115 protein-coding genes and 1 pseudogene (2 of these 116 running past the window's edge) are annotated in these 113,149 nt (G+C 57.6%); 69 read left to right on the top strand and 47 right to left on the bottom strand.

Annotated features, from left to right (window positions below; genetic code table 11):
* The 32 genes from fusA to bfr all read left to right on the top strand — a co-directional run.
* Window positions 1–1,037 carry the 3' end of an elongation factor G gene (gene fusA / locus J7E41_RS04790; RefSeq protein ID WP_124368530.1) on the top strand. The gene continues 1,069 nt to the left of window position 1, outside the view, so 1,037 of the gene's 2,106 nt are visible here — the last part of the coding sequence; the start codon falls outside the window, past its left edge; it ends in the stop codon at window positions 1,035–1,037.
* Window positions 1,038–1,067: 30 nt separating this feature from the next.
* Entirely contained in the window at window positions 1,068–2,261 is a 1,194-nt protein-coding gene (gene tuf, locus J7E41_RS04785; RefSeq protein WP_169356619.1) for an elongation factor Tu, read from the top strand.
* Between the two features lie 141 nt (window positions 2,262–2,402).
* The gene (gene rpsJ, locus J7E41_RS04780) at window positions 2,403–2,714 is read left to right on the top strand and encodes a 30S ribosomal protein S10 (protein WP_003186070.1); all 312 of its coding nucleotides are present in this window, start codon (window positions 2,403–2,405) and stop codon (window positions 2,712–2,714) included.
* A gap of 81 nt (window positions 2,715–2,795) precedes the next feature.
* Window positions 2,796–3,431 (top strand): 50S ribosomal protein L3, encoded by a 636-nt coding sequence (rplC, locus tag J7E41_RS04775; RefSeq protein ID WP_003186059.1) that lies wholly within the window; start codon window positions 2,796–2,798, stop codon window positions 3,429–3,431.
* A 12-nt stretch (window positions 3,432–3,443) separates the two neighbouring features.
* Window positions 3,444–4,046 (top strand): 50S ribosomal protein L4, encoded by a 603-nt coding sequence (rplD, locus tag J7E41_RS04770; RefSeq protein ID WP_003176424.1) that lies wholly within the window; start codon window positions 3,444–3,446, stop codon window positions 4,044–4,046.
* Window positions 4,043–4,342, top strand: coding sequence for a 50S ribosomal protein L23 (rplW, locus tag J7E41_RS04765; protein WP_002555488.1), 300 nt, complete (start codon window positions 4,043–4,045; stop codon window positions 4,340–4,342). The genes rplD and rplW overlap by 4 nt, the downstream gene beginning before the upstream one ends.
* Before the next feature lie 14 nt (window positions 4,343–4,356).
* Window positions 4,357–5,181, top strand: a complete 825-nt coding sequence (gene rplB / locus J7E41_RS04760) for a 50S ribosomal protein L2 (RefSeq protein ID WP_032884535.1) — start codon at window positions 4,357–4,359, stop codon at window positions 5,179–5,181.
* 16 nt (window positions 5,182–5,197) lie between these two features.
* The gene (gene rpsS, locus J7E41_RS04755) at window positions 5,198–5,473 is read left to right on the top strand and encodes a 30S ribosomal protein S19 (RefSeq protein ID WP_003232420.1); all 276 of its coding nucleotides are present in this window, start codon (window positions 5,198–5,200) and stop codon (window positions 5,471–5,473) included.
* 11 nt (window positions 5,474–5,484) lie between these two features.
* Entirely contained in the window at window positions 5,485–5,817 is a 333-nt protein-coding gene (gene rplV / locus J7E41_RS04750) for a 50S ribosomal protein L22 (protein WP_003103908.1), read from the top strand.
* 13 nt (window positions 5,818–5,830) lie between these two features.
* Window positions 5,831–6,517, top strand: a complete 687-nt coding sequence (gene rpsC, locus J7E41_RS04745; protein ID WP_003176422.1) for a 30S ribosomal protein S3 — start codon at window positions 5,831–5,833, stop codon at window positions 6,515–6,517.
* Window positions 6,518–6,529: 12 nt separating this feature from the next.
* Window positions 6,530–6,943 carry a 50S ribosomal protein L16 gene (rplP, locus tag J7E41_RS04740; RefSeq protein ID WP_003232424.1) on the top strand — a complete coding sequence of 138 codons (414 nt, stop codon included), beginning with the start codon at window positions 6,530–6,532 and terminating at the stop codon, window positions 6,941–6,943.
* On the top strand, window positions 6,943–7,134 hold the full coding sequence (gene rpmC, locus J7E41_RS04735; RefSeq protein ID WP_002555481.1) for a 50S ribosomal protein L29: 192 nt from the start codon (window positions 6,943–6,945) through the stop codon (window positions 7,132–7,134). The genes rplP and rpmC overlap by 1 nt, the downstream gene beginning before the upstream one ends.
* Window positions 7,135–7,136: 2 nt before the next feature.
* Window positions 7,137–7,403, top strand: coding sequence for a 30S ribosomal protein S17 (rpsQ, locus tag J7E41_RS04730; protein WP_003176419.1), 267 nt, complete (start codon window positions 7,137–7,139; stop codon window positions 7,401–7,403).
* A 23-nt stretch (window positions 7,404–7,426) separates the two neighbouring features.
* Window positions 7,427–7,795: a 50S ribosomal protein L14 gene (gene rplN, locus J7E41_RS04725; protein WP_002555479.1), complete on the top strand. Its 369-nt coding sequence runs from the start codon at window positions 7,427–7,429 to the stop codon at window positions 7,793–7,795.
* An 11-nt stretch (window positions 7,796–7,806) separates the two neighbouring features.
* On the top strand, window positions 7,807–8,121 hold the full coding sequence (gene rplX, locus J7E41_RS04720; RefSeq protein WP_003176416.1) for a 50S ribosomal protein L24: 315 nt from the start codon (window positions 7,807–7,809) through the stop codon (window positions 8,119–8,121).
* Window positions 8,122–8,141: 20 nt separating this feature from the next.
* Window positions 8,142–8,681: a 50S ribosomal protein L5 gene (rplE, locus tag J7E41_RS04715; RefSeq protein ID WP_003176415.1), complete on the top strand. Its 540-nt coding sequence runs from the start codon at window positions 8,142–8,144 to the stop codon at window positions 8,679–8,681.
* Between the two features lie 13 nt (window positions 8,682–8,694).
* Entirely contained in the window at window positions 8,695–9,000 is a 306-nt protein-coding gene (gene rpsN / locus J7E41_RS04710; protein WP_003176414.1) for a 30S ribosomal protein S14, read from the top strand.
* A gap of 208 nt (window positions 9,001–9,208) precedes the next feature.
* Complete coding sequence (gene rpsH, locus J7E41_RS04705) at window positions 9,209–9,601, top strand: 30S ribosomal protein S8 (RefSeq protein ID WP_017848802.1); 393 nt, start codon at window positions 9,209–9,211, stop codon at window positions 9,599–9,601.
* Window positions 9,602–9,613: 12 nt separating this feature from the next.
* Entirely contained in the window at window positions 9,614–10,147 is a 534-nt protein-coding gene (rplF, locus tag J7E41_RS04700) for a 50S ribosomal protein L6 (protein ID WP_155585075.1), read from the top strand.
* A 10-nt stretch (window positions 10,148–10,157) separates the two neighbouring features.
* Window positions 10,158–10,508, top strand: a complete 351-nt coding sequence (gene rplR, locus J7E41_RS04695) for a 50S ribosomal protein L18 (protein WP_003186037.1) — start codon at window positions 10,158–10,160, stop codon at window positions 10,506–10,508.
* 3 nt (window positions 10,509–10,511) lie between these two features.
* The gene (rpsE, locus tag J7E41_RS04690; RefSeq protein ID WP_003186035.1) at window positions 10,512–11,012 is read left to right on the top strand and encodes a 30S ribosomal protein S5; all 501 of its coding nucleotides are present in this window, start codon (window positions 10,512–10,514) and stop codon (window positions 11,010–11,012) included.
* Between the two features lie 2 nt (window positions 11,013–11,014).
* Window positions 11,015–11,191, top strand: coding sequence for a 50S ribosomal protein L30 (rpmD, locus tag J7E41_RS04685; RefSeq protein WP_003186033.1), 177 nt, complete (start codon window positions 11,015–11,017; stop codon window positions 11,189–11,191).
* Window positions 11,192–11,194: 3 nt separating this feature from the next.
* Complete coding sequence (gene rplO, locus J7E41_RS04680) at window positions 11,195–11,632, top strand: 50S ribosomal protein L15 (protein ID WP_003210066.1); 438 nt, start codon at window positions 11,195–11,197, stop codon at window positions 11,630–11,632.
* Complete coding sequence (gene secY / locus J7E41_RS04675; RefSeq protein WP_003210064.1) at window positions 11,633–12,961, top strand: preprotein translocase subunit SecY; 1,329 nt, start codon at window positions 11,633–11,635, stop codon at window positions 12,959–12,961. It begins immediately after the preceding gene.
* Between the two features lie 27 nt (window positions 12,962–12,988).
* Window positions 12,989–13,105 carry a 50S ribosomal protein L36 gene (rpmJ, locus tag J7E41_RS04670; RefSeq protein ID WP_002555468.1) on the top strand — a complete coding sequence of 39 codons (117 nt, stop codon included), beginning with the start codon at window positions 12,989–12,991 and terminating at the stop codon, window positions 13,103–13,105.
* Window positions 13,106–13,234: 129 nt separating this feature from the next.
* Complete coding sequence (rpsM, locus tag J7E41_RS04665; protein WP_155585076.1) at window positions 13,235–13,591, top strand: 30S ribosomal protein S13; 357 nt, start codon at window positions 13,235–13,237, stop codon at window positions 13,589–13,591.
* Between the two features lie 30 nt (window positions 13,592–13,621).
* Window positions 13,622–14,011: a 30S ribosomal protein S11 gene (rpsK, locus tag J7E41_RS04660; RefSeq protein WP_002555466.1), complete on the top strand. Its 390-nt coding sequence runs from the start codon at window positions 13,622–13,624 to the stop codon at window positions 14,009–14,011.
* 18 nt (window positions 14,012–14,029) lie between these two features.
* A complete protein-coding gene (rpsD, locus tag J7E41_RS04655; protein ID WP_003210056.1) occupies window positions 14,030–14,650 on the top strand; it encodes a 30S ribosomal protein S4 in 621 nt (206 codons plus the stop codon).
* Between the two features lie 22 nt (window positions 14,651–14,672).
* Window positions 14,673–15,674: a DNA-directed RNA polymerase subunit alpha gene (locus J7E41_RS04650; RefSeq protein WP_003176403.1), complete on the top strand. Its 1,002-nt coding sequence runs from the start codon at window positions 14,673–14,675 to the stop codon at window positions 15,672–15,674.
* A gap of 41 nt (window positions 15,675–15,715) precedes the next feature.
* Window positions 15,716–16,102, top strand: coding sequence for a 50S ribosomal protein L17 (gene rplQ, locus J7E41_RS04645; RefSeq protein ID WP_003176402.1), 387 nt, complete (start codon window positions 15,716–15,718; stop codon window positions 16,100–16,102).
* Window positions 16,103–16,342: 240 nt separating this feature from the next.
* Entirely contained in the window at window positions 16,343–17,791 is a 1,449-nt protein-coding gene (locus J7E41_RS04640; RefSeq protein ID WP_214990485.1) for a catalase, read from the top strand.
* A 155-nt stretch (window positions 17,792–17,946) separates the two neighbouring features.
* Window positions 17,947–18,411, top strand: a complete 465-nt coding sequence (bfr, locus tag J7E41_RS04635; RefSeq protein ID WP_071485373.1) for a bacterioferritin — start codon at window positions 17,947–17,949, stop codon at window positions 18,409–18,411.
* A 66-nt stretch (window positions 18,412–18,477) separates the two neighbouring features.
* Here the strand turns inward: bfr and uvrA are convergent, their stop codons facing one another.
* Entirely contained in the window at window positions 18,478–21,312 is a 2,835-nt protein-coding gene (uvrA, locus tag J7E41_RS04630; protein ID WP_214990484.1) for an excinuclease ABC subunit UvrA, read from the bottom strand.
* 178 nt (window positions 21,313–21,490) lie between these two features.
* On the opposite strand from uvrA, the gene J7E41_RS04625 reads away from it, so the two are divergent.
* From J7E41_RS04625 to J7E41_RS04590, 8 genes are all read left to right on the top strand, one after another.
* Window positions 21,491–22,885: an MFS transporter gene (locus J7E41_RS04625; protein WP_214990482.1), complete on the top strand. Its 1,395-nt coding sequence runs from the start codon at window positions 21,491–21,493 to the stop codon at window positions 22,883–22,885.
* Window positions 22,886–22,894: 9 nt separating this feature from the next.
* Window positions 22,895–23,410 (top strand): single-stranded DNA-binding protein, encoded by a 516-nt coding sequence (locus tag J7E41_RS04620; RefSeq protein ID WP_017849542.1) that lies wholly within the window; start codon window positions 22,895–22,897, stop codon window positions 23,408–23,410.
* 143 nt (window positions 23,411–23,553) lie between these two features.
* On the top strand, window positions 23,554–24,774 hold the full coding sequence (locus J7E41_RS04615) for a site-specific integrase (RefSeq protein WP_214990515.1): 1,221 nt from the start codon (window positions 23,554–23,556) through the stop codon (window positions 24,772–24,774).
* Window positions 24,761–26,281 (top strand): site-specific integrase, encoded by a 1,521-nt coding sequence (locus tag J7E41_RS04610; RefSeq protein ID WP_214990480.1) that lies wholly within the window; start codon window positions 24,761–24,763, stop codon window positions 26,279–26,281. The genes J7E41_RS04615 and J7E41_RS04610 overlap by 14 nt, the downstream gene beginning before the upstream one ends.
* The gene (locus J7E41_RS04605; RefSeq protein WP_214990478.1) at window positions 26,274–28,289 is read left to right on the top strand and encodes an integrase; all 2,016 of its coding nucleotides are present in this window, start codon (window positions 26,274–26,276) and stop codon (window positions 28,287–28,289) included. Before J7E41_RS04610 ends, J7E41_RS04605 begins: the two co-directional genes overlap by 8 nt.
* A gap of 3 nt (window positions 28,290–28,292) precedes the next feature.
* Window positions 28,293–28,706 carry a hypothetical protein gene (locus J7E41_RS04600; RefSeq protein ID WP_016982039.1) on the top strand — a complete coding sequence of 138 codons (414 nt, stop codon included), beginning with the start codon at window positions 28,293–28,295 and terminating at the stop codon, window positions 28,704–28,706.
* Window positions 28,706–29,146 (top strand): VPA1267 family protein, encoded by a 441-nt coding sequence (locus J7E41_RS04595; protein WP_214990476.1) that lies wholly within the window; start codon window positions 28,706–28,708, stop codon window positions 29,144–29,146. Before J7E41_RS04600 ends, J7E41_RS04595 begins: the two co-directional genes overlap by 1 nt.
* Complete coding sequence (locus tag J7E41_RS04590; protein ID WP_214990474.1) at window positions 29,143–31,437, top strand: AAA family ATPase; 2,295 nt, start codon at window positions 29,143–29,145, stop codon at window positions 31,435–31,437. The genes J7E41_RS04595 and J7E41_RS04590 overlap by 4 nt, the downstream gene beginning before the upstream one ends.
* 104 nt (window positions 31,438–31,541) lie before the next feature.
* On the opposite strand, the gene J7E41_RS04585 is transcribed toward J7E41_RS04590, so the two are convergent.
* Window positions 31,542–32,009, bottom strand: a complete 468-nt coding sequence (locus tag J7E41_RS04585; RefSeq protein ID WP_214990472.1) for a helix-turn-helix domain-containing protein — start codon at window positions 32,007–32,009, stop codon at window positions 31,542–31,544.
* A gap of 232 nt (window positions 32,010–32,241) precedes the next feature.
* On the opposite strand from J7E41_RS04585, the gene J7E41_RS04580 reads away from it, so the two are divergent.
* From J7E41_RS04580 to J7E41_RS04570, 3 genes are all read left to right on the top strand, one after another.
* The gene (locus J7E41_RS04580) at window positions 32,242–32,640 is read left to right on the top strand and encodes a DUF6957 family protein (RefSeq protein ID WP_214990471.1); all 399 of its coding nucleotides are present in this window, start codon (window positions 32,242–32,244) and stop codon (window positions 32,638–32,640) included.
* Between the two features lie 47 nt (window positions 32,641–32,687).
* Complete coding sequence (locus J7E41_RS04575) at window positions 32,688–33,110, top strand: hypothetical protein (protein ID WP_214990469.1); 423 nt, start codon at window positions 32,688–32,690, stop codon at window positions 33,108–33,110.
* Window positions 33,111–33,221: 111 nt separating this feature from the next.
* Window positions 33,222–33,605, top strand: a complete 384-nt coding sequence (locus J7E41_RS04570) for a hypothetical protein (RefSeq protein WP_214990467.1) — start codon at window positions 33,222–33,224, stop codon at window positions 33,603–33,605.
* Between the two features lie 111 nt (window positions 33,606–33,716).
* On the opposite strand, the gene J7E41_RS04565 is transcribed toward J7E41_RS04570, so the two are convergent.
* From J7E41_RS04565 to J7E41_RS04520, 10 genes are all read right to left on the bottom strand, one after another.
* Window positions 33,717–35,483, bottom strand: coding sequence for a retron Ec67 family RNA-directed DNA polymerase/endonuclease (locus J7E41_RS04565; protein WP_214990465.1), 1,767 nt, complete (start codon window positions 35,481–35,483; stop codon window positions 33,717–33,719).
* Between the two features lie 1,413 nt (window positions 35,484–36,896).
* On the bottom strand, window positions 36,897–37,928 hold the full coding sequence (locus tag J7E41_RS04560; RefSeq protein WP_214990463.1) for a serine/threonine-protein kinase: 1,032 nt from the start codon (window positions 37,926–37,928) through the stop codon (window positions 36,897–36,899).
* The gene (locus J7E41_RS04555) at window positions 37,928–38,404 is read right to left on the bottom strand and encodes a hypothetical protein (RefSeq protein WP_109521224.1); all 477 of its coding nucleotides are present in this window, start codon (window positions 38,402–38,404) and stop codon (window positions 37,928–37,930) included. Before J7E41_RS04555 ends, J7E41_RS04560 begins: the two co-directional genes overlap by 1 nt.
* A 504-nt stretch (window positions 38,405–38,908) precedes the next feature.
* Complete coding sequence (locus J7E41_RS04550; protein WP_214990461.1) at window positions 38,909–39,544, bottom strand: hypothetical protein; 636 nt, start codon at window positions 39,542–39,544, stop codon at window positions 38,909–38,911.
* A 69-nt stretch (window positions 39,545–39,613) separates the two neighbouring features.
* Entirely contained in the window at window positions 39,614–40,342 is a 729-nt protein-coding gene (locus J7E41_RS04545; RefSeq protein WP_353049387.1) for a M48 family metallopeptidase, read from the bottom strand.
* Window positions 40,332–43,442: a type I restriction endonuclease subunit R gene (locus J7E41_RS04540; RefSeq protein WP_214990459.1), complete on the bottom strand. Its 3,111-nt coding sequence runs from the start codon at window positions 43,440–43,442 to the stop codon at window positions 40,332–40,334. The genes J7E41_RS04545 and J7E41_RS04540 overlap by 11 nt, the downstream gene beginning before the upstream one ends.
* Before the next feature lie 21 nt (window positions 43,443–43,463).
* Entirely contained in the window at window positions 43,464–44,717 is a 1,254-nt protein-coding gene (locus J7E41_RS04535; RefSeq protein ID WP_214990457.1) for a restriction endonuclease subunit S, read from the bottom strand.
* Window positions 44,714–47,353: a type I restriction-modification system subunit M gene (locus tag J7E41_RS04530; RefSeq protein WP_251029319.1), complete on the bottom strand. Its 2,640-nt coding sequence runs from the start codon at window positions 47,351–47,353 to the stop codon at window positions 44,714–44,716. The genes J7E41_RS04535 and J7E41_RS04530 overlap by 4 nt, the downstream gene beginning before the upstream one ends.
* A 1,247-nt stretch (window positions 47,354–48,600) precedes the next feature.
* A complete protein-coding gene (locus J7E41_RS04525) occupies window positions 48,601–49,425 on the bottom strand; it encodes an alpha/beta fold hydrolase (RefSeq protein ID WP_214990454.1) in 825 nt (274 codons plus the stop codon).
* A 154-nt stretch (window positions 49,426–49,579) separates the two neighbouring features.
* Window positions 49,580–50,488: a LysR family transcriptional regulator gene (locus tag J7E41_RS04520; RefSeq protein WP_214990452.1), complete on the bottom strand. Its 909-nt coding sequence runs from the start codon at window positions 50,486–50,488 to the stop codon at window positions 49,580–49,582.
* A gap of 106 nt (window positions 50,489–50,594) precedes the next feature.
* On the opposite strand from J7E41_RS04520, the gene tam reads away from it, so the two are divergent.
* Window positions 50,595–51,359: a trans-aconitate 2-methyltransferase gene (gene tam / locus J7E41_RS04515; RefSeq protein ID WP_214990450.1), complete on the top strand. Its 765-nt coding sequence runs from the start codon at window positions 50,595–50,597 to the stop codon at window positions 51,357–51,359.
* 22 nt (window positions 51,360–51,381) lie between these two features.
* Here tam and J7E41_RS04510 read toward each other — a convergent pair whose 3' ends face one another.
* Window positions 51,382–51,942, bottom strand: coding sequence for a cysteine hydrolase family protein (locus tag J7E41_RS04510; protein WP_214990448.1), 561 nt, complete (start codon window positions 51,940–51,942; stop codon window positions 51,382–51,384).
* Between the two features lie 96 nt (window positions 51,943–52,038).
* Between J7E41_RS04510 and J7E41_RS04505 the strand changes: the two genes are divergently transcribed.
* The 3 genes from J7E41_RS04505 to J7E41_RS04495 all read left to right on the top strand — a co-directional run bounded on the left by J7E41_RS04505 (window position 52,039) and on the right by J7E41_RS04495 (window position 55,066).
* Window positions 52,039–53,061, top strand: coding sequence for a GlxA family transcriptional regulator (locus J7E41_RS04505; protein ID WP_214990446.1), 1,023 nt, complete (start codon window positions 52,039–52,041; stop codon window positions 53,059–53,061).
* Between the two features lie 147 nt (window positions 53,062–53,208).
* Window positions 53,209–54,318 (top strand): DUF3182 family protein, encoded by a 1,110-nt coding sequence (locus tag J7E41_RS04500; protein WP_214990444.1) that lies wholly within the window; start codon window positions 53,209–53,211, stop codon window positions 54,316–54,318.
* Window positions 54,308–55,066 carry an alpha/beta hydrolase family protein gene (locus J7E41_RS04495; RefSeq protein ID WP_214990442.1) on the top strand — a complete coding sequence of 253 codons (759 nt, stop codon included), beginning with the start codon at window positions 54,308–54,310 and terminating at the stop codon, window positions 55,064–55,066. The genes J7E41_RS04500 and J7E41_RS04495 overlap by 11 nt, the downstream gene beginning before the upstream one ends.
* On the opposite strand, the gene J7E41_RS04490 is transcribed toward J7E41_RS04495, so the two are convergent.
* The 5 genes from J7E41_RS04490 to J7E41_RS04470 form a co-directional block, all read right to left on the bottom strand.
* Window positions 55,067–56,041: a lysylphosphatidylglycerol synthase domain-containing protein gene (locus J7E41_RS04490; RefSeq protein WP_214990440.1), complete on the bottom strand. Its 975-nt coding sequence runs from the start codon at window positions 56,039–56,041 to the stop codon at window positions 55,067–55,069.
* Complete coding sequence (clsB, locus tag J7E41_RS04485) at window positions 56,019–57,320, bottom strand: cardiolipin synthase ClsB (protein ID WP_214990439.1); 1,302 nt, start codon at window positions 57,318–57,320, stop codon at window positions 56,019–56,021. Before clsB ends, J7E41_RS04490 begins: the two co-directional genes overlap by 23 nt.
* A complete protein-coding gene (locus J7E41_RS04480) occupies window positions 57,317–58,093 on the bottom strand; it encodes an endonuclease/exonuclease/phosphatase family protein (protein ID WP_214990437.1) in 777 nt (258 codons plus the stop codon). The genes clsB and J7E41_RS04480 overlap by 4 nt, the downstream gene beginning before the upstream one ends.
* Complete coding sequence (locus tag J7E41_RS04475) at window positions 58,090–59,016, bottom strand: DUF72 domain-containing protein (protein WP_214990435.1); 927 nt, start codon at window positions 59,014–59,016, stop codon at window positions 58,090–58,092. The genes J7E41_RS04480 and J7E41_RS04475 overlap by 4 nt, the downstream gene beginning before the upstream one ends.
* A gap of 234 nt (window positions 59,017–59,250) precedes the next feature.
* Window positions 59,251–60,453: an MFS transporter gene (locus tag J7E41_RS04470; protein WP_214990433.1), complete on the bottom strand. Its 1,203-nt coding sequence runs from the start codon at window positions 60,451–60,453 to the stop codon at window positions 59,251–59,253.
* 180 nt (window positions 60,454–60,633) lie between these two features.
* Here J7E41_RS04470 and J7E41_RS04465 point away from each other — a divergent pair, with 180 nt between their 5' ends.
* Complete coding sequence (locus J7E41_RS04465; protein WP_214990430.1) at window positions 60,634–62,724, top strand: mechanosensitive ion channel family protein; 2,091 nt, start codon at window positions 60,634–60,636, stop codon at window positions 62,722–62,724.
* 100 nt (window positions 62,725–62,824) lie between these two features.
* Here the strand turns inward: J7E41_RS04465 and J7E41_RS04460 are convergent, their stop codons facing one another.
* The gene (locus tag J7E41_RS04460; protein WP_214990428.1) at window positions 62,825–67,105 is read right to left on the bottom strand and encodes a DEAD/DEAH box helicase; all 4,281 of its coding nucleotides are present in this window, start codon (window positions 67,103–67,105) and stop codon (window positions 62,825–62,827) included.
* A gap of 167 nt (window positions 67,106–67,272) precedes the next feature.
* On the opposite strand from J7E41_RS04460, the gene J7E41_RS04455 reads away from it, so the two are divergent.
* Window positions 67,273–68,157 (top strand): sugar nucleotide-binding protein, encoded by an 885-nt coding sequence (locus tag J7E41_RS04455; RefSeq protein ID WP_214990426.1) that lies wholly within the window; start codon window positions 67,273–67,275, stop codon window positions 68,155–68,157.
* 221 nt (window positions 68,158–68,378) lie between these two features.
* Here J7E41_RS04455 and J7E41_RS04450 read toward each other — a convergent pair whose 3' ends face one another.
* From J7E41_RS04450 to J7E41_RS04430, 5 genes are all read right to left on the bottom strand, one after another.
* Window positions 68,379–69,077 (bottom strand): OmpW/AlkL family protein, encoded by a 699-nt coding sequence (locus tag J7E41_RS04450; protein ID WP_214990424.1) that lies wholly within the window; start codon window positions 69,075–69,077, stop codon window positions 68,379–68,381.
* Window positions 69,078–69,173: 96 nt separating this feature from the next.
* On the bottom strand, window positions 69,174–69,695 hold the full coding sequence (locus J7E41_RS04445) for a DUF3299 domain-containing protein (RefSeq protein ID WP_214990422.1): 522 nt from the start codon (window positions 69,693–69,695) through the stop codon (window positions 69,174–69,176).
* A gap of 11 nt (window positions 69,696–69,706) precedes the next feature.
* Window positions 69,707–70,972: an ABC transporter permease gene (locus J7E41_RS04440; protein ID WP_214990420.1), complete on the bottom strand. Its 1,266-nt coding sequence runs from the start codon at window positions 70,970–70,972 to the stop codon at window positions 69,707–69,709.
* A gap of 1 nt (window position 70,973) precedes the next feature.
* Entirely contained in the window at window positions 70,974–71,684 is a 711-nt protein-coding gene (locus tag J7E41_RS04435) for an ABC transporter ATP-binding protein (RefSeq protein ID WP_155585091.1), read from the bottom strand.
* 145 nt (window positions 71,685–71,829) lie between these two features.
* The gene (locus J7E41_RS04430; protein ID WP_214990418.1) at window positions 71,830–72,441 is read right to left on the bottom strand and encodes a DUF2796 domain-containing protein; all 612 of its coding nucleotides are present in this window, start codon (window positions 72,439–72,441) and stop codon (window positions 71,830–71,832) included.
* Between the two features lie 135 nt (window positions 72,442–72,576).
* Between J7E41_RS04430 and J7E41_RS04425 the strand changes: the two genes are divergently transcribed.
* On the top strand, window positions 72,577–72,924 hold the full coding sequence (locus tag J7E41_RS04425) for a hypothetical protein (protein ID WP_214990416.1): 348 nt from the start codon (window positions 72,577–72,579) through the stop codon (window positions 72,922–72,924).
* Between the two features lie 3 nt (window positions 72,925–72,927).
* Here J7E41_RS04425 and trxA read toward each other — a convergent pair whose 3' ends face one another.
* From trxA to J7E41_RS04410, 3 genes are all read right to left on the bottom strand, one after another.
* Window positions 72,928–73,800, bottom strand: coding sequence for a thioredoxin (trxA, locus tag J7E41_RS04420; protein WP_214990414.1), 873 nt, complete (start codon window positions 73,798–73,800; stop codon window positions 72,928–72,930).
* A 114-nt stretch (window positions 73,801–73,914) separates the two neighbouring features.
* The gene (locus tag J7E41_RS04415; protein ID WP_214990412.1) at window positions 73,915–74,574 is read right to left on the bottom strand and encodes a class I SAM-dependent methyltransferase; all 660 of its coding nucleotides are present in this window, start codon (window positions 74,572–74,574) and stop codon (window positions 73,915–73,917) included.
* Window positions 74,571–75,026: a YbaY family lipoprotein gene (locus J7E41_RS04410; protein ID WP_214990410.1), complete on the bottom strand. Its 456-nt coding sequence runs from the start codon at window positions 75,024–75,026 to the stop codon at window positions 74,571–74,573. Before J7E41_RS04410 ends, J7E41_RS04415 begins: the two co-directional genes overlap by 4 nt.
* A 140-nt stretch (window positions 75,027–75,166) precedes the next feature.
* Here J7E41_RS04410 and nrdR point away from each other — a divergent pair, with 140 nt between their 5' ends.
* From nrdR to J7E41_RS04355, 11 genes are all read left to right on the top strand, one after another.
* Window positions 75,167–75,637, top strand: a complete 471-nt coding sequence (gene nrdR, locus J7E41_RS04405; protein ID WP_003209990.1) for a transcriptional regulator NrdR — start codon at window positions 75,167–75,169, stop codon at window positions 75,635–75,637.
* A complete protein-coding gene (ribD, locus tag J7E41_RS04400) occupies window positions 75,634–76,770 on the top strand; it encodes a bifunctional diaminohydroxyphosphoribosylaminopyrimidine deaminase/5-amino-6-(5-phosphoribosylamino)uracil reductase RibD (RefSeq protein WP_214990409.1) in 1,137 nt (378 codons plus the stop codon). The genes nrdR and ribD overlap by 4 nt, the downstream gene beginning before the upstream one ends.
* 46 nt (window positions 76,771–76,816) lie before the next feature.
* Window positions 76,817–77,479 carry a riboflavin synthase gene (locus tag J7E41_RS04395; RefSeq protein ID WP_214990407.1) on the top strand — a complete coding sequence of 221 codons (663 nt, stop codon included), beginning with the start codon at window positions 76,817–76,819 and terminating at the stop codon, window positions 77,477–77,479.
* 16 nt (window positions 77,480–77,495) lie between these two features.
* A complete protein-coding gene (gene ribBA, locus J7E41_RS04390; protein ID WP_169356592.1) occupies window positions 77,496–78,587 on the top strand; it encodes a bifunctional 3,4-dihydroxy-2-butanone-4-phosphate synthase/GTP cyclohydrolase II in 1,092 nt (363 codons plus the stop codon).
* Between the two features lie 90 nt (window positions 78,588–78,677).
* Entirely contained in the window at window positions 78,678–79,154 is a 477-nt protein-coding gene (ribH, locus tag J7E41_RS04385) for a 6,7-dimethyl-8-ribityllumazine synthase (RefSeq protein ID WP_003209986.1), read from the top strand.
* Complete coding sequence (nusB, locus tag J7E41_RS04380) at window positions 79,151–79,651, top strand: transcription antitermination factor NusB (RefSeq protein ID WP_214990405.1); 501 nt, start codon at window positions 79,151–79,153, stop codon at window positions 79,649–79,651. Before ribH ends, nusB begins: the two co-directional genes overlap by 4 nt.
* 18 nt (window positions 79,652–79,669) lie before the next feature.
* Window positions 79,670–80,635: a thiamine-phosphate kinase gene (thiL, locus tag J7E41_RS04375; protein ID WP_214990403.1), complete on the top strand. Its 966-nt coding sequence runs from the start codon at window positions 79,670–79,672 to the stop codon at window positions 80,633–80,635.
* Window positions 80,636–80,754: 119 nt separating this feature from the next.
* Entirely contained in the window at window positions 80,755–81,483 is a 729-nt protein-coding gene (locus J7E41_RS04370; RefSeq protein ID WP_214990401.1) for a substrate-binding periplasmic protein, read from the top strand.
* Between the two features lie 129 nt (window positions 81,484–81,612).
* Window positions 81,613–82,230, top strand: coding sequence for a GTP cyclohydrolase II (gene ribA, locus J7E41_RS04365; protein ID WP_169356587.1), 618 nt, complete (start codon window positions 81,613–81,615; stop codon window positions 82,228–82,230).
* Entirely contained in the window at window positions 82,227–82,646 is a 420-nt protein-coding gene (locus J7E41_RS04360) for an MFS transporter (protein WP_214990400.1), read from the top strand. Before ribA ends, J7E41_RS04360 begins: the two co-directional genes overlap by 4 nt.
* Window positions 82,646–83,443, top strand: coding sequence for a cobalamin-binding protein (locus J7E41_RS04355; RefSeq protein ID WP_214990398.1), 798 nt, complete (start codon window positions 82,646–82,648; stop codon window positions 83,441–83,443). Before J7E41_RS04360 ends, J7E41_RS04355 begins: the two co-directional genes overlap by 1 nt.
* A gap of 118 nt (window positions 83,444–83,561) precedes the next feature.
* Here the strand turns inward: J7E41_RS04355 and J7E41_RS04350 are convergent, their stop codons facing one another.
* The 12 genes and pseudogenes from J7E41_RS04350 to ehuB form a co-directional block, all read right to left on the bottom strand.
* A complete protein-coding gene (locus J7E41_RS04350) occupies window positions 83,562–85,454 on the bottom strand; it encodes a TonB-dependent receptor domain-containing protein (protein ID WP_214990396.1) in 1,893 nt (630 codons plus the stop codon).
* A 262-nt stretch (window positions 85,455–85,716) separates the two neighbouring features.
* On the bottom strand, window positions 85,717–87,615 hold the full coding sequence (dxs, locus tag J7E41_RS04345) for a 1-deoxy-D-xylulose-5-phosphate synthase (RefSeq protein WP_214990394.1): 1,899 nt from the start codon (window positions 87,613–87,615) through the stop codon (window positions 85,717–85,719).
* A 110-nt stretch (window positions 87,616–87,725) separates the two neighbouring features.
* Window positions 87,726–88,613, bottom strand: a complete 888-nt coding sequence (gene ispA, locus J7E41_RS04340) for a (2E,6E)-farnesyl diphosphate synthase (protein ID WP_214990392.1) — start codon at window positions 88,611–88,613, stop codon at window positions 87,726–87,728.
* Window positions 88,610–88,852 (bottom strand): exodeoxyribonuclease VII small subunit, encoded by a 243-nt coding sequence (locus tag J7E41_RS04335; RefSeq protein WP_003194556.1) that lies wholly within the window; start codon window positions 88,850–88,852, stop codon window positions 88,610–88,612. Before J7E41_RS04335 ends, ispA begins: the two co-directional genes overlap by 4 nt.
* Window positions 88,853–88,942: 90 nt before the next feature.
* On the bottom strand, window positions 88,943–90,082 hold the full coding sequence (locus tag J7E41_RS04330) for a Fic family protein (RefSeq protein WP_214990390.1): 1,140 nt from the start codon (window positions 90,080–90,082) through the stop codon (window positions 88,943–88,945).
* 45 nt (window positions 90,083–90,127) lie between these two features.
* A complete protein-coding gene (locus J7E41_RS04325; protein ID WP_214990388.1) occupies window positions 90,128–90,580 on the bottom strand; it encodes a hypothetical protein in 453 nt (150 codons plus the stop codon).
* A pseudogene (locus tag J7E41_RS04320) lies at window positions 90,577–92,391 on the bottom strand (RHS repeat-associated core domain-containing protein); the annotation flags it as partial. The pseudogene J7E41_RS04320 and the gene J7E41_RS04325, both read right to left, overlap by 4 nt.
* Window positions 92,357–92,560 (bottom strand): hypothetical protein, encoded by a 204-nt coding sequence (locus J7E41_RS04315; protein ID WP_214990384.1) that lies wholly within the window; start codon window positions 92,558–92,560, stop codon window positions 92,357–92,359. The pseudogene J7E41_RS04320 and the gene J7E41_RS04315, both read right to left, overlap by 35 nt.
* A 181-nt stretch (window positions 92,561–92,741) precedes the next feature.
* The gene (ehuA, locus tag J7E41_RS04310) at window positions 92,742–93,536 is read right to left on the bottom strand and encodes an ectoine/hydroxyectoine ABC transporter ATP-binding protein EhuA (RefSeq protein ID WP_214990509.1); all 795 of its coding nucleotides are present in this window, start codon (window positions 93,534–93,536) and stop codon (window positions 92,742–92,744) included.
* Window positions 93,537–93,619: 83 nt separating this feature from the next.
* Window positions 93,620–94,276, bottom strand: a complete 657-nt coding sequence (gene ehuD, locus J7E41_RS04305; RefSeq protein WP_214990382.1) for an ectoine/hydroxyectoine ABC transporter permease subunit EhuD — start codon at window positions 94,274–94,276, stop codon at window positions 93,620–93,622.
* Window positions 94,273–94,932, bottom strand: coding sequence for an ectoine/hydroxyectoine ABC transporter permease subunit EhuC (gene ehuC, locus J7E41_RS04300; RefSeq protein ID WP_214990380.1), 660 nt, complete (start codon window positions 94,930–94,932; stop codon window positions 94,273–94,275). Before ehuC ends, ehuD begins: the two co-directional genes overlap by 4 nt.
* Before the next feature lie 67 nt (window positions 94,933–94,999).
* Window positions 95,000–95,857, bottom strand: coding sequence for an ectoine/hydroxyectoine ABC transporter substrate-binding protein EhuB (gene ehuB / locus J7E41_RS04295; RefSeq protein ID WP_214990378.1), 858 nt, complete (start codon window positions 95,855–95,857; stop codon window positions 95,000–95,002).
* A 271-nt stretch (window positions 95,858–96,128) separates the two neighbouring features.
* On the opposite strand from ehuB, the gene J7E41_RS04290 reads away from it, so the two are divergent.
* From J7E41_RS04290 to J7E41_RS04255, 8 genes are all read left to right on the top strand, one after another.
* Entirely contained in the window at window positions 96,129–97,523 is a 1,395-nt protein-coding gene (locus J7E41_RS04290; RefSeq protein WP_214990376.1) for a PLP-dependent aminotransferase family protein, read from the top strand.
* Window positions 97,524–97,620: 97 nt separating this feature from the next.
* Window positions 97,621–98,592, top strand: a complete 972-nt coding sequence (gene eutB / locus J7E41_RS04285; RefSeq protein ID WP_214990374.1) for a hydroxyectoine utilization dehydratase EutB — start codon at window positions 97,621–97,623, stop codon at window positions 98,590–98,592.
* A 33-nt stretch (window positions 98,593–98,625) separates the two neighbouring features.
* Window positions 98,626–99,618, top strand: coding sequence for a cyclodeaminase (locus J7E41_RS04280; RefSeq protein ID WP_214990372.1), 993 nt, complete (start codon window positions 98,626–98,628; stop codon window positions 99,616–99,618).
* A 39-nt stretch (window positions 99,619–99,657) separates the two neighbouring features.
* Window positions 99,658–100,848: an ectoine hydrolase DoeA gene (gene doeA / locus J7E41_RS04275; protein WP_214990370.1), complete on the top strand. Its 1,191-nt coding sequence runs from the start codon at window positions 99,658–99,660 to the stop codon at window positions 100,846–100,848.
* Between the two features lie 3 nt (window positions 100,849–100,851).
* Window positions 100,852–101,853, top strand: a complete 1,002-nt coding sequence (doeB, locus tag J7E41_RS04270; RefSeq protein ID WP_214990368.1) for a N(2)-acetyl-L-2,4-diaminobutanoate deacetylase DoeB — start codon at window positions 100,852–100,854, stop codon at window positions 101,851–101,853.
* Window positions 101,854–101,881: 28 nt separating this feature from the next.
* A complete protein-coding gene (locus J7E41_RS04265; RefSeq protein ID WP_214990366.1) occupies window positions 101,882–102,364 on the top strand; it encodes an Lrp/AsnC family transcriptional regulator in 483 nt (160 codons plus the stop codon).
* A 208-nt stretch (window positions 102,365–102,572) separates the two neighbouring features.
* Window positions 102,573–104,045 (top strand): NAD-dependent succinate-semialdehyde dehydrogenase, encoded by a 1,473-nt coding sequence (locus J7E41_RS04260; RefSeq protein ID WP_214990365.1) that lies wholly within the window; start codon window positions 102,573–102,575, stop codon window positions 104,043–104,045.
* An 11-nt stretch (window positions 104,046–104,056) separates the two neighbouring features.
* Window positions 104,057–105,442, top strand: coding sequence for an aspartate aminotransferase family protein (locus J7E41_RS04255; RefSeq protein WP_214990363.1), 1,386 nt, complete (start codon window positions 104,057–104,059; stop codon window positions 105,440–105,442).
* 331 nt (window positions 105,443–105,773) lie between these two features.
* On the opposite strand, the gene J7E41_RS04250 is transcribed toward J7E41_RS04255, so the two are convergent.
* From J7E41_RS04250 to eat, 8 genes are all read right to left on the bottom strand, one after another.
* Entirely contained in the window at window positions 105,774–106,547 is a 774-nt protein-coding gene (locus tag J7E41_RS04250) for a LexA family transcriptional regulator (protein ID WP_214990360.1), read from the bottom strand.
* A gap of 223 nt (window positions 106,548–106,770) precedes the next feature.
* Window positions 106,771–107,298, bottom strand: coding sequence for an inorganic diphosphatase (gene ppa / locus J7E41_RS04245; RefSeq protein ID WP_048724712.1), 528 nt, complete (start codon window positions 107,296–107,298; stop codon window positions 106,771–106,773).
* A gap of 111 nt (window positions 107,299–107,409) precedes the next feature.
* Entirely contained in the window at window positions 107,410–108,222 is an 813-nt protein-coding gene (locus J7E41_RS04240) for a zinc-dependent peptidase (RefSeq protein WP_214990358.1), read from the bottom strand.
* A 6-nt stretch (window positions 108,223–108,228) separates the two neighbouring features.
* Window positions 108,229–108,885: a DedA family protein gene (locus J7E41_RS04235; RefSeq protein WP_214990356.1), complete on the bottom strand. Its 657-nt coding sequence runs from the start codon at window positions 108,883–108,885 to the stop codon at window positions 108,229–108,231.
* A gap of 318 nt (window positions 108,886–109,203) precedes the next feature.
* The gene (locus J7E41_RS04230) at window positions 109,204–109,662 is read right to left on the bottom strand and encodes a GNAT family N-acetyltransferase (RefSeq protein WP_214990355.1); all 459 of its coding nucleotides are present in this window, start codon (window positions 109,660–109,662) and stop codon (window positions 109,204–109,206) included.
* Between the two features lie 90 nt (window positions 109,663–109,752).
* On the bottom strand, window positions 109,753–110,583 hold the full coding sequence (gene eutC, locus J7E41_RS04225) for an ethanolamine ammonia-lyase subunit EutC (RefSeq protein ID WP_435304111.1): 831 nt from the start codon (window positions 110,581–110,583) through the stop codon (window positions 109,753–109,755).
* 11 nt (window positions 110,584–110,594) lie between these two features.
* On the bottom strand, window positions 110,595–111,989 hold the full coding sequence (locus J7E41_RS04220) for an ethanolamine ammonia-lyase subunit EutB (protein WP_214990351.1): 1,395 nt from the start codon (window positions 111,987–111,989) through the stop codon (window positions 110,595–110,597).
* 52 nt (window positions 111,990–112,041) lie between these two features.
* Window positions 112,042–113,149 carry the 3' portion of an ethanolamine permease gene (gene eat / locus J7E41_RS04215; RefSeq protein WP_214990349.1) on the bottom strand. Its footprint extends 326 nt past the window's final position, so 1,108 of the gene's 1,434 nt are visible here — the last part of the coding sequence; the start codon falls outside the window, past its right edge — the gene reads right to left on this strand; the stop codon is at window positions 112,042–112,044.

The following is a 113,149-nucleotide window of genomic DNA, read 5'->3' as shown; positions in this document are numbered from 1 at the left end:
AGAAAGAGCGCGTGGGTCGTATGGTGCAAATGCACGCAAACGCCCGTGAAGAAATCAAGGAAGTACGCGCTGGTGACATCGCGGCCTTGATCGGCATGAAGGATGTCACCACTGGTGAGACTTTGTGCAACGCTGACAAGCCAATCATCCTGGTTCGTATGGACTTCCCGGAGCCGGTTATTTCGGTTGCCGTTGAGCCTAAGACCAAGGATGACCAGGAAAAAATGGGTATCGCTCTGGGCAAGCTTGCTCAGGAAGATCCATCTTTCCGCGTCAAGACTGATGAAGAGACTGGTCAAACGATCATCTCCGGCATGGGCGAGCTTCACCTGGACATCCTGGTTGACCGGATGCGCCGTGAGTTCAACGTCGAAGCCAACATCGGTAAGCCTCAGGTTTCCTATCGTGAGCGCATCACGAAGAGCTGTGAAATCGAAGGCAAATTCGTTCGTCAATCCGGCGGTCGTGGCCAGTTCGGTCATTGCTGGATCCGTTTTGCGCCTGCTGATGAAGGTCAGGAAGGTCTGCAATTCGTGAACGAAGTAGTGGGCGGTGTTGTTCCTAAGGAATACATCCCGGCTATCCAGAAGGGTATCGAAGAGCAGATGAAGAACGGTGTTGTTGCCGGCTATCCGCTCATCGGCCTGAAGGCGACCGTTTTTGACGGTTCTTACCACGACGTCGACTCCAACGAGATGGCGTTTAAGGTGGCTGCTTCCATGGCTACCAAGCAACTGGCCCAGAAGGGCGGTGGTGAGTTGCTTGAGCCGATCATGGCAGTAGAAGTCGTTACGCCTGAAGACTACATGGGTGACGTGATGGGCGACCTTAACCGTCGTCGCGGCATGATCTTGGGTATGGAAGATACGGTTTCCGGCAAAGTAATTCGTGCCGAGGTTCCGTTGGGCGAGATGTTCGGTTATGCGACCGATGTTCGTTCCATGTCTCAGGGTCGCGCAAGCTACTCTATGGAATTCAAAAAATACAACACAGCTCCGGCGCATATCGCTGAAACTGTATCCAAAAAACAAGGCTGATTCAGTCCTTTAGGCAAGGAGTTAATTGTCGTGGCTAAAGAAAAATTTGATCGTTCCCTACCGCACGTCAACGTTGGCACTATCGGTCACGTTGACCATGGTAAAACTACGCTGACTGCTGCTCTGACTCGTGTTTGCTCCGAGATTTTCGGTTCGGCTGTTGTTGACTTCGACAAGATCGACAGCGCGCCAGAAGAAAAAGCTCGTGGTATCACCATCAACACCGCTCACGTTGAATACAACTCGCTGATCCGTCACTACGCTCACGTTGACTGCCCAGGTCACGCTGACTATGTGAAGAACATGATCACCGGTGCTGCCCAGATGGACGGCGCTATCCTGGTTTGTTCGGCCGCTGATGGTCCTATGCCACAAACCCGTGAGCACATCCTGCTGTCCCGTCAGGTTGGCGTTCCGTACATCGTGGTTTACCTGAACAAGGCTGACCTGGTAGACGACGCTGAGCTGCTGGAACTGGTTGAGATGGAAGTGCGCGATCTGCTGAGCACTTACGACTTCCCAGGCGACGACACTCCGATCATCATCGGTTCTGCTCGTATGGCTCTGGAAGGCAAAGACGATAACGAAATGGGCACCACGTCCGTTCGTAAACTGGTTGAGACTCTGGACAGCTACATTCCAGATCCGGTCCGTGTTATCGACAAGCCGTTCCTGATGCCAATCGAAGACGTATTCTCGATCTCCGGTCGCGGTACTGTTGTAACTGGTCGTATCGAGCGCGGTATCGTCAAGGTTCAGGATCCACTGGAAATCGTTGGTCTGCGTGACACTACTGTCACCACCTGCACCGGTGTTGAAATGTTCCGTAAACTGCTCGACGAAGGTCGTGCGGGCGAGAACTGCGGCGTTCTGCTGCGTGGTACCAAGCGTGATGACGTTGAGCGTGGTCAGGTTCTGGTCAAGCCAGGTTCGGTCAAGCCGCACACTACCTTCGAAGCTGAAGTGTATGTGTTGAGCAAAGAAGAAGGCGGCCGTCATACTCCGTTCTTCAAAGGCTACCGTCCACAGTTCTACTTCCGGACCACTGACGTGACCGGTAACTGCGAACTGCCGGAAGGCGTTGAAATGGTAATGCCAGGCGACAACATCAAAATGGTTGTCACCCTGATCAAAACCATCGCAATGGAAGATGGTCTGCGTTTCGCTATTCGTGAAGGCGGTCGTACCGTCGGCGCTGGCGTCGTAGCCAAAATCATCGCTTAATAAGCGATGACTTGAAAAAGCCTCCGCCTAGCGGGGGCTTTTTTATTGGGTTGACACCTATCTGGGGCGTCTATAGAATTGCGCCTCCTTTTAACGGGCGCATTGCGTCCGGTGGGAATAGCAGCCGGAGTCTGAAATCCAATGCAAAATCAGCAAATCCGTATCAGGTTGAAGGCTTTTGACCATCGCCTGATCGACCAATCCACCCAGGAAATCGTGGAAACCGCGAAACGTACTGGTGCTCAAGTGCGTGGTCCAATTCCACTGCCTACCCGTAAAGAGCGGTTCACCGTTCTGGTCTCCCCGCACGTCAACAAAGACGCGCGTGACCAGTACGAGATCCGTACTCATAAGCGCGTACTGGACATCGTCCAGCCAACGGATAAAACCGTTGATGCACTTATGAAGCTTGATCTGGCGGCCGGTGTGGAAGTACAGATCAGCCTCGGCTAAGACTTGGGTCTTAGTCGTGTAACGCTCTGAAATGGGCGGCCATAGCGGGTGAAAGCCCCGTACACTCATGAGGTTTACAACATGACTATTGGTGTAGTCGGTCGTAAATGCGGTATGACCCGTATTTTCACCGAAGAAGGTGTCTCCATTCCGGTCACGGTCATTGAGATCGAACCGAATCGCGTCACCCAGTTCAAAACTGAAGAGACCGATGGCTATCGTGCAGTGCAAGTCACTGTCGGCGAGCGTCGTGCTTCGCGCGTGACTGCTGCTCAAGCAGGTCACTTCGCAAAAGCAAACGTTGCAGCTGGTCGTACCGTAATGGAATTCCGCCTTGAAGAAGGCGAGTACCAGGCCGGCGATCTGATCAACGCTGAAATCTTCGCTGCTGGTCAACTGGTTGATGTAACCGGTCAGTCCAAAGGTAAAGGCTTCCAGGGTACGATCAAGCGTTGGAATTTCCGTGGCCAAGACAACACTCACGGTAACTCCGTCTCCCACCGCGTCCCGGGCTCTATTGGCCAGTGCCAGACTCCTGGTCGTGTATTCAAGGGCAAAAAAATGTCCGGTCATATGGGCGCTGAGCGCGTGACCGTGCAGTCCCTCGAAGTAGTGCGCGTCGACGCTGAACGCAATCTGTTGTTGGTCAAGGGTGCTGTTCCTGGCGCTACTGGCGGCAACCTGGTTGTACGTCCAGCGGCCAAGGCTCGCGGTTAAGGGGAAGCTGACATGCAATTAAATGTAAATGACGCTCAAGCGATCGAAGTTTCCGAACTGACATTTGGCGGCGAATTCAACGAGACGCTGGTTCACCAAGCAGTCGTGGCCTACATGGCCGGCGGCCGTCAAGGTAGCAAGCAGCAAAAGACCCGTTCCGACGTTCGTGGTGGCGGTAAGCGCCCATGGCGTCAGAAAGGCACTGGCCGTGCTCGTGCCGGTACTATCCGTAGCCCAATCTGGCGTGGCGGCGGTACCACTTTCGCAGCTCGTCCACAGGATCACTCGCAGAAGCTCAACAAGAAGATGTACCGCGCTGCATTGCGCTCCATCCTTGCTGAACTCGTGCGTACTGATCGTCTGGTCGTGGTTCAGGACTTCGCTGTTGAAAGTCCAAAAACCAAAGATCTGCTGGGCAAACTGAACAACATGAGCCTGACCGATGTTTTGATCGTGTCTGAAGCTGTTGATCAGAACCTGTACCTGGCTGCTCGTAACCTGCCACACGTTGATGTACGTGACGTGCAAGGTTCCGATCCAGTTAGTCTGATCGCATACGACAAGGTGTTGATCACCGTGTCGGCCGTGAAGAAATTCGAGGAGCTGCTGGGATGAACCAGGAACGCGTATTTAAAGTTCTGCTTGGCCCGCACGTTTCCGAAAAGGCTACGGTTCTGGCTGACAAGAAAGGCCAGTTCGTTTTCAAGGTTGCAACTGACGCAACCAAGCTGGAAATCAAGAAGGCCGTCGAAAGCCTGTTCAGCGTGAAAGTAGAGCGTGTTACTACCCTGAATGTTCTGGGTAAGAGCAAGCGCACTGCTCGCGGTCTGGGCAAGCGTAATGACTGGAAGAAGGCAGTTATCTCCCTTCAGCCAGGCCAAGATCTCGATTTCAGCAGCAGTGCTGAGTAAGGAAGGGGTGCATCATGGCAATCGTTAAATGCAAACCGACTTCCCCTGGCCGCCGTTTTGTGGTCAAGGTGGTCAACCAGGAGCTGCATAAAGGCGCTCCTCACGCACCGCTGCTCGAGAAGAAATCGAAGACTGGTGGTCGTAACAACAATGGTCGCATTACCACTCGTCACATCGGTGGTGGCCATAAGCAGCATTATCGTCTGGTCGACTTCCGTCGCAACGACAAAGATGGCATCACTGCCACTGTCGAGCGTATCGAATACGATCCAAACCGTACTGCTCACATCGCTCTGCTGCTGTACGCAGATGGCGAGCGTCGCTACATCATCGCCCCTAAAGGCGTGAGTGCTGGTGACCAGCTGATCGCAGGTGCTTTGGCGCCGATCAAGCCGGGCAACGCTCTGCAACTGCGCAACATTCCAGTTGGTAGCACCGTACACGGCATCGAATTGAAGCCGGGTAAAGGCGCGCAAATCGCTCGTTCCGCTGGTGCTTCGGCTCAGCTGATCGCTCGTGAAGGTGTCTACGTGACCCTGCGTCTGCGCTCTGGTGAGATGCGTAAAGTATTGGCTGAATGCCGTGCGACCTTGGGCGAAGTCTCGAACTCCGAGCACAGCCTGCGTTCGCTGGGTAAAGCTGGTGCCAAACGCTGGCGTGGCGTTCGCCCAACCGTTCGTGGTGTTGCCATGAACCCGGTTGACCACCCACATGGTGGTGGTGAAGGTCGTACCTCTGGTGGTCGTCATCCGGTATCGCCATGGGGCTTCCCGACTAAGGGCGCGAAGACTCGTGGTAATAAGCGTACCGACAAAATGATCGTCCGTCGTCGCAAGTAAATAGAGGGATACGACAGTGCCACGTTCTCTGAAAAAAGGTCCTTTTATTGATCTTCACCTACTGAAGAAGATCGAAGTGGCGGCGGAAAAGAACGATCGCAAACCAGTTAAGACCTGGTCGCGCCGTTCTATGATCCTGCCACAAATGGTCGGTTTGACCATCGCTGTACACAACGGTCGCTTGCACGTCCCAGTTCTCGTGAACGAAGACATGGTCGGCCACAAACTAGGCGAGTTTGCCGGTACCCGCACTTATCGTGGGCACGTGGCAGACAAGAAAGCCAAGCGTTAAGGGGTTAGGAAATGGAAGTAGCCGCTAAGTTGTCGGGCGCTCGAATCTCCGCCCAGAAAGCCCGCTTGGTCGCCGACCAGATCCGCGGGAAGAAGGTGGGCGAAGCGCTCAACCTGTTGGCTTTCAGCAGTAAGAAAGCCGCCGAGATCATGAAGAAAGTGCTGGAGTCGGCCGTAGCCAACGCCGAGCATAACGAAGGCGCAGACGTTGATGACCTGAAGGTCAGCACCGTTTTCGTCAACGAAGGGCGTTCGCTGAAGCGTATCATGCCGCGTGCCAAAGGCCGTGCTGATCGCATCGTCAAGCGGTCTTGCCATATCACTGTCAAGGTTGCTGACAAGTAACGGAGTCGAAGAGATGGGTCAGAAAGTACATCCCATTGGCATTCGCCTGGGAATCGTCAAGGAGCACACCTCCGTCTGGTACGCAGACGGTCGGACTTATGCGGACTATTTGTTCGCTGATCTGAAGGTGCGAGAGTATCTCCAAGACAAACTAAAAAGCGCGTCCGTAAGCCGTATCGATATCCATCGTCCGGCGCAAACTGCACGTATCACCATCCACACCGCTCGTCCAGGTATCGTTATCGGGAAGAAAGGTGAAGATGTTGAGAAACTGCGTCAGGACCTGACCAAGCAAATGGGTGTGCCTGTGCACATCAATATCGAAGAGATCCGCAAGCCGGAGCTCGACGGTATGCTGGTTGCGCAGAGCGTAGCTCAGCAGCTGGAGCGTCGCGTAATGTTCCGTCGCGCTATGAAGCGCGCTGTACAGAACGCCATGCGCATTGGTGCCAAAGGCATCAAAATCCAAGTGAGCGGTCGTCTCGGCGGTGCTGAAATCGCACGTACTGAATGGTATCGCGAAGGTCGTGTGCCACTGCACACCCTGCGTGCCGACATCGACTATGCCAACTACGAAGCTCACACCACTTACGGTGTGATCGGTGTAAAGGTTTGGATCTTCAAAGGCGAAGTAATTGGTGGTCGCCAAGAAGAACTGAAACCACAAGCACCAGCGCCTCGTAAAAAAGCTGCTAAGTAAGGGGTACGCCAAATGTTGCAACCAAAGCGTACGAAGTTCCGCAAGCAGATGACAGGCCACAACCGTGGTCTGGCTCAGCGCGGTAGCAAAGTCAGCTTCGGCGAGTTCGCGCTGAAGTCTGTAGCTCGTGGTCGTCTCACCGCTCGTCAGATCGAGTCAGCGCGTCGTGCACTGACCCGTCACGTTAAACGTGGCGGCAAGATCTGGATCCGTGTATTCCCGGACAAGCCGATCTCCAAAAAGCCCCTCGAAGTTCGTATGGGTAAAGGTAAGGGTAACGTGGAATACTGGGTAGCCCAGATTCAGCCAGGCAAAGTCCTGTATGAAATCGAGGGTGTAACTGAAGAGCTGGCGCGTGAGGCTTTTGCCCTGGCTGCTGCAAAGCTGCCGCTCGCCACCGCCTTTGTTAAACGGACGGTGATGTGATGAAAGCGAATGAACTTCGTGAAAAATCCGCACAGCAGCTGAACGAGCAACTGCTCGGCCTGCTGCGCGACCAGTTCAATCTGCGTATGCAGAAAGCAACTGGCCAGTTGGGGCAGTCTCATCTGCTCTCGCAAGTTAAGCGTGACATTGCTCGCGTGAAGACTGTGCTCAACCAGCAGGCAGGTAAGTGATCATGGCTGAAGCCGAAAAGACTGTCCGTACGCTGACTGGCCGTGTTGTCAGCGACAAGATGGACAAAACCATCACCGTTTTGATCGAGCGTCGCGTTAAGCACCCGATCTACGGTAAATATGTTAAGCGTTCGACTAAGCTGCACGCGCACGACGAAACCAATCAGTGCCACATCGGCGACAAAGTCACTATTCGTGAAACTCGTCCGCTGGCCAAGACCAAGTCTTGGGCACTGGTTGATGTTCTCGAACGCGCTGTGGAAGTCTAAGGACTAGGGGTCGGAGAAATTATATGATTCAGACTCAATCCATGCTCGATGTGGCCGATAACAGCGGCGCTCGCCGTGTTATGTGCATCAAGGTGCTGGGTGGCTCCCATCGTCGTTACGCTGGTATCGGTGACATCATCAAAGTTACCGTGAAGGAAGCAATTCCTCGCGGTAAAGTGAAAAAAGGCCAAGTGATGACTGCTGTTGTAGTCCGCACTCGTCACGGCGTACGCCGTGCAGATGGCTCCATTATCCGCTTTGATGGCAACGCTGCTGTTCTTCTGAACAACAAGCAAGAGCCGATCGGCACCCGTATCTTTGGGCCAGTGACCCGTGAACTTCGTACTGAGAAGTTCATGAAGATCGTCTCGCTCGCCCCAGAAGTGCTGTAAGGAGATCCGACATGCAAAAGATTCGTCGTGACGACGAGATCATCGTGATCGCCGGCAAAGACAAAGGTAAGCGCGGTAAGGTGCTTAAGGTTCTCGCAAATAACCGTCTGGTTATTGGCGGTCTGAACCTGGTTAAGCGCCATACCAAGCCTAACCCGATGTCGGGCGTACAAGGCGGTATCGTCGAAAAAGAAGCTCCACTGGACGCTTCTAACGTCGCCATTTTCAACGGCGAAACCAACAAGGCTGACCGCGTTGGTTTCAAAGTAGAAGATGGCAAGAAAATTCGTGTCTTCAAGTCGACCCAAAAAGCGGTTGATGCTTGAACACTGCTAGGTAGAAGACCATGGCACGACTAAAAGAGATTTACTGGAAAGAAATCGCACCGAAGCTTAAGGAAGAACTTAAGCTTTCGAACGTGATGGAAGTTCCACGCGTTACCAAAATCACCCTGAACATGGGTCTGGGCGAAGCGGTCGGTGATAAAAAAGTCATCGAGCACGCTGTTGCGGACCTGGAAAAGATCACCGGTCAAAAAGTCGTTGTGACTTACGCTCGGAAATCCATCGCTGGCTTTAAAGTCCGTGAAGGTTGGCCGATCGGCGTCAAAGTGACTCTGCGCCGTGAGCGTATGTACGAGTTCCTGGATCGTCTGCTGTCGATCTCCCTGCCTCGGGTTCGCGACTTCCGCGGCCTGAATGCCAAGTCCTTCGATGGTCGTGGTAACTACAGCATGGGCGTTAAAGAGCAGATCATCTTCCCGGAAATCGACTACGACAAGATCGATGCTCTCCGCGGTCTGGACATTACCCTGACCACCACTGCCAAGAACGATGATGAAGGTCGCGCACTGCTGCGTGCTTTCAAATTCCCGTTCCGCAACTGATTGGAGTAGGAAAATGGCCAAGATGAGCATGAAAAACCGCGAGCTGAAGCGTCAGCTCACGGTTGCCAAGTACGCCAAGAAGCGTGCAGCACTGAAAGCTATCATCGTTGATCTGAACGCAAGTCCAGAAGCGCGTTGGGAAGCTACAGTTGCTCTGCAGAAGCAGCCACGTGACGCAAGCGCTTCGCGCATGCGTAACCGCTGCCGCCTGACCGGTCGTCCACACGGCGTTTACCGCAAGTTCGGCCTCGGTCGTAACAAATTGCGTGAAGCGGCAATGCGTGGTGACGTACCAGGTCTGGTTAAAGCCAGCTGGTAAGTACTTTCGAAGTCTCGGTGGTCAGGATCGCAAGATACTGACCACCGGTGGCCTTGAATCTGGAACAAGCCCCTTTTGGGGCTTGTTTCATTTCCGGAGTGTGTCTAAAATACGCGGCTCGCCTGAGCCCGTGTATTTTATGCTCGGAGATTCTCGGCGACACGTAATGGCCGCAAGGCTAATTTTTTTGTATTAGGAGCGTCTAGCCATGAGTATGCAGGACCCGTTAGCGGACATGCTAACTCGTATCCGTAATGCCCAGATGGCTGAAAAGTCCGTCGTAAGCATGCCATCTTCCACGTTGAAGGTAGCTGTTGCCAAAGTCCTGAAAGACGAAGGCTACATTGCGGGTTATCAGATCAGCAGCGAAATCAAACCTCTGCTGTCCATCGAGCTGAAGTACTTCGAAGGCCGTCCGGTCATCGAGGAAGTGAAGCGCGTTAGCCGTCCAGGCCTGCGTCAGTACAAGTCCGTCGAAGATCTGCCGAAAGTTCGTGGCGGTCTCGGTGTGTCTATCGTCTCCACCAATAAAGGTGTGATGACGGATCGTGCTGCGCGCGCTGCCGGTGTCGGCGGCGAAGTTCTTTGCACAGTGTTCTAAGGGGGGATAAGCATGTCACGCGTCGCTAAGAACCCCGTTAAGCTGCCAGCCGGTGTCGAAGTCAAATTCGCAGGTGGCCAGCTTTCGGTGAAGGGTGCCAAGGGTACTCTAGAACTGAACATCCATTCGTCCGTTGAGATCGTTGAAGAAGCTGGTGAGCTGCGTTTCGCTGCTCGCAATGGCGATCAACAAACTCGCGCAATGGCCGGTACCACTCGTGCGTTGGTAAACAACATGGTCCAAGGCGTAAGCCAAGGCTTCGAGCGTAAGCTCCAGCTGGTCGGTGTTGGTTACAAAGCGCAAGCAAAAGGCACGGTTTTGAACCTGGCCCTTGGCTTCTCGCACCCAGTGGATTACGAACTGCCGGAAGGCATCACCGCTGAGACCCCTAGCCAAACCGATATCCTGATCAAGGGTATTGATAAGCAGCTGGTAGGTCAGGTGGCCGCTGAGATCCGCGACTTCCGTCCACCAGAGCCGTACAAAGGCAAAGGTGTGCGCTACGCGGACGAAGTCGTCCGTCGTAAAGAAGCCAAGAAGAAGTAGGGCATAGCAAATGACCGACAAAAAAGTTACTCGACTGCGTCGCGCTCGCAAAGCACGCCTGAAAATGCACGAACTCGAAGTCGTGCGTCTCTGCGTGTTCCGCTCGTCGCAGCACATCTACGCCCAGGTCATCTCGGCCGACGGCAACAAAGTCCTGGCAAGCGCCTCGACTTTGGATAAAGAACTGCGTGATGGTGCCACTGGCAACATCGACGCGGCCACTAAGGTTGGCCAGCTGGTCGCTACGCGTGCTAAAGCCGCTGGCGTCTCGCAGGTGGCTTTCGACCGCTCTGGCTTCAAGTACCACGGTCGCGTCAAGGCGCTGGCTGATGCTGCTCGTGAAGCTGGGCTGGAGTTCTAAGTTATGTCAAATAACGACCAAAAGCGCGACGAAGGCTACATTGAGAAGCTGGTTCAAGTTAACCGCGTAGCCAAAACCGTTAAAGGCGGCCGTATCTTCACTTTCACCGCGTTGACCGTGGTAGGTGATGGTAAAGGGCGTGTTGGCTTCGGCCGTGGCAAGTCACGTGAAGTGCCTGCTGCGATCCAGAAGGCAATGGAAGCTGCTCGTCGCAACATGATCCAAGTTGATCTGAACGGCACCACTCTGCAGTACGCAATGAAGTCCGCCCATGGCGCTTCGAAGGTGTACATGCAGCCTGCTTCTGAAGGTACCGGTATCATCGCTGGCGGCGCTATGCGTGCTGTCCTCGAGGTTGCTGGCGTTCAGAACGTTCTGGCCAAGTGCTACGGCTCGACTAACCCGGTAAACGTGGTTCACGCCACTTTTAAAGGTTTGAAGGCTATGCAGTCTCCTGAATCCATTGCCGCCAAGCGTGGCAAAAGCGTCAAGGAGATCTTCTGATCATGGCTACCGTTAAAGTAACGCTGATCAAAAGCATGACCGGCCGCATCCCTAACCACAAATTGTGCGTTAAGGGTCTGGGTCTGCGTCGCATCGGTCACACTGTAGAAGTACTTGATACTCCCGAGAATCGCGGGATGATCAACAAGGCTTACTACATGCTGCGTGTCGAGGGTTAATCGATGAAACTCAATGATCTGAGTCCAGCGCCGGGTTCCCGTCGCGAAAAGCATCGTCCGGGCCGTGGTATCGGTAGTGGTTTGGGCAAGACTGGTGGCCGTGGTCACAAAGGTCAGTCCTCCCGCTCCGGTGGCACGATTGCTCCAGGCTTTGAAGGCGGTCAACAGCCGCTGCACCGTCGCCTGCCGAAGTTCGGTTTCGTTTCCCTGAAGGCCATGGACCGCGCAGAAGTGCGTCTGTCCGAGCTGGCTAAAGTGGAAGGCGACATCGTTACCGTGCAGACCCTGAAAGATGCCAACGTGATCAACGTCAACGTACAGCGTGTGAAAATCATGCTGTCCGGTGAAGTGACTCGCGCTGTCACTATCGGCAAGGGAATCGGCGCCACCAAAGGTGCGCGTTCGGCTATCGAAGCAGCTGGCGGCAAGTTCGAGGAATAAATGGCTAAGCAAGGTGCTCTCTCAGCGCTCGGCAAAGGCGGTATGTCTGAACTTTGGGCTCGTCTGCGTTTTCTGTTCCTGGCGATTATCGTCTACCGAATAGGCGCACACATCCCGGTTCCAGGTATCAACCCGGACCGACTCGCAGACCTGTTTCGACAGAATGAGGGGACCATTCTTAGCTTGTTCAACATGTTTTCCGGCGGCGCGCTGGAACGGATGAGCATTTTTGCACTGGGGATCATGCCGTACATTTCGGCATCGATCATCATGCAACTGATGACCGCCGTCAGCCCGCAGTTGGAGCAGTTGAAGAAGGAAGGTGAAGCTGGCCGTCGCAAGATAAGCCAGTACACCCGCTACGGCACTGTCATCCTTGCCTTGGTTCAGGCTATCGGCATGTCCGTTGGTCTGGCGGGGCAGGGTGTTGCGTTCACTGGTGACTTTGGCTTCCATTTCGTCGCAGTATCCACATTTGTGGCTGGTGCGATGTTCATGATGTGGCTGGGTGAGCAGATTACTGAGCGTGGTGTTGGTAACGGTATCTCGATGTTGATTTTCGCAGGTATCGTCGCCGGTCTTCCGAGAGCGATTGGGCAGTCTTTCGAGTCTGCACGTCAGGGTGATATCAATATCTTCGCCCTGGTTGCCATCGGTTTGCTGGCAGTAGCGATTATCGGTTTTGTGGTGTTCATTGAGCGTGGTCAGCGTCGTATTGCTGTTCACTACGCCAAGCGTCAGCAGGGCCGTAAGGTTTTTGCCGCGCAGACCAGCCACTTGCCGCTGAAAGTGAATATGGCCGGGGTTATTCCTGCTATCTTCGCGAGCAGCATTTTGCTGTTTCCGGCTTCGTTGGGTGCCTGGTTCGGTCAGTCTGAAGGTATGGGCTGGTTGCAGGACATCTCGCAGTCGATCGCTCCTGGTCAGCCGTTGAATATTCTGCTGTTTAGTGCAGGGATTATTTTCTTCTGCTTCTTCTATACGGCGTTGATGTTCAATCCGAAAGACGTAGCGGAAAACCTGAAGAAGTCCGGTGCCTTTATTCCGGGCATCCGTCCAGGTGAGCAGTCTGCGCGCTACATTGATGGCGTTCTGACTCGCTTGACCATGTTCGGTGCTCTATATATGACGGCCGTGTGCTTGTTGCCCCAGTTCCTGGTGGTTGCAGCAAACGTTCCGTTCTACCTTGGCGGGACCTCGTTGCTGATCGTGGTCGTGGTTGTGATGGACTTCATGTCCCAAGTACAATCGCACCTCGTTTCGCACCAGTACGAATCCCTGATGAAGAAAGCCAACCTGAAGGGTTACGGCAGCGGCATGTTGCGCTGAGTACCCATAAGGTTCGAGGAGTTGGTGATGAAAGTTCGTGCATCGGTGAAAAAGCTGTGCCGTAACTGCAAGATTATTCGCCGCGAAGGTGTTGTTCGAGTAATTTGCAGCGCGGAACCGCGTCACAAACAGCGCCAAGGCTGAGTGTGATCCGCTTGAAGCCCGGCAGCTAGTGCGCTGCCGGGTTGATTATTTGTTATTACAGCGATATTATCTCGCGCCCTATTTCTTGGCTTCCGGGGCGTAGGTAGCTGTCAATTGGAGTCCCACTGAATGGCCCGTATTGCAGGCGTTAACATTCCAGATAACAAGCACACTGTTATCTCGCTGACCTACATCTATGGTGTTGGTCGCACTACTGCGCAGAAAATTTGCGCAGTCACTGGGGTCAACCCAGCCGCAAAGATCAAAGATCTGAGCGACGAGCAGATTGAGCTGTTGCGTGGCGAAGTGGCGAAGTTCACCACTGAAGGTGATCTGCGTCGCGAAATCAACATGAAAATCAAGCGTTTGATGGACCTCGGTTGCTACCGTGGTCTGCGTCATCGTCGTGGTCTTCCAGTGCGCGGTCAGCGTACCAAGACTAACGCGCGTACCCGTAAAGGTCCGCGTAAGCCGATCCGCAAGTAATCGCCCACGCGAATCGACAGGAAATTAATCATGGCAAAACCTGCTGCTCGTCCTCGTAAAAAAGTTAAAAAGACAGTGGTTGATGGCATCGCCCACATCCATGCATCTTTTAACAACACAATCGTGACCATCACCGACCGTCAAGGTAACGCGCTTTCTTGGGCTACCTCCGGTGGTTCGGGTTTCCGCGGTTCCCGCAAGTCCACTCCGTTTGCTGCTCAAGTAGCTGCTGAACGTGCTGGTCAAGCTGCGCTGGAATATGGCCTGAAAAACCTCGACGTCAACGTCAAAGGTCCAGGTCCAGGTCGTGAGTCTGCTGTCCGTGCATTGAACGGCTGTGGCTATAAGATCGCCAGCATCACCGACGTGACGCCAATCCCGCACAACGGGTGCCGTCCGCCGAAGAAGCGCCGCGTGTAATCCAGGAGATTGTAAAGAATGGCTCGTTACATTGGTCCAAAATGCAAACTCGCTCGTCGTGAAGGCACCGATCTCTTTCTGAAGAGCGGCGTGCGCGCGATCGAATCGAAGTGCAACATCGAAGCAGCACCTGGTATCCACGGCCAACGCCGCGGTCGCCAGTCCGATTACGGCACCCAACTGCGTGAAAAGCAGAAGGTCCGTCGTATCTACGGCGTTCTCGAGCGTCAATTCAGCGGCTACTACAAAGAAGCTGCTGGCAAGAAAGGTGCAACCGGTGAAAACCTGCTGCAACTGCTCGAATGCCGTCTGGACAACGTTGTATACCGTATGGGCTTTGGTTCGACTCGTGCCGAATCCCGTCAGCTGGTATCGCACAAATCCGTTAGCGTAAACGGTCAAACCGTTAACGTCCCGTCTTACCAGGTTCGTGCTGGTGACGTGGTCGCGATTCGCGAGAAAGCAAAAAACCAACTTCGCATTGTCCAAGCTCTCGATCTGTGTGCCCAACGTGGCCGCGTAGAATGGGTAGAAGTAGACACTGAGAAGAAGTCGGGCGTTTTCAAGAACGTTCCTGCTCGCAGTGATCTGTCCGCCGACATCAACGAAAGCCTGATTGTCGAGCTCTACTCCAAGTAAGGGCTAGAAAATAGGTGCATCCATGCAGATTTCGGTAAATGAGTTCCTGACACCCCGCCACATTGATGTGCAGGTTGTCAGTCCAACCCGCGCCAAGATCACTCTCGAGCCTCTCGAGCGTGGTTTTGGCCACACCCTGGGCAACGCGCTGCGCCGCATCCTGTTGTCCTCAATGCCCGGCTGTGCAGTAGTCGAGGCCGAGATTGACGGTGTGCTCCACGAGTACAGCGCCATCGAAGGTGTACAGGAAGACGTAATTGAAATCCTGTTGAACCTTAAAGGTCTGGCTATCAAGCTGCACGGTCGTGACGAAGTTACGCTGACCTTGTCGAAGAAGGGTTCGGGGGTGGTTACCGCTGCCGATATTCAGCTGGATCATGATGTCGAGATCGTTAACCCCGATCACGTAATCGCTAACCTGGCGTCTAACGGCGCCCTGAACATGAAGCTCACTGTAGCTCGTGGTCGTGGTTATGAACCGGCCGACTCGCGTCAGAGCGATGAAGACGAAAGCCGCAGCATTGGTCGCTTGCAGCTTGACTCTTCGTTCAGCCCGGTTCGCCGTATCGCATACGTGGTGGAAAACGCCCGTGTCGAGCAGCGTACTAACCTGGACAAGCTGGTTATTGATCTGGAAACCAACGGTACTCTGGATCCTGAAGAGGCTATCCGCCGCGCTGCAACCATTCTGCAACAGCAGTTGGCTGCGTTCGTCGACCTCAAAGGTGACAGCGAACCAGTGGTAATCGAGCAGGAAGACGAGATCGATCCGATCCTGCTTCGCCCGGTTGACGATCTGGAACTGACTGTACGTTCGGCTAACTGCCTTAAGGCGGAAAACATTTACTACATCGGTGACCTGATTCAGCGTACCGAAGTAGAACTGTTGAAGACTCCGAACCTGGGCAAGAAATCCTTGACTGAAATCAAGGACGTTCTGGCCTCCCGCGGTCTGTCCCTCGGCATGCGCCTCGACAACTGGCCGCCTGCAAGTCTTAAGAAGGACGACAAGGCGACTGCCTGATCGTCGTAATCACCGAACGTGAGTTTGGTAAGGAATGAACCATGCGTCATCGTAAAAGTGGTCGTCACCTGAGCCGTACCAGCTCGCACCGCAAGGCCATGTTTCAAAACATGGCGGTGTCGCTGTTCGAGCACGAGCTGATCAAAACTACACTGCCGAAAGCTAAAGAACTGCGTCGCGTTGCTGAGCCGCTGATTACTTTGGCCAAGACAGACAGCCTGGCTAACCGCCGTCTGGCTTTCGACCGTACTCGTTCGAAAGCTATCGTTGGTAAGCTCTTCAACGACCTGGGCAAGCGTTATGCTACCCGTGAGGGTGGCTACCTGCGCATCCTCAAGTGCGGTTTCCGCGCTGGCGACAACGCGCCTATGGCGTACGTCGAGTTGGTTGATCGTGCTACTGCTGGCGAAGCTGTATCCGCCGAGTAAGACGTCAGTCTGAAACGAAGAACCGGGCCTAGTGCCCGGTTTTTTGTTTATAAAGTAGGACAAATCCTATTTATGTCGTTTCCCTCTATGTCGATACTGGTGCTATAGAGAGGGAGCATTTGGTAGTTTTTTTCTATTGAAGCGTGCAATTTTATGAATTTGTAGGCTTCATCCTGATGGTCAATACTCCCTCCAAGCCGATTAGCCGGCAGTTCCAAGACTGACTGAGGAAGATTGAGCATGAGCCAGAATAAAACGCTTACCACCGCCAGCGGCGCTCCTGTTGCTGATAACCAGAACTCCCGTTCCGCCGGCCCTCGTGGCCCGTTGCTGCTCGACGATTTTCACTTGATCGAGAAGCTTGCCCACTTCAACCGTGAAAACATCCCTGAGCGTCGCGTTCACGCCAAAGGCTCGGGTGCTTACGGTACATTCACCGTCTCTAAAGACATTACTCAGTACACCAGCGCCAAGTTGTTCGAGTCCGTGGGTAAGCAGACCCCGACTTTCCTGCGTTTTTCCACCGTGGGTGGCGAACGTGGTTCGGCGGATACTGAGCGCGACCCACGGGGCTTCGCTTTGAAGTTCTACACTGAAGAAGGCAACTGGGACATTGTTGGCAACAACACCCCGGTGTTCTTCATTCGTGACCCGCTGAAGTTCCCTGACTTTATCCATACCCAAAAACGCCTGCCACAAAGCAACCTGAAAAGCGCGCAGATGATGTGGGACTTCTGGTCGCACTCTCCTGAGGCGCTGCACCAGGTCACCATCCTGTTTTCGGACCGCGGCATTCCAGACGGCTATCGCCATATGCATGGCTTCGGCAGCCACACCTACAGCCTTATCAACGCCAAGGGCGAGCGGCATTGGGTGAAGTGGCACTACAAAACCAAACAAGGGATCAAGAACCTGGCGCCTGCTGACGCTGCACGCCTGGCCGGTACCGATCCAGATTACGCTCAACGCGACCTGTTTGGCGCCATTGAGCGCGGGGACTTCCCGAAATGGCGAGTGTGCATCCAGATCATGACCGAAGCTCAGGCTAACGCTCATTTCGAGAACCCCTTCGACGTGACCAAGACCTGGTCGCAGAAAGAGTTTCCATTGATCGAAGTGGGTGAACTGGAGTTGAACCGCAACCCGCTGAACTACTTTGCGGAAGTTGAGCAAGCAGCGTTTGGGCCAAGCAATATGGTTCCAGGTGTTGGTCTGTCGCCAGACCGCATGCTGCAAGGCCGCGTGTTCGCCTATGCGGATGCCCACCGCTACCGTATCGGCACTAACCACCAGCACCTGCCGGTGAATGCGCCACGTAGCCCGGTTAACAGCTACCAGCGTGATGGTTCCATGGCGTTTGGCAGCAACGGTGGGGCAGCGCCCAACTATGAGCCCAACAGCTACGCTGATGCGCCCAAGCAGGATCCGCAGTACGCCGAGCCTCCATTGGCCTTGAGTGGCGCCGCTGATCGTTATGATCACCGCGAAGACACCGACTACTACAGCCATGCCGGTGCGCTGTTCCGTCTGATGAATGATGAGCAGAAAACCCTGCTGATCAACAATATTGCCGGCGCTATGGCTGGAGTTTCCAGCGATGTGGTTCAGCGCCAGTTGCAGCATTTCGTCAAGGCGGACCCTGCTTATGGAGAGGGAATCGCAAAGGCACTGGGTGTATCGCTTAACTAACTCTAAGTGATAAGCAGAACCGCCCTCATTTGGGCGGTTTTTGCGTTATTTAAGCCACTTTTCTCAGAAAATCTTCACTTTTCTGCCGTTGATCCCGTGACCTCCGAGTCATCATGGTTCAAACTACAGTCTTTAAAGCAGGGAGATGTAGGGCGATGCAAGGTCACCCCGACGTAATCGATTACCTCAACACGTTGCTGACGGGCGAACTGGCGGCTCGTGATCAATATTTCATTCACTCGCGGATGTACGAGGATTGGGGCTTTACTGAGCTCTATGAGCGTATCAACCACGAAATGGAAGAAGAGGCTCAGCACGCCGATGCGCTGATGCGCCGTATCCTGATGCTCGAAGGCACGCCACGTATGCGTCCCGACGACCTGGATACAGGCACCACGGTGCCTGAGATGCTCGCCAGTGATTTGCGCCTCGAATACAAGGTCCGTGCCGCGCTCTGCAAGGGCATCGAGCTCTGCGAGCAGCACAACGACTACGTCACTCGCGAAATACTGCGCGTACAGCTGGCCGACACCGAAGAAGATCACACCTACTGGCTGGAAAAGCAGTTGGGCCTGATCAAGCTGATCGGCCTGGAGAATTACCTGCAATCGCAGTTCTGATTCCGCCAGCTACAAAAAAGCCCCTGTCACTTCATCGGTGACAGGGGCTTTTCATTGGGCCTGGAATCAGGCCTTGTCGCGAGCCAACAACGGTTTCAAGTAGTACCCGGTATGAGACTGCGGCATCTCGGACACCTGTTCCGGCGTACCCACCGCAATGATCTGCCCGCCCTTGGAGCCGCCTTCCGGCCCAAGATCCACCAACCAGTCGGCGGTCTTGATCACGTCCAGGTTGTGCTCGATCACCACCACAGTGTTGCCGTGGTCACGCAAGCGATGCAGAACATCCAGCAATTGCTGGATATCGGCGAAGTGCAGACCGGTGGTCGGCTCATCGAGGATATACAGGGTCTTGCCGGTGTCGCGCTTGGACAGCTCGCGAGACAGTTTCACTCGCTGCGCTTCACCGCCGGACAGAGTTGTCGCCGATTGTCCCAGCTTGATGTACGACAAGCCGACATCCATCAACGTTTGCAGCTTGCGCGCCAATGCAGGGACCGCGTCAAAGAACACCCGCGCTTCCTCGATGGTCATCTCAAGGGTTTCATGGATGTTCTTGCCCTTGTACTTGATCTCCAGGGTCTCACGGTTGTAGCGCTTGCTCTTGCATACATCGCACGGCACGTAGATATCCGGCAGAAAGTGCATCTCCACCTTGATCAAGCCGTCGCCCTGACACGCCTCGCAGCGGCCACCCTTGAGGTTGAAGGAGAACCGTCCAGGACCGTAGCCACGGGAGCGAGACTCCGGCACGCCAGCGAAAAGCTCACGAATAGGGGTGAACAGCCCGGTATAGGTCGCCGGGTTGGAGCGCGGCGTGCGACCAATCGGGCTCTGGTCAATATCGACCACCTTGTCCAGAAGCTCCAGGCCCTTGATGCTGTCGTGTGCAGCAGCTTCCAGGGTGGTTGCACCATTCAGCGCGGTGGCGCTAAGGGGAAATAGCGTGTTGTTGATCAGCGTCGATTTGCCGGAACCGGATACGCCGGTCACGCAGGTCAGTAGTCCCAGCGGGATCTCAAGGTCGACATTGCGTAGATTGTTGCCGCGCGCGCCCTTGAGGTGCAGCGCCATCTTCTTGTTGCGCGGAGTCCGCTTGGCCGGCACGGCAATCTTCACCCGTCCAGACAGGTACTTGCCGGTGAGCGAGTCAGGGTGCGCCATGACTTCGGCCGGCGTGCCCTCAGCAACAATATGCCCACCATGCACGCCCGCACCGGGCCCAATATCGACCACGTAGTCCGCCAAGCGAATCGCGTCTTCATCGTGCTCAACCACGATCACCGTGTTGCCGATGTCACGCAGGTGTTTCAGCGTGCCAAGAAGGCGGTCGTTATCCCGTTGATGCAGGCCAATGGACGGTTCATCAAGGATGTACAACACCCCCACCAATCCGGCGCCAATCTGGCTGGCCAGGCGAATCCGCTGGGCCTCGCCACCGGAAAGGGTGTCCGCGCTACGGTCCAGCGACAGATAGTCGAGGCCGACGTTGACCAGGAACTGCAGGCGCTCACGGATCTCCTTGAGGATCTTGTCGGCAATCTCACCGCGGCGCCCGGTCAGCTTCAGCGTGCCAAAGTATTCGCAGGCATCGCCAATCGGCAGGTTGGTCACCGCCGGCAGTGTTTTCTCGCCCACCCATACATGACGCGCCTCGCGACGCAGGCGGGTGCCACGGCAATCCGGGCATGGCTGGGTGCTGAGGAACTTGGCCAGTTCTTCGCGCACACTGGCCGACTCGGTTTCGCGGTAGCGACGTTCCAGGTTCGGCACGATGCCTTCGAACGGGTGGGAGCGTTTGACGATATCGCCACGATCGTTCAGGTACTTGAAGTCGACGTTCTGCGAGCCGCTGCCGTGCAGGATGACTTTCTGTTGCTCGGCCGGCAGCTCGTTGAACGGCACTTCCAGGCTGAACTTATAGTGCGATGCCAGGGAGCCGAGCATCTGGAAGTAATAGACATTGCGCCTGTCCCAGCCACGGATCGCACCCTCTGCCAGCGTCAGGTCGCCATTGACCAGGCGCTTGATATCGAAGAACTGCTTCACGCCCAGGCCATCGCAGGTCGGACAGGCGCCGGCCGGATTGTTGAAGGAGAACAGCTTGGGCTCCAGCTCGCTGATGGCATGGCCGCAAATCGGGCAGGCGAAGCGTGCGGAGAAGATGATTTCTTCGCCCGGCTCGTCGTCCATCGGCGCCACCAAGGCGATGCCGTCTGCCAGCTTCAATGCGGTCTCGAACGACTCAGCCAGACGTTGTTGCAGGTCGGCGCGCACCTTGAAACGGTCGACCACTACGTCAATGGAGTGCTTCTTCTGCTTGTCGAGCTTGGGCGCTTCGTCCAACTCGTAGAGCTTGCCGTTGATTCGTGCGCGGACGAAACCCTGGGCACGTAACTCTTCAAAAACGGAAAGGTGTTCGCCCTTGCGCTCGCGAATCACCGGGGCCAGCAGCATTAGTTTGGCGCCTTCCGGCTGGGTCAGCACCAGGTCGACCATCTGGCTGACGGTCTGGGCTTCCAGCGGGATGTCGTGATCCGGGCAGCGCGGAATACCCACGCGAGCGTACAGCAGGCGCAGGTAGTCGTAGATCTCGGTAATGGTGCCCACGGTAGAGCGCGGGTTGTGGGACGTCGATTTCTGCTCGATGGAAATTGCCGGCGACAGGCCTTCAATGGTGTCGACGTCGGGCTTTTCCATCATCGACAGGAACTGCCGGGCGTAGGCCGACAGCGATTCCACATAACGACGCTGGCCTTCGGCATACAGCGTGTCAAAGGCCAGGGACGACTTACCGGACCCGGACAAGCCGGTGATGACGATCAGTTTGTCCCGGGGCAGGGTCAGGTCGATGTTCTTCAGGTTGTGGGTTCGAGCCCCACGAATCAGGATCTTGTCCAAGATGGCCTCGCACGGCGGGCGTAAATAATGCAGGAGTATACGGCTAAAGACTGGATGAATATACACTGTCAAATGGCCGGATGCAGCCTTAGATGAAAGCTGCGCGGCAAAGCGCCGCATATACCCTCTCAATCGATGGGACTGGTAGAATCGCCGCCGGTTCACATGAGGTTTTTCCATGCACGATCCCCACAGCGAACGCATGAGTGGCAGCGAGACCCGCGCGGCAAGCGGTCTGGCCCTGGTGTTCGCCTTCCGTATGCTTGGCATGTTTATGGTGTTGCCGGTCCTGGCGACCTATGGAATGGATCTCGCAGGCGCGACCCCCGCACTGATCGGCCTGGCGATTGGCGCCTACGGCCTGACCCAGGCGGTTTTCCAGATTCCGTTCGGGGTCATTTCCGACCGCATCGGCCGCCGCCCCGTTATTTACCTGGGGCTGATCGTCTTTGCCCTCGGCAGTGTGTTGGCTGCCAATGCCGATTCGATCTGGGGCGTGATCGCAGGACGTGTCCTGCAAGGCGCCGGGGCAATTTCCGCGGCGGTCATGGCACTGCTTTCTGACCTGACTCGTGAACAACACCGTACCAAAGCCATGGCAATGATCGGCATGACCATTGGACTGTCGTTCGCGGTGGCGATGGTGGTCGGCCCGCTGCTGACCCGCGCGTTTGGCTTGCACGGCTTGTTCCTGGCCACCGGCGGTATGGCATTGTTCGGCATCCTGGTCGTTGCCTTTATGGTGCCGCACTCCACCGGGCCGCTTCAGCATCGTGAATCGGGTGTGGCTCGGCAAGCATTACTGCCAACCCTCAAGCATCCAGACCTGCTGCGCCTGGATTTAGGTATCTTCGTATTGCACGCCATGCTGATGTGCAGCTTCGTTGCCTTGCCCCTGGCCCTGGTGCAAAAAGCCGGGTTGCCCAAGGAGCAGCACTGGTGGGTGTACCTCACCGCGTTGCTGATTTCGTTCTTCGCCATGATCCCGTTCATCATCTATGGCGAAAAGAAACGCAAAATGAAACGAGTTCTGTTGGGCGCCGTCGCGACACTGATGCTCACTGAGCTATTCTTCTGGCAGTTCGGCGATAGCCTGCGGGCGCTGGTAATCGGCACGGTGGTGTTTTTCACCGCGTTCAACCTGCTGGAGGCCTCGTTGCCTTCGCTGATCAGTAAAGTTTCACCGGCCGGCGGCAAGGGCACGGCGATGGGGGTGTATTCCACCAGCCAGTTCCTCGGTTCGGCGCTGGGCGGGATCATGGGCGGCTGGATGTTCCAGCATGGCGGTTTGTCGGTTGTGTTCCTTGGATGCGCCGGGCTGGCTGCACTTTGGCTAGCCTTTGCTGTTACCATGCGCGAACCTCCTTACGTCACAAGCCTGCGCCTGCCGTTATCGCCCGAAGCGATTCGTGAAGCTGGTCTGGTAGAGCGCCTGAAGGCCGTCGTTGGGGTAACGGATGCAGTCGTGGTGGCTGAAGAAGCCGCCATTTACATCAAATTGGACACCGAATTATTGGATCGCGCGACGCTTGAGCAACTGGTCAACCCAGTGCCGACAGCGCGCCCAGCCTAGGAGAACGTTATGGCCCGTGGGGTTAACAAAGTCATATTGGTCGGTACTTGCGGCCAGGATCCCGAAGTTCGCTACTTGCCTAACGGTAACGCCGTGACCAACCTGAGTCTGGCGACCAGCGAACAGTGGACCGACAAGCAAACCGGCCAGAAGGTCGAGAAAACCGAATGGCACCGTGTGTCGATGTTCGGCAAGGTTGCCGAGATCGCCGGTGAGTACCTGCGCAAAGGTTCGCAGGTTTACATCGAGGGCAAGCTGCAGACCCGCGAGTGGGAAAAAGACGGTATCAAGCGTTACACCACCGAAATCGTGGTCGACATGCAAGGCACCATGCAACTGCTGGGCGGCCGTCCACAGGGCGACCAACAGGGCCAGGGCGGTATGTCCAACTCGGCTCCGCGTCCACAGCAGTCCCGTCCGCAGCCAAGCCAGCAGCCACAGCGTGAGTCGCGTCCAGCGCCACAGCAGGCCGCACCGCAGCCGGCAGCAGACTTCGACAGCTTTGATGACGATATTCCGTTCTGAGGAGCCGTAGAGACTTTTTTGTAAGGTTTCCTCTGAAAGCCCCCGCATTGCGGGGGCTTTCTCGTTTTCGGGGTGTAAAAAATAAGTTGACGTGTTTTAGCTAGGCTCATACCTTGAATTTACGTAATGAATTCGAGGTGGGTATGCAATTGGCAATTAGAAGGTTTCAGGGGGAGTCGGGAGAGAGGTTTTCAATCCTCGTCGATGACACCGGCATGCCGCTTTATTACCCCGCGCTGTACGTGACTGCAGAGATGCGTGGGGGCTCGCTTTCCATTAACACGATCAATAACGCGCTATCGGCGCTCAAGGCGATGTGCGCCTGGCAGGATTACTACGGCCATGATCTGGAGTCGCGTTTTAAGCGGAGCGAGCTACTTTGCCGTCATGAGATCCATTCGTTGCGGGACTTCATGCAAAAGCCTCTGGAAGATATGTGGCCAAAGGAAAAGAAGGTCGTCGCCCTCAAAGGTCGTCAAAGAAGGGTCGCCAAGGACAATCAGTACAACCGAATGACTGTTATCGCTGGGTACGTCGGATTTCTTGCGGGCAGACTGCACCCAGTAACAGCGACCAGCGCGCAGGAAATTGATGCCATGGTGGCTCAGATCAAAGCAAATCGACCGAAGATTGGCGATCAGACTGAAGAAGGCAGATCTGATTCCCATCTGGATGACGCCGTTTTGGATACGGTTGAAGAAGTTCTCAAGCCAGGCAGCGAATCCAACCCGGTTGCCGACGTTGGCCTTCAATTTCGGAACGCATTGATGTTCACAATTCTTCGTCTCACCGGGATGCGGCGTGGAGAACTGCTGAACCTCAGAACTGAAGACTTCGATTTTGCGCAAAACACGGTCAAGATCGTGCGACGAGCAGACTCTGTTGGCGATCCGAGAACTTATCAGCCGGTCGCTAAGACGCGGGAGCGTACATTTCCTCTGATCCCTGAGCTCATGCAGCGAATCCATGAGTACATCGCCAAATTCCGCAACAAGATTCCAGGTGCTCGTAAGCATGGATATCTTTTTGTGATTCATCGTTCAGGAAGAACTGTGGGCTGGCCGCTTTCTAATTCTGGCTTCGGAAAATTTATTGCAACTCTGTCGACTCTAGCCGATGAATTTTCTGGCCTGCATACCCATGCCCTTCGGCACCATTGGAACTACATATTTTCGAGGAAATGCGATGAAGACGGCATAACCCCAGAGCGAGAACAGAAGCTCCGCTCTTACTTGATGGGGTGGAGTGAGACTTCTGGTACTGCGTCAATTTATAACAAGCGCCATATCAAGGAAGAGGCTGGAAAGGCTGTGATGGGATTGCAAAAAAAGCACTTGGGGAAATCATCTGATGATCATGAATAATAATGCAGTCCTAGCTCGGTATGAGCGCACTTCGTTTGTCTCCAAAGATGGCCATGAGGTGGATGTATATGCGAGTCATTGGAGGCTGAGTAAAGATATCGGATTCTTCCTCAACACTCTTCCCACATGGCTGGATGATGATTTAAAGCGCACATTTAAGCAGGTTCTGGCCATCTATGGAGAGACCTGTTCAGCGCAGTACACGATGGCACTGTACCGCCGGTTCAGATCTTATTTTGAAGCAACTCATGCTCTCCCGCTATTCAGCCTGGAATCGATGATTTCCTATCGCTCACAGATAGCTGATGCTGAGTGGGAGCTGAGCTCTATGCGTGCATTCATTCGCACATGGGTCAGCCTTGGATATCCTGGTGCCTCCGCCGACACCTTGAAAATGATGGAGGGCTGGAGAATCAAAGGGAACGAAAAAGGTTACGCAGTACAGTCGATGTGTCCAGAAAACGGGCCGCTCACAGATATTGAGATGGAGGGCATCGTCTCAGGTGTGCTTGATTGTTATGCATTCGGAGAACTCGATTTGCGAGAAACTTGCTTCTCAATGATTTTAGCTATGACTGGCAGGCGCCCAGCTCAAATTGCAGCGTTGAAGATTAAAGACCTTATCCCTGTTGGGCAGCGTTACTTCATCAATTTTCCGCGTGGTAAGCAAAAGCACCAGGGATGGCGTCAGTCGTTTTCAAAGTTTGAAGTTGTTGAGGATTTGTGGACGCTTCTTCAGGAGCAGGCAGGCTATGTCAAATCAGCTTTTTCTGATCTGTGCGGTGGGACTATGCAGCAGAATCTTGTTCCCGAGCTGCCACTGTTTCCTGCCATCAAACATTACGATGTGAACAAAGATCTTCAGGCGCAATTGGCAGGAGATTTTTTGCATGCCCGCGTGATTGAGATCGGTAACTCAATGTCGAGAGTTAAAGAGGTGATCGCCGTTATCAGTCACCGAACTGGCGCTTACACCAACATCAATCCATACCGCTTCCGCTACACCCTCGGAACCAACCTCGCGAGGGAGGGCAGGGGCGAATACATTATCGCGCAAGCGCTTGATCACTCCGACATCCAAAATGCCGGCGTCTACGTGAGGAACATTCCCGAGATCGTTGAGCGCATCGATAAAGCTGTAGCGCTGCAGTTGGCTCCACTTGCGCAAGCGTTCCAAGGCGTCCTTGTCGTTGATGAAGCCAAGGCTCGCCGTGGGGGTGACCGTTCAAGCAGGATCTGCAGTGCAGGTGGCAACGTCGGTAGCTGCGGGAGCTATGGGTTTTGTGGAGCTTTGGCCCCAATCGCCTGTTACACCTGTTCGCATTTTCAGCCTTGGCTGGATGGCCCTCATGAGGATGTCTTAGATCAGCTAATTCTTGAGCGTGACAGCGTCTATGAAGGCACAGGTGACCTGAAGATCGCATCCGTCAATGACCGACTCATTCTTGCAGTCAGTGATGTAGTAACTCGTTGCAACGCCATGAAGAGCGATCTCGCCAATGTCTAACATCTTTCAGTTTGTTCCGAAGGCCCAGGCTGCCAGTCGGCACAACCTTGATGAGTTCATCGTCATGTGCCGGGACAGGCTTACAGTGTTTGGTGCCGATCTGGATTGGTACAGCCACGCGTGGCCAGGCGTAGGCAACTTCACAAAAAAGGGTGCTCCGTCTCGTGGTTATAGCGAAGCGCAGCTTCTGGACGCAGGCATCATTCCATTCGCCAAGGCATACGTTCGTTATCAGCAAGGCCATAACCCTAACAAGCTGAAGAATGAGTTCAAGGCCATTCGCTGCGTTGAAGCTGCTTTGCTTGAAATCAAAGGCTGTGCTGACATCACGCAGACCGATATCAGTGTCTTGGATGAAGCCGCCAAGGTAGCGTTTTCTTACAACGCAAGTTCCTATCAAGCGGGCAGCAGCTTGGTGAAGCTCGTTGAATTCCTGAATGAAAGCCGAATCATCCCAGCACCAATTTCCTGGAGGAACCCGGTTAAAAAACCTAAGGAGATTCATCGTACTGATTCCGTCGCCAAGCAACGGCGCGAGGACAAAATGCCTCCAGAGCGAACGCTCGAGGCAATGGCGGAGATGTTCAGCAATGACCTTCAGGGAGTGCGAGATCGCTTCACTACGTCAATCTTTGCGCTATGCATGTGCGCTCCATCTCGCATTAGCGAAGTACAAGACCTTCCCCTTAACTGCCTGCACCGGGAGACCGACAGCAAAGGCGTAGAGCGTCTCGGGCTCAGGTTTTACGCTGGGAAGGGGTATGAATCTGATATTAAATGGCTTCCTACTGTTCTGATGCAAACCGCTGAGGAAGCGGTTCGCCGTCTCACAGAAATGTCGGAGCCTGGGCGCATGCTCGCGAAGTGGCTTGAAAGCAATCCGGACAAGTTCTATCGCCATGAAAGCTGCCCTAACGTTGGTGAAGATCACCCTCTAACTGACACCCAAGCATGCCTTGCTCTGGGGTTAGATCCGAGTGACGTAGCGTCCGTAGCTACCGTTAGGCTGAAAGCGGGAATGAAATCCTACAAACCATTTCCGGCCTTTTATGCAGAGAACGGGTACGTCACATTGCGGTTTCTGAACGGCTTCATGCACAGCAAGCTGCCGAAGGGGTGGCCGTGGCTCAACAAAGAGCGGCACATCAAGTATTCCGAGGCGCTCTGCTGTTTCAGGCAAAACGAACTGAGGATGGACTATCCGGCACGACCGATCATTGTCTGGTCTCCGGGGAAGAGTACGTTCACAACGGACATCAACTACATCGATGGTCAGGAACGCAGCATTTGGGAGAGGAATGGCTACAAAAACCCTGATGGAACCCCTATTTCTATGGGATCTCACCAAGTTCGCCACTACCTGAATACGCTGGCTCAGCGCGGCAGCCTAGGCCAGTTGGACATCGCCAAATGGTCAGGGCGAGCCAACATCCACCAGAACGCTACCTATAACCATATGACAGCCGATGAGCACGTCGAGATGGCCAGGGAAGCGGGGATTGGTGTCGCTTTGACCAAGATCAGGGAGAACACACCAGTAACGTTGGCTGACCTCGACGCCATGGGGGAGGGGATTGCCCACATCACAATTTTCGGCTTCTGCGTCCATGACTATTCAATGCTGCCGTGTCAGAAGCACCGTGACTGCCTGAACTGCACTGAGCAAGTCTGCGTCAAAGGGGATGCCAACAAGCTCGAAAGACTAAAAAGCCATCGTGACAGTATCCGCCTTCAGCTTGGCAAGGCTCAGGCGGCGAACGAAGACGGTATCTTCGGTGCCGACCGCTGGAGTCAGCATCAGATCAAAACCCTGGAACGGGCTGATCAACTGATCGAGATTTTGGAGTCGAAGGACACTCCTGACGGCACCATCATCCGGTTGAGCAATGACCAGGAGTTCAGCCCGCTGAAGCGTGCTATTGCCGCCCGGTCAACTGCGCCAAGCCTACCTGCTCCCAAAAAAGAAGAGCCGGATATGGACGAGCTCCGTGCGTTGATGGGGATGTAAGCCATGGCAAAGCATTTGAGTCCAAAAGACCTAGATCTGATTGTCAGCCTGATTGACGGCTGGGAGGGAAAGTTTGCCTGGGAGGCGCTCTGCGATGCTATTGAGCCGTTGATAGGGACGCGGCCTACTCGGCAAACCCTGAATTCGCACGAGAAGATCAAGAGCGCGTTCACTCACCATAAGGCCAGGCTGAAGTCAGGGTTCGTTTCCACGAAACGCCCGGCGAGTTTGAGTATCGCCGAGCAGCGGATTCGGCGGCTTGAAGCCGAGAACAATCGGCTGGAGCGTGAGAACGCGCGACTCTTGGAGCGCTTCATGCGGTGGCAGTACAACGCCCATAAATTCAACGTGTCCGAAGACAAGCTTGATGCGCCACTGCCTTTCGTTGATCGCGACTCTTCGGAAGGGAAATCCTGATGGCTAGCGGGCAGCAAATCGCTGAAGAGAACTATGCCGCATTCCTCGCCTGGTCGACTTCCAAGCAGGACGATGACTTTCGTGAGTATGTATATCGGGACAAGCTCAAGCGTTCCGAGATTGCGGCTGAGTGTGGGTTCGGTAAAAGCGCACTGGTTCAGAATCCCGCTATACGTGCCGCTCTCGAAAACTTGGAGGTAGGGCTGAGAGCGAGCGGGGTGCTTCCATCTCTGACTTCAACGGTTCCCAAGAGCGAAAAGGAGCAGGCGCCAATTAGGGATCGTGATGGCAAGCAGCGCAAGGTTGATAGCCAACGTCTGAACTCTCTGGAGCAGGAAAACGCGGCTCTGCGTGCTGAGTTGCTCGCCGCAAAGGGGATGCTTGGTCGATACACCCTGATGACCGAGTTTCTGGAAGAGACAGGGAGAATGCCTAGATGAATGCTATTTCTCCTGTACTCATCAGCTTGACCGTGCGCATTACCAGCATACGTTCGGCGAATCGTAAGGGATGTATCGCGTTCGGGCATCGTATGGACATTGACCGGGGCATCAATGATCGTGCGAGTCCAGTAGTGCTCAGGATCGCGCCAGAGATCGCGAAGCTGTCCGACATCGCCGTAGGCGGGATATTTGAGGCGTATGGCGAGGTCACCGTCATTCGCCGTGAGCATGGCGCATTCGTCGTAAATGAAACCACCGTCGACGTACAAGATCTCCGGTTGGTTCGCCCTAGCGGGTCGCAAGTCATCCAATGGCTGGCTGATAACGTTAAGGGGATCCGTGAGGTCAAGGCCACGAAGCTTTGGGATGCCCTGGGAGAGCGTCTTTACTCTGCCCTCGACCAAGCCGACCATGGATCAATCGAGACGATTATCCCGTCCCTTGATGTGCGCACAGGCATGTTCCAACGGTGGGCAGAGGATGGAGATGCTAAGACCCTGAAATTCGTCCAGGAAAAAGCAATTCCCCTCGAGCTTGCTCGCAAGGCAATTCGGTTCCACAAGAAAAACACCATATCTGCGCTGACGAATGATCCATACCGTCTTTTGAGTTTCAGCGGCGTTTGGCAACAGGTGGACGACATCGCCCGCTCGAAGTTCGGCGTCTCACTCGATGACCCGCGTAGGCTAGCAGCCGCGCTTGAGGAGTCTCTTTATCGGGTATCAGAGAAAGGCCACACATGCAGCACCCTCAATGACCTGCAGACTTCCGTCAGCGCGCTAATCAGACCACACGCAGCGCCTTCCACTGCATTGGCACAAGCGCTACTGAAAGGTTCCGAGACCGGCCAGTTCGTATGTCGCGAAGGTGTTGATGGCGACGTGGTGCTGTATGCGCCTGGAACCTGGCTCATGGAGCGACGGTGTGCGGAGTTTATCGGTGCCTTGGTATCCACACCTGTGTTACAGCCCCAGCTTTTTGCTACGGATTTGCCCGCCCTTATCAACCATTTTGAAGAACTAGAACGGGGACATTTGGGGATTCCGGAATTCAGCCTAAACGACGCTCAGCGGTCTGCCGTAGAAACCTCCTTCTTAAACCGCTTTAGCATCATCACAGGCGGAGCCGGTGTAGGTAAAACCACTGTCCTGAAGGCACTGTACAAAGCACTCGACACAACGGGTCGTCCTCGGTATCAGATGGCTCTGTCAGGTCGAGCGACGGCACGGATGATTGAAGCCACCAGTGGTGATGCAACAACAATTGCTGGCTTTTTGAGGAAGGTGATGGATAAGGAAATGGGTGCGGCGCCAATCATCGTCGTGGATGAAGCCTCGATGCTAGATCTCATGACCTTCTATCGCCTGGTACAGAAGCTACCCCCAGAGTCGCAATTGATCCTTGTCGGCGACCCGTATCAGTTACCGCCCATTGGTGCAGGTTTAGTGCTTCACGTCCTTTGCGAGCTTGGCACGATCCCCATGACTGAACTGACCGAGGTCAAGCGTCAGGCCAAGGATTCAGCTATCCCCGGAGCATCGCGGATGATCCGGAAGGGTGAGTTGCCGGCGTTCTCTTCTGACGAGGCAGGAGAAGTAGTATTCCTCCCGTGCGCTGATGATCAGATCATTGCTACGGTGCTGAAGCTCTACGAGCAGGATCCGCAGAACACCCAGATCCTTGGTGCTACAAAGTCATGCCGTTTTGCCGGGGTGGAGACGATCAACCGTTTCTGTCACGGCAAATACGCAGACCACGGTCGGAAGCTCATGGCGGAAAACCCAGATACACAAGAAGTTGAAGACACGGGATTCTGTGTGGGCGACTTGCTGATGTACACGGCCAATGACTGGGATCGAAATCTCCAGAACGGATCGCTCGGAAAACTCATTGATGTTTACGATCAGCCCCGCAAGGTGAACTTGGGCGACGAGGATGAACCTGTCATCCGGATTGCCCTAGGCTTGGCTATCTATGAAGGTGTTGAGCACTACGTGCTGGATACTGACATCGACGCAATGCAGTACGCTTATGCGATCACTGTCCACAAAGGGCAGGGCTCTCAGTTCAAGCGGGTGATCATCCCTGTCCGCAAATCACGCATCCTGGACAGGACATTCGTCTACACCGCAGTCACCAGAGCTCAGACACAAGTCATTTTGGTTGGCGACTTAGAGGTGGTGAAGGAAGCTATCGCACGTCCCCCTACCGCCTTCTCTCGGAAGGTTGGTTTGCGATCCATGCTGGAAGGGCTACCTATCGTTTGTCAGGCTTCGAGTGCGGCTTAACCGTTTAGGTATTCTCCGAATAAGGTCGGCTATCCGGGCCTCTGCCACAGCTGGAGAGCCATAGAGAATTTCTCAATCAGCTAACCAGGGCATGCGCTGGCGGCTCACTGGGAAGCATCATTTTTCCTGTACCAATGTCTTCCAACAGTCGATCTTGGTATTCCCAGCATCCGCACTGCTTCCGCCTGTGTATGTCCTTTGCTCTTCAGTGCCTGTACAGCCTCCCATTTTTTCGCGGCATCCTCGGTCTGAGGCGGACGCAATTTTTGGGGGGCTAGAGGGAGGTGCTCATCCAAAAGAGCCATGGCCTCCAATTCCTGAAGGGCCTCTTCCAGTATGTCGCGCGCTGACTTTTGGTCTTGTGCTGCTTGAACCAAGGTTAGAAACGATATCGGATGCAGATTCAGCGCCGAAGCTAGCTCCTGACTGACTTCCAGGGTCGCAGATGTCTTGAGTGCTTCGAGTTGGCTGATATGAGATTGCGTCACTGTCACGGCTATGTCGTGCTGTGATAAGCCACGGCGCGCTCTAACCAGTTGCAGCACTGCTGCATACGCCCTTCGTAGTGACATCTGAACCGTCCTCCACAAATCGGACGGTATGCCGCGTTTGCTTGATCCCATTCAAATCTATATATTTATCGCTATGGGAGGATCTTTGTGTGCCATATCGAGATTGACCTTTTTCACCCCGTCAGGGGGGGGCACGGCAGGGCCGGGTAGGCACGTTACTCGAGGCTCCTGCTTGGATTGATCGCCTCACTCTAGATAATTTTTTTATATTGCCAACAGTTGGGGAAAAGCAGTGACCGAAATTCCATCTGCCAGCGAGCTACTCAACGGCTCAGGTGACCCTCGGCAGGGCTCCGTTGAAACGCAAGAGGCGCTGATTCACCTTGTGCGATCTCGCTTCCCCAGAAAGGCTTACTGCCTGGTTGAAGAGTGGACAGTCTTCCGCGTTGAGATCACAAGCGAAGAACTGATAAAGATCCATGCAGCTGCTCAACTGCCGTTAGTTCTGTTTGCTCACAAAGTCATCCTCGACAGCCAAGACCGCTTTGATTTCGGAAATTGGGTGCGCAGCACCATGGCCATATCTTTCCAGGACGGCTTCCTCTTTGAAACAAGAAACACTGTGTACGTATTACTGGGGGCCGGGTACGAAAAAACCGCCAGCTTAAAAACGATCATGTCCATTTTTTGATCGCTCGAAACCTGAAGAGTTAGGGGCGATCTACGGAGCTTCAAAAAATGTTTAGAACGCACGAGAGCGTGCTCGCGGGTATTCCAGGGCTGTTCGGGCAGGGGTACACAAACTGGCACATGGTCGAAAGGCTATTGGCGCTTCATTGGTTCCACGTTTGCCTGGAACATCGGGAGGAGGGCAGAGCTTTGCCGCTGGTTATGATGCCCAGCGACGTCGACATGTTAAGCGAGATCTTGACTCAGCAAGACGCCACCATTGTGGTCACCGATGTTCAAGTCGTTACACCAGACTGGATGAATAAATCTGGCGGTTGGCGCATGGAAAAGCTCGAGGGTCTGTCGGTGGGCTACGACAAGCTCGATATTCGTGTGTGTCTTATAGAGGTTGCGGGAGGGGAAACCTACACGGATGTTCATGATGAGACTTTCGATGCGAAGACTCTCAGAAACATCTCCAAGATTTACTGAATCTGCGTTCGCCATACCTGCCTCTAACACGACTTTTCCACGGCAACAGAGGCACTGTTAACGTGCGGAAAATGTGTTAAACCCGAGCAAATACGCGTTAGGAAAAAGAAAATGCTGAACACGATTAACGTCGAGTTTCACGGTAAACGGCTGACGGATTTCCATCTCAAACGCATCGCTCGAGCAGACGCGCAATCATTCAAGGAGCCCATCACCGCGTATCTAAGCGATGTGTTCATCTCCTCCAGTTCAGCAATCGGTGTGGTTTTTGGCCACAAGAAGCGCGACGAACACGGGCGGTTTGCAGACGGACATTTAGTGCGGACATCTGAAATCTGCATTGCACGAAAAGAGGGAAGATTCTGGGTGCTGACCACGATGAATTCGCGTTACGTCGTGGCATCCTTCAAGCGGGGGTACGGGAGGGCCAGTCTCAAGGCATTCCTGCGAGCTATACAGGGCCGGTACATCTTCACGCCTCCTGTCCTGCAGTAGAGACCTGTGCGTCTGATGGAGAAATGGATCCTGGTTACTTAGGTGGTCTTTGGAAAAATGCCACAGCGAACTGGAGATTTATTCACAGGGTGTTCTTAACCCCTAGCACTATCAAACCTTAGGGGGCGCCGGCGGAACAACAGCACTCATATGTAAAGCTACGCTCTGAGATATAATTGAAGAAATAATATCGAGCAGCGGTTTGAAACCTGTAAAATCAATAGAGTTTTGTTTCTTCTTTATTACATGCTCTGCAAAAAAATGCTTTCCATATTCATCGGCTTTCAAATCTTCGTTTTTATCATTAAACTTTTTCCCGTCCAGAGTTTCTTTTAAGGTTTGCAAGGGGAAGAAATCCTCAATCTTGCTTTCCAACGCTCCGTTTAGTTTTGGAGTGGGGACGACGTAGAGGCCTTGAGCAATATGGTAATACGGTATACTTCCATCAATCGTGTCAGCTGTCTTTGTTGTTGTTTTGATGGTGGAGTATATTTCTTTGGCGCCACGATCATTGTCAATCAAAATAATTACAGGAAAAGGCGACTTTCTACTTTTATACCTGGCTATGTTTTTTGAGAAGTCCGAAATGAACGGCTTAAGATTAGAGGTTCCACCACTAATGCCGAGCAGGCTTGAATTTAGTCTTGAATATTTGAATAGTGACACGTTTAGCTTTAACTTGTTTTTATCCTCAAAAGTCGCAAGCAATGGGTATTGTTTGGCTAGACTACGTATGGCACACCTTAAATATACGTTATCCGTCTTCCCCTCGCAGATTATTGTCGGCATGGGATTGGCATAAAAGCTTTTGTAGAAAATCAGGTCTCTATGGACTTTTTCAATTGATGAGAGTTCTGTCTGAGCGTTTTTCAAGCCGGCTTTTAATACAAGATCTTTGTTGTGTTGAGAAACCATGGCGATATAGCTGAACATCCCAGAGAGCTGATCTACGCTTCCTTCTATTCTTTCAGAGGTAACCTGGCCTTTGTCTTTTATCGATAGTCGTTCGACTTGGAAGCTGCCGTGCTCAAATAATCTATGCGCCATCGCTCTAGCCTGCCGCCTATACGGAGCAGGTACATTAACTTTTTCGTTGACCACTAAGCCAGTTACATCTTGGCGTGAGTCTTGATATTGCAATCGGGTCTTACGAGCATTGACCTTGAAACCGCATTTACTGATGATCTGTTCTAATTTCGCGCCAGCCACCCAATCATGGTGATTATCACCAGGAGACACCAGCTCTAGTGGGAACTGTTGCTTATTCGTCGAAAAAGTCAAGTCATCCGCGTACCGCGAATAAGTACATTTCATGGAAGTAGCCATTTGGGCAAGCTTAATGTCCAGCAAATGACCTATAAGGTTAGACATTACCGGTGAGCAGGGGCTGCCCTGTGGAAGTTTATTGTCGAAACATATTATTTGGGCCAGTACCGTGGCGACATTTGGATTCAATGAGAAGTTTTTATTAGTTATGAAAAACCCTCGTACCCGTCCAAAGTTTATACTTCCAAAAAAATCTTCCAGGTCGACATTAAGAACAAGACGTCGTTTTCTATGCGTGCTAGCATTTGTGACTATTGAATAGCCGCGCTTAAAGCCATGAGACAATGTTTGAGTAATTTTTTTAGACTCGTTTATTTCTTGTATGCAGTCTTGGAGATACTCGGAAACCCGGCTTTGAAGGTTTTTCAATTCCGCACATGGTGCGTGGATGTCTCTAAGCGCACCTGACTTTTTTGGAATGGTAAAGCTGGTGTAAAGTCTTTCTTTTGAGTATTTATATAGTATGAATGATACAGCTTTTGGTTGAAATCCAAGCGCAATAGAGAGGTCGCGAAGTGTTGCAGCACTTTGTAAAAGTTTTAGTTTTATCATATTTGGTAAGTAGGCTTATAGATACTCTTATGCGAAACTTCAAGTAACCCTGAAGCGCCAAACAGCTTGCAAAATTGTAGGAGCAATGTACTCCGACATTAGGTATCACAGATCGCGAAACACGACCAAAAATCTATCTATAAGCCTAGTCAAATACTAGCACAGTGCTACTCAGCGATTGCAACAAAAAAGTGGACTGATTTGACCTTCAGTGCCAGAAGGTGTGCCTTCTGGCATTCTGCATGGCGGTAAAACTCATGCATATTCAGAACCATGCGGCTTATAGGTCTACGATTCCGTAAAGAGCGGGCTTTTTCAGAGTATCCCTAGCCATGTGGTAAACAGGCCGACGAACCTGATCCAGCTACTCAGACATGTTGAGGCTGACGACATTCGAGACGTAGCACTCCCTGAGTTTCCTCATCAGGCGCTGCTCGATGCGCGATTACTCTCAAGGGTTTATCAACGTTTAGCGACGAGTTCAAAGCAGGCTGGAGGTGATTGCGGTGATTTCTGATGCAGAGCTACGGCATCGTGAGACCGAAAGGCGAAAAGCACTTTGGACGCTTGCCCACATCCTTCCTGGGGATGTCAGGGCGCTAGATGCGCTGGAGGTTCTTGATGATATTGAGCAGCAAGAACGGTTTGACACTCCATCAATGGAACAGCCTCTCAGCGTTGAGGAGGTTCTACGTTTCGTACTGACTGAGTCACACCCGATAGGTTGCCGCATTGTTCGCGAGTCAAGCATTCCGCAGCCATGGCGAGAGCGTTTCCTGCGAGCCAGCGTGGGATCAACACGTGTCCCGGAAGGGCCATACGAACGCGATTGGGATAAATTTCTTATCGAATGGCAAAATGAAATGCGGCATTTGGAAAAGCACAGAGCTGCTAGAGGCAAACATAATTAGGGCCTGATGTCGGGTATTAATCCTTTTGTTCTTGACTACATTCAAGGGCGTTTCTGTTCCCATCACCTTGGCGAGCCCATTCATCGAAGACCGCTTGTGTACAACGCGACTTGTGCAATACTGTATGCATACACAGTTTTTGCAGGGAATTGCAAAAAGCGTATCGACACGAAATGTCAAAGGACTGAGGACGGACAGGGTATGAGCACCAAGTCAGCAAACTTAAAAGTAGCGCTTCCTCGCTGTCGGCACTGCCAGCGTTATTGGCAACCTGACGAGGGTGTAGTAGCTAGCAGCACCTACTGTCCGTTCTGCTCGGAGTCCAGGCGTGCCGAAGCGGCACAGCGCCTTGGCCTCAAGCCTCTCAAACCAGCTGAAGAGAACGATTTTTACCTGCTACCTCGCGCTCTTCGCCGTGCCCGATCCTAAACCTGCCTGATCGGTTTAGGACTGGGTATACGTGCGAGACAAATCGTTCAAGTGAAATCCTAAGCCGCTCGACTTATATCTCAAAGTAGTCCTCAAGTTGCTTTATTAGCTGGCGCTTCGCCACTTTTCCATTCGAGCCGCCTAACGATTTATTTCGCCCGGTAACCCCAAACGGCTCACTCCAGGATTTCCATTCATGACTTCGTGGCGAATGTTGCGTCCATTCAACGATCTTCCGTCTTGTTCCTAAGATTTGCTCCCACCTCACCAAACTAGGGGTGACGGTGGCAGCCCAGTTAGGCGTGGGCAGACCCGATAAAGCATTTAGAACCTGGCCGGCGGTTTGATAGCGTAAAGCCGGATCATCGTTGAGCATTTTTCGGATCGCCCTGCGCCACGCTTTTGGTATGTGCGGGAGCCATTGGAGTGTGTCGACGAATCCGCCATCTTGCACTATGTGCTTAGGAGCTATTGCGTCGTCATACCAGATTTGCCCATGTAAAAGGCGGTAAAGGGTCATGCCAAGAGCCCAGATATCGGTCTTTACACTGGTGCCATTCCCAAGCCAAACCTCATAAGCGATATGGTCTAAATAACCAGCCTGCGAGCCATACCCTAGGATCAAATTATCGGTAACCAGTCCGAAATCGCCAAGTTGGGCTACCCCTACAGCGTCAATAAGGATGTTGCCAGGCTTGATATCCCGATGAAGCATTCCCCGCGCGTGCAGTGCTTCCAAGCCTAGGGACACCTCTGTGCCGGCTTTGCGTGCTTCGAGAAGCCGCATTGGCCTCACCTCGTAAACGCTCTGAAGTGACCCGCCAGGGCAGTAGGCCATACAGAAACGGATGCTGTTGCCGTCCGGCAGCTCTTCTATGTGATAGACCTGAACCACGTTCCGATGACGAGCCTTTGAGAGATTCTGAGCCTCGGCGAGAAAGCCTGTTTTATATTGCCGCCACTCAGGGTCGGTATGCTGTGGTTTTCGACTTAACACTTTGACGGCAACCTGGCCGTGCACGCCATCTTCGCCAAGAAAAACTTCACCGAAGTGGCCATTGCCGAGCTTATGGCCGACCAGAAGCGCCGGTACAATTCCGTGCATCAGGCATTCCTCTGGGCAACGATGAGCATCGCGGCTTCGCGACTGGTTTTTCTCAGCTTGCCCCCCTCTGTGTGCTCATTCCAGAAGTCGTCGTCCTTCAAATATTCATCAACCTTTCGCTCGCCATATGTGCGGCTGATGACGGCCTTCGAGAGTATTTTGACTTCGTTCAGTACAGACGCGGCGGCAGCGATGACCACGCCCCGCACTTCAGCGCTTCCAAGCAATGCCAGCTTTGCAGAACCAGTTGGTAACGCACTTGCTTTAATAACGACTTGGTCGACCTTGTGCTCGGTCAGATAACCTGCACAACGTTGATGAAGGACTGCAAGCGCGGGCCCTCGATCACCTTTTTGCAGGTTCCAAGTCGTATCGGAATGTATGGTGATGGGCTGCTTGTTGTCGTCTGGCACTTCGGCATTCACAACCGTGATGACCTCTCCTACGACTACGAGGCTTACGTAACGTCTTGTCATTCTTCTACTTCCTGTAAGGGGGCTTTCGCTGGGCGGTGAGTGGAGTGCCCGGGTAGTCTCAGTCTATCAGCACAAATGAGGAGGTGGCACTTGGCTGCCTAACCACCTGCAGCAGGTAATCCCGGCCTTTATCCAACATTAAGAAGGCTGACGGTACAAAACAGAGAGGTATCAAATGACTTGCAAGCGCACTCGGCATCTCGGCTATGGGATTGTTGAGATGAGATATCTGAGGGGGCGCTAGGGAGTGGCTGTGATCCATCATTTACCGACACAACGCGGGCCAGCCCCGTTTCTGCTTACGCGCATGCCGGGTCACAAAGATTCAGCACTACAGCTTTGCCGATCCTTCTCTTCGCCTGTTCATATCCTAGATGCAGACCTACCGCTGCAAGCAGATCTTCTGGAACTTCCACGGTGACATTGCTGCTCCCATCTGCCGACGTGGAATTTGCAGGTAAGGAGGGGCAATCAGTAAACGCTCGAAATTGAAAAACTCTTAGGTCAAATGCTCGCGTCAAACGAATCCATGGCTGCGCTGGGTGAGTCGAACCACACAAGGTCAGCAGAGTTCAGAGCCCGGATGATCCGCTGGTTGGCCTTCGTATCAAGAACTGTCTGATCATTATTCTTAGGCAGCGAGAAGAGGTCTGTCGAAGTGACGGCGTACTGCTTTGTTGTCAAAGATTCGAGGCATACGTAGCGCACGGATGCGCCGGAGGCCAGACGGCGCCAGGTCACGACTTCGACAAAGTCATCCATCCCCGAAGCGCTTGGCGAGGAGCCTCCCTGGTGGCCGGTCGACGGAGCGGTGGTGAATGGGGGCGCGTGAGTAGTACGGTTCGACGACGGCGGCTGGACAAGGTGCTTCAGCTCTTCTCGGCTCGCCATTACTCGTTCGCGAAGCTCTTCCGGATCTATAGAGAGTCCGCCACGATCAGTCACCGAGTAATTCTTCAGCTGATTCACCGCAGCGATGAAACGACGCTCTTGCTTCTGTTCCCAGGCCGACCTTTTATCTTTAAAGAGCCACGTCCAGAGCCGCATGAGCCATCCCATTTTTTCCACCTTGACTTGATCCATAGGAGCATCTTCAGCGATGCCAGGAAAAATGTCCTCGCCTTTTTTCGCGCATGACATGAGTTAAGTCCATTGAGATCAATAAGAGCTGCAATGCTAGGTTCAGGTGGGCGGAAAGGCAGGTAGATTTTAATAATCCCAGCGTTCTTCAGCCAACAACGACCTATTCAACTCATCGCGATGCGTTTGCCATTGCGGCAAATACTGATCCATCAGGCCGCGAAAACGGTCGTTGTGGTGGCGTTCGGTTAGGTGCAGCAGTTCGTGGACGAGAATGTATTCCAGGCATTGGATCGGCTTTTTGGCTAGTTCCAAGTTGAGCCAAATACGGCGGGCGGCGATATTGCAGGTGCCCCACTTGGTTTTCATCTTCTTGATGCCCCAAGCGTTCGCCTCAACCCCCAAGATCGGCTGCCATTTATCTAGCAGCGTGGGGATTAGATTTTTCAGCTCGGCACGATAGAAGGCTTGAAGCAGCTCTTCGCGCCGCTCCGTACTGGTCTCCGGGCGCACGAAGAGATCCAGCGCGGCCTTGCCACCCAACACGGCCCGCATTGGTACACTGCCTTCGACTACCCGCAGACGATAACGCTGACCCATAAAGTAATGGCTCTCGCCGCTGACCATGCGCCGCTGGGATTGTCGCGGCTGGACTTGAAACTTGGCTCGTTGTCGTTTGATCCAGCCGAGCTTGCCAACCACTGCTAAGCGCACAGCATCGTCGCTGACGGCCAAAGGGGCCGCCACTCGCACCCGACCCAAGGGCGGATAAACGCCCAAGTGCAGGTTTTTGATGTTCTTGCGCACCACCTCAACGCTCAGGCCGCTGACCGTGATGTTGTGGCTGTCAGTAGTCACGTTGGCTCATTACCAGTTCCAGCAGTTTATCCAAGGCCTTATGGGCAGCGCCTGCGTGGTACTCGCCGGCAAGCTCTGCCGCATCGTGGCCGGCTGCATCAAGCACCTCTTTGAGCGCCAGACGCACCTTGCGTACCTTGAAGGCGTTGTTGCGCCAATCATCCTGACGGTTGGCCAACACCGCGTTATCGACTGCCAACGCTAACCCGGCGTTTTTATCCAGATTGTCATACAGCGCCCGACGCGCCCCGGTGTTCATGGTCGATGGATAACTATTTGTAGTGCTGGGGTTTTTGGCCTGTTTGGCCAGTTCAACAACCTCCTGCAAATACTCCTGATAGCTGATGGCGTCTTCTTTGCGCTTAGCGATCAAGGCATCCAGGAGGGATGACATGGTCTCGTAATACTTCGGGTTGATCGGCGACTCATCGATAATCAGCTTGCGCACGTTGTTTTCGATAGTCTCTGCCACAGCCACCTGGCTGCTGCGAATGCCCTTGGGCAACGCTTCAACCGCGTCAACGCCGCGCTCGACGATAAGCTGAATCAGCGACATATCATCGAATGCCGAGATTTTTTCACTCTCCTCGGCACGGATGTAGGTGTCGATCAAAAAACGCATGTCCGGCTCATAGGCCTTGAGGTCGATGTAATCGCCGCTGGCAACCTTCACTTCGTCACGTACTTTGTTGTAGTGATCGACTTCGTCTTTGATCTCGGCAATTTGCTTGGGGCTGTAGCCAGCCTCTTCCAACTCGTTGGCCACGCTGGCGAAGCAACGGATCAAGGCAGAGGTCATCTTGTACAGGTTTAGCCGGCGCGGTTCGTTGGCCTTGAGTTGTTCGGCGTTGCCCGATTCAGTTCCGCAAAAATAGCGCAAATAAGCCGGCGTATCTCTTGGCCGATCAACGAGCTCGCACAGCGCCTTGATCGTCTCACGCGCATCCTCAAGGTCGTCTCGGGCGTTACTGAGGCGGTCTTGCAGTAGGCCAGCGACATCGGCTTTATCGAAGCCATCCAGCGCTCCGCTGGTGTAATCGTCGATAGAGTTTTCAAGCTGCTTGAACAGATCTTTGTAATCGATAATGTAACCGTATTGTTTGTCTTCACCGTCTAAGCGGTTGACCCGGCAGATGGCCTGAAACAGGCCGTGGTCGCGCATTTGTTTGTCAATATACAGATAGGTGGCTGAAGGCGCGTCAAAGCCGGTCAGCAGCTTATCGACCACAATCAGCAGCTTCATCTGCCCTGGCTCTTTGACGAACTTCTGCTTAACCTCTTTCTCGAACACCTCTGGATCTTTGCCGTTCAACATCTGGTTGTAGATATTGTATTTGCGCAGCTTCTCGGTCAGCCCCTCACCCGTAGCCTCGCCCTTGATATCAGTTGGCGATGGTTTGTAGCTGGTGACAATGGCGCAGGTGTCGGCCATACCGGCCTTGGCAAATAGCTCGTAGCACTTGCATGCCTCAAAGATGCTGCTAGTGACCAGCATCGCATTACCTCTCCCATTTGCTAAGCGGTCGCGGGTGGCCAGGTCGAGCATGATGTCGGCGACAATCTTTTCCAGTCGCGACTGGCTCGACAGCACTTTTTGCAAGGTGCCCCAGCGCTGCTTTAGCTGGGCCTTGGCCAAGTCATTAAGGCCCTTGGTTTTGGCCTCAAACCACTGATCGATTTTTTTCTGCGAGGTGATGTTCTGGTCGATATCGCGGGCTTCATAGCGTAAGTCCAGCACTACGCCATCTTTAACGGCTTCGTCGAACTTGTAGGTATGGATGTAGCCGCCAAACACCTCGATGCTCTTTTGCTTATCAGCCTTGAGCAACGGCGTGCCGGTGAAGCCGACAAACAGTGCATTGGGCAGAATCGCCTTCATCGCCTTGTGCAGTTCGCCAGACTGGGTGCGGTGGCACTCATCGACGAACACATAGATATCGCCCTTGGCGCGAAAGTCAGCCGGCAGGTTCTTACGCAGCTCCTCAAGGAAACCTTTGATATCAGTGTTATCCGAATCATCTTCTTCGCGGCTGCCGAACTTATGCACCAACGAACACAACAACCAGGGCGCAGGCTGGTTCAGCTTGGCGATTAGGTCAGCGCCGCTCTGGCTACGATAAATTTGCTCATTGACCCCTGTAAAGACCTTCTCGATCTGCTCGTCCAGTTCGGTACGGTCGGTGATGATCAGTACCCGTGAGTCTTGTACGTTTTCACGAATCCACTTGGCCAACCAAACCATGGTCAGTGACTTACCACTGCCTTGCGTGTGCCAGATGATCCCGCCTTCGCGGCGGCGCAGCTGATCCTGCGCTGCACGCACACCGAAATACTGGTTCTGCCGGCAGAGCTTTTTCACCCCGCTGTCGTACACCACATAGTCGTGCACCAACTCTAGCAAGCGGCGTTTGCTGCACACCTGTTGCAGGTGGCGATCCAGAAGGTTCTCGACCGAGCTGTCTTCCTTCCAGGTCAGGAAATACTTCTCTCCTGTCTGGATGGTGCCGTAGCGCATGCCCTGTGTGTCGTTACCCGCCATCACCAACTGCATGGTGGAAAAGAACGGCTGGATGAATTCAGGCTTCTGGTTATCAAGGTTTTGACGGATCCCCTGATTGACTGCCGTTCGGGAACGTTTCAACTCCAGTACGGCTAAGGCAATACCGTTGATGTACAGCACGATATCCGGGCGTTTGGTGCTGGCCTTGGCGCCGGCGCCCTTAACCGTTACTTCCTCGGCTAGTGCGAAGTGGTTGTTCTCGGCACTTTTCCAATCGATGAGCCATACGGTTTGGGTGTTCTCGCCCACCTCAGTCTTAACCCGTACCCCATAGCGCAGCAACTCATATACAGATTTGTTGCGGTCATACAGGCTTTTGCTGGCATCTGCGGCGACCTTGGTCAGCTCGAACAAGGCGCGGGTGATCAGCGTGGCGTTCACCTCCTGTCGGGTCAGCCAACTGCGCAGCAACTCGCTTTCGATATTTGCATTGTTTGGACGTTCAGCCCAATCGCCCAGGTAGTCGTAGCCCAGTTCCTGCTGGAATAGCTTGACCACGCGTTGCTGAGTTTTTTTCTCGATCTGGCCAACAGTGCTCATGAGTGATAAATCCTTTTATGGTCAGCCCATTAGAGCTGTCGGCCATTCAATTTTGGGAACCGCGAATGTAATTGCCTTTGTACTTGATGTGTCTAATCGAATACGTCCGGTCAGCAGTTCCTGCATCAAGCCCTGCTTGAGCTGGCAGGCCTTGTCGCGGCGGGTTTTGAGGAGGGCGAGTTCGCTGTCCATTTCGGAAAGAATAGTTGCGATTGCGGCTTGCTCGAAAACGCTTGGGATTACTATTGCAACAGATTCAATAGTTGATGCGTTCAAGCTTGGGACGCCAGAAGCTTCATTGTATGAGCGCCAGTCGATCATCAGAAATTTGTAGTAAATAAATAACGGCACGGCTTCCCGAGATATTTCAGTATAAAAGAGAGTATCCACAGTCCAGAAAGGTTTGTCGCGATAAAATGGCTTGTCAATCGTTCCTTTTCTTCCAATTAATACTGATGGTTTGTCATAGAGAAATGTATTGGTTCGACCTATTTCTCCACCAGTTGCCAGAATAGGAAACTTACCGCCTGAGACTTCTATTGCGCTTTGGTTTTTACCGTGACGTACTCGGAGCACATCCCCCAATCGTTTCACCTCCCACTCTCCACTAAATCCCGGCAGGCGTTGTTGACCGGTGAGGAGTCGCTGCATGGTGGCTTGTTTGATGTCTCGCTTTTTATCGATCAGCTGCTCTAGACCGCTGATCAGGGCATCCATGCCGGATAAGGTTGCGGCAATTCTCTCTTGCTCGGCAAAGGAGGGAAGCAGAATCTGTAAATCTCTAAAGACAGGCATGTAAATGGAGTTGTGCGTGCTCCCAGCCATAAGCCGTTCCCACTCGGGAGCTAAGAATCTAAACAGATAGACTAGATAGTGGTTGTGCAATTCTTTGCCGCAGATGTAATTGGCGAAGTCTTGGCTTGTACACATGGCTCTAGCCATGGTTGTGGCTTTTCCAACAGTCGCAGTTCTGGAAAATACAACTGTTCCAGAAGGCAGCAAGCGCGCTGAGGAGTTTTCTATGCCCAGCTTTGTAACTTTCTGCTTGGTATCATAAATTTCTTTAATATCTAGAAATTCAGAGTCGTGTAACGAGATCCATGGAATATCACCATCCCAATATTCGGGATTCCGCTTACTGGGCGTATGTCCACTTTCAAGCTTGGCAACGCTTGTAAGTTTTACGAGATTCCAGCCATGAGGTATCTTGTCGGGCATGGGGGTAATGCGCCCTAACTGCCAATTGGCAAGGGTGTTAGGGTTATTAACACTCATACAGTAAACCCCATATTAGCGAGGTGTGCATTAACCTTGGCCGCCAGAGCCTCCACTTCGGTATTCAGCGCCGGCAGCGGTGTGGCATAGCGTTCGGCCAGTTGGCGAATACGCCCGCTGAGAGCGTGGGACACTCGATCCAGCTCAGTCTGTACATCGACGGCGAGGGTATCCAGCCATTTGTCGTCCACCACCAAGGTTTTCAGTTCTTCCTCACTGAGCTGGGTGTAATGGGCCCTCACTTTGGCGTCGAGCGATTTTTGCTCGGCTTTCACTTTTTTGCCGGCCTCGGCTTCCTGCTCGATCAGCTCAAGACATTGTCCCATCGCCTGGTACTCCTCGGAAGCATCGAGGTCGTTCCTGATGGCCTTGATGCGGTCTTTCACGCTTTTGGCGGTGAGCTTACCCTTATCGGTTTTACCTTCGGCTAACAAGCCGTCTTCGCCACCTTGCTCTTCGTCCAGCTCTTCCAACTGGCGGCTAAAAGCGTCGCGGACTAATTCAAGCTGCTCAATAGCAGCTGCCTCAGTGGTGAAGTGGTGCTTGATCAGCAGCTCTGGCGGCAGTAAGTCAGTGTTCGGTTGGCCTTGGTTAGCGCCATCAACAATCAGCGCCTGCCAGCCGTCGCTGACCAGCTGATAGAGATCGTCTTGCATGACTGCGGCCCAGTAATCGAGCAGGTGTTGATACACATCGTAGGCATCCAGCAGCGGGGCTTGGGCGAAGCTGGCGAGCAGGTCTTCGGCCAGACTGTCGATCAAAGCCTTGGGTTTGTCGCCAATAGCGATGGCATGTAGACGCGGGCGATTGCGGGTTTTCCAGCCTTCGAACAGTTCGGTAATCGTCTGATTGAAGGCGGTGAATTCTGGGTGAGCAAAGATGGTCGGATTGATCTCGCCAATGGCCACTTTCAGCTGGCTGTAGCCCGGTCGTGCTGGGGCAAACAGCCTGGCGCGTACCGCAGGGATAACCTGCCAATAGGCGGCCAACGCATCGATGTCTACGTTTGGAATGCCGCCTTGCAGGTGGGCGGCAATGTCTTGTAGGTCATCAGCGGCGCTAGCGTCGATATAGCGCGGGATGTTGAGGTTGTAGTCGTTGTCAGCAATCTCGGCCAGTGGCACCAGGCGCGCGTATTTGGCTACTTCGTGCTGCTGGGTAAATGTATCGACAATTTTGTGAATGTCTTGCTCGCGCAGGCGGTTTTTGTTGCCATCTTTAATAAAGCCTTTGCTGGCATCGAGCATAAAGATGCCTTTGCGGCTGTGGGCGTGCTCTTTATCCAGCACGATGATGCAGGCCGGAATGCTGGTGCCGTAAAACAGGTTGGCCGGTAGGCCTATGATGCCCTTAACAAAACCCTGCTGGAGGATGCGCTGGCGGATAGTGCCTTCGGCACCGCCACGGAACAGCACACCGTGGGGCAGAATGACCGCTCCTTTGCCTGAGTGTTTCAGCGAGGTAAGGATGTGCAGCAGGAATGCGTAGTCACCATTTTTCTCCGGCGGGATACCAAAGCCGAAACGCTCAAATTCATCCTCAGCCGGATTGAAGCCGTTGCTCCATGCTTTAGTCGAGAACGGTGGATTGGCAACGACGAAGTCGAAACGCTTTAGTTTGCCTTTGAACGGGCCATGGGCTTCTGTGAAATAAGGCGCGGAGAGACTGTTATCCTTCCAGATGGTAGCCGTCTCGCAACTGTGCAAGATCATGTTCATCTTGGCCAAGGCGCTGGTGGCGTTGTCCATTTCCTGGCCGTAAATGCTTAGGTCGAGGTTGGTGGCGTGCTTGGCCTCGTCGTGGGCTTTCAGCAGCAGCGAGCCAGAGCCGCAGGCCGGGTCATAAATGGTCTGGGTGCTGTCCGTGGCGGCGCTAATGCCGATGACCTTGGCCATGATCCGTGAGACTTCTGCCGGGGTATAGAACTGGCCCTTGCTCTTGCCTGACTCTGTGGCGAAGTGGCGCATCAGATATTCGTAAGCATCGCCGAGGATATCGTCCCCCTGAGCGCGGTTGCCTTTGAAGTTGAGTCCGGGGGAATCGAAAATGCTGACCAAATTGGAAAGTCGATCCACCATCTCCTTGCCTTTGCCAAGCTTCTCGGAATCGTTGAAGTCGGCCACGTCAATGACGCCAGTCAGGCCGTTAGCCTCGGCAAGGGTGCGAATGATGATGTTGAGCTTGTCGCCAATCTCCTTATCGCCTTTGAGCGCGATCATGTCGCTAAAGCCACCGCCGACCGGCACCTCCAGCATGGCTCTGTAATTGCCCGCATATTTGTCGGACACGTACTTCACGAACAACAGCACCAGGACGTAATCCTTGTACTGTGACGCATCCATGCCTCCACGCAACTCGTCGCAGGACTTCCACAGGGACGAATAGAGTTCAGATTTTTTGATGGCCATGGGGTGAGTTACTGCCTGATGAAATGAGGTATGAATGAGGTGGCGATGACTATGTAGGGCGCTTAATTGCTTACGTGAACGACCTGCAAAGGCTGCATGTCGATTGATTCGAAAATATGCACTTTTTAGCTTGGGAAACCTAAAGACCGGCTGCATCACTGAATTGCTGTGTGTGGCCGAGAGCACGATACCGCTCTGCGACCGCATGCAGACGCCGGGAAAAACCATGAGTCAGCCGCTTGAGTGACCGAGATAGCCCATGTCCCAGTTGATACTGCTGCTCCATGCCGCCTTCCGCGCGCTCGTTGATGCCGAGCATTGTCGTGATGTGAGAGGACTGGCGCAACCATCTTAAGGCGTCCGCTTGACCCTTCAAGAGTTGAGAGCAGAGCTTCTACCCTCGCTACTATAATCGTAGGATTTGAGGTCAGCTGGGATTCTGTCCACACAGCTGGCCTTCTGTCAGGTGGAGGTCGCTATGCCCCATACAGCCCAGCAGAAATCTAAAGCTCGGCGAGGCCGCCCGACTCTCGAATCGCAGCGGGCTCTTTATCAAATCAAGCTGTCTGGGTGGGGTTTTACGTGGTCGTTTAGCCTAGCTCTGCCCAATAATTCAAGGGCTAACGAGGGTCATTATAATGAACACATGATTCTCACGCTGAAAGGCGAAATGCTCTACCCGGAGAAATTCAAATACCGAGATGTCGAATGCCAGCTTTACGCAGACCCGCGATTGACGCAAGACATCGATCCTCCTAGAGGAATAGGGTCTATGACAGCGAGCGGGACACAGTTGATTGCGTATATAGCAGTGCCGCGCGAGCGGATTGACGTTTTGGTTGGTGCAGCCGACCGACTATTGTCCTTAGAGTTGAACGCCACCCCTTTGCATTACAGACGTGCGCTGGTTATGTCGATTCATTTGAGTACGGAGCCAGAGCCCGACTGGTGACCTATCACTGGATTGGTGAGCTCTATCCGTAGTTATTTTTTCTAGTGATTGATCGTTTTTGAACAACCTTGTCGAGGCTGAAAAATGTCATTCAGTGGTCGAGCACTGCTATTCGACCTCAGTGGTGATCTTCGAGCGCTGGAGGGTGCACTGCTGGTTCACGGAGTGCGTCTCTATAAAAGACCGTTTTGCGTTTTGCACTGTAGGGCCCAGATACCGTTCGTCTGGAATTTGGTGCGGTTTGAATGATCCTACTGAGAAAGGTGTGGTCAGTGGTTTTGTAAAGTTTTGAGAGTCTTATGAGCCTTAATTTTACGTAAAACCTTACGGAAGCTCTACGTAGATGTTGCTTGTATCTATCTAATGGTCAGTAAAATATGAGCATTCACTCACTCACCCGATCAGAAGTTAGGCTTTCTGGTGTTCATAACCATTCTAAGAACATTCGCTCAAGCCTCAACTCCGAAAAAACCCGCATTTGCTCATAAGCAAATGCGGGTTTTTTTGTTGCAGGAGGCTATGGCTAACTCTGTGCGAAGCGCAGCATATCTGCATTGACCCGGCTTTTATGGGTGTCCGTCAGCCCGTGCGGCGCCCCCTCGTAGATAATCAACTCGGCGTGGGGGATCAGCCATTTGCTGGCAATGGCAGAGGCCTGGATCGGCACGATCTGATCATCATCGCCATGAATGATCAGTGTGGGGATTCTGAACTTGCGCAAGTCGGCACGAAAGTCGGTCTCCGAGAATGCTTTGATACTGTCATAAGTATTTTTGTGTCCACCCATCACGCCCTGATTCCAAAAGGAGTTGATCAATCCTTGGGACGGCTCAGTGCCTGGGCGGTTGAATCCGAAAAATGGGCCGCTGGCGACGTCCAGATAGAGCTGCGAGCGATTGGCGATTGAGGCGGCACGCATATCGTCGAAGACTTCGATTGGCGAGCCTTCCGGGTTGGTGTCGGTTTTCAGCATCAGCGGGGTCACGGAGCAGATCAGTCCCGCCTTGGCCACGCGTGCTGTGCCATGGCGGGCGATATAGCGTGCGACCTCTCCGCCGCCGGTGGAGAAGCCAAAGAGGATTGCGTTTGTCAGCGCCAAGTGTTCCATCAGCTCGGCCAAATCATCGGCATAGTGGTCCATGTCATTGCCACGCCACGGCTGGCTTGAACGGCCATGGCCTCGGCGGTCGTGTGCGATGGCACGAAAACCGTTGTTGGCGAAGTGCAGCATCTGGGATTCCCAACTGTCGCTGTTCAACGGCCAACCATGGCAGAACACTACCGGCTGGCCAGTGCCCCAGTCCTTGTAGTAAAGATCGTTTCCTTCGCGTGTTTTCAGAAAAGGCATGAGGCATCTCCCATTGACGTGTAGGCGGGTAAGTTTTCGTGGCGGATGGCCAGAAAATCGTCCGTGGACACTGCGCTGGCACATGCATCGTGGATCATCAGACAGCACTGACCCAAACTGACTTTAGCCCGGGTTGACCCAAGCTGCTGGCGAGCTAAGCCTCTGTTGACGCTGTCGTCGTTACCAGCTTGCGAAACTGATCCAGTACTGATGACGTATCGCCAATGCGCGTAGCCAGATGCAGCGGCGCGACCAGGCTGCGACACTCCGAAAGCTCCCGATAAACGATGCCATCGCCGCGAAGCCGTTGCATGGACGAAGGCACGATCGACACCCCAAGTCCGGCCGCTACCAGGCTCAAGGTGGCCGTCATGCGCGGTGCTTCCTGAACCACCTGCGGGCTGAAACCTGCTTCGCGGCACGCCACGAGAATTGCGTCATACAAACCCAACCCCACGCGACGGCGATACAGCACAAAGGCCTCCGTCGCCAAGGCGGCCAAGGGCAGCGGCGTTGTGGGATCCATCGCCAACGGATGATGGGTGGGCAAGGCCAGCAGCATCGGCTCCACCAGAATCGGTTCATCCTGCAGAGCCTGGGTACCACTCAGCGGTGAACGGATAAACGCCGCATCGAGTTTTTCATGGAGCAGTGCGTCCAGTAGTTCGCCGGTACCGGCTTCTTCCAGTACCACCGAAACACCCATGAAGTTTTCTCGAAACAGGCGCAATACGCTGGGCACAAAGGGATGTAATGCCGCAGAGCTGGTGAAGCCGATCGCCAGCCGACCCCGTTCACCGCGAGCGGCGCGGCGCACCACATCGGCTACGCCATCGACCTGGGCGAGAATTTCCCGGGCCTCATCCAGTAACGCGAGGCCGGCCGTGGTAGGACGTACACCCCGGGGCAAGCGCTCCATCAGCACCACGCCCAATTCGGCTTCCAGGCTTTGCAGCAGGCGCGTCAAGGGCGGCTGTTGCATGCCCAGTCGTTCGGCGGCACGGGTGATATAGCCTTCTTCGGCGATGGTCACGAAGGCTTTGAGTTGTCGAAGTTCCAGCATTGGGATACTTCTTGGGTATGGGAGAGGGTCAATCCTGGCATTTGTTCTCATGACTCACAAGATTTAGGCTGTCTCCAACCCCTCAAAAAGAAGAAGGAAAGCCGTGATGACCTGGTCAGCCAAGCAGTATTCGATGTTTGAACAACAGCGCACGCGTCCCGTTCGGGATCTGGTCGCGGCGATTCCTGATGCCGATGTGCGCACGGCGGTTGACCTGGGTTGCGGCCCCGGCAATTCGACTGAAGTCTTGGCCGAGCGCTTCCCGCACGCCACGGTGACGGGCATGGACAGCTCCGACGACATGGTGGCCAATGCCCGGGAACGCTTGCCGGCGCTGAATTTTGAGCTGGCCGATATTGGCGCGTGGCACCCAACACAGACATTTGATGTGATCCTGGCCAATGCGTCGCTGCAATGGTTGCCGGATCACGCCACGCTCTATCCGCATCTGGTGCATCAGCTGACGCCCGGCGGCACACTCGCGGTGCAGACCCCGGACAACCTTGATGAGCCTGCCCACAAGCTGGCCCGAGAAGTGGCGGCGGATGGCCCGTGGGCAAGCAAGATCGGTGCGATCAAGCACAATGAGCGCCATACGGCGAGCGTCTATTACGAGCTGCTGAGCAGGCACTGCAGCACCGTCGATGTGTGGCGCACCACGTACCACCACCCCTTGGCCGGCGGTCATGCCGCCGTGGTGGAGTGGTTCAAGGGATCGGGGCTGCGTCCGTTCCTGGCACCCCTGGATGACGCCGAGAAGACGGCCTTCCTTGATGCCTATCTGGCACGGATCACCCAGGCGTATCCGGCCTTGGCCGATGGCACGGTGCTGTTGCCGTTTCCGCGCCTGTTCATCATCGCCACACGATAGTCATCAGCCGATCAAGTGGCGGTCACGCCGCCACTTGGGCCTTCAAGAATTCCTCTGCCGACACCACGCTTGCATAAGCGAACCCCAGTGATGACATAAACGCGGCGTGGACCTGGGCTGCCGGCACGGTGGTGCCATTGAACTCCAAGTCCCGCGTGGCGCAGGCGTCGTGGATTACGGTGACGGTATAGCCCAAATCCGCCGCCGCCCGTACCAGTCCATCGACGCACATATGGCTCATGCTGCCGACCACCACCAGATGGGTCACGCTGCGCTGCTCCAGCAGCATGCGCAGGTTGGTTTCGCGAAACGCATTGACGAAGTGCTTGAGTACCACCGGCTCATCGGATTGGTTAAGCACTTTGGGATGCAAATGTGCACCCACCGAGGCTGGTGTGAAGAAGGGCGCCTCGTCGGAGGTGAACTCGTGGCGAATATGGATCACCGAGTCACCGGCCTGACGAAACGCCTGGAGCACCTGCGCCGCCTTGTCTGCCGCTGCGTCCACGCCACTAAGCGGCCATTTGCCTTGGGGGAAGTAGTCATTCTGGATATCGACTAGGATGAGCGCTTGCTGGGTCATGATTGTTCCCTCGTGAATGGTTGAGGCGTCCAGTATCGTGGCTGGTGCGCGGTCTGGGGATTGGCCGCACCGACAATAGCAGGGGGAAAACTGACAATGGTGTTGCCGCGTACAGTCGTCGAGCTGGGCATCCTGATCTACAGCGGGGCGCAGATGGCTGCCGTGCATGGTTTGACCGATCTGTTCGGTGTGGCCAATCGCATTGCTGCCGAGCATCAATCCGGGCAGTTGCCGGTGCTGCGTCTCAGCCATTGGCGGGCCGATGCCGACGAGGCCCCGACCCGGGTGTTCGACAGCCTGCCTGGCGCTGACCAGCTGCTGCTCGCCCTGCTGATTCCGCCGTCCATCGCCGGCTTTTCCGAAGGCCAGGCCGGCGAGCCGCTGCTTGAGTGGCTTCGTCAACTGCACCGCACCGGTACGGTCCTTGGCGGTGTGTGTGTCGGTTCGATCCTGTTGGCGGAAAGCGGCTTGCTGGATGGTCGTAGTGCCACCACCCACTGGACATCGGCCACCTCCTTCAGCGCCCGCTACCCGGCGATCAAGTTGGAAGCCGACAAACCCATCGTCGACGACGGCGACCTGATCACCACGGCTGGGCTCATGGCCTGGTCCGAGCTGGGTTTGCGCGTAGTGGACCGCCTGCTCGGACCAAGCATCGCCGCCAGTACTGCGCGGTTTCTGGTGATCGAGCACAGCGACAGCGCTAGTGCGTGCGGGAGTAATTTCGCCCCGATCCTCAGCCACGGCGATGCCGCGATCCTCAAGGTTCAGCACTGGCTGCAAGCCAGTGGCGCGGTGGATGTTTCATTGGCGGCGATGGCCCAGGCAGCGGGCCTTGAGCAACGTACTTTCCTGCGACGTTTTCGCAGCGCCACCGGCTTGAAACCCACCGAATACTGCCAGCACCTGCGGGTGGGCAAAGCGCGGCAAATGTTGGAATTTACCAACGACACCATTGATCACATTGCCTGGACCGTGGGTTATCAAGACCCCAGTGCTTTTCGGGTGATCTTCAAGAAAATCACTGGCCTGGCGCCGAGTGATTACCGCAACCGATTTGGCGTGAGCTCGGCCAACGCTCGAGGCCAAACCGCAATCGTGCAGAACGCCGCGTCATAAGGGTTACGTCGTGCAGAATAAGACAGGCCAAGTGCTATCACTTTCTCAGCAACCGATTGATTCCCGACTGGTTTTGTTTCGTCGTGCCTTGGCCTGATCCCTGCAGCTGTCCGTTTACACACATGGCGAGATGGCCAAGGGGGAGGCATGACCCTGAACAATCGCAAGAAAATGGTGGTTGCCCATTCGGTACGACCGGACGCGCCGCTCCATGAGGTCGAGACCAACCGCGCCCTGGCCCGGTGGCTGGCGCAGATACTGGGGCTCAAATACGGCGGCAGTTATAACCCTGATCTGCACGCCGGACGGGACTTGTACCTGTTGCCCACCCAGACCCTCGTCGGCCCGGCCCAGGCGCGGCAATTAGGCGTTAAAGGTCCCGAAGACCTGTGGGGCGGATATGTCGATTACGACTTCATCTGTACCAAGGCCATCAGTCATGGGCTGCTGAATAAAAATGCGTTGGCCCCCGAAGGTTGGTCGCCGCTGTTTTCAGAGCGCATCCGCAATGTGGTGCTGGACGGCCTGAGCGTATTTGCCTTGGAAGATGCGCGGCCGGCGGCCACTCACTTGCTGTATACCGGGCCGATCCGCATGAAGCCCGTGCATGCCTGTGCCGGACGCGGTCAGGAAGTGATCAAGAGCATCGATCAATTCGACGCCATCCTGGCGCGGCCTGACATGGCACAACTGTTCACCGAGGGCGTGGTGCTTGAGCAGGACTTGCGCGATGTGGTCACCCACAGCGTCGGCCAGAGTTTTATCGGCGATCACGTCTTCAGTTATTGCGGCGATCAATACTTGACCGAAGACGGGCAGGGCGAAGAAGTCTACGGTGGCTCCAACCTCCTGGTGGTCAAGGGGTACTACGAAGACCTGCTTAAACTCGAACTGCCCGACGACGTGCGTCTGGCCATTCAACAGGCACAGCTCTTCGATAGTGCGGCGGATGAGGCCTATCCCGGGTTTTATGCCTCACGGCGCAATTACGATATCGCTCAGGGCCTGGACAGTGATGGCAAGCGTCGCAGCGGTGTTCTTGAACAATCCTGGCGCATGGGCGGGGCCAGCAGCGCGGAAGTCGCGGCGCTGCAAAGCTTCATCAACAACCCGGAACTGCGGATGATTCAGGTGTCGTCGGTGGAAACCTACCTCGACCAACCGCTGCCGCCCGACGCCATTGAGGTCTATCGCGGGTCGGCAGAACACAGCGACTTTCTTCTCAAGTACGTAACGGTCAAATCTTATGACGGCTAGAAGCGAAACCATCACCATTGATATCGACGACGAACAGATGAGTGGCACGTTCCTCAGCCCTAAGTCGAAGGTGCCGGGGGTGTTGTTTGTCCATGGCTGGGGCGGTAGCCAGGAGCGCGATCTGGAACGGGCCAAGGGCATCGCCGGCTTGGGATGTGTGTGCCTGACCTTCGACTTGCGAGGGCACGCCGGTAACGGTATTCCCTTGTCGCGGGTTACCCGAGAAGACAACTTGCGGGACCTGTTGGCCGCTTACGATCGCCTGCTGGCGCATCCCGCTATCGATACCTCGGCGGTAGCGGTGGTGGGTACCAGCTACGGCGGTTACCTGGCCGCCATCCTTACCTCGTTGCGCCCGGTACGCTGGCTGGCCTTGCGGGTGCCGGCGCTGTATCGCGATCAGGAATGGCTCAAGCCCAAGCGCGAGCTGGATAAGGCCGACCTGTTGGATTACCGCAGTACGCTGGTTCACTCCGGGACCAACCGTGCACTGCATGCCTGCGCGGCATTTACCGGTGACGTGTTGATTGTCGAATCGGAAATTGACGACCACGTGCCCCATTCCACCATCATGAGCTACCGCGCCGCCTGCCAGCAGACGCACTCCCTGACTCACCGGATCATTGATGGCGGGGATCATTCCTTGAGCGACCCGGTATCCCAGCAGGCCTACACCTCGATCCTGGTGGACTGGATTACCGAGATGGTGGTCGGTGAGCGATTGAGCATTATTCAATCCCAAGACTAATCAAGAAGGTGTTTTTTTCTTCACCCGTAGTGCCTTTGCCTTGGTCTCTACGGCGAGGTACATCACCAGTGCCACCAGCAGCGGCAAAATAAAATAGATCGCCCGATAAGCAATCAGTCCCGCCAGCAAACTGCCTCGCGACGCCTCGTGCTGCAGCAGGGCGATAAACACCGCTTCAAGCACGCCGAGGCCGGCGGGAATATGAGTGACCACGCCCGCAATGCTGCTGATCAACAACACTCCCAGCACCAGCGGATAGTCCAGTTGTTTGGGTAGCAGGGTGAGTATCACTGCTGCCATCAGCGACCAGTTCAGTACCCCCAGCACCAATTGCATCATCGCCATGCGCAATGAAGGCAGGATGATTTCAATACCTCGCGCCGACCACATGCGTTTTCTGGAAAAAAGACACGCCGCCAGATAACCCAGGCTGGCCAGTATCAACACCAGGCCGACTCCTTGCAGCGCGTCGCTGTTCAGCTTCCACCCCGGTGGCAATGTCACCAGCCCACTGCTGAACACCACCCCGGCCAGGGTCATGTAGCCAAACCAGTTGGTGACCAGGCTCAAACCGAGAATCTTGGCGATATTGCCGGTGCTAACCCCCAGCCGTGAATACAACCGATAGCGCATGGCAACGCCGCCCACCCAGGCACTGAGGTTGAGATTGAAGGCATAGCTGATGATCCCTACCGGCAGGATCTGCTTCCAGGTCAGCGGCTGGCGGATGTAGGTGCGACCGATCAAATCGAAGCAGGCGTACACCAAAAAACTGCACACGGTCAGCGCGGCGGCGATCAGCAAGGTGCGCAGCTTGAAGTTACCCAGGGTGACAAACACCTCGCTCCAATCGATACGGCGGGCGAGCAGGGTGAACAGTACGACCAGCAGCAGGAAAAAGACCACCGTCAGCGGTTTTTTCCACCGGTTGAAACCGCGGCGAGCGGAGCGCTCAGCGGCGCGAGCTTGAGTCATGAGCCTGGCGCTCCTCAGAGACGAAGGGTTTTAATCGCGGCTTATGCGCCGGTAGCCAGCCGGTCCATGCCGGGAAGTGGCGCAGCACATGAAACACCACAAACCCTACGGTCACGCGCCACAGCCAGCCTCGCGGCGCACGGTTTTCTGGTAGGGTTTTGCAGTGGTTCTGGCTCAGATATTCCAGGCGTTCGAACAGTTGCTGATTGAACCCTCGGTCGTGAATCAACACGTTGGCTTCCAGGTTCAGCGATAGACTCAGAGGATCGAGATTGCTTGAGCCGACGGTGCTCCACGCCTCATCCACCAGCGCCACTTTGCCGTGCAATGGACGCTGGCAGTATTCATGGATCACCACACCTTCCTTGAGCAGATAGTCGTAGAGCATGCGCGCCGCGAGCTTGGCCACCAGCACGTCCGGCTGGCCCTGCATGATCAGTTGCACCTGGACCCCGCGCCGTGCTGCGTTGCGGATTTCGCGCAGCAACCGATAGCCGGGAAAGAAGTAGGCGTTGGCGATGACTATGCGTCGCTGGGCCATGCGCAAGGCATATAGGTAAGCCTCTTCAATGTCCGACCGGTGTTGCAGGTTGTCGCGGTAGATCAGCCGCACCCATCCATCGCCTTCGCCGGCAGCCCATAGCGACGGCTGATGTTCCCGTCGTCGCCAGCCGCGCCGGGTGTATCCCTGTCTGCCACTTTGCGCCTGGGCGAAGTGATGCAGATCGGCCACCGCCGGCCCCCGAACCAGAACGGCATAATCCTGTTTGGCCTCGGGCCCGAAATCCTCAAGGTGATCGGCAGAAAAGTTGATCCCGCCGATGTATCCCACCGAGGCATCCACCACCACGATCTTGCGATGCAGGCGGCGAAACCAATTAGTGCGAAAGCCCAGGGTCTTGGACGCAGGGTCGAACATCTGCACCGTTACGCCAGCCTCGCTCAGTTCACTGAGAAAGCCCGAACTCAGTTCGCCACAGCCAAAACCGTCGAGGCTGACGACCACTTTTACCCCACGCTGCGCGGCTTCAATCAGGATGCCTTGCAGCTCGTGGCCGACCTTGTCTTCGAACAGGATAAAGGTCTCCAGCAATATCTCTTGCCGGGCTTGGCGCAGTGCTTCAAAAACCTTGGGGAAATACGCCTCGCCGTTCTCCAGTAACTCAACCTGATTGCCGCCTTGCCAGCCATAGTCCAGGTCCCTGGCCGCCGCGTTATCGGGCGGCTGATCCGTCGCGATGTGTTCTACCGCGACCTTGTCCACCGGGGCGCCGTTCATAACTCAATCTCCACCGACAGGGGCGCGTGGTCTGACAGGTGGGACCAGGGGCGGCGGCTCAGTACCTGGGGTTGATGAACCTTGAGGTTGCGCACGTAGATGCGATCCAGACACAGCAGCGGCAAGCGGGCCGGGAAGGTGCGGGCGGGCTTGCCATGGGTCTCGATGAACACTTCCCGCAAGCCGCACCGGCTGAGGTCCGCCTGCTGGCGCCAATCATTGAAATCGCCGGCCACGATCAACGGGGCATCAGCAGGAATCTCACCCACCCGCTGCGCGATCAATCGCAACTGCTGTTGGCGATGAACTTCCCGTAACCCGAGGTGCACGCAGATGGCATGCACGTCCGCAATATTGCCCGGCAAGCGCAACACGCAATGCAACAGCCCGCGGCTTTCGTGGCCGCTCTGGGAGATATCGAGGTTGTCGTAGCGGATAATCTGGAACTTCGACAGCAGCGCATTGCCGTGGTCGCCATCGGGGTACACCGCATTACGGCCATAGGCGAACTGTGGCCAGATGCTGTCCGCGAGGAATTCGTACTGGGGCATGCTAGGCCAGTCGCTGTAGCGCTTGGGGTGGCGTTCGTGGGTGCCGTGGATTTCCTGAAGAAACACCACGTCAGCGGCCACACTGCGTACCGCTTCGCGCAACTCCGGCAGGATGAAGCGTCGATTGAGCGCGGTGAAGCCCTTGTGGGTATTGACCGTCAATACCTTGAATCGGCTGATGGTGGCGCTGGGCGTAATCGGCACCCATGCAGGACTGGTCATGGCAACACTTCCGGCTCGGGCAGCACGCCCGGTTGCGTGGTCAGGCCCTTGTCCAGTTCAAAGCGCCGCAGCAAGTGGCGCGCATCGAAGGGTGCGCGGACCTTGATGTCGTTATCGAAATAGCAAAATACCTCGCGGCTTTTGCGTAATCGTGGGGTGTGCTTCGGGTCGATCAACCGGGCGTCCGTCGGCTGCTTGCCCCTGCGCCAGTGCTCGATACGGTCGCCCCAGCGCTGGAGGGCTTCTGACGTATAACCACTGGCGTAGAGTTCTTTGTCACCGTGCAATCGCAAGTACACAAAGCTGGCGGTGACGTCTTCGACATAGGGCCACTTACCAGCAGTGTCCGCCACCACCAGTGCCACGCCGTGGCGGTCGAGCATCTCGATAAATTCCGGTACGGCAAAGCTGGGGTGGCGAATTTCCACGGCATGGCGCAGGGTTTTCTGGCCGTGGGCTTTCATACTCGCCTTGCCGTTCAGGCGCGGCTCATGCTGGCGGGCGAGGGCGGCGGCCTGCTGGGTATTGGTTGGCAGCTTGGCGAGAAAAGCTTCGAACAGTGGCGGGTCGAATTTGAAACTGGGTGGGAATTGCCAGAGGATCGCCCCGAGCTTTTCCTTGAGCTCCAGCACCCCGGACGCGAAGAAGTTGGCCATGGGTTTGTGCACGTCCCGCAGTCGCAGGATATGGGTGATATAGCGCGGGGCCTTGACGCTGAACACAAAGCCTTCAGGTGTATCCGCGTACCAGCCAGCGTAACGCTGGGGTGTTTGCAGGGCGTAGAACGAGCCATTGATCTCGATGCTGTTGACTGCCCGTGAGGCAAACTGCAACTCGCGCTTGTGGGTCAGGCCCACGGGGTAGAAATCCCCCCGCCAGGGCGTGTAGCGCCAGCCGGAAATACCGATATGAATCGCGGCCATGGTTACTCCCGTTGAGTGGATATTGGGCGACCTCCGTCTTCGGGTGACTGCGATGGTTGGGATAAAGTTTCGGTAGCCCTACAGACGGCATCCCTTGATCTCTGTAGGAGCTGTCGAGCCCTGGCGAGGCTGCGATTGGGTCGCTGCGGTCTGACAGTTGCACCGAGTCGATCCCATCGCAGCCTCGCCAGGGCTCGACAGCTCCTACATTTGCCTTATGTTGAGTCCGTAAGATCAGTGCCCGGTAACCACCCGGTTAGTGCTCTCGGCATACACCGGCCCCAAGCGATCCAGGCGACCGCTCCAGGCGGTCAGTGCCAGCGCCACCAGCACCACCGAGCCACCAATCCACGCGGTGTGGATCAGGCCAATGTGAGCGACGATCAGCCCACCTGCCCAAGCGCCGCCGGCGATCCCCAGGTTAAAGGCGGCGATGTTCAGGCCCGAGGCCACGTCTACCGCATTTGGCGTGTGATGTTCGGCCTGACGCACCACATACACCTGCAAGCCCGGCACGTTGCCGAAGGCGACCGCGCCCCAGACCAGAACGGTGGCCAGTGCCAACCATGGGTTGCTGGCGGTCAGGGTCAGGATAAACAGCACGGCGGCCAGCAGGGCGAAGACGATTTTCAGCGCGCTGATGGGGCCGCGTTTGTCAGCCAGTTTGCCGCCCCAGATATTCCCGGCGGCAACCGAAATGCCGTAGACCAGCAGCACCAGGCTGACGGTGCCGGCGCTGAAGCCCGAGATGTCCTGAAGGATCGGTGCCAGGTAGGTAAACGCGATAAACGAGCCGCCGTAACCGATGGCGGTCATGGCATACACCAGCAACAAACGCGGCTGTTTCAGCACTTGCAACTGTTGGAGTAACGACGCCGGTTTGCTGTGGGCAATGTTGTTCGGCACGTAGATCAAACTGCCGATAAACGCGATCACACCCAGGGCCGAAACGGCGAGGAAGGTTTCACGCCAGCCGAAGTGTTGACCGATAAATGTCCCCAGAGGCACGCCGGTGACCAGCGCCACGGTGAGGCCGGTGAACATGATCGCAATCGCGCTGGCGGCTTTTTCCTTGGGCACCAGGCTGGTGGCAATGGTCGAGCCGATGGAGAAGAACACCCCGTGGGCCAGGCCGGTGACGATCCGCGCCAGCACCAGGGATTCGTAGCTCGGCGCCTGCCAGGCCAGCAAGTTGCCGAGGGTGAACAACACCATCAGCGACAACAGCAGCAATTTACGCGGCACTTTGCCGGTCAGGGCGGTGAGTACCGGTGCGCCGATGGCAACGCCCAAGGCGTAGAGGCTGACCAACAGGCCGGCGGATGGCAGGTCGACCCCAAGGTCGGCACCGATGGTGGGTAACAGGCCAACGATGACGAACTCGGTCGTCCCGATGGCAAAAGCGCTGAGGGTCAGCGCCAGCAAGGCAATAGGCATGGCTGCAACTCCGGTGGGGTTTCAAATCAGGAGCGCAGTGTCGAGGTTGGGCTTGTGCGGAAAAAGACAGGTATTGGCATTTGATATTTGCCCGGAACGCACGTATCGAGGATTAAACCGAACTTGCCCGCCCAAAACCCGTCAGTTCCTTACAGTCCCTTCTGAAAGGAACCCAGTGTTTTGTTGAATTTAAAGACAACACTACTGCTCGGCGTACTGCTCCTTGGCGGCAATGGCGCACTGCAAGCCGCCACTGTTCCGGCACCGGCAGCCACCCCGCCGGCAAAACCGGAGTTACTGGTGGAAGGCGGCCTTCTGGGCGCTATCAGCTCCAGCATCGACAACGTGCAGGACAAACTTGACCTCGACCAGAACCTCGTCGATGCCTGGCGTTTGCGCGCCGACCGTGCGGCGGATGAAGTCGACAGGCTGGTCAATCAACCGTCCGAGCGTTCGCCCTGGAACGTCGCGGGAGATTTCCTGGTGCTGTCCGGTGTGTGGATCGCAGCGTTTGCCGTGTTGACCTTGCTCGGCCGGTTGATCGTCAGCCGCTTGAGCCGTCACCGCCTTATTCAACCCCATGAACGTCTGCGAGCCTTGCTCGGCTACCTGATGCCTTACACGATTCCCGCGTTGGCCTGCCTACCGCTGACTCTCTATGTCAGCCACTTCCTGCCCACATCGGTAGGTCGCGCGCTGGCGCTGTGTTTTGCCTATGCGACCAGCAGCGGTATTTTCTCGACCTCAATCTTGTTGTGCGTCATCGTCATGTTCAACCTCGGCCACAAGCGCCCGGCGGTACGGATCATTCGTGACTACTGCCCCAAGCCGCTGTTTCTGATCGGCTTTCTCGCGGCCCTTAGCGATGCCCTGACCAGCCCGCAGATTGCCCGGCAACTGGGCGGCAATATCACTAGCAGCGTTGCGGTGTTTACCGGGTTGTTCGCGTCGGTGATCTTCGGCTTGCTGGTGATTCGCCTGCGTCGTCCGGTGGCCCACCTGATCCGCAATCGGCCGTTGGCGCAACGCTTGAAACACCCGGCGTTACAGCAGTCGCTGCGGATTTTTTCCGGGCTGTGGTACTGGCCGATTCTGCTGATGGTGCTGGTCTCGGCGATCAACCTGATCGGCGCCGGCGAAGACAGCCAGAAGGCCCTGCGCTGTGCGCTGTTGACCACGATTCTGCTGATTGCCACGGTGTTCCTCAGCACGGTGCTGCAACACCTGTTCAAGTCCCGCAGCGCGACAGCGATCCAGCGCAGCAGCGCCTACAAAGAGCGCTTCCTCAGCCTGTTGCACGCGATTTTGCGGATCGTCATGGCCATTGCCTTCATCGAAATTCTCGGACGCATCTGGGGCGTGTCGCTGTTCGAGTTTGCCCAGCGCAACTCCGTGGGGCGGGCCATCAGCGATTCTCTGAGCAGCATCGGCCTGATCCTGTTGGTGACATGGCTGTTCTGGGTGGTACTCGACACGGCGATCCAGGAAGCGCTGAAACCCCCGGTCAACAAACGCTCCAGCCGCCAGCCCAGCACCCGGGTGAAAACCATTCTGCCGCTGCTGCGCAATGCGGTGAAAATTGTCCTGGTAGTGATATGCGCCATCACCACTATGGCCAATCTGGGGATCAATGTGGCTCCGCTGCTGGCAGGGGCGGGTGTGGTCGGCCTGGCCATCGGCTTCGGTTCCCAACAACTGGTGCAGGACGTGATCACCGGATTGTTCATCATCATCGAAGACACGCTGTCCATCGGTGACTGGGTGGTGCTCGACTCGGGCCATGCGGGCACCGTGGAAGGGCTGACCATCCGCACTCTGCGCCTGCGCGACGGCAAGGGTTTTGTGCATTCGGTGCCGTTCGGGCAGATCAAGGCCGTTACCAACCAGTCCCGGCAATTTGCCTATGCGTTCTTCTCGGTGCAGTTCACCTACGACACCGATGTCGACAAGGCTGTGGAATTGATCCGCGAGGCCGGGCAGTCGATCCGCGACGACGTGTTCCTCAAGTACAACCTGCAAGGTCCGCTGGAGGTATTTGGGGTGGACAAGATGGACCTTAACGGCGTGGTGCTGACGGCGCAGTTTCGCACGGTGTCGGGTGGGCAATATGCGGTCAGCCGTGCCTTTAACCAGCGTTTGAAAAAGCTTGTGGATAACTGCGCCTGGGTGCACTTCGCGCAAACTTATCCACAGCAGGTGATGGTGCCGCCGCGCGTGGATGAGCCGAAAAATGATGCTGCGGTGCCGACGGAGCAACCCAAAACCTTGTAGCCGCTGGCGAAGCCTGCGATCGACTGCGAAGCAGGCGCAGGCTTCTGATATCACTGAAGGCCTTCGGCCTTATCGCAGGCTGCGCCAGCGGCTACAGGATTTAGTGGCGAACCAGTCTGGTGTGCACTTCGGCCGCCGCCGGTTGATCCAGCTCCAGCAACACCTGCTGCTTGCCGGCAATCTCCACCGCCACCGGCAAGCCATCGCGGTATACCAGCCGATTACCGCTCAACGCCGGCACCTTGGCGCCCGGCAGCAGCGTGCCCACCAGGTTCAACGGATCGGCCCCACACACCGCAATCAAGCTGCCGTCATGGGGGCGACGCCGGACTTCGCGCAGCAGCGGGATCGCTTCCGGCAGGGCGAACTGCTCACCCGCCAGGCCGCTGACAAACCGTCCACCGCGAATCTCGCCCCGCGCCTCCAACCGATGGAAGGTGCGCAGCAATTCCCGCCAACTGGGCAACCAATCCGCCTCACGCTCCAGCAGGCGCCAAAACACTACGCCGTAGCGACGCAGCAGTGTCATCGCCACATGCTCCAGGGTCTCGGCCGAGTGTGCCGCCGGACGTGTACCGTCGGTGACCGAGGCTCTGCGCACCAGCGCCCACCGCCCGGCATCGTCCATCCCGCCGACAAACGCCCCGCGCCCACGTCGACTGCTGCGCGCCTGACGTTTGCTGGCAGGCGTGGTCAGCGCGCGCAGACCGGCGAAGCTGTCGGCGTTCACTAGCCCGGCGCCCACCAGTTCCTGCAAAGCGGTTTCCAGCTCACTGCGTAATAGATGGGATTCGTGGATCAGCTCATCGAAAAACAGCGCGCCGTGGTCACGCAAGGCCTGATGGACTTTCTGCGCCTTGGGTGACAACTCCTGACTGTCAGCCGCCTCGGTCAACCCACTCCACAACGCCACTTGGCTACGCGGTAATAGCACCACCGGCGTACTGCGCAGCGCAACCGTGCTGGCCTTGGTGCTGAGACGAATCCATACCAGCTTGCCGCTGCGGCACAACTCGTCCAGCCAACTGGGCGAATAGTCCTTGATCCGCGCGCTCAGCAAATCACTGTCCCACGCCGATGTGGCAGCGGGATACCCCTCGAACTGGCCGACGATCTGCGCCAACACCGCGCTGCCCTGGCCTCGTGTGCCCTCGGACAGGTGCTGCCAATCGAACAGGAAACGCATGAAATCCTGCAACGCCACCGGCTCGATTTCCCGGCGCAGGCGCTTGACCGTGTAGCGATGAATCCGCGCCAGCAGATGCCGCTCGCACCATTGTTCTTCGCGAGCGCCTGGGCTGAACTGACCGCGCAGCACATAGCCTTCGCGTTCCAGTTGCGCCAGGGCCTGGGTCACGGCGGCCACCGGCAAGGCCAGGGGCGTGGCGATCTCGAGCAGGGTCAACGGGCCGAAGCCGCCGAGCCGTGCCCGCAGCACTTCCACCATGGCTTCTTCAAAGGTCCAGGGCTCATCGAAACCGGGTAACAACGGCAGATCGTTCGGGCAAATCGCCTGCCAACAACTCAAACGCTCCAACGCGACCCACACGGCCTGCTCGGCGCTGATCTGCAAACGACTGGCGCGTCCGCTGTCGGCCAGGGCCTGCAGCCATTCGTTCCATTGTGGGGTGACCTCGGCGTCGGCGATGCACGCCAGGCTCATCAGCGCCTCATGCATTTCATCCAGGCCATTGGGCGCGGGCCAGGCTTCTTCGCGTACCCCGGCGATGGCATCGGCATCCAGTGCGCCGAGGTCGTCGGTGCTGTGTGGGTCGCTCCAACGCCGATTGAGCACGGCCTGGGTGCGGCGCTCTTCCAGCGGAGCATCATCCAGAAAGGTGTAGGGCCGGGCGCTGAGAATTTCCGCCGCCAGTGGCGACGGTGCGGGTAGGTCACGGCTGATCAGGCGAATCTCGCCGCGCTCCATACGCCGTAGCAGGGCCAGCCAGCCCTCGCTGTCCATGGCCTCGTGCAAACAGTCATCGAGGGTTTGTTCCACCAGCGGGTGAGCGGGTATTTCCCGCTCGCCGGCGAGGTTCTCCAGGCACGCAATCTGATCGGGGAAGATGCTGGCGATCAGGTCTTCGCTTTTCATCCGCTGGATCTGCGGCGCCACCTTGCGCCCACCGCTGTAACGCGGCAACGCCAGGGCCACCCCGGCATTCCAGCGCCAGCGCACACCGAACAACGGCGCATCCAACAAGGCCTGGATCAGGATGTGTTCGGCGCTGTTGCTGTGCAGGTAGCGCCACACTTCATCCAGCTCAAAACTGTGGCTGGTAGACAGCGACAGCACGATGGCGTCCTCGCTGGCGGCGGCTTGCAACTCGAAGTTGAAGGTGCGGCAAAACCGCTTGCGCAGGGCCAGGCCCCAGGCACGGTTGATGCGGCTGCCGAACGGCGTATGAATGATCAGTTGGGTGCCGCCGGATTCGTCGAAGAACCGCTCCATGATCAACATGTCCTGGGACGGCAAGGCGCTCAACGCCAGCCGCGCTCGCGCCAGGTAATCCACCAGTTGTTCGGCACTGGCCAGGTTCAACCCGAGGGTGCCCGTCAGCCAGTCGAGGGCCGGTTGCAGATCACCGGGTGTGGCGGCCAGCAACTCATCCAGTTGCCCATGCAACCGAGCCACGGCAAACGACAACTCGGTGCTGCGCCCCGGTGCTTCACCGAGCCAGAACGGAATGGTCGGCGGTTGCCCGTGGGCGTCTTCGACCCGCACCTTACCGGTCTCCACCCGCAGGATGCGATACGAGGTATTGCCCAGTTGGAAGATATCCCCGGCGATGCTTTCCACGGCGAAGTCTTCATTCACGCTGCCGATGTTCAGGCTTTGTGGCTCCAGCAGCACGCTGTAGTCGGCGTTGTCGGGGATGGTACCGCCGCTGGTCACGGCGGTCAGCTTGGCGCCTCGGCGGCCGCGCAGGGTGCGGGTCAGGGCATCACGGTGCAGGTAGGCGCTGCGGATACCTTGGCGCCCGTTGTAGCCTTCGGCGAGCATGTGCAGCAGCGCTTGGTAATGGCCATCGTCCAAGGTGGTATAGGGCGCGGCGCGGCGGATCAAATCCAGCAGCGCGTGTTCCTGCCATTCCTGGCAACTGACTTCGGCGATGATCTGTTGGGCCAGCACGTCCAGCGGCGCGACCGGGATCAGCAACGTGTCCAGTTCGCCCCGGCGCACGCAGTCGAGCAGGGCGGCGCATTCGATCAGGTCGTCGCGGGTGGTGGCGAACAAACGGCCCTTGGGTGTACCGCCCACTTGGTGTCCGGAGCGACCGACCCGTTGCAAAAAACCATTGATGGAGCCGGGCGAACCGATCTGGCACACCAGGTCGACTTCACCGATATCAATCCCCAGCTCCAGGGATGCCGTGGCGATCAGCACCTGTAGCGCGCCGCTTTTAAGCCGTTGCTCGGCGTCCAGGCGCAACTCCTTGGCCAGGCTACCGTGGTGGGCGGCCACGGCCTCCTTGCCGAGGCGTTCGCTCAGGTGCCGGGCCAGGCGTTCGGCCAGGCGCCGAGTGTTGACGAAAATCAGTGTGGTGCGGTGGGCGCGGGCCAGTTCGGCGAGGCGGTCGTAGACCAAGTCCCAGACATCATGGGCCATCACCGCCGACAGCGGCACGGGCGGCACTTCGATGTCCAGGTCGCGGGGGCGGGCGTGGCCGATGTCGACGATCTCACAGGGGCGGTCGGTGCCCACCAGAAAACGCGATACCGCTTCGATGGGTTTTTGCGTGGCCGACAGACCGATGCGGGTCAGCGGCTCGCTGCACAGTCCCTGCAAACGCTCCAGGCTGAGGGCCAGATGACTGCCGCGTTTACTGGCGGCGATGGCGTGGATTTCATCGACGATGACTGTGCGGGTGCTGGCGAGCATCTGGCGGCCGGAGTCCGAGCCCAGCAGCACGTAGAGCGATTCCGGGGTGGTAACCAGAATATGCGGCGATTTTTTGCGCATCAGCGCCCGGTCTTTTTGCGGGGTATCGCCGGTGCGCACGGCGGTGCGAATTTCCAGCGGTGCCAGGCCCTGGCGTTGCAGGTGCTCGGTGATGCCGGCCAGCGGGGCTTGCAGGTTGATCTGGATATCGTTGGACAACGCCTTGAGGGGCGAGACGTAAACCACTTGGGTCTGCTCTGGCAACTGGCCGCCATTGGCCAGGCCTTGATGGACCAGGTCGTCCAGCACGGCGAGGAAGGCCGTCAGGGTCTTGCCCGAGCCGGTGGGTGCGGCGATCAGGGTCGAGCGGCGCTGGCGGATCAGTGGCCACGCCTGGGCCTGGGCGATGGTCACCGAGGGAAATGTGCTGCGGAACCAGGCACTGACGGCGGGGTGGAAGCCCTTCAATACCGTGTCCGTGGATTCAGGAAGGTTCATGGGACAATTTATGCGGCCGGCCGGGGTAACTTGCAACCCCACACTTTCTAAGTGACGGTTGCGCTACAAACCCGCAAAATGCAACGATTCTGGCAAATGCCAACGGCACGGCTCACAAGCCTGTCGATAATAACCATCGTTCCAAACAGACCGGGCCTGCTCAATCTATGCGAATGCGCCTTATGTTACTGGGCGGCGGGAATGCCCTCGGGCAGGCGCTGATTCGCCTCGGTGCGGAGGAAGACATCGGATTCCTCGCCCCTAAACCGCCCCAAGACGGCTGGGATGCCGCAAGCCTCACCCAATTGCTCGACGACACCCGTCCCGATGCCTTGATCAATCTCGCCTACTACTTCGACTGGTTTCAGGCGGAGACCGTCAGCGAAACGCGGCTGGCCGGGCAGGAGTTCGCCATCGAGCGTCTGGCCGAACTCTGCCAACACCACAACATCACCTTGGTGCAACCGTCCAGCTACCGCGTGTTCGATGGCTCCCGCGCCACTGCCTACAGCGAAAAAGACGAGCCGGTGCCCTTGGGCTTGCGCGGTCAGGCGTTATGGCGCATCGAGCAGAGCGTACGCGCCACCTGTCCGCAGCATGTGTTGTTGCGTTTTGGCTGGCTGCTGGATGACAGCGTCGATGGCACCCTCGGACGCTTCCTGGTCCGGGCCGAGAAACCTGACGAATTACTGATGGCCGACGACCGTCGTGGCAATCCGACGCCGGTGGACGATGCCGCTCGGGTCATCATTTCCGTGCTCAAGCAACTCGATTGCGCTGCGCCGTTGTGGGGGACCTACCACTATGCCGGTCACGAGGCGACCACGCCGCTGGCCCTGGGCCAGGCGATTTTGACTGAAGCACGCAACTTCCATGTGCTGGCGATTGAATCGCCTACCGCCCAGGCCCACGCCGCCCGGCCGGATGCCGCTGAAGAACCGCAGCATGCGGTGCTGGCCTGCAAGAAGATTCTGCACACCTTCGGCATCAAGCCTCGGGCGTGGCGGGCAGGGTTGCCCGCATTGCTGGATCGGTTTTACCGACATAGCTGAATACAACACAAAACAAAATGTGGGAGCGGGCTTGCTCGCGAAAGCGGTTGTAGCCGCTGCCGAAGAATGAGGCTGCGATGGGCTTGGTGCGGCATTCCACGCAGCGGCCCCAAGGGCGGTCCTGCGGACACGCATCGCAGCCTCGTGCCTCGGCAGCGGCTACAGTCTTCGCGAGCAAGCCCGCTCCCACATTTCGTTAGGCGGCGTTACTTAAGTCGTGGTCAGAACTTGTAGCCAATACCAACCATGTAAACCATCGGATCTACATCCACATTGACCTTGGCCCGAGTACCGGCAGCCAGGGCGTTGTTGTCGACGGTGGCTTTGGTGCTGATGTCGATGTAGCGAATCTGGCCGTTGATCATCCACTTGTCGGTGATCATGTAGTCGGCACCGATCTGTGCAGCCCAACCCCAGGAGTTTTCAGCCTTGAAGTTGCTGAAACCGGCCTGCTCGGCGCGGCTGCCGACGTGTTCGTCGTAGATCCAGGTGTAGTTGATACCGGCGCCCACATACGGTTGGAACGCCGACTTGCTGTCCAGTGGGTAGTACACGACGCTCAGGGTCGGCGGCAGGTGTTTGAGCGTACCGAGCTTGCCGTTGGCGGCACCCAGCGCGGTGTTCTTGAGTTTCACGTCATGCTCGAACGGCGTGGCCGCGAGCAGTTCGATACCCCAGTGGCTGGTGAACATGTAGGCAAAGTTGAGGCCCAACTGAGTGTCGCTGCTCATGGTCGCCTTGCCGCCCAGGTTGGTACCCGCCAACGGCCCCTGGTCAACTTTTACGCTGCCGCTGTCGGCCTTCGGGTTGACGGTGATTGCACCCGCACGGATCAGGATGTCCCCGGCTTCGTGGGCGTGGGCAACGGGGGCTGCGAGGGCGAGTGCGAAGAGAGACGCACTGAGCAGGGACTTGTTCATGGGAGCTCCAAAGGACGTATTAAAAGGGATACGTCCAATGGTAAAGATCGTTCCGTTCGAGCCTTTGACTCAGCTCAATGAAACGGTAATCACGCGTTATTCCTGCAGCTCATACACATAAATCTTCTCGGCATCCATCTGATACCCGGCGTCCGCCAACTCACTGCTGGACGGTTTGACCTGCATCTGGCCTTCAATCCAGTACGGCTGATAGAGCTCGTCGAGCTTCACGCCCACTTCGCTTTTGACATGCACGATCTGGTTTGATGGCGGTGGCGGCACGTGGATGCAGGCGCCGAAATACGGCACCAGTAGAAACTCCGTGGTGCGGCCTTCTTCGCTGACTTCCAGCGGCACGATGTAGCCTGGCAGGCGTATGAGCTTGCCGTTCAGGCTCTGCACCACCGGGGCATTGGGCAGGTCCTGCTTGGCCGCCGGTGAGGCCTCGACGGACAAGGCGTCGGCCATGCCCGACAAGTCGTGCAGCGGTTTCATGTTTGGGATCTCCGCTGGTGCATCCGGCGGAATCATCTCCTGCCACGACAGGTCCCTGGGCTGCTCGGCAGCCCAGGCGGGCAAGGCCACCAGCAATAACAACGCAAGCAGGGCACGACGCATCAGAACCTTCCTCATAAACGTATGGACAGGCCGTCGGCCAATGATTGTCGGTAGGCGCGCCAAGCCGGCACGCTGCCCATCAACAGGGCGGCGACAAGGATACCGGCCAACAGCGTCCACTCATATTCGCTCGGCCAGGACAGCGGCAAATCCAGCCCGTAATTGGCCTGCAGATAGCCCCGCGAGGCGGCGATGCACACGTACAGTAACCCAACGCCTGCGACGACACCGGAGAGCGCCAGGGCGAAGGCTTCAAAAATCAGCAAGGTCGCAATATGCCAGGGCCGCGCACCGACCGAGCGCAGGATTGCCATTTCCCGACGACGCTCGTTGAGGCTGGTAAGAATCGCCGTGAGCATGCCGATCAAACCGGTCAGCACCACAAATAACGAGATCACGAACAGCGCCTTTTCGGCGGTGCCCATCATGCTCCACAGCTCCTGCAAAGCCACGCCTGGCAGAATCGCCAGCATGGGCTCGCCACGGAACTCATTGATCTCCCGTTGCAGGGTGAAGGTCGAGATCTTGTTGTTCAGGCCCAGCATGAACGCGGTGATGGCTTGCGGTGTGAGGTCCATGTTGCGCGCCTGATCGGCGCTGATACGGCCCTTGCCTTGCGCCGGCACGCCGTTGTGCCAATCAATATGAATCGCTTCCATGCCGCCGAGGCTGATATGCAGCGTGCGATCCACCGGTGTACCGGTGCGCTTGAGGATACCGACCACCGTGAACGGCTTGTCATCGTGCTTGACCAGGCTGACCACCGCCACGCCGTGGGCCAGCACCAGCTTGTCGCCGAGTTTGTAATGCAGTGCATCAGCCACTTCGGCGCCGAGCACCACCTCGAAAGGGTCGGTGGCGAAGGCGCGACCGCTGGCCAGTTCCAGGTTCTGCCTGCGGCCATATTGATAATGTTCGAAGTAGGATTCGTTGGTGCCCATCACGCGGTAGCCGCGGTGGGAGTCGCCGAGGGAAATCGGGATCGCCCATTTCACCTGCGGGTTGGCAGCGAAATGTTCGTAGCTGTCCCAGCGAATATTGTTGGTGGCGTTGCCGATGCGGAACACCGAATACAGCAGCAGATTGACCGAGCCGGAACGCGCGCCCACGATTAGATCGGTGCCGCTGATGGTGCTGGCGAAACTGGCGCGGGCTTCGGTGCGCACCCGCTCCACTGCCAGCAGCAGGCACACCGAAAGGGCGATGGCGAAGGCGGTGAGGATCGCGGTAAAGCGGCGGTTAGCCAAGCTGGCCATGGCTAGACGAAACAAATACATCTCAAACCTCTACGGGCGTGGCGGCGCGATTGAGTTCGGCCAGCGACAGGTTGCGGTCGAACAGCGGCGCCAGGCTCTGGTCATGGCTGACAAACAACAGGCTGGCGCCGGCTTCGCGGCATTCGGCGAACAGCAGCTGAATGAAGGCTTCCCGTGCGTCGTAATCCAGCGCTGAAGTGGGCTCGTCGGCGATCACCAGTTCCGGCTGGCCGATCAGTGCACGGGCGGCGGCGACACGTTGTTGTTGGCCGATGGACAGGGAGTCGGCGCGGCGCTCCAGCAGGTTCTGGTCCTTCAGGCCCAAATGGGCGAGCAAGGTCGCGGCGGCCTGGTCGACACTGCCGTGACGCTGGATCGCCCGTTGGGCCCGCAGCTTGGAGAAGTGGCAGGGCAGTTCGACATTCTCGCGCACCGAGAGAAACGGCAGCAGGTTGAACTGCTGGAAGATGTAGCCGGTATGGTCGACGCGAAAACGGTCACGGGCACCGGCCGAGAGTTCGGTCAGCTCCTGGCCCAACAGGCGAATACTGCCGCGACTGGGTTTCTGCACGCCGCCCAGCAGGCCCAGCAACGTTGTTTTGCCACTGCCGCTGGGGCCTTTGAGGAACAGGGTTTCCCCTGGCTCAAGGCGAAACGCCGGGATGTCCAGCAGTTGAGGATGACCGGGCCAGTTGAAGCCCAGGTCGGACAGCTCGATAAGTGCTTGGGTCATGTCAGGCCAATTCACGAAAAAGTGGAGCGTTGTAGCCGCTGCCGCCAGGCTGCGATCGACCGGGAACCGGTCGCAGGGTGTTGAAATCTGAAGGCCCTTTGGACCTTATCGCAACCTTCGGCAGCGGCTACAGATTGCGCAAGCCTCAGAATTTGAGGGTAGCGGCCGCGGCTGTCGCTTCAACACCCTGCTGGCCGCTCGGGCCAATGAGTTGTACCTGAATTTTCTGAGTGGCGGGGAACGCCTTGAACACTTGGCTCAGGTCGAGGTTGCTCAACGCGGTCGGCGTGGCGCAGTTGAATTGGTAGTGGGCGTGGATTTCGCTGTGGTCGTGATGATGCTCGTGGGCGGCGGCGCCTTTGCCATCGGTGGCGTGGTCGGCATCGTCGTCGTCATGATCGGCTTCAGGTTTGTCGCCGAACAGCGGGCTGTTCAGTTCCTGGGTGCTGACCACGCAACCGGCGGCTTTTGGCAGGTTGAACAGTACCAGCGGTTGTTCCAACTGTTTGCGGGCGGCGACGACTTTGGCTTTATCAGCGGAGGAGGTGGCGAGGTGTTCGAACCCCACCAGGTTCATCGCCGGGCTGTCCAGTTCCAGTTCCAGGGCTTGTCCGTCGAGCACCGCGTTGAGGCGACCGACGCCGTGTTCGTGGGCGCCGAGGCTGCCGTGTTCATGGTCATGATCATGCTCGTCAGCGGCCTGGGCGATGGCCAGTGGCAACAAGGCGAACGGCAAAGCGAGCAACAAACGGCGCATGGTGGAACTCCCAGGTGAAGATGAATGTTTTGTTATGTGATCTTATAACAATAATGATGCAAGTTTGACCGCCTGCTTGGCGTAGCGCAAGACGCGTGGGAGCATGCTCGTCAGAAAAGTACGGGAGTAAGCGCGATGTTACGAATTCGTGGAACCATCGGCGACTTGCCAGTGGACTTGACCCTGGAGCTGGATGACGGCGACTGGGCACGATTGGGCGCGCAGTTGCAGACCAGCCACGCGCCGAGTGCCGAGCCTGTGGTTGCGCCGGCGCCGGGTAATCTGGACGAGAGCCTGTGGCAGGCCGCTCAGGATCTGCTGCGCAAGGCCGGGCAACTCAGCGGTTTGGAGTTGCTGGATCAGCTTGAAGGGTTGGCCGGCAGCGCCTCGGCGGGCAAGCGCCTGTTAGTGCGCCTGCGCCATAGCGCCAAGGTCAAGGTGGCCAGCGGCGGGGATACGCCGCTGTACCGTTGGATCGAATAACGATCAATACAACGCGGCGAACAGCTTGCGGCGATACACGGTGACCAGCGGGTGGTCATTGCCCAGCAGATCGAACACCTGCAGCAGCGTCTTGTGAGGCAAGCCTTCACTGTAACTGCGGTTGCGGATGAACAGTTTGAGTAGGCCATCCAGCGCCGCTTCGTATTGTTGGCGTGCCAGTTGTTGCACGGCCAGTTGATACACCGCCTCGTCATCCTGCGGGTTTTGCGCCAGACGGCTTTTCAGCTCGGCGGCGTCCGGCAGGTCGGCGGCCTGGCGCAAGAAGGTGATCTGCGCCTTGGCGCCGGCCAGCGCGGCCTTGTGATCGTCGCTTTTGACCGCGTCGAGCACGGTTTGCGCTTCGTCCAACTCACCGCGTTCGGCCAGGCAGCGTGCATAGAGAATCAGCGCGGCGGCGTTGGTGTTGTCTTCGCCCAGCAAGGTCACCAGCACGGCTTCGGCTTCGCTGATGCGACCGTCGGCAAACAACGCCTGGGCTTGTTCCAGCGGATCAGCGGCGGCCGGCGGCGGCATTTGCACATGCGGCTCCAGCATCGCCCGCACGGCGGACTCCGGCTGCGCACCGGCAAAACCGTCCACCGGCTCGCCGTCCTTGAACAGCACCACCGTCGGCAGGCTGCGAATGCCAAAGCGCGCAACCACGTCTGGCTCGGCATCGCAATCGACCTTGGCCAGCAGCAACTCGCCCTGATAACTCTCGGCAATCTGCGCCAGCATTGGCATCAACGCCTTGCACGGCGCGCACCACTCGGCCCAGAAATCTACCAGCACGGGTTTTTCGAAGGAGTTCTGAATCACCGACTGGTCGAAGGTGGCAGTGGTGGCGTCGAAGATGTACGGCGTGGGCTCACTCATGGGGTATCTCGAACAAAGCGTGGGATGGGGCAACTATAAGGGCTGACGGGGTTGCGAAGCGACCCCCGAGGGCGGTCCTGCGGCCCGCATCGCAGCCTCGTGCCTCGGCAGCGGCTACAAGGGGCGGCGGGAATGGTACAGGCTCACCTTGCGAAACTCCCAGGGTTCGGCCAGGTCCGGCAAGGTCAGGGCGTCGAGGATCTCCAGCCGCTGATAATCCGGGTGCTGGAAATCCCTGACGCGAGAGTCTGCGACTAACGCTTCGCGGCCGCGAGTGAGGAACTGGTCCAGCAACGGTAGGTTCGCCCGGTCATACAGCACATCCGCCACCAGGATCAGATCAAAACGATCCGCCTCAGCGAAAAAGTCCACTGAATAGCCCAGTTCGACACCATTGAGTTGGGCGTTGGCCCGGCAGGACGCCAGCGCCAATGGGTCCAGGTCGCACGCCACCACCTCCAGCGCTCCCGCCTTGACTGCTGCAATCCCGGCCACACCGGAGCCGGCGCCAAAATCCAGCACCCGCTTGCCCGCGACCCACTCGGGATTCGCCGCCAGATACCGCGCCAGTGCCAGACCACTGGCCCAGCAAAAGCTCCAGTACGGTGGCTCGTGGAGGATGCGCCGGGTTTCTTCCTGGCTGAAGGCGCGGTCCATGTTGTCGGCGTCCAGCAGCCACAGCGACAACTCGGTGCCCGGCAACGGGCAGGGCACGAGATGGGCGTCGCCGATCAGTTCACTCAAGGCCCGTTGCAGGTCCAGCGGTGGAGTCATGGGGCTTTGACGAATTGCAGGGGGCCGGTGCTCTGGGTGATTGCCTGGGTGATACGCACGGCGGGCAGGTGCAGGATCAACTGGCCGGACTGGCTGGCGCGACCACGCAACTCAACCCGCGCACCGGCTGGAAAAGCCTCGGGGTTGAAGCGTAGGCGGAAGGCCAATGGTTTGTTGTTGCCGATCAATACACTGCTGGCGAGCAGTTGCTGCGGACGACTGCGGTCGTCGATCACCAGGAGTGCCAGTTCTACTTCCGCGCCGGCCGGCACGCCGTTCAAGGTGCCGCTGACTTCACGCTGGTAGGCGGGTAGCGGTCCCAATTCTTCCACGCCGGGGATTTTTTTCTCTTGCTGAGGGGCTGGGGCGGGCGCTGCAGGTTTCGGGGCATGGCTGCTGCAGGCGACCAGGAAACTGAACAAAGCAAGCATGACAAGCGGTCGTAGCGACATGTACGGCTCCAGAAAGGACGAAAATCCGTGGCTTAAAAAATATGAAACATAATAGTCAGCCTATATACCGTAAAGGCTATGGCTTGTCTTGCCACGGGGATGCGCTACCATGGCCCTCCCATTTTTTGTTGCCTGCCACCATGCACTGTCCCTTCTGCGGTGCCAACGACACCAAAGTCATTGACTCGCGTCTGGTCGCCGAGGGCGAACAGGTGCGTCGCCGGCGTGAATGCCTGGCCTCTGGCTGCGGTGAACGTTTCACCACCTTCGAAACCGCCGAACTGGTATTGCCACGTCTGATCAAGACCGATGGCAGTCGCCAACCCTTCGACGAAGAAAAACTGCGCGCTGGAATGCAGCGCGCCCTGGAAAAACGCCCGGTGAGTGTCGAGCGGCTGGAGGCGGCACTGGTGCATATCAAGCACAAGCTGCGGGCCACCGGCGAGCGCGAAGTCAAATCGCTGGTGGTTGGAGAGCTGGTGATGGGCGAGCTGCAAAAGCTCGACGAAGTCGCCTATATCCGTTTCGCCTCGGTGTATCGACGCTTCCAGGACCTCAATGAGTTCCGCGAAGAGATCGACCGCCTGGCCCGTGAGCCGGTCAAAGAATGAACCCACCTTCGGCAGAACAAGCGGTCCTCGACGGCCATTACATGGCTCGCGCCCTGGAATTGGCGCGCAAGGGCCTGTACACCACCCATCCCAATCCACGGGTGGGCTGCGTGATTGTCCGTGATGGCCAGATTGTTGGCGAAGGCTGGCACGTGCGTGCCGGCGAGCCCCACGCTGAAGTCCATGCTTTGCGTGCGGCGGGCGATAAGGCCCGTGGCGCCACGGCTTACGTGACGCTTGAACCGTGCAGCCATCACGGCCGCACACCGCCCTGTGCCGATGCCCTGGTGAACGCTGGTTTGGCGCGGGTCGTGGCGGCGATGCAGGACCCCAACCCGGAAGTCGCCGGCCGTGGCATGCAGCGTTTGGCCCAGGCCGGGATCGAGATCCATAGCGGCTTGCTGGAGAACGAAGCGCGGGCGCTCAACCCCGGCTTTCTCAAGCGTATGGAGCATGGCCTGCCGTTTGTGCGGGTCAAGTTGGCCATGAGCCTGGACGGTCGCACCGCGATGGCCAATGGCGAAAGCCAATGGATCACCGGCCCGGCGGCACGTGCTGCCGTGCAACGCCTGCGCGCCCAGGCCAGCGTGGTGCTGACCGGCGCCGACACAGTGCTGGCCGACGGTGCTCGCCTGACCGTACGCGCCGCCGAACTGGGCCTGGATGACGAAACCACAGCGTTGGCCATGTCTCGTCCGCCACTGCGGGTGTTGATCGACGGCCGCCTGCGAGTGCCGTTGAACGCTCCGTTCTTCAAGGCTGGCCCTGCGCTGGTAATCACCTGCGTGAACCCGGAAAACCAATACCCCACCGGCCCAGAGTGCCTGGTGGTGCCGGGTGTTGACGGTCAGGTGGACCTGCGTTCCGCTTTAGTGGCCCTGGCAGCCCGTGGCGTCAACGACGTACTGGTGGAAGCTGGCCCAAGTCTGGCCGGTGCCTTCGCTCAGCAGGGCCTGGTGGACGAATACGTCATTTTTGTCGCCGGCAAGTTTCTCGGCTCGGCCGCTCGGCCTTTGCTGGACTGGCCGCTTGAGAAATTGGCGGATGCCCCCCAACTCAAGATCACTGAAATGCGCGCTGTAGGCGACGACTGGCGAGTCACTGCCATTCCTGTGCCAGCATCGGGCGTATAATTCCGGCCGGCGCCTGAGCGCCAGCCCTGTTTTTCAGGAGGACTCCATGTTCACCGGCATTATCGAATCCATCGGCAGCATCCGTGCAATGACCCCAAAAGGCGGCGATGTGCGGTTGCTGGTTGAAACCGGCAAGCTCGACCTGAGCGACGTCAAATTGGGCGACAGCATTGCCGTCAGCGGCGTGTGCCTGACTGTTATCGAGTTGCCTGGCAACGGCTTTGCCGCCGATGTCAGCCGGGAAACCCTGGATTGCACCGCGATGAATGACCTCAAGAGCGGCAGCCCGGTCAACCTGGAAAAAGCCCTGACCCCGACCACCCGCCTCGGTGGGCATCTGGTCAGCGGTCATGTCGACGGTGTCGGCGAAGTCGTCGCCCGCAGCGAAAATGCGCGTGCCGTGGAATTCCGTATCCGCGCGCCCAAAGAGCTGGCCAAGTACATCGCCCACAAAGGCTCGATCACCGTCGACGGCACCAGCCTCACCGTGAATGCCGTCAATGGCGCCGAATTTGAACTGACCATCATTCCCCACACCCTGAGTGAAACCATCATGGCGTCGTACCAGCCAGGTCGCCGGGTGAACCTGGAAGTGGACTTGCTGGCCCGTTACCTGGAGCGCCTGTTGTTGGGTGACAAGGCCGCTGAGCCAACGTCCGGGAACATCACCGAAAGCTTTTTAGCCGCCAACGGCTACCTCAAATCCTGACCCAAGGGGGTGCCGCGTGGCGCTCAACAGCATCGAAGAACTGGTTGAAGACATCCGCCAAGGCAAGATGGTCATCCTCATGGATGACGAAGACCGCGAGAATGAAGGCGACCTGATTATGGCCGCCGAGTGCTGCCAGCCTGAGCACATCAACTTCATGGCCAAGCACGCCCGTGGTTTGATCTGCATGCCCATGAGCCGTGAGCGCTGCGAACTGCTCAAGCTGCCGTTGATGGCGCCACGCAACGGTTCGGGTTTCGGTACCAAGTTCACCGTGTCCATTGAGGCCACCACCGGCGTCACCACCGGCATCTCCGCCGCTGACCGTGCCCGTACCGTGCAGGCGGCCGCCGCGAAAGATGCCAAGGCCGAAGACATCGTCAGCCCCGGCCACATCTTCCCGCTGATGGCCCAGCCGGGTGGCACCCTGGCCCGCGCCGGTCACACTGAAGCCGCTTGTGACCTGGCGCGCATGGCCGGTTTCGAGCCCAGCGGTGTGATCTGCGAAGTAATGAACGACGACGGCACCATGTCCCGTCGTGCCGAACTGGAAGAGTTTGCGGCCCTGCACAACATCAAGATCGGCACCATTGCCGACCTGATTCACTACCGGATGATCCACGAACGTACCGTTCAGCGGATTGCCGAGCAGCCGTTGGACAGCGAACTGGGCCAGTTCAACCTGGTGACCTATCGTGATTCAGTGGAAGGCGACGTGCACATGGCCCTGACCCTGGGCAACATCTGCGCCGAAGAGCCGACCCTGGTACGCGTGCATAACATGGACCCGTTGCGCGACCTGTTGATGGTCAAACAGCCTGGGCGCTGGAGCCTGCGGGCCGCGATGGCTGCGGTGTCCGAGGCTGGCAGTGGCGTGGTGTTGCTGCTCGGTCACCCGCTGGATGGCGACGTGTTGCTGGCGCATATTCGCGAAACAGGCGAACACGTGCCGGTGAAAAAACCGACCACCTACAGCATCGTCGGTGCCGGTTCGCAGATCCTTCGGGACCTGGGCGTGCGTAAAATGCGCCTGATGAGTGCACCAATGAAATTTAATGCCATATCCGGTTTCGACCTGGAAGTAGTAGAATACGTGCCCTCCGAATAAAGGCCGGCGTTGTTTACCCCTTGTTCGCGGTTCAAATATCACTGAGGGGCGCGCACTGAGCGCGCCCCGGCTCTTTAAGAGATTTGTCGAATGACCCTGAAGACCATCGAAGGTACCTTCATCGCCCCCAAAGGCCGCTATGCCCTGGTGGTTGGCCGTTTCAACAGCTTCGTGGTTGAAAGCCTGGTAAGCGGTGCCGTGGACGCCCTGGTTCGCCACGGTGTGAGCGAAAGCGACATCACCATTATCCGTGCCCCTGGCGCCTTCGAAATTCCACTGGTTGCGCAGAAAGTTGCTCAACAAGGCGAATACGCGGCGATCATCGCCTTGGGCGCGGTCATTCGTGGCGGTACTCCGCACTTCGAATACGTGGCTGGCGAATGCACCAAGGGCCTGGCCCAAGTGTCCATGGAGTTCGGCGTGCCGGTCGCCTTTGGCGTACTGACCGTTGATTCCATCGAGCAAGCCATCGAACGTTCCGGCACCAAGGCCGGTAACAAAGGTGCCGAAGCTGCCCTGTCCGCCCTGGAAATGGTCAGCCTGCTGGCGCAGTTGGAGGCCAAGTGATTAGCGACGACAGCGATCAGTTCAACCCCCAGGACCCGCGCCCAGCGGACGCCGGCAAGCCATCGAAGAGCGAAAAGCGTCGTGCGGCGCGTCAGCTCGCGACCCAGGCGCTGTACCAGCGCCACATGGCGAAAACCTCGCTGAACGAAATCGAGGCGCAGTTTCGCGTCGACAACGATTTCAGCCTGGCCGATGCCAGCTACTTCCACGACATCCTGCACGGCGTTCCGGCCAACCTGCCCGAGATCGACGCTGCATTGACGCCATGCCTGGACCTGACTATCGAAGAGCTGGACCCGGTTGAGCTGGCCGTACTGCGCCTGTCCACCTGGGAGCTGCTCAAGCGCGTCGACGTACCGTACCGCGTGGTGATCAACGAAGGGATCGAACTGGCGAAAGTCTACGGTTCCACCGACGGTCACAAGTTCGTCAACGGCGTGCTCGACAAGTTGGCCCCGCGCTTGCGCGAAGCCGAAGTGAAGGCGTTCAAGCGCTGATCAGCGCTTGAGTCCCTGATGGGCGAGTTTGAGCTGATCCGCCAATACTTCGCCGCCGCACCTTGTGCGCAGGGCGGCGAGGGCATTGCACTGGGGATCGGCGATGACTGCGCCTTGCTGGCGGTTCCTCCCGGGGAGCAGCTGGCGATTTCTACCGATACCCTGGTGGCCGGCGTGCATTTTGCCGACCCCTGCGATCCGTTTCTGCTCGGCCAGCGCTCGCTGGCCGTGGCAGTCAGCGATCTGGCGGCCATGGGTGCCCATCCGCTTGCCTTTACCCTTGCCCTGACCACCCCGACGGTTGATGCCGATTGGCTGCAACGCTATGCCCAGGGTTTGAACGCGATGGCGCTGAGTTGTGGCGTGGGTCTGGTGGGCGGTGACACCACCCGTGGGCCGCTGAGCCTGACCATGACCGTATTTGGCCGGGTGCCGACGGGGTTGGCGTTGACTCGTAGCGGCGCACGGCCGGGTGACCTGCTGTGTGTGGGCGGTGAGCTGGGTAACGCTGCCGGTGCCTTGCCGCTGGTGCTGGGGCAACGTAGGGCCGAAGCATCTATTGCTGAGCCGCTGCTCGCCCACTATTGGTCGCCGCAACCGCAGTTGGCCTTGGGCCTGGCTTTACGCGGGAAGGCTACGTCCGCGCTGGATATTTCCGACGGTCTTTTGGCCGATTGCGGGCATATCGCCAAGGCCTCATCGGTCAGTTTGCTCATCGAGCGGCAGAAACTGCCGTTGTCCGCGCCGCTGCTGGCGTTTCTGGGCGACGATGGCGCTCGTGACGCGGCCTTGAGCGGTGGCGACGACTACGTGCTGGCCTTCACCTTGCCACCTGCCGAGCTGGCACCGTTGCTGGCCGGCGGTTGGCCGATCCATGTGGTCGGCCGTGTGGCGCCGGGGCAGGGCGTGGCCCTGCTGGATGCCGCCGGGCAAGACATCACTCCCGCCATTCGCGGTTATCAGCATTTTCGCGAGACGCTGTAACCGATCACCCTGCCCAAGGCCTCGGGTGCCTGAGGGCCGCCGGTGCGCTACCCTTTATTGCGTTATGTAGGGCTATTGGCTGATGCTCGGCATGTGTGTGTTTTACGTGAGGAGTCGATATGGGTGTTCGCCGCTGGCTGCTGATCCTGCTGTGTGTGGTGGTGTCTTCGGTGGGTGCGGATGAAATTCCGACGGTCCCAAGTGAGATCCGTCTGGCCAGCGAAGCCTGGAACGACTACACCAACGCCGACGGCAGCGGTCTGGCCTGGGATGTGTTGCGACACATCTTCGAGCCGCTGGGGGTCAAGGTTCAGGCGCGTACCGAACCGTACACGCGTTCGGTCGGTCTGGCCCAGCGGGGCGAGGTGGATGCGTGGGTCGGCTCCTACCGTGATGAAGCCACAGGTGTGTTGTACCCTCACTGGAACTTCGACTCCGATCATATTTATGCGCTGGGGCTGGCGACCACCCCGGCACCGACCCTGGCCACGTTGGGCGCCTACCGCCTGGCCTGGGTGCGGGGCTATAAGTACAACGAGTACTTGCCCAACATCCACACCTTCAAGCAGATCGAGCGTCGCAATGGCATTCTGTCGATGCTGCAATACGGGCGTGCCGACTTTTATATCGACGCCCTGACCGAGGCGAACTTCCTCCTGGTTCAGGCGCCTGACCCCTCACTGTTCAAACTCACCCACATCGCCGAGCTGCCTTTATTCCTCGGGTTTGCCGACAACCGACGGGGTCAAGCGCTTCGCACGCTGTTTGACTTGCGCATGGAGGTCTTGGTGAAAAATGGCGAGTTGAAGCCTATTTTTGAGCGATGGAACCAGCCGTATCCGTTCTGAGGCCCATAGAACCAGGACAAAGGCCAATCAAACGTATTGATCTTTATCAGCGATAATTCAGCTTAAGCGTCTGTAGGAACGTGCTGTTACAATGCACGCCTCTGTGTAATTTGAAATCAGGAGCACACGGTGCCCGTCGTTTTCGTCGCCGCTTCCAAGCTGCCTACCCCCTTTGCCCAGTTCACCATGCACGGTTTTCTTGAAGAAGCCACCGGGCGCGAACACGTCGTCCTCAGCCTGGGTGATGTGGCCGACGGCGCCCCAGTACTCGGCCGCTTGCACTCCGAATGCCTGACCGGCGACGCCTTGTTCAGCCAGCGTTGCGACTGCGGTTCGCAACTGGAAGCCGCGATGCAGGCCATCGCCCGCGAAGGCCGTGGCGTGTTGCTGTATTTGCGCCAGGAAGGCCGTGGCATTGGCCTGTTGAACAAGATTCGCGCCTACGAGCTGCAAGACGGCGGCGCCGACACCGTCGAAGCCAACGAGCGCCTGGGTTTTGCCGCCGATCAGCGTGACTACGCCATCTGCCTGCCGATGCTCGAGCACCTGGGCGTCAAGTCCCTGCGTTTGATGACCAACAACCCGCGCAAGGTCAAAGCCTTGACCGACATGGGCATCACCGTCGCCGAGCGCGTGCCGCTGCACACCGGCCACAACCCGCACAACAAACTCTACCTGGCCACCAAGGCCAGCAAGCTTGATCACATGATGGGCAACGAACATCAGGGCGAGGCCGACCGGGCGTGACCCGTGGCCAGGTCCGGCGGCGACTGTCCGTCAACTGGTGGCAGTACCTGGCCCTGGCGCTGCTGCCGTTGTTCGTGATCAACCTGGTGTTTGGCAAGACCGAACCGCTGTTGCCGGTGCTGGCCATGCCATTGTTTATCGCCGGTGTGGCGTCGATGTTTGTCAGCCTGCGCTATTTCAATGGTTATAAACACGCGTTGATCAGTACGCAAAAAGCCCTCGATACCCCTGAAGAACCGGCTGCCTGGATCACCCTGGCGGCCCGTCGGCGCATGGCGTTGCTGATTGCCGCGTTGCCTGCCTGGATCGGCGCACTGGCAGTCTTCGTCGGCCTGGAAGCGGTGCCATTGTTTCTGTTGGCGCTGTCGACCCTGGTGCTGTTCTACCTCTACCGCATTCCGCGTCAGCTGGGTTGATGCGCGCCTGGCTGGCGGTTTTGCTGCTGGCCGTCAGCGTGTCGGCCAGCGCTGTGCAGCGTGTTGCCAGTCTCGCGCCGTCCCTGTCTGAAATCGTTGTTGAACTGGGCGCTGCCGATTTACTGGTGGGCGTGCTCGATGGTGGTGATCGGCCTGCGCAACTGACGCACGTGGCCTCCGTCGGGCGTTACGGCCAATTGGACATGGAGCAACTCCTCAGTCTCAAGCCAGACCTGATACTGCTGTGGCCCGGCAGCGTCGGACCGGCTCAGCGTGAGCAGCTCCAGCGCATGAACATCCCGGTCTACGTGGCCGAGCCCCATAGCCTCGAACAACTGACCACTCAGGTCGAAGCCATTGCCCAGCAACTGGGGCGTGCCGAGGCCGGCCGGCAACTGGCTGCGCAATTGCGCCAGCGCCTAAGTGGGCTACGTCAGCGTTACTACCGAGCAGAGCCGTTGCGGGTGTTTTATCAGGTGTGGAATCAGCCGCTGTACACCGTGGGCGGGGGGCAGATCATCAGCGATGCGTTGAGTGTGTGCGGTGCGCGTAATGTGTTCGATGACCTCAAACTGCCGGCGCCGCAGGTCAGTCTCGAGTCGGTGTTACAGCGCAACCCCGAGGTGATTCTGGCCGGTGATCAGGCTCAGTTGGATGCGTGGAAGGCTTGGCTGCAGGTGGCGGCGGTGGCACAGGGGCATTTGTTACGGGTGCCGGACAAGGGCTTGGAACGGCCCAGTGGGCAGATGCTGGAGGCGGTGGCCAGGTTGTGTCAGGTGATTGCTCCGGGTCTTTGAGGCCGCTTTCGCAGGCAAGCCAGCTTCCACACTGACACGATGAGTCCAGGCAACTCGATCAACTGTAGGAGCCGGGCTTGCCCGCGATGGCGTCAGCCCTGGCACCGGATCCATCAGCTTAGAGCTGCGGCGTCCAGGTCACCCCAAACATCAACGCCCGACCTTCTTCGCGGTAGCCATACTGCGTACCTTGATACTGATACAGCGCGCGGGTGTAGTCCTTGTTCAACAGGTTATCGACCTTCATGTCCAGTTTGATCTCACGATTGAGCGTCCAACTGCCCCGTAGTCCGAGCAAGCCATAGCCGCCGATAGGTTGCTGGTTCTTCGGGTCGTCGTAGCTGCTGCTTACCGCTTGCCAGCTGGCGCCGAAACCAAACTGATCGAACTGGCGGTCGAGGTCCAGGCTCAAGGTGCGCCTGGCTCGGCGGGTCAGTGTGTGCCCACTGTCGCGGTCCCGTGGATCGATCAGTGCGATTGCGAGGCTGCTCTGCCAGCCGAACAGTTCTTGCTTGAGCGCGGCTTCGAAGCCGTTGATACGTGCTGTGGCAACGTTCTGCGGACCGTCGCTGCCGAACACGATCGCGTCTTTGATGTCGGTCCGGTACAGCGAGGCTTCCAGGCGGCTGGTATCGCTGAGCTGGCTGCGCCATTGCACTTCGTAGCTTTTTGACGTTTCGGGTTTCAGGTTCGGATTGCTGTTTTTGAAGCCATTGTCGTTCGGGTAGTAGAGGTCGTTGAACGTCGGGGCACGAAAACCCTCGCTGTAGCTCCACAGCAGGTCATTGTCCGCATTGAGGGGCAAGGTGAGGGTGCCGCTCCAGCTGTTCTGGCCGCCAAACTGCTGATTCTGGTCACGGCGCAGTCCCAGTTCGGTGGAAAAATACTGCCCTTGAAAGCGGTGCTGGATAAACGCCGCACGGTTCCAGCGACTGTCTTCGGCGAGCGTGGTGCTGCTGTTGACCCGGTCTTCGTACCAATCGCCGCCCAGGATCAGACTGTTCTGATCATTGAGGGTCAGGTCGTTTTGCCAGTTCAGCGAGTTGCGGTAGGTGTTGAACACGCTGCGGTCGTCGCTGAGCTTATCGAGGGTTTCCTCACGGTTTTCGCTGTGGCCCACCTCTACCCGGGATTTCCACGCGTCGTTGATGCGAGCGTCAACGTAGCTGCTCACATCGCTTACCGTGAAGCGGGTGTAGGGCTTTTGCTGGAAAACTTGATAGTTCGTGTCATAGCGTCCAAACGGATTGTCAAATTCGCTCTTGCCACGGTTGTCGAGCACATTCAGGCCCGCTTCAATGTCGTCATTGAAAGCATGGCTCAGGCTGAAACTGATCGCCTGGTTGCGATAGGCATCGTGATCGCCGTCGCTGGGATAGGAGGTGTGGGTTCGATTGATGCCAGCAGTATCATCAAGGCTGGCGCCGAGATTGAAGCGGGTTTGCGCATCACCACCAGACAAGCCCAGGCTACGCTCCCATGTTTGATTACTGCCAAAGCCCACATGCACACGGGGCTGTACGCCATCCTCGGTGTTACGGCGGGTGAAAATCTGAATCACCCCGCCAATTGCATCGCTGCCGTAGATCACTGACCGTGAGCCGCGCAGCACTTCCACACGCTCGATCTGCTGGATATTGAGGTATTGCAGATTGCTGGTGCCGGAGGTGGAGCTGCTGATGCGTTGGCCATCTACCAGCACCAGGCTTTGGGCCGTCGCGGTACCGCGAATGTAAACGTTAGTCTGGCTGCCACGTCCGCCACTTTGTGCCACCTGTACGCCAGGCACCCGGCTGAGTAGGTCGCTCACGCTGGTGGGCTGCAAGCGGTCGATGTCATCACGGGTGAATACGGTGTTAGCCGCGCTGCTGTCATTGCGTGCCTGAACCTGGCGGTTAGCACTGATCACCACGTCGGGCAGCTTCAGGGCGTCGTCGCGCTCAAAACTGTCGGCGAGCAGGTCGGTGGCGGGTAGCAGCAGGAGGGGCAGGGCGAAGCGAAGGCGGCTCATGGGCTTTCCATAGCATTCAAGAACAATACAAAGTCAATGTGGGAGCGGGCTTGCCTGCGATGCAGGCTTCCCGAAAACTCTGTAGCCGCTGCCGAGGCACGAGGCTGCGATGCGGACCGCAGGGCCGCCCCTAGGGTCGCTACGTCGGAATGCCGCACCAAACCCATCGCAGCCTCGTGCCTCGGCAGCGGCTACAGAAATCAGACCGTGGCGCAATTTTGTAGATACACCCACATTTGATCCGCTTTTTTGGGCGTCTGAGCTACAGCCCCAGCAGTGCCATACGCTGGCGAACCGAAGCTTCAATCCCCGCTTCATCCAGCCCACACTCCGCCAGCATCTGCGCCGGCTTGGCGTGTTCGACATACACATCCGGCAAGCCCAGGTGCAGCACCGACTGGAGGATATTCTCCCGCGCCAGGAACTCACTGACCGCCGCACCGGCACCGCCCATGATGGCGTTTTCTTCGATAGTCACCAGCAGCTCATGGCGGTCGGCAATCTCGCGCACCAGGGCTTCGTCCAATGGTTTGACGAAACGCATATCCACCACGGTGGCGTCGATTTTTTCGGCGACTTTCAAGGCTTCGGCCAGTTGTACACCGAATACCAGCAAAGCAACCTTGCTGCCTTGGCGGCGGACGATGCCCTTACCAATCTCGATCGGTTCCAGGTCTTTCTCGATCACCGCATTCGGGCCAGTGCCGCGCGGGTAGCGCACCGCTGCCGGGCCGTTGTACAGGTGGCCGGTGCTGAGCATCTTGCGCAACTCGTTTTCGTCGCTCGGCGTCATCACCAGCATGCCAGGGATGCAGCGCAAGAAGGACAAATCGAAACTGCCGGCGTGGGTCGGGCCGTCTTCGCCCACCAAACCGGCACGGTCGATAGCGAACAGGACGTCAAGGTTCTGCACCGCCACGTCATGAATCAGTTGATCGTAACCGCGCTGCAGGAAAGTGGAGTAAATCGCCACCACCGGTTTAGCGCCTTCGCAGGCCATGCCGGCGGCGAAGGTCACCGCGTGTTGCTCGGCAATGGCTACGTCGAAATAGCGCAGCGGGAAGCGTTCGCTGAACGCCACCAGGTCGGAGCCTTCCTTCATCGCCGGCGTGATGCCCACCAGGCGCGGGTCAGCGGCGGCCATGTCGCACAGCCATTCGCCGAACACACCGGAGTACTTCGGCCCGCTGGCTTTCTCCGGCGCAGCGGCGGGGGCGTCCACCGGTTCAAGCTTGGTAATGGCGTGGTAACCAATCGGGTCGACTTCCGCCGGGGCGAAGCCTTTGCCTTTTTTGGTGACGATGTGCAGGAACTGCGGGCCCTTGAGGTCACGCATATTGCGCAGGGTGGCGATCAGGGTCGGCAGGTCATGGCCGTCGATCGGGCCGATGTAGTTCCAGCCCAGCTCTTCGAACAGGGTGCCGGGGACCAGCATGCCCTTGGCATATTCTTCAGTACGACGGGCGATTTCCCACGCGCCGGGCAGACGCGACAGCACTTTCTTGCTGCCTTCGCGCATGCTGGCGTAGGTACGGCTGGACAGGATTTTCGCCAGGTAGTTGGACAGCCCGCCGACGTTGCGCGAGATCGACATGTCGTTGTCGTTGAGGATCACCAACATGTTGGCATTGACTTCCGGCGCATGGTTCAGCGCCTCAAAAGCCATGCCCGCCGTCAGCGCGCCATCACCGATCACCGCAATCGCCTTGCGATCGCTGTTTTGCAGACGGGCGGCAATCGCCATGCCCAGGGCTGCACTGATGGAGGTGCTGGAGTGGCCGACGCCAAAGGTGTCGTACTCGCTCTCGGAGCGACGCGGGAAGGCGGCGATGCCGTCCTTCTGGCGCAGGGTAGCCATGCGCTCGCGACGACCGGTGAGGATCTTGTGCGGATACGCCTGATGACCCACGTCCCACACCAGCCGGTCGTCCGGGGTGTCGAAGACGTAATGCAACGCAATGGTCAGCTCGATGACGCCCAGGCCGGCACCGAAATGCCCACCGGTCTGGCCGACCGTGTAGAGCAATTCCAGGCGCAACTCATCGGCCAGGGTTTCCAGCTCGGCTTCACCCAGACGGCGCAGGCCGGCCGGCGTATCAGCACGGTCGAGCAGGGGCGTGGACGGGCGCTTGCGGGGAATCTCTTGAAACGTCGTGGGCATCAGGCGAATCGTTATAGGTATAGAAGAGGCGGCAGTTTACCTCAAGCATCGCAAGCTGCCCACGCAGTGCACTGAAGTTGGCCGATATGCGGTGCAAACAGCCGGTGATATCAGTGACGGCGTTCGACGATATACCGCGCCAGGTCACGCAATGGCTCGGCTGCCGCGTCGAAAGGTCGCAGGGCGTGCAACGCCTGATCACGTAGCTCGACGGCGTAGGCCTTGGCCGCTTCAAGCCCGAGCAGTGAAGGATAAGTCGGTTTGTCCCGCGCGATATCGGCACCTTGGCGTTTACCGAGGGTCGCGGTATCACTTTCGACGTCGAGAATGTCGTCCTGGACCTGAAACGCCAGGCCGATGGCCTGCGCATAAGCCTGCAGCGCTGCTAACTGCACAGCGTCGGCACGGCCGCTGGCCAAGGCACCGAGCTGCACGGCCGCTTCGATCAGCGCGCCGGTCTTGTGGCGATGCATGTATTCGAGGGCTTTTTGATCGAGCTTCAGGCCTACAGAGCCCAAGTCGATCGCCTGACCGCCCACCATGCCGGCAGGGCCGGCAGCCAATGCCAGGGCGGTGACCATACGCAAACGGATCTCGGCACTTGCACCACTCAGTTGTGGATCCAGCAACGCGCTGAACGCCAGACTTTGCAGGCCGTCACCGGCAAGGATCGCGCAAGCTTCATCGAAGGCTTTATGCGTTGTAGGCTGGCCGCGACGCAGATCATCGTCGTCCATCGCCGGTAAATCGTCATGCACCAGGGAATACGCGTGAATCAGTTCCACCGCACATGCCGCACCGTTGGCTTGCTCCGCCGGAGCGCCCAAAGCCTCGCAGGCTGCGTACGCGAGCAACGGCCGCACGCGCTTGCCGCCGTTCATCACGCTGTAGCGCATCGCGTCATAGAGGCGGTTCAGCTCAGGGCTTGGTGCCGCGAACAGGGTTTCCAGCGCGGCATTGACCCGGGCCTGGCTGCTGGCCTGATAGGCACTGATCATTCAGGTTGTTCCGCATCGAAAGGTTCTTCGGCCAACTCCCCGTCACGCTCCAGCAACACCTGAACCTTCTGCTCAGCCTGCGCCAACGCGCTCTGGCAGTCACGGGTCAGGCCAATGCCTTGCTCGAATGCCGTCAACGAGTCTTCCAGCGACAACTCGCCGTTCTCCAGACGCTCCACCAGCGCTTGCAGGTCAGCGAGGGATTGTTCGAAATCGAGTGCAACTTTTTTGCGGGCCATGGCGGCTATTCCGGTTGACGGTAAACCGGCGCGACACTAGCAGATAGGGGGGATTGGGGCAAATGAGGGGAGTGTTTTGCGCGGGGGGTGTCACTCCTCCTCCTGATTGATTTGATAGCGCGTACTGCGACCCCCTCCGGGCAGTCGAACCAGGCAGTTTCGTTCCAAAAGATCGGCCAAGTGGCGAGTCGCTGTGGCCTTGGATACTTTCGCGACCGCCTGATACTGGGCAGCGCTGATGCCATTCTCAAACCCTCTGTCACCGCCGTCGAGCAAGCGATTCAAGACTTTGATCTGCTCGGCAGACAGCGCCAGGTCACGATGCTGTTGCCAGAAACGGGCCTTGACCAACACCCGATCAATTCGCGCCATGGCTTGCTGCAGGCTGCGCAACAGGGTTTGCAGGAACCACTCAAGCCAATTGGTCACATCCAACGTGGCTTTTTGACTGGTTTCCAGTGCTCGGTAATAACCGGCACGGTCCTCCAGGATGCTCGCGGACATGGCATAAAAACGAATGGCTTGATGCTCTGCCTGAGCAAGCGCCAGGTCAGTAATCGCCCGGGTCAGACGACCGTTGCCATCATCAAAGGGATGCAGCGTGACGAACCAGAAATGTGCCAGGCCTGCGCGTACTAATGGGTCAAGCTCCGGCTGGTTTCGGCTGGCTTCAAACCATTCAAGAAAGTCATCCAGCGCGTGCTCCAGCCCCTGCCGAGGCGGCGCTTCGAAGTGTACCGTTGGTTGATCAATTCGACCTGATACCACCTGCATTGGCTCATCACCCCGTAGCGCACCCACATTCACGGCGCGTGTGGAAAAGCCTGCTTCCTGTGCAGGAAATAACCATTGATGCCAATTCAATAAACGGGCAAGGGTAAAGGGTTGGGCGAATTGTTGAGTCGCATCCATCATCAATTCAGCCAGGCCTTCGCTGCGCCGACTTACGGGACCGTCTTCTAATGGCTTCAGGCCGAGCCGCTTGGCCAGGGATGAACGTACCGAACCGACATTCAACTGCTCGCCTTCGATGGCTGAGGACGTCAGGATGTTTTGCAACATTGCGTCTAGCTCATTCTGAATGCTGGCTGCATTACTGACCGAGCCAGACATACCCAGCAGCTTGCCCTGCGCCTGGGCACATTCGCGCAACATGGGCGCCAGACGCTCGGGTTGCCAGTGGAAGTGTGGCCAGTCGGGTTGTTGCCAGATCCAGCGAGGGTCGTTCATGGTGAGCGCTCGGGGTGCGTGAGCCGAATAGAGAGATTATTCGGCTCATTTTGTGAGCCGATTATGGGGGCTAATCGGCTCAAGGTCCAGTTTCGACCGAACAACTGCGCAGGCCCAACTCACACAGTCATGATCATCCATATGTACTAGAAAACTGAGTGCATGGTCGGTCACCCAGAAGGGGTACCCAGTAGTTTCAGACAAGATACGAGCAAGGCTCTGCGAGTTGTCTATTTCCCATGCTCTTTGTTCTGTGTCACAAACAATAAAAATTAGTCTATTGCCACATATCTTATCTTGTACCTCTTTCCAGAAAATTGGATTGTGCTCTGTACTCTTAATGTTTAGATAGTTTGGGTCGAGCACATTCATTTTTGCATTAAAGAACTTCTGGCTGAGGTTGCTTATCAGCAGGCTCAGCTCAATCGAGGAAAGCTTCCTACCCTCGACTTCGAGGGCTAATAAGGCTTCGTCTATCTCGCTTTCTAAGTAGCTCATTGTGTTACGCCAATTTTGGAACGGCTAACCGGAAGTAGCTCAAGCAATATATGGCCTCTTTTTGCTCCACCATCACCTCTTTTTCCAGATGTCTGATAGCCAATATGGGGCGAGCTTGGGCCATCTGTGCTGGGAACGAGTTGTGGATTATCGATATTCACTTCTGCACCTTTCCTCGGGCCGGTCAGTACACGCCACTCGGTGGGGAATGATTTTCCATACTGATCCTTTCCCCATTTGGTTACGGTGTAACCATCCTTTGGTGCGCCAGCCCTTCGAAAGGCCTCACCCAATCCTTTGTTCATTTGCTGGTAGGAGTCACCTTTTTCTTTTCTCCAGTCAATATCCACATCAGAGTTGAATTTCCATGTTCCTCCGGCCACCGGTTGGGGGCAGTCTGAACGAATGCACGCGAGCCCCAACGGATCCACCCACCCCGTCGGGTTGGGCACGTATTGGTATCCGTTCAGTCCACCCGCCAGTTTTACCGGGTCGGGGGTCAGGTAGCGGCCGTTGTCCGGATTGTAGTAGCGATGGCGGTTGTAGTGCAGCCCGCTTTCCTGGTCGAAATACTGGCCCTGGAAACGCAACGGGTTGGTGACGGTGTTGATATCGAGCCGGGCGATTTGGCCGTACGCTCGGTAATGCGCAGACCAGACGATTTCGCCGTCGGGGTTTGTCAGTTCCTGAGGTGTGCCAAGGTGATCAAGTTGGTAGTGGAAGGCTTTTACGTTGTCCGGCCCAAAGCCTTCCAGCAGTACTAGCGGTCTAAAGCTGTCCGGTTCGTAGACGTAGCTGCGGTGCTGCCCGGCGCTGTGTTCGGCGATCAGCGTGTCGCCTTGCCAGAAGAACTCGGTGGTTTTCTCATCGACGGTTTTGCTGATGCGCCGACCAAACGGGTCGTAGCGGTAACTGGCTTGTCGGCCATCCGGTTGGGTGATGCCGATCAGCCGATGCTGGCAGTCGTAGCGATATTCGGTGACCAGTTGCTGCGCACGCCCACGCCGCTCGCGGATCAGGTTGCCGCGCTTGTCGTAGTCGTACTGGCGACGGTAGTGGTGGTGTTCTTGTTGGGTTAAGGCATGAGCGTGCAGGCGGCCTTGATCATCGTAGTGGTAATGGCTGAGCAGTTGGCCTTGTTGGCGCTGGTGTTCGCGGCCTGATTTGAACAGGTGTGAGGTGAGTGTTTTGCCATTGAGTTCGACGGTAGCGAGGTGGCCGCCTTTGTCGTGCTGAAAGGCCAGGCGATTGTTGTCGGGCAGGCGCAGGTGTTTGAGCTGGCCGCAGTGGTCGTAGCCATAACGCAGCGTGCCCCAGCCCTGATGCTCTGCGGTGAGGCGGTTCTGAAGATCGTATTCGTAGCTGAGGGCCCAGTGACCGTCGTCGACGCTGAGGAGATTGCCGAGGCGGTCGTAGGTGTAATCGACAGCGCTGCCGTCGGGCAGGTTTTTTCGGACAAGGCGCCCGGCGTAGTCTCGCTCGTAGCCGGTGACTAACTGACTGTCGTCATCGCCGTATTCGGTCTTTTCCAGCAAATGGCCGTTGAGGTCGTAGGTGTAAGCGGTGCGCCGACCATCAAAGCCAGTCTCCTGTTGGATCAGGCCATTGGCGTGATAGGCGAGCTGGTAGGTCTCACCGACCTCGTTTTCGATCTCGGTCAGCAGTAACCGCGTGTTGTTGTAGCGGTACTTGAGCTGCGTGCCGTCCGGATTGATCCGACGGCTGATCAGGTGCAATCCGTCGGCGTACTCATAACGCGTCACGCGGCCCAGTTCGTCACGTTCGGCGGTGATTTTTCCGTAGGGGTTGTAGCAGCACCCGATCCATCCCCAATAACGACGGTAAATCCGCTGCATGGCTGACCTTGTCCAGCGCCTGGGAATACCAGGCCCCCACCTGCTGGCGATAGACCGCCAGGCTCTGATGAAAGCCATCCAGCTCATGTTCGATAAAAATGATGTGCGACGATGAAGCAGTCATCCATGACGTCTCTGCAGGAAGGAGGCGTCGGAGTCTGCAGCAGCAAAAGAGGGGTGGGACCAGTGGTCCGGAAAATCAGATTGGGCTTACTTGAAGGGCGTTTTTTTCCGCATCAAATCGCCGTCCATGGCTACACGGAGCGGCGATTCAACTCATTGAATTCTGCGGGTTTGCCTTCCCGCTAGTTAGCCTCTTTCACCGCACTAAGAAACGCACAGGTCCGCTCCTGTTGCGGATGCTCGAAGATCTGCGCCGGTGTGCCCTGCTCGTGAATCTGTCCTTTGTAGAAGAAGCACACACGGTCGGCGAACTCCCGGGCGAAGCCCATCTGATGGGTGACCATCAGCATGGTCAGGTTATGTTCGGTACCCAGCTTGCGAATCACATTCAGCACTTCACCGCACAGCTCCGGGTCGAGGGCCGAGGTCACTTCGTCGAACAGCATGACCTTGGGCCGCATCGCCAACGCCCGGGCAATTGCCACCCGTTGTTGTTGGCCGCCAGACAGTTGCGATGGGTAATGCCCCAGTTTGCTGCCCAGGCCCACCAGTTCCAGCAAGTCTGCCGCTCGTTCACGGGCTTCGGCTGGTTTCATGCCGAGGACTTGTACAGGCGCCTCGATGACGTTTTGCAGCGCCGTCATGTGCGGGAACAGGTTGAAACTCTGAAACACCATGCCGATCTTGCCGCGCACGCGACGGATATGTCGGTCATTGGCCGGCACCAGTACGCCGTTGCGATTAGGCATGTGGGTCAGCAAATCATCTTCGATACGGATCACGCCGTCGTCGATGCCTTCAAGGGTCATCAATACCCGCAGCAGGGTGGATTTTCCTGAGCCGCTGGGGCCGATGATTGCGACCTTTTCTCCCGGCGTGACATCCAGGTTCAAGTGATCGAGCACGGTGAAGCTGCCGTAGCTCTTGGTGACGTCCTGAAAACTGACAATCGGCTTGGCCGGGTCAGGTGTCTGCATGGCCGTGGCCTCCTGCGGTTGCAGCGGTGACGGGTTGTTGCGCTGGAACAGCGCGCTGGATGTCGAAAACAACAGAGAGGTCATTAGCGTAGCTCCAGGCGCGCTTCAAGGCGCCGTACCAGATAAGCCAGGGCGATGCTCAGGGCCAGGAAAAACAGGCCGACCATGGTGATCGGCTCCAGGTAACGGAAGTTCTCGGAACCGATGTTCTTGGCCTGTTGCATGATCTCCACCACGGTAATCGCCGACAGCACCGGCGTGTCCTTGAGCATGGCCACCAAGTAGTTGCCCAGCGGCGGCAGGATCGGCCGCAAGGCCTGGGGCAGGATGATGTTGCGATAGGCGCTGTACGGGGCGATGTTCAGGGCGGTCACCGCCTCCCACTGCGCCCGGGGTACCGCGTCAAGGCCGCCGCGATAGACCTCGGCGATGTAGCAGGCGTAATGCAGGCCAATGCCCAGGATACCCACCTGCATCGCGCTCAGACTGACGCCGTAGTTGGGCAGCACGTAGTACAGGAAATACACCTGGATCAGCAGTGGTGTGCTGCGAATGAACTCAATCACCCCAGTGGCCGGCCATGACAACCAGAGCCGTCGGCTGCGCCGGCCAATCGCCAGGAACAAGCCGAGTACAATGGCGATCAGAAAACCGATCAACGTGATGCCCACTGTATTGAGCGAGGCACGCAGCAGATCGGGAAGGATTTGCCACGCATAACTCCAGTCGAACAACGTCATGACAAACCCCCACGCATCCGCCCGCGCGCCAGACGCCGCTCAAGGCTGCGCATGCCAAGGTTGATGGCCTGGGCCAGGATGAAATACATCAGCAAGGCCAGGCTGAAGATTTCCAGCGTCTGGAACGTGGCCTGGTCCAACTGCCGGGCACGGAAGCTCAGGTCGGACAAGGTGATCAGCGACACCAGCGAGGTATTTTTGAGCAACTCGATCAGCAGGTTGGTCCCCGGCGGGATCGCTGCCAGCAAGGCCTGGGGCAAAATGATCCGGCGAAAGCGCGCGTAGCCGCTGAAGTTCAGTGCCGTGGACGCTTCGTACTGACCCTTGGCCACCGAACTGATCGCCCCGCGCATCACCTCCGCCCCGTAAGCACCAATGTGTAGGCCGAGGCCGACAATGGCCACGCTGTAGGGGCTCAGTTCAAGATTGAACGGCGGCAACGGCAGCACGAAAAACAGCCAGAACAACTGCACCAGCAATGACGTGCCGCGGAACACTTCAATGTAGGCAATGGAAAACCAGCGCAGTGACCGCCAGGGCGACATGCGCCCCAACGCCGCAAGAATCGCCGCGACAATTGCCAACAGCGAACCGAAAAATGTCACCTGGAGCGTGACCCAGGCGCCTTGTATCAACAGCGGAAGTAATTCACCCATGGTTCGACCTGGCCATTCGGATTAAGCAGAAAAATAGGCATCGCGTGTGGCGCCATGCCTGTCCCGACTATTGAGCGCAGAGCTCTGCAGCCGTTTTGCTTGTCACGTTGGATTGGTCGAAACCGAAAGGCGCGACGGCCTTGAGATGCGCTTCGGAGCCCAGCCATTTTTTCAGTTCGGCATTGACCGCATCCCGCAGGTCCTTGTCTTCCGGGCGGAAGGCGAGGGCGCCGTAGCCGATATGCGAAGGGTCATCCTTGAACTCGGTGACCGCTTCGACCTTTTCACCCCCTTTGGCGGCCAGGCCTTTCATGGTCAATTGAGTGCCGACGGCAGCATCGGCACGTCCGGCGCGCACCGCTTGCAGCTGCGCGGTGGTGTCCGGCACTTGCAGGATCTGCGCGTCCTTGACCCCGGAGTCCCGCGCATAAGCCAGGTTCACGGTACCGGCCATGATCGCCAGTTTCACCTCGGGGTTTTTGGCGATGTCTTCATAGCTGTGCAGGTTATGCGGGTTGCCCTTGGCGGTGAGCAGGGCGTCTGGCAGTTGATACTGCGGGTCGGTGAACAGCACCTGTTTGCAGCGGGCCGGGGTGATGTACATGCCGGCGGCAATCACATCGAACCGCCCGGCGCGCAGGCCGGGGATCAACGAGCCCCACTCGGTCAGTACACCATCGACTTGCTTGATGCCCATTTGGGCGAAAATCGCCTTGGCGATTTCCGGTGACTCACCGGTTACCCGACCATCGGTTTCGGTAAATGCAAACGGCGTTTCATTGGCGTAACCGATGCGGATACTGCTGTTTTTCTGGATGGTTTCCAGGGTGGTGGCGGCCTGAGCACTGACGGCCGCGCCAAGCATCGCGCACGTCACAAACAGGTGACGCCATGCAGGGGGAGTACGGAGGGTGGAATTGCTCATCGGTAAAATCTCCTGTTTCTTGTGGACCCGTCGTCGACGGCTCTGTGGTAGGAGGCAGTGTTACAAGAGCAAAGCGTACGAGGGCTGGTTGCAGCGCGCCGGTACAGGTCGATTGGTTTTGTTGTGAGGGTTTGACGAGCAACCCGTGGATCGACCTTGGACCGAGCATACAAAAGCCCCAGCCATCATGGCATTGCACTAGGACAATTGCTTTGTACGGATTCTCGCGGGATGCTGTCCGCACTGGCACTTACGCGGGTTATTAGCACCGATGGATACGTGGAAAGCAGCCTTGAGCATCGCCCGCAGCGGTGAGTCCAAATACAAAATCCTGGTCCAGGCGATTGCTGACGACATCGAGCAAGGCGTGCTCGCCAACGATCAACGCCTGCCGCCGCAACGGCACGTGGCCGATGCCATGGGCATCAGCGTGCAAACGGTCACCAATGCCTACAAGGAGCTGGAGCGTCAGGGCCTGGTGCGGTGCGAAGTCGGGCGTGGCAGCTTTGTCTCACGGCGCATGAGTGACCGGGTGGCGACATACATCCTCGATAGCCCCGAGCGTGCACTGGTGGATTTTTCCATCACGCGCATCCTGCACACCCGTGAACACGACCAATTCTGGCGCGAGACCTGTCGCGAGCTCAGCACCGAAGACGACCAGCCATGGATTCATGCCTTTCGTCCGATTGCCGGTTTCGAGTCCCACCGCGAAGCGGCCATGCATTGGATCGGCCGCCAGGGTCTACGGGTCGAGCGCGATGACATTCTGATCACCAACGGCGCCGCCCACGGCATCTTCCTGGCGTTGGCCTCGCTGGCTGGCCCTGATGATGTGGTGTTGTGTGAAGGGCTCACCGACCATGGCGTAATTGGCAATTCCCAGGTGCTGGGCTTTACCCTCAAGGGACTGGAGACGGATCGCCATGGCATCGACCCGGAGCATTTCGAGGACATGTGCAGCAATGAGCGGATCACCGCACTGGTCTGCACCCCGAACCTGAATAACCCGACCACCAGTCTGATGCCCGACAGCCGTCGCCGCGAGATCGCCGACATAGCCCGGCGTTTCGGCGTGCACATTATCGAGGACGATGTATACGGTCCGCTGCTGGATGAGCAGCGCGCCCCGCCTATCAGTCATTACCTGCCGGAGCTGTCGTTCTATTGCACCAGCATGACCAAGTCAGTGCTCACCGGTTTGCGCATCGGTTACCTGGTGGTACCCAAACGTCTGGCACTGCGCACCGAGAGCATCTTGCGGGTCAACAGCTGGATGGCGACGCCCATGGTGTCGGAGATCGCGGCGCGCTGGATTCGCGACGGTCGCGCCGACACGCTGGTGGCCCTGCAACGCAAACTGCTGGCCGGGCGCCAGGCGATGGTCAGCGAATACCTGGATGAATACCTGCTGGGTCGACATCCTAATGCGTTGAACGCCTGGGTCGGGATACCGTCCCATTGGGAGCTCGACAGCCTGGTGCGGGCGCTGCGCCACAAACATATTGCGGTCACCTCACCCGACCCCTTCACCGTGCGCGGCACCCCGCGGCCCCGGGCCGTGCGTGTGTGTGTCGGTGCCGAATGCAGCGATGAAGAAATGCGCAATGCGCTGATAGGCATGCGCGAGATATTCGGCCAATACCCGCAAATTCATGACTTTTGACCGGACAAAAAAGTTTGTCGGCTAAATTGCCCTAGTACATTCATTGCGACAATCCAGCCCTCTTAGACTGCGCCCAACATCCCTGTGGGAAGCGGTCATGCCAAGGTTGCAGCTAAACGATATTTACCTCGCGCGTCAGCGGATTGAATCGCAGGTGCGACGTACCGCCATGGAGTATTCGCCGAGCCTTTCTCAACGAATGGGCGTGGCGGTGTACCTCAAGCTTGAATCCCAGCAAATCACTGGCAGCTTCAAATTACGCGGTGCGAGCAACGCCGTGGCGCAACTGGATACCGAGCAAAAGGCGCGTGGCGTGGTGGCGGCCTCCACGGGTAATCACGGCCGCGCCCTGGCTTACGCCGCGTCCCGCCAAGGGGTCAGGGCCACCATTTGCTTGTCGCAGTTGGTGCCGGCGAACAAGGTCCAGGCGATTCGTGAGCTGGGTGCTCAGGTGTGCATCGTCGGCCACTCTCAGGATGATGCCCAGCGTGAAGCCGAGCGGATTGCCAGTGAGCAAGGCGCGACCCTGCTGCCACCGTTCGATCACCCGGCGATCATTGCCGGGCAGGGCACCCTGGGCCTGGAAATCCTTGAACAACAGCCCGATGTGGCGCAAGTCCTTGTGCCGTTATCCGGCGGCGGGTTGTTCGCCGGCGTCGCGCTGGCGATCAAAAGCGCCAGCCCGCAGGTCGTCACCCACGCTATCAGTATGCAGCGGGGTGCAGCCATGCAGGCCAGCCTTGCGGCCGGTCATCCAGTGGAAGTCGAAGAGCGGACGACCCTCGCCGACTCCCTGGGGGGCGGCATCGGCCTGGACAATCGCTACACCTTCAGCATGACCCGCGATCTTTGCGATCACCTGCACTTGCTCAGCGAAGCCTCCATCGCCAACGCCCTGCGCCACGCCTATCACCATGAGCGACTGGTACTGGAAGGCGCGGCGGTGGTGGGTATCGCCGCGTTGCTCGATGGCTTGATCGAAGCCCGTGGGCCGATCGTGGTGGTGGTCAGTGGTCGCAACGTTGATAGCGATCAACACCTGCGCGTGCTCAATGGCCTGGATGCGTAAATCACAACAATAACGAATGGGAGCGCCCTGTTGATGAGTCAAGTCACGCTGTTGAACGAAGCCGATCTGCGCGCCTGCGTGGCCCTGGACTTACCCAGTATTGAAGCCATCGAACAGGCTTTCGTGCTGCTGGCCACGGCGGCCGTCGCGATGCCGCCCATTCTGCGCCTGGATATCCCTGAGCATAACGGTGAAGTGGACGTGAAGACGGCGTACCTGCCGGGTCTCGCGCGGTTTGCGATCAAGGTGAGCCCAGGGTTTTTCGACAATCCCGCACTCGGCCTGCCGAGCCTTAACGGCATGATGATGCTGTTGTCGGCCCGCACCGGCTTGCTGGAGGCGCTGTTGCTGGATAACGGTTACCTGACGGCCGTGCGTACGGCTGCTGCCGGTGCGGTAGCGGCGCGTTTATTATCGCGGCCCGACAGTCGCAGCGTGGCGCTGATTGGCGCCGGTGAGCAGGCGGCGTTGCAATTGCAGGCGCTGCGCCTGGTGCGACCGATTGAACAGGTTCGCGTGTGGGCACGGGACAGCACCAAGGCGCAGGACTTTTGCGCCGATCTGTTACGTAGCAGCGGCCTGGTGGTCATTGCATGCGCGAGCATCGACGAGGCCCTGGCCGACGTGGACATCGCCATCACTTGTACCCCCAGCCGCGAGCCCTTGATCCAGGCCCGCCACTTGCACCCCGGGCTGCATATCACCGCCATGGGTTCCGATGCCGAACACAAAAACGAGATCGCCCCCCAGGCCCTGGCCAGGGTCGACCGTTATGTGGCGGATCGCTTGAGCCAGACCCGCATTCTCGGCGAGCTGCACCACGCCTTGGTGGCTGGTATTGCGCTCGACGAATCGCGCCTGGCGGAACTGGGCCAGGTACTGGCAGGCCAGCGTCCCGGCCGTAGCGATGCTGCGCAAATTACCCTGTGCGACCTGACCGGCACCGGCGCCCAGGACACGGCTATGGCCAACCTGGCGTTCGAGCGTGCGTGTTCGGCCGGCAAGGGTTTTCAGTTTTCCAGCTGATTCACTTCATCCGTGCGTTATTGATCAGAGGGCATGTGCATGTCTCAGATAGTCGTCAATCTACCGTTCGAGCGAGCGGAATACGCCCAGCGCCTGGCCAAGGTCCGGCGGGCCATGCAAGGGCAGGGCATTGAGCTGCTGGTGGTCACTGACCCGTCCAACATGGCCTGGCTGACGGGCTACGATGGTTGGTCGTTCTATGTGCACCAGTGTGTGTTACTGGCCCTCGACGGCGAACCGGTGTGGTTCGGACGCGGCCAGGACGCCAACGGTGCCAAGCGCACGGTGTTTATGCAGCACGAGAACATCGTCGGCTACCCGGACATCTACGTGCAGTCCCGTGAGCGTCACCCCATGGACTATCTGTCGCGGGAAGTCATCAGTGCTCGAGGCTGGGACACGCTGAATATCGGCGTGGAAATGGACAATTACTACTTCAGCGCCGCCGCCTACCTGTCGCTGCAAAAACACCTGCCGCACGCCACCTTGCTCGACGCGGCGGGGCTGGTGAACTGGCAGCGGGCGATCAAGTCCCCTCAGGAAATTGCCTACATGCGCATCGCCGCGCGCATTGTCGAAAACATGCACGGGCGCATCCTCGAGCGCATCGAACCGGGCATGCGCAAAAACGAACTGGTGGCCGAAATCTACAGCAGCGGCATTCTCGGTGCCGATGGCCACGGTGGTGATTACCCGGCTATCGTGCCGCTGTTGCCCACCGGCGCCGACGCCAGCGCGCCCCACCTGACCTGGGACGATACGCCGTTCGAAAAAGGCGCCGGTACCTTCTTCGAAATTGCCGGTTGCTACAAACGTTATCACTGCCCATTGTCGCGCACGATCTACCTGGGCAAGCCGCCACAGCACTTTATCGAAGGCGAAAAAGCCGTGGTCGAAGGTATTGCCGCCGGCCTTGATGCCGCGAAGCCGGGCAACACCACCGGCGACATCGCCGTGGCGTTTTTCAAGGTGCTGGAGAAGTTCGGCATCCACAAGGACAGCCGTTGCGGTTACCCGATCGGCATCAGTTATCCACCGGATTGGGGCGAGCGCACCATGAGCCTGCGCCCTGGCGACACCAGTGTGTTGCAGCCGGGCATGACCTTTCACTTCATGCCGGGGTTGTGGATGGACGATTGGGGTCTGGAAATCACCGAAAGTATCCTGATCACCGAGACCGGCGTCGAGACGCTGTGCAACGTGCCACGCCAACTGTTCGTCAAGGATTGAACCATGAGCGACCTGCCTGACAACCCGATCAGCGCCACCGTGGATTTCAGTCGCGACGGCGTGCAGCACGGTTTTTTCAAACTGCCTTATTCCCGGGACGATTCGGCCTGGGGCGCGGTGATGATTCCCGTCACCGTGATCCAGCGTGGCCGGGGGCCGACCGCGCTACTCACCGGCGGTAACCACGGTGATGAATATGAAGGCCCAGTCGCCCTGAGCAAATTGGCCCAAGGCTTGAGCGCGGCTGACGTCAGTGGCCGGCTGATCATTGTGCCGTTCATGAACACCCCGGCCTTTCATGCCGGGCGGCGTACTTCACCTATCGATAAAGGCAATCTCAATCGCAGCTTTCCCGGCAAGCCGGACGGCACCGTGACCGAAAAAATCGCCGACTATTTCACCCGTACATTGTTGCCGCTGGCCGATATCGTGCTGGACATTCACTCGGGTGGCCGCACCCTGGATTTCCTGCCGTTCGCCGCCTGCCACGTGCTGCCCGATAAACAGCAGCAGGCCCAATGCGAAGCCGGCATGCGCGCCTTCAATGCGCCCTACAGCATGCGCATGCTGGAACTGGATGCCGGCGCGATGTACGACACCGCCGCCGAGAACCAGGGCAAGGTTTTTGTGACGACCGAACTGGGTGGCGGTGGCTCGTCCACGGCGCACAGCGTGGCGATTGCAGAGCGCGGCGTGCGTAACCTGTTGGTACATGCCGGAATTCTTCAGGGTGAGGTCGAGCACCGGGAATCCACGATGCTCGATATGCCCGATGCCAATTGTTTTATCGCCAGTGAGCACGACGGCTTGCTGGAGATGTGCCGGGACCTGGGCGACATCGTAACCCGGGGCGAGGTGATCGCTCGGGTGTATGACGCCACCCGCAGCGGTGTCGCGCCGGTGGAGTACCGCGCGGCGCGCGGTGGTTTATTGGCTGCACGGCATTTCCCGGGGTTGGTACAGCGAGGGGATACGGTGGCGGTTATCGCCGAAGTGCTGACCTGAAACGTAATCGTTCTGGAGACCCACGGCCATGCACAAACTCGACCGCTATGACCTGAAAATCCTGCGCATCCTTTCTGAGGATGGGCGCATCACCAAGTCGAGCCTGGCCGAGGCCATCAACCTGTCGGTGACCCCGGCCTGGGAGCGCGTGCGCAAACTGGAGGCGCTGGGCCTGATCAAAGGCTACCGTGCCCAGGTCGACTGGAACGCCGTGTTCAAAAGCCAGCAAGTACTGGTGGAAATCACCCTGGCTCGCCACACGGCCCAGGACATGCGGCGTTTCGAGCAGCGCATGGGCGAGGCTATTGAAGTTGCCTTCTGCTATGCCACCGGCGGGGGGGTTGATTACATGGCCATGATCCAGGCCCCGGATATTGATCACTACCAGCGCTTCATCGACCAACTGCTGCTGGACGATCTGGGCATCGAGCGCTATTTCACCTACATCGTCACCAAGACCATTAAGACGGCAGGGGCCTTGCCGGCCGAGGTCATGCAAGCGACACGTTAGGTGACGGACATGCGCCTTCGCGAGCAAGCCCGCGCCTACCTGTTTGATTCTCTGCGGGCTTGAATCCGGTATTGGTTTCGCACCGCAAAAACCGCCGATTAACCGCAGCCATTCAGGAAAAACCACCTGCCACACCCCGCCAAACCCCAAATTACTGCAGTCTGCCTGCCCTAGCATGGTTCCACGCCAAAGGTTTGGAGCGCGAGCCATGACATACAAACATCCCCTGTTGTTCAAAGCACTGTGCTACGTCGACGGTCATTGGGTTCACAGCGACAGCGGCCATAGTGTCGCGGTGCATAACCCCGCCAACCAGCAACTGATCGGCCACGTACCGCTGCTGGACCCGCTGCAAATCACCGCCGCAGTCGACGCCGCGCACCGCGCCTTTGCCCGTTGGCGCCAACACAGCCTCGATGCCCGCGCCACGATCCTGCGACGCTGGGCAACGCTGATTCTCGAGCACCAAGAAGACCTGGCCCGCATCCTCAGCCAAGAGCAAGGCAAATCCCTGGCCGAGGCCCGTGGCGAAATCGCCTATGCGGCCAGCTTTATCCCCTGGTTCGCCGAAGAAGCCCGGCGTCTCTACGGGCAGAACATTCCCAGCCACATCCCCGGCGCGCACCTGGGCACGCTCAAGGAACCGGTCGGCGTCTGCGCGCTGCTGACGCCGTGGAATTTCCCTTCAGCGATGATCACCCGCAAAGCCGCTGCTGCGCTGGCTGCCGGTTGCACCGTGGTGATCAAACCGGCCCATGAAACCCCGTATTCCGCCCTGGCCTTGGCCCAACTGGCCGAAGAGGCAGGTTTTCCGGCCGGGGTTTTCAATGTGGTGTTGGGCGAGCCGCAGATGACCATGCAAACCCTGGTTCAGGACATCCGCGTGCGCTCCGTCAGCTTTACGGGCTCCACACGTGTCGGCAAGCTGGTGCTGCAAGCGGCGGCCCAGGACGTGAAAAAGGTCGCCTTGGAACTGGGCGGCAATGCGCCCTTCATTGTTTGTGCCGATGCCGACCTGGAACTGGCGGTGAGCGTCGCCGTGCAGGCCAAGTTCCAGACCTCCGGCCAGGACTGCTGCGCCGCCAACCGAATTCTGGTTGACCGTTCGATCTACCCGGCTTTCCTCAGCCGTTTTGCCGCCGCGGTACGTGACCTGCGGGTCGGGCCGGCGTTGCTGGGCGGGCAAGAACAAGACGTCGATGTTGGCCCGCTGATGCACCAGGCGGCCTTCGACGCGACCGCCGAGCGTGTGGCCGACGCGCTGCATCTGGGCGCCCAACGCTTGGTGGGCGGTGAAGCTCACGCTCTGGGTGGGCTGTTCTACCAGCCCACCGTGCTGGCCGACGTCACGCCACAGATGCGCATCTACCGCGAAGAAAACTTTGCCCCCATCGCTGGCGTCATGCCGTTCGACACCCTGGAGCAGGCCATCGAACTGGCCAACGACACCGAATACGGCCTGGCTGCCTATATTTGTTCCAATCGCCTGGATCTGATTTACCCGCTGATCCGCCGACTCGACCACGCGATGGTGGCTGTCAACGGCGTCAAATTCACGGGGCACCCGATCCCCTTCGGTGGCATGAAAGCCTCCGGTCTGGGCCGTGAAGGCGGCACCGAAGGCTTCGAAGCCTTTGTCGAAACCAAATACTTTTGCCTGCACCACCAAGGCCAGTTCTAAGGAGATCCGCCATGAGCCACGCCCTCGAAACCCTGTTCGAACAAGACCGCGCACACTTCATGCACCCCTCGACCCACGCCCATGAGCATGCCAGTGGCGCACTCAAGGGACGCATCATCAAAAGTGCCTCCGGCATCCGCATCCGTGACCACGAAGGCCGCGAATTCATCGACGCCTTCGCCGGCCTGTATTGCGTCAACATCGGCTACGGCCGCACCGAAGTCGCCGAGGCCATCTACAAACAAGCCAAAGAACTGGCCTACTACCACACCTATGTCGGCCACTCGAGCGAGGCCATCATCGAACTGTCCAGCCGCATCATGGACTGGGCGCCCGAAGGCATGAAAAAGGTCTACTACGGGTTGTCCGGCTCCGACGCCAACGAAACCCAGATCAAACTGGTGCGTTACTACAACAACGTCCTGGGCCGCCCGCAGAAGAAGAAAATCATCTCCCGCGACCGTGGCTACCACGGCTCAGGAATCATGACCGGCAGCCTCACGGGGTTGGCCGCTTTCCATCAGCACTTCGACCTGCCGGAACAAGGCATCTTGCACACCGTCTGCCCGCACTGGTACCGCAAGGCGCCTGCCGGCATGGACGAAGCGACATTCGTGCGCTACTGCGCTGATGAACTGGAAAAAATGATCCTCGCCGAGGGCCCCGACACCGTCGCTGCTTTCATCGGCGAACCGCTGATGGGCACTGGCGGCATCATTGTTCCTCCGACGGGCTACTGGGCCGCGATCCAGGCCGTGCTCACTAAATACGACGTGCTATTGATTGCCGACGAAGTGGTCTGCGCGTTCGGCCGCCTGGGTTCAAAAATGGGCAGCCAGCGCTACGGCATGCGCCCCGACCTGATCACCACCGCCAAAGGCCTGACCAGCGCCTATGCGCCCTTGTCGGCCGTGATCATTGGCGAAAAAGTCTGGAGCGTGATTGAAAAAGCTTCTGAGGCTGAAGGCGCTATGGGTCACGGCTGGACCTACTCCGGCCACCCGATCTGTGCGGCTGCCGCCTTGGCGAACCTTGACATCCTGGAGCGCGAAAACCTCACCGCCAATGCCGATAAAGTTGGCAGCTACCTTAACCGCCGCCTGCGGGAAGCTCTCGAAGGCCACCCGTTAGTCGGTGAAGTGCGCGGAGACGGCATGCTCGCCGCTGTCGAGTTCATGGCCGACCGCGAACAGCGCACACCGTTTGATGCTGCGCTGAAAGTCGGCCCCAAAGTTTCCGCTGCCTGCCTGGAGCGGGGCATGATCGCCCGTGCAATGCCCCACGGCGACATACTGGGTTTCGCCCCACCGCTGGTGCTGACGGAGGAAGAAGCGGACTTGATGGTTGATATCACCAAGGGGGCGATTGATCAGGTGGCCAGCGAGGTTCTTGGCTAGACAAGCACTTTCCCAAATCAAAATGTAGGAGCGGTTGACCTGTATATGGCTGCCTTTCGTGTAGCGGTGAAAAGTCAGCCTTGCTCTGCTCTTTGGAGGGGAGTGGGAGAGGGCGGTTTTTTCCGGGTATTAAAAAGCCGGCTTGTGGCCGGCTTCTCGGGGACTGGTTCAATCTATTTTTGGTAAATCTCACCAGCCTTCAAATCATTCACCCAGACTCTCGCCTGCGTGATAGGGGGCATCAGCGGGAACTCCTCCGCATCGCCGGGCAGGGCACGTGGCTTCACGCCAACCCCTGCCAAATGTGCCGCGCACTATACCCACATTCGCTTTAATTTCCCAGCTTCAGATCCGATTTAGAGCCTTCGTAGCCCAATAGATGCTCATCCAGCGGTACGGGCGGCAGGCAGTGATTGAGGGTGGACCACCAGAATACCCAGCCCAGGATATTCAGGTTCTGTTCGTGCCGCTGGTCGTAGGTCAGAAACTCGTCGGGATGTTCGGCGCTGTTGTGGCTACGTAAGCGCAGGCCGCCGCCGGGCCGGTTGTAGAGGTGTTTGATGCGCAGCATGCCGTCGTGCTCGAGGGCGTAGATTGCGCCGTCGATGATTCGGGTGCGGCCGCGGTCGATGGCGAGGGTGGAGCCGTCCTGGATGATGTCGGTCATGCTGTTGCCGACCATGTAGGCGCCCAAGGCACGTTCGGGGGCGACGTTGAGGGTTTCAAGGGTTTGCAGCGAGAGCCGGATGCTTTCTTGTGAGTTGAAGGAACTATGGAGGGGGATTTCCACGTCGATTTTTTCCGGGCCGCTGGCCGGAGTGACGAGGTAGTTGCCGTTGTCTTCCCGAGCGGGGTGCGCGTTGTTGGCGTCGGGGTTTACCGGTTGGAAGGTTATGAGTGGATGTTTAGGACCGTCTCCGGTGCGTAGCCAACGGCTGGTGACGCACAGCAGTTCGGCGAACTCCTCGAGTCGGCCCATGGGGACGCCGCGTTTGAGCCAGTTGTTCACGTGCTGGGGCGTGACACCGCGGTTCTTGGCGAAGTCGGAAGCGGAAAGATGAACTTCCCGAAGTAGCGCTCTTAAGCGATCACCTGATGTATTCATAAACGCAGAGTTTACTGGCCGGAAAACTAGATCAAATAAACTATGCGTTGAGATGCTTTTGTAGGTATTTCCTTATTGCATGATTGATCTTTCTCTTCATGTTGTTAGTTAAACATTGAGCTGGTTTTTGTTTATTTAGTTGAGTGAGTGTTTGTGTTTTTCACACAAAAAAAGCCCCGAATGATCGGGGCTTTTTTATCGCTTGCGCAATGAGTAGCAGGTATCAGCCTTTGTAGGCGGCTACCGACTTCATGATCTCGGCGCGGGCGGCGTCTGCGTTGCCCCAACCTTCGATCTTCACCCATTTGCCCTTTTCGAGGTCTTTGTAGTTTTCGAAGAAGTGCTTGATCTGTTCCAGCAGCAGTGGCGGCAGGTCGGTGTATTCCTTCACGTCGACGTACAGCTGGGACAGCTTGTCGTGTGGGACTGCGATGACTTTGGCATCGCCGCCGCCGTCGTCGGTCATGTGCAGGATGCCGACCGGGCGAGCGCGGATGACCGAGCCTGGGGTGACCGGGTAAGGGGTCACGACCAGCACGTCGAGGGGGTCACCGTCGTCAGCCAGGGTGTTGGGGATGAAACCGTAGTTGGCCGGGTAGAACATTGGGGTGGCCATGAAACGGTCAACGAACAGGCAGTCGCTGTCTTTGTCGATTTCGTATTTGATCGGCGCGTGGTTGGCCGGAATTTCGATCGCGACGTAGATGTCGTTCGGCAGGTCTTTGCCAGCCGGAATCTTGCTGTAGCTCATTGGGCGTTGCCCCCGTAGTTGGCCATAAAACTTGGCCGGATTGGCCTGAAAGTGGCGGCGATTATAGGCATATTCTGCGGCCGATGCCATGTGCCAGACGTCGTACAGCCTTCAGTGTTGCGCTTGATAGCGCGGGTCGCTGGCTTGCAGTCGGGCGAGGCGGGCCAATGGATCCTGACGGTAAAAGTGGCTCAGCTGCGCGTAGACCTGTGGATAAGTGCTGACCAGCAAATCCGGGGCACTGAAAAAATATTCGCTGGTGACGGCGAAGAACTCCGCCGGGTTTTCTGCGGCGTAGGGGTCAATGGGGGTCTCGGCGTCGGGGTTGCGATCAAGCTGGCGGTTCAGGTCGTCGTAGGCGTTTTGCATCACGCTGGCCCATTCCTGCACGCGCATGTCGTTGTGCAACGGTGGCAGGCCATTGGCGTCGCCGTTGAGCATGTCCAGTTTGTGGGCCAATTCGTGGATCACCAGGTTGTAGCCTTCCCAGTTGCCGCTGGCCAATACGCCGGGCCACGCCAGGATCACCGGGCCTTGCTGCCAGGCTTCGCCGCTGTGCTCGCCGTCCCATTCGTGTTCGACGCCGCTGGCGTCACGGTGGCGCTGGGGGCTGAGGAAGTCGTCGGGGTAAAGGACGATTTCGTGGAAACCCTGGTACCAGTCGAGGTCACCGAGGTTCATCAGCGGCAGTTGTGCCTGGGCGGCGAGCAGCAGGCGTTGTTCCTGATGCAGTTCGACGCCGGGCAGGGCGGTGAGGTGTTTTTCGGCGAGAAAGACCACGCAGGCTTCGCGCAGCCATTGGTCCTGCTCGACGCTGATGCCGTCGAGAAAGGTCAGGTGCTGGCGCACCCGCTGCCAGGTGTCATCGGCAATCGGGTGCTTGGCCAGAAGGCGCCGGCGACGCCAGGCGCTGAGGGACCACATCGTCGATCAGTTCGTATTGGCTTCTGACGAGGTGCGGCTGAAACGGCTGCGGACTACGCCAATGATCATCGGCACCAGGGACAGCAGGATGATAAACACCACCAGTAGCGACAGGTTTTTCTTGATAAACGGTACGTTACCGAAGAAGTAGCCGAGGGTGACTAGGCCACCGACCCAGATGACGGTGCCGAAGACACTGAAACCGAAGAATCGCGGATAAGGCATTTTGGCGATGCCTGCGACGAACGGTGCGAAAGTCCGCAGGATCGGCAGGAAGCGCGCCAAGGTCACGGTTTTGCCGCCGTGCTTGTCGTAGAAATCGTGGGTTTTTTGCAGGTAGTCGCGGCGGAAAATTTTCGAGTTGGGGTTGCTGAACAAGCGTTCCCCGGCCGTTCGTCCGATGACGTAGTTGGTGCTGTCGCCGAGGATCGCCGCCAGCATCAGCAGCCCACCCAGCAAGACTGGATCCATACCACCACCAGCGGCTACGGCGCCGGCAATAAACAGCAGGGAATCACCCGGCAGGAACGGCATGACCACCAGGCCGGTTTCGCAAAAGATCACTAGGAACAGAATGGCGTAGATCCACGGACCGTAGTTGGTTACCAGCATGTCGAGGTATACGTCGAGATGCAGGATAAGGTCGAGCGGGTTGAAATCCATGGATGGCACCTGTGTGAATGGCCGACTCAGCGGACCTGTGCGGAGGCTTCGGGTAATAAGACTACACGGGGTTGCCGCGTTTCTTACGACCCTGAAAGCTCGGCATTATACGGATAGAGAGGTGAAAAGCGTGTTGGTTTTGTAGCGGGGGATGTCGCTGCTTGTAGCCGCTGCCGAGGCACGAGGCTGCGATGCGTGTCCGAAGGACCGCCTTTGGGGCCGCTTCGTCGGGATGCCGCACCAAGCCCATCGCAGCCTCGTGCCTCGGCAGCGGCTACAAGCAATCGCGAACAGGCTAGTAGGTTGGATCAATCGGGATTACTCGTCACTGAGGGGCAGCACGTAGTTCTTGAATTCTGTGTCTTCCCGAAACCCAATCGACTCATAGGTCTTCTGCGCCACTTCATTGTCACTGCTGGTCGACACCCGCAGTCGCACGGCATGCGTCTCCTTGGCCATCTTCTTCGCCGTACGCATCAGGTTATCGGCCACCAACTGGCGTCGGGCATCTTCGGCCACGTAGATATCGTTGAGGATCCACACCCGTTTCAGCGAGAGCGACGAAAAACTCGGATACAGCTGACAAAACCCGAGCAGCTTGCTGTCATCGTCATCTGGCAGTGCCAGGTAGATCACCGACTCCTTGCGCCGCAGACGCTTCTCCAGAAAGGCCCGAGACGAGTCAGGGAAGGGCAGTGCACCATAAAACTCACGGTATTTGACGAACAGCGGAGTCAACAGGTCCAGGTGTTCCAGGGTCGCTTGAGTAATCCGCATGCTAGGCCTCAACTTCCAGTGGGTACGACGACACGAGCGGCCGTGGCTTGATGCTGCCTAAAGCTGTGAAAAATCGCAATCGTGTCGGGATCAGTCCTCCGGCGGGCTGAGCAGGAAGTTGCCTTTCATCAGGTCCGGATTGTCCGATTCGATCGTCTGAACCTGGGCTTCATCCTTGAGATTGACCCCGGACAACTGTCGGCGGCAGGCTTCACGCATCAAGTACAACAGTCGGTGAGCGGCCATGCCGTAGCTCAAGCCTTCCAGGCGCACGTTGGAAATGCAGTTGCGATAGGCATCGGTCAGGCCGACCTTGGGGTTGTAGGTGAAGTACAGCCCCAGGCTATCCGGTGAGCTGAGCCCCGGCCGTTCGCCGATCAGGATCACCACCATTTTTGCCCCCAGCAACTGACCGATCTCATCGGCCACCGCCACCCGGCCCTGTTCCACCAGAATCACCGGCGACAGCGACCAGCCTTCGGCGTGGGTCTGTTCCTCCATGCGCGTCAGAAACGGCAGAGTGTGTTTATGCACTGCCAGGGCGGATAAACCATCGGCCACCACCACCGCCAGGTCCACGCCGCCCGGGTTGGCTTGGGCGTAATCGCGCAGGGTTTGGGCCGACTCGTCACTCAGGCGCCGCCCCAGGTCCGGACGTTGCAAGTAGCTGTGACGGTCAACGGCGGCACTGTGCAGCAACAGGCTATCGCGGCCGCGCGCTGTCAACTGACTGCTCAGGCCGGGATGGTCGAAAGGCAGATGCACGGCGTCCCGCGCTTGAGCGTGGGCAAACTGGAAATCCAACTGCGCACCGGTGGGGATGCTGGTGCCGGTGCGGCCCAGGGCAATTCGCGCGGGCGTCAGGCGGCGCAGCTCCAGCCACGGGTTGTCCGGAAGGGTTTCAGGGGTATCGATAGGCATAGGCGGCTCCTTCATCCCAATTGCGCCAAGGCCTGGCGGAAGGCCGGCGGCAGGCTGTTGCCGAAATGCACTTTGCCGTCGGCCTGCGTGAAGATGCCCATTTTCGCCAGCCACTGTTCAAATTCCGGCGCCGGCTTTAAACCCAATGTTTGTCGGGCGTACAACGCGTCGTGGAACGAAGTGGTCTGGTAGTTGAGCATGATGTCGTCGGAACCGGGGATGCCCATGATGAAGTTGATCCCGGCCACCCCCAGCAGGGTCAGCAGGGTGTCCATGTCGTCCTGGTCGGCTTCGGCATGGTTGGTGTAGCAGATGTCGCACCCCATGGGCACGCCCAGCAGCTTGCCGCAGAAGTGGTCTTCGAGGCCGGCGCGGATGATCTGCTTGCCGTTGTACAAGTACTCGGGGCCGATAAAACCGACCACGGTGTTTACCAGAAATGGCTTGAAATGGCGGGCCACGGCGTAGGCGCGGGTTTCACAGGTTTGCTGGTCCACGCCAAAGTGCGCGTTGGCCGACAAGGCGCTGCCCTGGCCGGTTTCGAAGTACATCAGATTCTGCCCCAAGGTCCCGCGATTGAGGCTCAAGCCGGCGTCATAGCCTTCCTGCAGCACGCTCAGGCTGATACCGAAACTGGCGTTGGCTGCTTCGGTACCGGCGATCGACTGGAACACCAGGTCCAGCGGCACACCGCGGTTGATGGCTTCGATGGAGGTGGTGACATGGGTCAGCACGCAGGCCTGGGTCGGGATGTCGTAGCGCTGGATGATTGCGTCGAGCATTTCCAGCATGGCGCAGATCGAGGCGATGCTGTCGGTGGCCGGGTTGATGCCGATCATCGCGTCGCCGTTGCCGTAGAGCAGGCCGTCGAGAATGCTGGCGGCGATGCCGGCCGGTTCATCGGTCGGATGGTTGGGTTGCAAGCGTGTGGAGAGGCGCCCGCGCAGGCCCATGGTGCCGCGAAACTGTGTGACGACGCGGATCTTCTGCGCCACCAACACCAGGTCCTGCACGCGCATGATCTTCGACACGGCGGCGACCATTTCCGGTGTCAGCCCTGGCGCCAGGGCTCGCAGGCTTTGTTCATCGGCCGCGTCACTGAGCAGCCAATCGCGAAAGCCGCCAACCGTCAGGTGGCTGACCACTGAAAACGCGTGCTTGTCGTGGGTGTCGATGATCAGCCGGGTAACTTCGTCGCTTTCATAGGGAATCAGCACTTCTTCGAGGAAGTGTTTCAACGGAATATTGGCCAGGGCCATTTGCGCTGCAACCCGTTCACCGTCGTTCTGCGCCGCGACACCGGCGAGGAAGTCTCCGGAGCGTGCCGGGCTGGCCTTGGCCATGACGTCCTTGAGGCTGTCGAAGCGGTAGGTGAATGCGCCAACCGCGTGGGAAAAACTTGCCATACAGAGTCTCCATGACGGTGCGCACTGATGTGCGCACCGAGGTTTACGGCGTTTAGTGCAAGGCGGCCTCTGCGGCCTGGATCGCCGCAAACTCTTCTTCCGGCGTGCCTGCTACCAAGTGATGCCGACTGTAGAAAGCAAAGTAAGCAATTAATACTCCATAGATGATCGCAGCGCCAATCACCACCCGCGGATCCACCAGAAAGCCCGCTACTACGGCGATACACGCCAGCACGAGCGCCACGCCTGAGGTGAAGATGCCGCCCGGTGTGCGGTACGGACGGTCCATTTTGGGGCGACGGATGCGCAGGGTGATGTGCGCGGCCATCATCAGCACGTAGGAGATGGTGGCGCCGAACACCGCCACCAGAATCAGCAGGTCGCCTTGCCCGGTCAGCGACAAACCAAAGCCGATGATGCCGGGGATGACCAGGGCCAATACTGGCGCCTTGCTCTTGTTGGTCTGCGACAGCTTGCGCGGCAGGTAGCCTGCACGGGACAAGGCAAAGATCTGCCGGGAATAGGCGTAGATGATCGAGAAAAAGCTCGCGATCAGCCCAGCCAGGCCTACCAGGTTGACGAAGCTGCCCATCCAGGTCGAGCCACCATAGGCCTTGGCCAAGGCTTCCACCAGCGGATTGCCGGAGGCCACCAGTGCCTGAGTGCCGGCGCCGCCCGGTGCGATCACCAGAATCAACAGGGCGAAGCTGGTCAGTACCACAATGGCGCCGATCAGGCCGCGGGGCAGGTCGCGTTTCGGGTTCTTGGTTTCTTCGGCCGCCAGCGGCACGCCTTCAACGGCGAGGAAGAACCAGATCGCGTAGGGAATCGCCGCCCACACGCCGACATAACCAAACGGCAGGAAGGTGCTCGCGCCCTTGGCCTCGGTCACCGGGATATCCAGCAGGTTGGCGACGTTGAAATGCGGCACCATTGCTACCAAAAACACGCTCAGGGCAATCGCGGCGACGGCGGTGATCACGAACATCAGCTTCAACGCTTCACCGACCCCGAAGATGTGGATGCCGATAAAGATGATGTAGAACGCCAGGTAGATCATCCAGCCGCCAATACCGAACAGCGACTCGCAATAGGCGCCGATAAACACCGCGATGGCGGCGGGTGCGATGGCGTATTCAATCAGGATCGCGGTGCCGGTG

It is taken from the genome of Pseudomonas fluorescens, assembly GCF_018614655.1.
Classification (GTDB): Bacteria; Pseudomonadota; Gammaproteobacteria; order Pseudomonadales; family Pseudomonadaceae; genus Aquipseudomonas; species Aquipseudomonas fluorescens_BX.
The sequence above is the reverse complement of the archived record's forward strand: the minus strand, read 5'-3'. Positions and strand labels throughout refer to the sequence as shown.

Excerpts from the sequence above, each read along its gene's own strand:
- J7E41_RS04235 (WP_214990356.1), bottom strand. The coding sequence starts at position 108,885 with ATGGATTTCAACCCGCTCGACCTTATCCTGCATCTCGACGTATACCTC.
- J7E41_RS04520 (WP_214990452.1), bottom strand. The coding sequence starts at position 50,488 with ATGCTGGAACTTCGACAACTCAAAGCCTTCGTGACCATCGCCGAAGAA.
- J7E41_RS04525 (WP_214990454.1), bottom strand. The coding sequence starts at position 49,425 with ATGCCTTTTCTGAAAACACGCGAAGGAAACGATCTTTACTACAAGGAC.
- rpsM (WP_155585076.1), top strand. The coding sequence starts at position 13,235 with ATGGCCCGTATTGCAGGCGTTAACATTCCAGATAACAAGCACACTGTT.
- rplX (WP_003176416.1), top strand. The coding sequence starts at position 7,807 with ATGCAAAAGATTCGTCGTGACGACGAGATCATCGTGATCGCCGGCAAA.
- J7E41_RS04505 (WP_214990446.1), top strand. The coding sequence starts at position 52,039 with ATGGTGTTGCCGCGTACAGTCGTCGAGCTGGGCATCCTGATCTACAGC.
- J7E41_RS04555 (WP_109521224.1), bottom strand. The coding sequence starts at position 38,404 with ATGACAAGACGTTACGTAAGCCTCGTAGTCGTAGGAGAGGTCATCACG.
- eutB (WP_214990374.1), top strand. The coding sequence starts at position 97,621 with ATGCCAAGGTTGCAGCTAAACGATATTTACCTCGCGCGTCAGCGGATT.
- J7E41_RS04585 (WP_214990472.1), bottom strand. The coding sequence starts at position 32,009 with ATGTCACTACGAAGGGCGTATGCAGCAGTGCTGCAACTGGTTAGAGCG.
- J7E41_RS04475 (WP_214990435.1), bottom strand. The coding sequence starts at position 59,016 with ATGGCCGCGATTCATATCGGTATTTCCGGCTGGCGCTACACGCCCTGG.
- J7E41_RS04315 (WP_214990384.1), bottom strand. The coding sequence starts at position 92,560 with ATGACTGCTTCATCGTCGCACATCATTTTTATCGAACATGAGCTGGAT.
- J7E41_RS04615 (WP_214990515.1), top strand. The coding sequence starts at position 23,554 with ATGCAATTGGCAATTAGAAGGTTTCAGGGGGAGTCGGGAGAGAGGTTT.
- J7E41_RS04490 (WP_214990440.1), bottom strand. The coding sequence starts at position 56,041 with ATGACTCAAGCTCGCGCCGCTGAGCGCTCCGCTCGCCGCGGTTTCAAC.
- rpsC (WP_003176422.1), top strand. The coding sequence starts at position 5,831 with ATGGGTCAGAAAGTACATCCCATTGGCATTCGCCTGGGAATCGTCAAG.
- doeA (WP_214990370.1), top strand. The coding sequence starts at position 99,658 with ATGTCTCAGATAGTCGTCAATCTACCGTTCGAGCGAGCGGAATACGCC.
- ppa (WP_048724712.1), bottom strand. The coding sequence starts at position 107,298 with ATGAGCTACAGCAAGATTCCGGCTGGCAAAGACCTGCCGAACGACATC.
- J7E41_RS04570 (WP_214990467.1), top strand. The coding sequence starts at position 33,222 with ATGCTGAACACGATTAACGTCGAGTTTCACGGTAAACGGCTGACGGAT.
- J7E41_RS04255 (WP_214990363.1), top strand. The coding sequence starts at position 104,057 with ATGAGCCACGCCCTCGAAACCCTGTTCGAACAAGACCGCGCACACTTC.
- J7E41_RS04230 (WP_214990355.1), bottom strand. The coding sequence starts at position 109,662 with ATGCGGATTACTCAAGCGACCCTGGAACACCTGGACCTGTTGACTCCG.
- rpsK (WP_002555466.1), top strand. The coding sequence starts at position 13,622 with ATGGCAAAACCTGCTGCTCGTCCTCGTAAAAAAGTTAAAAAGACAGTG.
- thiL (WP_214990403.1), top strand. The coding sequence starts at position 79,670 with ATGGGCGAGTTTGAGCTGATCCGCCAATACTTCGCCGCCGCACCTTGT.
- J7E41_RS04460 (WP_214990428.1), bottom strand. The coding sequence starts at position 67,105 with ATGAACCTTCCTGAATCCACGGACACGGTATTGAAGGGCTTCCACCCC.
- J7E41_RS04335 (WP_003194556.1), bottom strand. The coding sequence starts at position 88,852 with ATGGCCCGCAAAAAAGTTGCACTCGATTTCGAACAATCCCTCGCTGAC.
- J7E41_RS04495 (WP_214990442.1), top strand. The coding sequence starts at position 54,308 with ATGACGGCTAGAAGCGAAACCATCACCATTGATATCGACGACGAACAG.
- J7E41_RS04280 (WP_214990372.1), top strand. The coding sequence starts at position 98,626 with ATGAGTCAAGTCACGCTGTTGAACGAAGCCGATCTGCGCGCCTGCGTG.
- bfr (WP_071485373.1), top strand. The coding sequence starts at position 17,947 with ATGCAAGGTCACCCCGACGTAATCGATTACCTCAACACGTTGCTGACG.
- ehuA (WP_214990509.1), bottom strand. The coding sequence starts at position 93,536 with ATGCAGACACCTGACCCGGCCAAGCCGATTGTCAGTTTTCAGGACGTC.
- rpsD (WP_003210056.1), top strand. The coding sequence starts at position 14,030 with ATGGCTCGTTACATTGGTCCAAAATGCAAACTCGCTCGTCGTGAAGGC.
- J7E41_RS04640 (WP_214990485.1), top strand. The coding sequence starts at position 16,343 with ATGAGCCAGAATAAAACGCTTACCACCGCCAGCGGCGCTCCTGTTGCT.
- J7E41_RS04250 (WP_214990360.1), bottom strand. The coding sequence starts at position 106,547 with ATGAATACATCAGGTGATCGCTTAAGAGCGCTACTTCGGGAAGTTCAT.
- rplV (WP_003103908.1), top strand. The coding sequence starts at position 5,485 with ATGGAAGTAGCCGCTAAGTTGTCGGGCGCTCGAATCTCCGCCCAGAAA.
- J7E41_RS04590 (WP_214990474.1), top strand. The coding sequence starts at position 29,143 with ATGAATGCTATTTCTCCTGTACTCATCAGCTTGACCGTGCGCATTACC.
- J7E41_RS04650 (WP_003176403.1), top strand. The coding sequence starts at position 14,673 with ATGCAGATTTCGGTAAATGAGTTCCTGACACCCCGCCACATTGATGTG.
- rplN (WP_002555479.1), top strand. The coding sequence starts at position 7,427 with ATGATTCAGACTCAATCCATGCTCGATGTGGCCGATAACAGCGGCGCT.
- J7E41_RS04350 (WP_214990396.1), bottom strand. The coding sequence starts at position 85,454 with ATGAGCCGCCTTCGCTTCGCCCTGCCCCTCCTGCTGCTACCCGCCACC.
- J7E41_RS04595 (WP_214990476.1), top strand. The coding sequence starts at position 28,706 with ATGGCTAGCGGGCAGCAAATCGCTGAAGAGAACTATGCCGCATTCCTC.
- rpsE (WP_003186035.1), top strand. The coding sequence starts at position 10,512 with ATGTCAAATAACGACCAAAAGCGCGACGAAGGCTACATTGAGAAGCTG.
- ehuD (WP_214990382.1), bottom strand. The coding sequence starts at position 94,276 with ATGACGTTGTTCGACTGGAGTTATGCGTGGCAAATCCTTCCCGATCTG.
- J7E41_RS04240 (WP_214990358.1), bottom strand. The coding sequence starts at position 108,222 with ATGTGGTCCCTCAGCGCCTGGCGTCGCCGGCGCCTTCTGGCCAAGCAC.
- J7E41_RS04610 (WP_214990480.1), top strand. The coding sequence starts at position 24,761 with ATGATCATGAATAATAATGCAGTCCTAGCTCGGTATGAGCGCACTTCG.
- doeB (WP_214990368.1), top strand. The coding sequence starts at position 100,852 with ATGAGCGACCTGCCTGACAACCCGATCAGCGCCACCGTGGATTTCAGT.
- J7E41_RS04500 (WP_214990444.1), top strand. The coding sequence starts at position 53,209 with ATGACCCTGAACAATCGCAAGAAAATGGTGGTTGCCCATTCGGTACGA.
- ehuB (WP_214990378.1), bottom strand. The coding sequence starts at position 95,857 with ATGAGCAATTCCACCCTCCGTACTCCCCCTGCATGGCGTCACCTGTTT.
- J7E41_RS04620 (WP_017849542.1), top strand. The coding sequence starts at position 22,895 with ATGGCCCGTGGGGTTAACAAAGTCATATTGGTCGGTACTTGCGGCCAG.
- rpsJ (WP_003186070.1), top strand. The coding sequence starts at position 2,403 with ATGCAAAATCAGCAAATCCGTATCAGGTTGAAGGCTTTTGACCATCGC.
- J7E41_RS04530 (WP_251029319.1), bottom strand. The coding sequence starts at position 47,353 with ATGGTTTTTCCCGGCGTCTGCATGCGGTCGCAGAGCGGTATCGTGCTC.
- J7E41_RS04415 (WP_214990412.1), bottom strand. The coding sequence starts at position 74,574 with ATGACTCCACCGCTGGACCTGCAACGGGCCTTGAGTGAACTGATCGGC.
- J7E41_RS04535 (WP_214990457.1), bottom strand. The coding sequence starts at position 44,717 with ATGAGTGTTAATAACCCTAACACCCTTGCCAATTGGCAGTTAGGGCGC.
- J7E41_RS04540 (WP_214990459.1), bottom strand. The coding sequence starts at position 43,442 with ATGAGCACTGTTGGCCAGATCGAGAAAAAAACTCAGCAACGCGTGGTC.
- J7E41_RS04445 (WP_214990422.1), bottom strand. The coding sequence starts at position 69,695 with ATGCGTCGTGCCCTGCTTGCGTTGTTATTGCTGGTGGCCTTGCCCGCC.
- J7E41_RS04470 (WP_214990433.1), bottom strand. The coding sequence starts at position 60,453 with ATGCCTATTGCCTTGCTGGCGCTGACCCTCAGCGCTTTTGCCATCGGG.
- J7E41_RS04220 (WP_214990351.1), bottom strand. The coding sequence starts at position 111,989 with ATGGCAAGTTTTTCCCACGCGGTTGGCGCATTCACCTACCGCTTCGAC.
- secY (WP_003210064.1), top strand. The coding sequence starts at position 11,633 with ATGGCTAAGCAAGGTGCTCTCTCAGCGCTCGGCAAAGGCGGTATGTCT.
- tam (WP_214990450.1), top strand. The coding sequence starts at position 50,595 with ATGACCTGGTCAGCCAAGCAGTATTCGATGTTTGAACAACAGCGCACG.
- ispA (WP_214990392.1), bottom strand. The coding sequence starts at position 88,613 with ATGATCAGTGCCTATCAGGCCAGCAGCCAGGCCCGGGTCAATGCCGCG.
- rpmC (WP_002555481.1), top strand. The coding sequence starts at position 6,943 with ATGAAAGCGAATGAACTTCGTGAAAAATCCGCACAGCAGCTGAACGAG.
- ribH (WP_003209986.1), top strand. The coding sequence starts at position 78,678 with ATGACCCTGAAGACCATCGAAGGTACCTTCATCGCCCCCAAAGGCCGC.
- J7E41_RS04355 (WP_214990398.1), top strand. The coding sequence starts at position 82,646 with ATGCGCGCCTGGCTGGCGGTTTTGCTGCTGGCCGTCAGCGTGTCGGCC.
- rplQ (WP_003176402.1), top strand. The coding sequence starts at position 15,716 with ATGCGTCATCGTAAAAGTGGTCGTCACCTGAGCCGTACCAGCTCGCAC.
- rplE (WP_003176415.1), top strand. The coding sequence starts at position 8,142 with ATGGCACGACTAAAAGAGATTTACTGGAAAGAAATCGCACCGAAGCTT.
- J7E41_RS04510 (WP_214990448.1), bottom strand. The coding sequence starts at position 51,942 with ATGACCCAGCAAGCGCTCATCCTAGTCGATATCCAGAATGACTACTTC.
- ehuC (WP_214990380.1), bottom strand. The coding sequence starts at position 94,932 with ATGGGTGAATTACTTCCGCTGTTGATACAAGGCGCCTGGGTCACGCTC.
- rpsN (WP_003176414.1), top strand. The coding sequence starts at position 8,695 with ATGGCCAAGATGAGCATGAAAAACCGCGAGCTGAAGCGTCAGCTCACG.
- J7E41_RS04395 (WP_214990407.1), top strand. The coding sequence starts at position 76,817 with ATGTTCACCGGCATTATCGAATCCATCGGCAGCATCCGTGCAATGACC.
- J7E41_RS04260 (WP_214990365.1), top strand. The coding sequence starts at position 102,573 with ATGACATACAAACATCCCCTGTTGTTCAAAGCACTGTGCTACGTCGAC.
- clsB (WP_214990439.1), bottom strand. The coding sequence starts at position 57,320 with ATGAACGGCGCCCCGGTGGACAAGGTCGCGGTAGAACACATCGCGACG.
- J7E41_RS04455 (WP_214990426.1), top strand. The coding sequence starts at position 67,273 with ATGCGAATGCGCCTTATGTTACTGGGCGGCGGGAATGCCCTCGGGCAG.
- J7E41_RS04430 (WP_214990418.1), bottom strand. The coding sequence starts at position 72,441 with ATGCGCCGTTTGTTGCTCGCTTTGCCGTTCGCCTTGTTGCCACTGGCC.
- J7E41_RS04480 (WP_214990437.1), bottom strand. The coding sequence starts at position 58,093 with ATGACCAGTCCTGCATGGGTGCCGATTACGCCCAGCGCCACCATCAGC.
- rpmJ (WP_002555468.1), top strand. The coding sequence starts at position 12,989 with ATGAAAGTTCGTGCATCGGTGAAAAAGCTGTGCCGTAACTGCAAGATT.
- J7E41_RS04625 (WP_214990482.1), top strand. The coding sequence starts at position 21,491 with ATGCACGATCCCCACAGCGAACGCATGAGTGGCAGCGAGACCCGCGCG.
- J7E41_RS04605 (WP_214990478.1), top strand. The coding sequence starts at position 26,274 with ATGTCTAACATCTTTCAGTTTGTTCCGAAGGCCCAGGCTGCCAGTCGG.
- J7E41_RS04560 (WP_214990463.1), bottom strand. The coding sequence starts at position 37,928 with ATGCACGGAATTGTACCGGCGCTTCTGGTCGGCCATAAGCTCGGCAAT.
- J7E41_RS04290 (WP_214990376.1), top strand. The coding sequence starts at position 96,129 with ATGGATACGTGGAAAGCAGCCTTGAGCATCGCCCGCAGCGGTGAGTCC.
- rplC (WP_003186059.1), top strand. The coding sequence starts at position 2,796 with ATGACTATTGGTGTAGTCGGTCGTAAATGCGGTATGACCCGTATTTTC.
- rplD (WP_003176424.1), top strand. The coding sequence starts at position 3,444 with ATGCAATTAAATGTAAATGACGCTCAAGCGATCGAAGTTTCCGAACTG.
- rpmD (WP_003186033.1), top strand. The coding sequence starts at position 11,015 with ATGGCTACCGTTAAAGTAACGCTGATCAAAAGCATGACCGGCCGCATC.
- rplO (WP_003210066.1), top strand. The coding sequence starts at position 11,195 with ATGAAACTCAATGATCTGAGTCCAGCGCCGGGTTCCCGTCGCGAAAAG.
- rpsH (WP_017848802.1), top strand. The coding sequence starts at position 9,209 with ATGAGTATGCAGGACCCGTTAGCGGACATGCTAACTCGTATCCGTAAT.
- J7E41_RS04450 (WP_214990424.1), bottom strand. The coding sequence starts at position 69,077 with ATGAACAAGTCCCTGCTCAGTGCGTCTCTCTTCGCACTCGCCCTCGCA.
- nrdR (WP_003209990.1), top strand. The coding sequence starts at position 75,167 with ATGCACTGTCCCTTCTGCGGTGCCAACGACACCAAAGTCATTGACTCG.
- rplP (WP_003232424.1), top strand. The coding sequence starts at position 6,530 with ATGTTGCAACCAAAGCGTACGAAGTTCCGCAAGCAGATGACAGGCCAC.
- rpsQ (WP_003176419.1), top strand. The coding sequence starts at position 7,137 with ATGGCTGAAGCCGAAAAGACTGTCCGTACGCTGACTGGCCGTGTTGTC.
- J7E41_RS04410 (WP_214990410.1), bottom strand. The coding sequence starts at position 75,026 with ATGTCGCTACGACCGCTTGTCATGCTTGCTTTGTTCAGTTTCCTGGTC.
- J7E41_RS04370 (WP_214990401.1), top strand. The coding sequence starts at position 80,755 with ATGGGTGTTCGCCGCTGGCTGCTGATCCTGCTGTGTGTGGTGGTGTCT.
- dxs (WP_214990394.1), bottom strand. The coding sequence starts at position 87,615 with ATGCCCACGACGTTTCAAGAGATTCCCCGCAAGCGCCCGTCCACGCCC.
- J7E41_RS04600 (WP_016982039.1), top strand. The coding sequence starts at position 28,293 with ATGGCAAAGCATTTGAGTCCAAAAGACCTAGATCTGATTGTCAGCCTG.
- rplW (WP_002555488.1), top strand. The coding sequence starts at position 4,043 with ATGAACCAGGAACGCGTATTTAAAGTTCTGCTTGGCCCGCACGTTTCC.
- ribD (WP_214990409.1), top strand. The coding sequence starts at position 75,634 with ATGAACCCACCTTCGGCAGAACAAGCGGTCCTCGACGGCCATTACATG.
- J7E41_RS04550 (WP_214990461.1), bottom strand. The coding sequence starts at position 39,544 with ATGTCATGCGCGAAAAAAGGCGAGGACATTTTTCCTGGCATCGCTGAA.
- J7E41_RS04325 (WP_214990388.1), bottom strand. The coding sequence starts at position 90,580 with ATGAGCTACTTAGAAAGCGAGATAGACGAAGCCTTATTAGCCCTCGAA.
- J7E41_RS04425 (WP_214990416.1), top strand. The coding sequence starts at position 72,577 with ATGTTACGAATTCGTGGAACCATCGGCGACTTGCCAGTGGACTTGACC.
- J7E41_RS04565 (WP_214990465.1), bottom strand. The coding sequence starts at position 35,483 with ATGATAAAACTAAAACTTTTACAAAGTGCTGCAACACTTCGCGACCTC.
- rplF (WP_155585075.1), top strand. The coding sequence starts at position 9,614 with ATGTCACGCGTCGCTAAGAACCCCGTTAAGCTGCCAGCCGGTGTCGAA.
- eutC (WP_435304111.1), bottom strand. The coding sequence starts at position 110,583 with ATGCCTATCGATACCCCTGAAACCCTTCCGGACAACCCGTGGCTGGAG.
- rplB (WP_032884535.1), top strand. The coding sequence starts at position 4,357 with ATGGCAATCGTTAAATGCAAACCGACTTCCCCTGGCCGCCGTTTTGTG.
- J7E41_RS04435 (WP_155585091.1), bottom strand. The coding sequence starts at position 71,684 with ATGACCCAAGCACTTATCGAGCTGTCCGACCTGGGCTTCAACTGGCCC.
- rplR (WP_003186037.1), top strand. The coding sequence starts at position 10,158 with ATGACCGACAAAAAAGTTACTCGACTGCGTCGCGCTCGCAAAGCACGC.
- trxA (WP_214990414.1), bottom strand. The coding sequence starts at position 73,800 with ATGAGTGAGCCCACGCCGTACATCTTCGACGCCACCACTGCCACCTTC.
- J7E41_RS04575 (WP_214990469.1), top strand. The coding sequence starts at position 32,688 with ATGTTTAGAACGCACGAGAGCGTGCTCGCGGGTATTCCAGGGCTGTTC.
- J7E41_RS04440 (WP_214990420.1), bottom strand. The coding sequence starts at position 70,972 with ATGTATTTGTTTCGTCTAGCCATGGCCAGCTTGGCTAACCGCCGCTTT.
- J7E41_RS04265 (WP_214990366.1), top strand. The coding sequence starts at position 101,882 with ATGCACAAACTCGACCGCTATGACCTGAAAATCCTGCGCATCCTTTCT.
- J7E41_RS04330 (WP_214990390.1), bottom strand. The coding sequence starts at position 90,082 with ATGAACGACCCTCGCTGGATCTGGCAACAACCCGACTGGCCACACTTC.